105 protein-coding genes, 1 tRNA gene and 1 pseudogene (1 of these 107 cut by a window edge) are annotated in these 111634 nt (G+C 68.5%); 54 read left to right on the top strand and 53 right to left on the bottom strand.

Annotated elements, in window-relative coordinates; translation table 11 throughout:
* A protein-coding gene (locus ACODRV_RS12005) for a LysR family transcriptional regulator (RefSeq protein ID WP_488908474.1) crosses the window boundary here: on the bottom strand, window positions 1-452 show its 5' end (the start). The gene continues 454 nt to the left of window position 1, outside the view; 452 of the gene's 906 nt are visible here — the first part of the coding sequence; it begins with the start codon at window positions 450-452; its stop codon lies beyond the left edge, outside the window.
* A 97-nt stretch (window positions 453-549) separates the two neighbouring features.
* Between ACODRV_RS12005 and ACODRV_RS12000 the strand changes: the two genes are divergently transcribed.
* On the top strand, window positions 550-1644 hold the full coding sequence (locus ACODRV_RS12000) for an aldo/keto reductase (protein WP_488908473.1): 1095 nt from the start codon (window positions 550-552) through the stop codon (window positions 1642-1644).
* Window positions 1645-1670: 26 nt separating this feature from the next.
* Here the strand turns inward: ACODRV_RS12000 and ACODRV_RS11995 are convergent, their stop codons facing one another.
* Together ACODRV_RS11995 and ACODRV_RS11990 are read right to left on the bottom strand one after the other, a co-directional pair.
* On the bottom strand, window positions 1671-2180 hold the full coding sequence (locus ACODRV_RS11995; protein ID WP_141626809.1) for a lipocalin-like domain-containing protein: 510 nt from the start codon (window positions 2178-2180) through the stop codon (window positions 1671-1673).
* Window positions 2177-3001, bottom strand: coding sequence for an SDR family oxidoreductase (locus ACODRV_RS11990; RefSeq protein ID WP_141626808.1), 825 nt, complete (start codon window positions 2999-3001; stop codon window positions 2177-2179). The genes ACODRV_RS11995 and ACODRV_RS11990 overlap by 4 nt, the downstream gene beginning before the upstream one ends.
* A gap of 25 nt (window positions 3002-3026) precedes the next feature.
* On the opposite strand from ACODRV_RS11990, the gene ACODRV_RS11985 reads away from it, so the two are divergent.
* Window positions 3027-4007 (top strand): LysR family transcriptional regulator, encoded by a 981-nt coding sequence (locus ACODRV_RS11985; RefSeq protein ID WP_488908472.1) that lies wholly within the window; start codon window positions 3027-3029, stop codon window positions 4005-4007.
* Window positions 4008-4010: 3 nt separating this feature from the next.
* Here ACODRV_RS11985 and ACODRV_RS11980 read toward each other — a convergent pair whose 3' ends face one another.
* From ACODRV_RS11980 to ACODRV_RS11960, 5 genes are all read right to left on the bottom strand, one after another.
* Window positions 4011-4949, bottom strand: coding sequence for an AraC family transcriptional regulator (locus tag ACODRV_RS11980; protein ID WP_488908471.1), 939 nt, complete (start codon window positions 4947-4949; stop codon window positions 4011-4013).
* 169 nt (window positions 4950-5118) lie between these two features.
* On the bottom strand, window positions 5119-5967 hold the full coding sequence (locus ACODRV_RS11975) for an SDR family oxidoreductase (protein WP_141626806.1): 849 nt from the start codon (window positions 5965-5967) through the stop codon (window positions 5119-5121).
* Between the two features lie 171 nt (window positions 5968-6138).
* The gene (locus ACODRV_RS11970) at window positions 6139-8532 is read right to left on the bottom strand and encodes a TonB-dependent receptor (RefSeq protein WP_488908470.1); all 2394 of its coding nucleotides are present in this window, start codon (window positions 8530-8532) and stop codon (window positions 6139-6141) included.
* Window positions 8502-9455, bottom strand: coding sequence for a FecR family protein (locus ACODRV_RS11965; RefSeq protein ID WP_488908469.1), 954 nt, complete (start codon window positions 9453-9455; stop codon window positions 8502-8504). The genes ACODRV_RS11970 and ACODRV_RS11965 overlap by 31 nt, the downstream gene beginning before the upstream one ends.
* Window positions 9452-9976, bottom strand: coding sequence for an RNA polymerase sigma factor (locus tag ACODRV_RS11960; protein ID WP_488908468.1), 525 nt, complete (start codon window positions 9974-9976; stop codon window positions 9452-9454). Before ACODRV_RS11960 ends, ACODRV_RS11965 begins: the two co-directional genes overlap by 4 nt.
* Window positions 9977-10228: 252 nt before the next feature.
* On the opposite strand from ACODRV_RS11960, the gene ACODRV_RS11955 reads away from it, so the two are divergent.
* The 6 genes from ACODRV_RS11955 (at window position 10229) to ACODRV_RS11930 (ending at window position 21687) form a co-directional block, all read left to right on the top strand.
* Window positions 10229-13957, top strand: coding sequence for an autotransporter outer membrane beta-barrel domain-containing protein (locus ACODRV_RS11955; RefSeq protein WP_488908467.1), 3729 nt, complete (start codon window positions 10229-10231; stop codon window positions 13955-13957).
* A gap of 270 nt (window positions 13958-14227) precedes the next feature.
* Window positions 14228-15901, top strand: a complete 1674-nt coding sequence (locus ACODRV_RS11950; protein ID WP_488908466.1) for a MipA/OmpV family protein — start codon at window positions 14228-14230, stop codon at window positions 15899-15901.
* A gap of 134 nt (window positions 15902-16035) precedes the next feature.
* The gene (locus ACODRV_RS11945; protein ID WP_488908465.1) at window positions 16036-16797 is read left to right on the top strand and encodes a GntR family transcriptional regulator; all 762 of its coding nucleotides are present in this window, start codon (window positions 16036-16038) and stop codon (window positions 16795-16797) included.
* Window positions 16798-16932: 135 nt separating this feature from the next.
* Window positions 16933-19098: a TonB-dependent receptor gene (locus ACODRV_RS11940; protein WP_488908464.1), complete on the top strand. Its 2166-nt coding sequence runs from the start codon at window positions 16933-16935 to the stop codon at window positions 19096-19098.
* Between the two features lie 96 nt (window positions 19099-19194).
* Window positions 19195-20544 carry a CitMHS family transporter gene (locus ACODRV_RS11935; RefSeq protein WP_488908463.1) on the top strand — a complete coding sequence of 450 codons (1350 nt, stop codon included), beginning with the start codon at window positions 19195-19197 and terminating at the stop codon, window positions 20542-20544.
* A gap of 9 nt (window positions 20545-20553) precedes the next feature.
* Window positions 20554-21687 carry an AbrB family transcriptional regulator gene (locus ACODRV_RS11930; protein WP_488908462.1) on the top strand — a complete coding sequence of 378 codons (1134 nt, stop codon included), beginning with the start codon at window positions 20554-20556 and terminating at the stop codon, window positions 21685-21687.
* 140 nt (window positions 21688-21827) lie between these two features.
* On the opposite strand, the gene ACODRV_RS11925 is transcribed toward ACODRV_RS11930, so the two are convergent.
* Together ACODRV_RS11925 and ACODRV_RS11920 are read right to left on the bottom strand one after the other, a co-directional pair.
* Window positions 21828-22055: a hypothetical protein gene (locus tag ACODRV_RS11925; RefSeq protein WP_488908461.1), complete on the bottom strand. Its 228-nt coding sequence runs from the start codon at window positions 22053-22055 to the stop codon at window positions 21828-21830.
* Between the two features lie 151 nt (window positions 22056-22206).
* Window positions 22207-22986, bottom strand: a complete 780-nt coding sequence (locus tag ACODRV_RS11920; RefSeq protein WP_488908460.1) for a class II aldolase/adducin family protein — start codon at window positions 22984-22986, stop codon at window positions 22207-22209.
* Window positions 22987-23074: 88 nt separating this feature from the next.
* On the opposite strand from ACODRV_RS11920, the gene ACODRV_RS11915 reads away from it, so the two are divergent.
* Window positions 23075-23776 carry a Crp/Fnr family transcriptional regulator gene (locus tag ACODRV_RS11915; protein WP_168196815.1) on the top strand — a complete coding sequence of 234 codons (702 nt, stop codon included), beginning with the start codon at window positions 23075-23077 and terminating at the stop codon, window positions 23774-23776.
* On the opposite strand, the gene ACODRV_RS11910 is transcribed toward ACODRV_RS11915, so the two are convergent.
* Genes ACODRV_RS11910 through ACODRV_RS11890 form a run of 5 tightly spaced genes read right to left on the bottom strand, consistent with a single transcriptional unit; the run spans window position 23773 to window position 28921 of the window.
* Window positions 23773-24849 (bottom strand): tartrate dehydrogenase, encoded by a 1077-nt coding sequence (locus ACODRV_RS11910; protein WP_488908459.1) that lies wholly within the window; start codon window positions 24847-24849, stop codon window positions 23773-23775. The two genes, ACODRV_RS11915 and ACODRV_RS11910, sit on opposite strands and share 4 nt — an antisense overlap.
* A complete protein-coding gene (locus ACODRV_RS11905; protein ID WP_488908458.1) occupies window positions 24846-26153 on the bottom strand; it encodes a glycerate kinase type-2 family protein in 1308 nt (435 codons plus the stop codon). The genes ACODRV_RS11910 and ACODRV_RS11905 overlap by 4 nt, the downstream gene beginning before the upstream one ends.
* Window positions 26150-27160: a phosphoglycerate dehydrogenase gene (locus tag ACODRV_RS11900; RefSeq protein WP_488908457.1), complete on the bottom strand. Its 1011-nt coding sequence runs from the start codon at window positions 27158-27160 to the stop codon at window positions 26150-26152. The genes ACODRV_RS11905 and ACODRV_RS11900 overlap by 4 nt, the downstream gene beginning before the upstream one ends.
* Before the next feature lie 52 nt (window positions 27161-27212).
* Window positions 27213-27536: a DUF4387 domain-containing protein gene (locus tag ACODRV_RS11895; RefSeq protein ID WP_488908456.1), complete on the bottom strand. Its 324-nt coding sequence runs from the start codon at window positions 27534-27536 to the stop codon at window positions 27213-27215.
* A complete protein-coding gene (locus tag ACODRV_RS11890; RefSeq protein WP_488908455.1) occupies window positions 27536-28921 on the bottom strand; it encodes an acyclic terpene utilization AtuA family protein in 1386 nt (461 codons plus the stop codon). The genes ACODRV_RS11895 and ACODRV_RS11890 overlap by 1 nt, the downstream gene beginning before the upstream one ends.
* A gap of 435 nt (window positions 28922-29356) precedes the next feature.
* Between ACODRV_RS11890 and ACODRV_RS11885 the strand changes: the two genes are divergently transcribed.
* A complete protein-coding gene (locus ACODRV_RS11885) occupies window positions 29357-30331 on the top strand; it encodes a hypothetical protein (RefSeq protein WP_488908454.1) in 975 nt (324 codons plus the stop codon).
* A 6-nt stretch (window positions 30332-30337) separates the two neighbouring features.
* Here ACODRV_RS11885 and ACODRV_RS11880 read toward each other — a convergent pair whose 3' ends face one another.
* Entirely contained in the window at window positions 30338-30538 is a 201-nt protein-coding gene (locus ACODRV_RS11880) for a DUF2842 domain-containing protein (RefSeq protein ID WP_141626788.1), read from the bottom strand.
* Window positions 30538-30789: a transglycosylase gene (locus ACODRV_RS11875; protein ID WP_141626787.1), complete on the bottom strand. Its 252-nt coding sequence runs from the start codon at window positions 30787-30789 to the stop codon at window positions 30538-30540. Before ACODRV_RS11875 ends, ACODRV_RS11880 begins: the two co-directional genes overlap by 1 nt.
* 134 nt (window positions 30790-30923) lie before the next feature.
* On the opposite strand from ACODRV_RS11875, the gene ACODRV_RS11870 reads away from it, so the two are divergent.
* On the top strand, window positions 30924-31994 hold the full coding sequence (locus ACODRV_RS11870) for a COX15/CtaA family protein (RefSeq protein WP_488908453.1): 1071 nt from the start codon (window positions 30924-30926) through the stop codon (window positions 31992-31994).
* A 40-nt stretch (window positions 31995-32034) separates the two neighbouring features.
* Here ACODRV_RS11870 and ACODRV_RS11865 read toward each other — a convergent pair whose 3' ends face one another.
* Together ACODRV_RS11865 and ACODRV_RS11860 are read right to left on the bottom strand one after the other, a co-directional pair.
* A complete protein-coding gene (locus tag ACODRV_RS11865; RefSeq protein WP_488908452.1) occupies window positions 32035-33429 on the bottom strand; it encodes an alkaline phosphatase PhoX in 1395 nt (464 codons plus the stop codon).
* 355 nt (window positions 33430-33784) lie between these two features.
* Window positions 33785-34444, bottom strand: coding sequence for a hypothetical protein (locus ACODRV_RS11860; RefSeq protein WP_488908451.1), 660 nt, complete (start codon window positions 34442-34444; stop codon window positions 33785-33787).
* Between the two features lie 361 nt (window positions 34445-34805).
* On the opposite strand from ACODRV_RS11860, the gene rplM reads away from it, so the two are divergent.
* The 4 genes from rplM (at window position 34806) to ACODRV_RS11840 (ending at window position 36909) form a co-directional block, all read left to right on the top strand.
* Complete coding sequence (gene rplM, locus ACODRV_RS11855; protein ID WP_141628291.1) at window positions 34806-35279, top strand: 50S ribosomal protein L13; 474 nt, start codon at window positions 34806-34808, stop codon at window positions 35277-35279.
* Between the two features lie 2 nt (window positions 35280-35281).
* Complete coding sequence (gene rpsI / locus ACODRV_RS11850; RefSeq protein WP_141626783.1) at window positions 35282-35767, top strand: 30S ribosomal protein S9; 486 nt, start codon at window positions 35282-35284, stop codon at window positions 35765-35767.
* Between the two features lie 147 nt (window positions 35768-35914).
* On the top strand, window positions 35915-36499 hold the full coding sequence (locus ACODRV_RS11845; protein ID WP_488908450.1) for a 2'-5' RNA ligase family protein: 585 nt from the start codon (window positions 35915-35917) through the stop codon (window positions 36497-36499).
* A gap of 62 nt (window positions 36500-36561) precedes the next feature.
* The gene (locus tag ACODRV_RS11840; RefSeq protein ID WP_488908449.1) at window positions 36562-36909 is read left to right on the top strand and encodes an arsenate reductase; all 348 of its coding nucleotides are present in this window, start codon (window positions 36562-36564) and stop codon (window positions 36907-36909) included.
* A 68-nt stretch (window positions 36910-36977) separates the two neighbouring features.
* Here ACODRV_RS11840 and ACODRV_RS11835 read toward each other — a convergent pair whose 3' ends face one another.
* Together ACODRV_RS11835 and ACODRV_RS11830 are read right to left on the bottom strand one after the other, a co-directional pair.
* Window positions 36978-39197 carry a glycoside hydrolase family 3 N-terminal domain-containing protein gene (locus ACODRV_RS11835; protein ID WP_240811804.1) on the bottom strand — a complete coding sequence of 740 codons (2220 nt, stop codon included), beginning with the start codon at window positions 39195-39197 and terminating at the stop codon, window positions 36978-36980.
* A 146-nt stretch (window positions 39198-39343) separates the two neighbouring features.
* A complete protein-coding gene (locus ACODRV_RS11830; RefSeq protein WP_488908448.1) occupies window positions 39344-39583 on the bottom strand; it encodes a DUF2188 domain-containing protein in 240 nt (79 codons plus the stop codon).
* 238 nt (window positions 39584-39821) lie between these two features.
* Between ACODRV_RS11830 and ACODRV_RS11825 the strand changes: the two genes are divergently transcribed.
* Genes ACODRV_RS11825 through ACODRV_RS11815 form a run of 3 tightly spaced genes read left to right on the top strand, consistent with a single transcriptional unit; the run spans window position 39822 to window position 41112 of the window.
* On the top strand, window positions 39822-40232 hold the full coding sequence (locus tag ACODRV_RS11825) for a hypothetical protein (RefSeq protein ID WP_488908447.1): 411 nt from the start codon (window positions 39822-39824) through the stop codon (window positions 40230-40232).
* A gap of 27 nt (window positions 40233-40259) precedes the next feature.
* Window positions 40260-40799 carry an RNA polymerase sigma factor gene (locus tag ACODRV_RS11820; RefSeq protein ID WP_488908446.1) on the top strand — a complete coding sequence of 180 codons (540 nt, stop codon included), beginning with the start codon at window positions 40260-40262 and terminating at the stop codon, window positions 40797-40799.
* Window positions 40789-41112 carry a hypothetical protein gene (locus ACODRV_RS11815; RefSeq protein WP_488908445.1) on the top strand — a complete coding sequence of 108 codons (324 nt, stop codon included), beginning with the start codon at window positions 40789-40791 and terminating at the stop codon, window positions 41110-41112. Before ACODRV_RS11820 ends, ACODRV_RS11815 begins: the two co-directional genes overlap by 11 nt.
* Here ACODRV_RS11815 and ACODRV_RS11810 read toward each other — a convergent pair.
* Window positions 41076-41888, bottom strand: coding sequence for an endonuclease/exonuclease/phosphatase family protein (locus tag ACODRV_RS11810; RefSeq protein ID WP_141626776.1), 813 nt, complete (start codon window positions 41886-41888; stop codon window positions 41076-41078). The two genes, ACODRV_RS11815 and ACODRV_RS11810, sit on opposite strands and share 37 nt — an antisense overlap.
* A gap of 156 nt (window positions 41889-42044) precedes the next feature.
* Here ACODRV_RS11810 and ACODRV_RS11805 point away from each other — a divergent pair, with 156 nt between their 5' ends.
* The 8 genes from ACODRV_RS11805 (at window position 42045) to ACODRV_RS11770 (ending at window position 49003) form a co-directional block, all read left to right on the top strand.
* Window positions 42045-42422 (top strand): DUF6249 domain-containing protein, encoded by a 378-nt coding sequence (locus tag ACODRV_RS11805; RefSeq protein ID WP_141626775.1) that lies wholly within the window; start codon window positions 42045-42047, stop codon window positions 42420-42422.
* 25 nt (window positions 42423-42447) lie between these two features.
* Window positions 42448-43002: an RNA polymerase sigma factor gene (locus tag ACODRV_RS11800; protein ID WP_141626774.1), complete on the top strand. Its 555-nt coding sequence runs from the start codon at window positions 42448-42450 to the stop codon at window positions 43000-43002.
* The gene (locus tag ACODRV_RS11795) at window positions 42992-43402 is read left to right on the top strand and encodes a hypothetical protein (protein ID WP_488908444.1); all 411 of its coding nucleotides are present in this window, start codon (window positions 42992-42994) and stop codon (window positions 43400-43402) included. Before ACODRV_RS11800 ends, ACODRV_RS11795 begins: the two co-directional genes overlap by 11 nt.
* A gap of 57 nt (window positions 43403-43459) precedes the next feature.
* Entirely contained in the window at window positions 43460-44296 is an 837-nt protein-coding gene (gene panB, locus ACODRV_RS11790) for a 3-methyl-2-oxobutanoate hydroxymethyltransferase (RefSeq protein ID WP_141626772.1), read from the top strand.
* A 204-nt stretch (window positions 44297-44500) separates the two neighbouring features.
* Entirely contained in the window at window positions 44501-45292 is a 792-nt protein-coding gene (locus tag ACODRV_RS11785; RefSeq protein WP_488908443.1) for a tetratricopeptide repeat protein, read from the top strand.
* Window positions 45293-45315: 23 nt separating this feature from the next.
* Window positions 45316-46731 (top strand): PQQ-like beta-propeller repeat protein, encoded by a 1416-nt coding sequence (locus ACODRV_RS11780; RefSeq protein WP_488908442.1) that lies wholly within the window; start codon window positions 45316-45318, stop codon window positions 46729-46731.
* A gap of 32 nt (window positions 46732-46763) precedes the next feature.
* A complete protein-coding gene (der, locus tag ACODRV_RS11775) occupies window positions 46764-48386 on the top strand; it encodes a ribosome biogenesis GTPase Der (RefSeq protein ID WP_141626769.1) in 1623 nt (540 codons plus the stop codon).
* Window positions 48387-48445: 59 nt separating this feature from the next.
* Window positions 48446-49003 carry a lysozyme inhibitor LprI family protein gene (locus ACODRV_RS11770; protein ID WP_488908441.1) on the top strand — a complete coding sequence of 186 codons (558 nt, stop codon included), beginning with the start codon at window positions 48446-48448 and terminating at the stop codon, window positions 49001-49003.
* Here ACODRV_RS11770 and ACODRV_RS11765 read toward each other — a convergent pair.
* A complete protein-coding gene (locus tag ACODRV_RS11765) occupies window positions 48927-49334 on the bottom strand; it encodes a LytTR family DNA-binding domain-containing protein (protein WP_488908440.1) in 408 nt (135 codons plus the stop codon). The genes ACODRV_RS11770 and ACODRV_RS11765 overlap by 77 nt on opposite strands.
* Window positions 49335-49406: 72 nt before the next feature.
* A complete protein-coding gene (locus tag ACODRV_RS11760; protein ID WP_141626766.1) occupies window positions 49407-50162 on the bottom strand; it encodes an SDR family NAD(P)-dependent oxidoreductase in 756 nt (251 codons plus the stop codon).
* Window positions 50163-50229: 67 nt separating this feature from the next.
* On the opposite strand from ACODRV_RS11760, the gene ACODRV_RS11755 reads away from it, so the two are divergent.
* Together ACODRV_RS11755 and ACODRV_RS11750 are read left to right on the top strand one after the other, a co-directional pair.
* A complete protein-coding gene (locus ACODRV_RS11755; protein WP_141626765.1) occupies window positions 50230-50502 on the top strand; it encodes a CopG family ribbon-helix-helix protein in 273 nt (90 codons plus the stop codon).
* Window positions 50499-50816, top strand: coding sequence for a type II toxin-antitoxin system RelE/ParE family toxin (locus tag ACODRV_RS11750; RefSeq protein ID WP_488908439.1), 318 nt, complete (start codon window positions 50499-50501; stop codon window positions 50814-50816). Before ACODRV_RS11755 ends, ACODRV_RS11750 begins: the two co-directional genes overlap by 4 nt.
* Window positions 50817-50841: 25 nt before the next feature.
* On the opposite strand, the gene purF is transcribed toward ACODRV_RS11750, so the two are convergent.
* Genes purF through radA form a run of 3 tightly spaced genes read right to left on the bottom strand, consistent with a single transcriptional unit; the run spans window position 50842 to window position 54371 of the window.
* Window positions 50842-52356, bottom strand: a complete 1515-nt coding sequence (gene purF / locus ACODRV_RS11745; RefSeq protein WP_488908438.1) for an amidophosphoribosyltransferase — start codon at window positions 52354-52356, stop codon at window positions 50842-50844.
* 26 nt (window positions 52357-52382) lie between these two features.
* Window positions 52383-52979, bottom strand: coding sequence for a CvpA family protein (locus ACODRV_RS11740; protein ID WP_488908437.1), 597 nt, complete (start codon window positions 52977-52979; stop codon window positions 52383-52385).
* 27 nt (window positions 52980-53006) lie between these two features.
* Window positions 53007-54371: a DNA repair protein RadA gene (radA, locus tag ACODRV_RS11735; RefSeq protein ID WP_488908436.1), complete on the bottom strand. Its 1365-nt coding sequence runs from the start codon at window positions 54369-54371 to the stop codon at window positions 53007-53009.
* A gap of 80 nt (window positions 54372-54451) precedes the next feature.
* Here radA and ACODRV_RS11730 point away from each other — a divergent pair, with 80 nt between their 5' ends.
* Window positions 54452-54781 (top strand): hypothetical protein, encoded by a 330-nt coding sequence (locus ACODRV_RS11730; protein ID WP_488908435.1) that lies wholly within the window; start codon window positions 54452-54454, stop codon window positions 54779-54781.
* Between the two features lie 10 nt (window positions 54782-54791).
* Here the strand turns inward: ACODRV_RS11730 and ACODRV_RS11725 are convergent, their stop codons facing one another.
* The 3 genes from ACODRV_RS11725 to ACODRV_RS11715 form a co-directional block, all read right to left on the bottom strand.
* The gene (locus ACODRV_RS11725; RefSeq protein ID WP_141626759.1) at window positions 54792-55745 is read right to left on the bottom strand and encodes an NAD-dependent epimerase/dehydratase family protein; all 954 of its coding nucleotides are present in this window, start codon (window positions 55743-55745) and stop codon (window positions 54792-54794) included.
* A 227-nt stretch (window positions 55746-55972) separates the two neighbouring features.
* Complete coding sequence (gene alr, locus ACODRV_RS11720) at window positions 55973-57010, bottom strand: alanine racemase (RefSeq protein WP_488908434.1); 1038 nt, start codon at window positions 57008-57010, stop codon at window positions 55973-55975.
* Window positions 57011-57057: 47 nt separating this feature from the next.
* Window positions 57058-58140 (bottom strand): ABC transporter ATP-binding protein, encoded by a 1083-nt coding sequence (locus ACODRV_RS11715; protein WP_488908433.1) that lies wholly within the window; start codon window positions 58138-58140, stop codon window positions 57058-57060.
* Between the two features lie 148 nt (window positions 58141-58288).
* On the opposite strand from ACODRV_RS11715, the gene ACODRV_RS11710 reads away from it, so the two are divergent.
* Together ACODRV_RS11710 and ACODRV_RS11705 are read left to right on the top strand one after the other, a co-directional pair.
* Entirely contained in the window at window positions 58289-58849 is a 561-nt protein-coding gene (locus ACODRV_RS11710) for a biliverdin-producing heme oxygenase (RefSeq protein WP_488908432.1), read from the top strand.
* A gap of 12 nt (window positions 58850-58861) precedes the next feature.
* Window positions 58862-61003 carry a histidine kinase dimerization/phosphoacceptor domain -containing protein gene (locus ACODRV_RS11705; RefSeq protein WP_488908431.1) on the top strand — a complete coding sequence of 714 codons (2142 nt, stop codon included), beginning with the start codon at window positions 58862-58864 and terminating at the stop codon, window positions 61001-61003.
* Here the strand turns inward: ACODRV_RS11705 and ACODRV_RS11700 are convergent, their stop codons facing one another.
* From ACODRV_RS11700 to ACODRV_RS11685, 4 genes and pseudogenes are all read right to left on the bottom strand, one after another.
* Window positions 61004-63082 (bottom strand): DEAD/DEAH box helicase, encoded by a 2079-nt coding sequence (locus ACODRV_RS11700; protein ID WP_488908430.1) that lies wholly within the window; start codon window positions 63080-63082, stop codon window positions 61004-61006.
* A gap of 216 nt (window positions 63083-63298) precedes the next feature.
* Window positions 63299-63373 (bottom strand) — tRNA-Val (locus ACODRV_RS11695).
* A gap of 76 nt (window positions 63374-63449) precedes the next feature.
* A pseudogene (locus tag ACODRV_RS11690) lies at window positions 63450-64688 on the bottom strand (dicarboxylate/amino acid:cation symporter); the annotation flags it as partial.
* 143 nt (window positions 64689-64831) lie between these two features.
* Complete coding sequence (locus ACODRV_RS11685) at window positions 64832-65584, bottom strand: SDR family oxidoreductase (protein WP_488908429.1); 753 nt, start codon at window positions 65582-65584, stop codon at window positions 64832-64834.
* A gap of 105 nt (window positions 65585-65689) precedes the next feature.
* Here ACODRV_RS11685 and ACODRV_RS11680 point away from each other — a divergent pair, with 105 nt between their 5' ends.
* Window positions 65690-66097 (top strand): winged helix-turn-helix transcriptional regulator, encoded by a 408-nt coding sequence (locus ACODRV_RS11680; protein WP_488908428.1) that lies wholly within the window; start codon window positions 65690-65692, stop codon window positions 66095-66097.
* Window positions 66098-66101: 4 nt separating this feature from the next.
* Window positions 66102-66641, top strand: coding sequence for a hypothetical protein (locus ACODRV_RS11675; RefSeq protein ID WP_488908427.1), 540 nt, complete (start codon window positions 66102-66104; stop codon window positions 66639-66641).
* On the opposite strand, the gene ACODRV_RS11670 is transcribed toward ACODRV_RS11675, so the two are convergent.
* The gene (locus tag ACODRV_RS11670) at window positions 66634-67329 is read right to left on the bottom strand and encodes an HAD-IA family hydrolase (protein ID WP_488908426.1); all 696 of its coding nucleotides are present in this window, start codon (window positions 67327-67329) and stop codon (window positions 66634-66636) included. The genes ACODRV_RS11675 and ACODRV_RS11670 overlap by 8 nt on opposite strands.
* A 67-nt stretch (window positions 67330-67396) precedes the next feature.
* On the opposite strand from ACODRV_RS11670, the gene glmU reads away from it, so the two are divergent.
* The gene (gene glmU / locus ACODRV_RS11665; protein ID WP_488908425.1) at window positions 67397-68746 is read left to right on the top strand and encodes a bifunctional UDP-N-acetylglucosamine diphosphorylase/glucosamine-1-phosphate N-acetyltransferase GlmU; all 1350 of its coding nucleotides are present in this window, start codon (window positions 67397-67399) and stop codon (window positions 68744-68746) included.
* A 28-nt stretch (window positions 68747-68774) separates the two neighbouring features.
* Here the strand turns inward: glmU and ACODRV_RS11660 are convergent, their stop codons facing one another.
* Window positions 68775-69266, bottom strand: a complete 492-nt coding sequence (locus ACODRV_RS11660; RefSeq protein WP_141626746.1) for a hypothetical protein — start codon at window positions 69264-69266, stop codon at window positions 68775-68777.
* 116 nt (window positions 69267-69382) lie between these two features.
* On the opposite strand from ACODRV_RS11660, the gene rpiA reads away from it, so the two are divergent.
* From rpiA to ACODRV_RS11635, 5 genes are all read left to right on the top strand, one after another.
* A complete protein-coding gene (rpiA, locus tag ACODRV_RS11655) occupies window positions 69383-70066 on the top strand; it encodes a ribose-5-phosphate isomerase RpiA (RefSeq protein ID WP_141626745.1) in 684 nt (227 codons plus the stop codon).
* A 34-nt stretch (window positions 70067-70100) separates the two neighbouring features.
* Entirely contained in the window at window positions 70101-71498 is a 1398-nt protein-coding gene (gene gor / locus ACODRV_RS11650) for a glutathione-disulfide reductase (protein ID WP_488908424.1), read from the top strand.
* 215 nt (window positions 71499-71713) lie between these two features.
* Window positions 71714-73087, top strand: a complete 1374-nt coding sequence (locus ACODRV_RS11645; protein WP_488908423.1) for a class II 3-deoxy-7-phosphoheptulonate synthase — start codon at window positions 71714-71716, stop codon at window positions 73085-73087.
* 5 nt (window positions 73088-73092) lie between these two features.
* The gene (locus ACODRV_RS11640) at window positions 73093-73674 is read left to right on the top strand and encodes a prephenate dehydratase domain-containing protein (RefSeq protein WP_488908422.1); all 582 of its coding nucleotides are present in this window, start codon (window positions 73093-73095) and stop codon (window positions 73672-73674) included.
* A gap of 227 nt (window positions 73675-73901) precedes the next feature.
* Window positions 73902-74678, top strand: coding sequence for a chorismate mutase (locus ACODRV_RS11635; RefSeq protein ID WP_141626741.1), 777 nt, complete (start codon window positions 73902-73904; stop codon window positions 74676-74678).
* 83 nt (window positions 74679-74761) lie between these two features.
* Here ACODRV_RS11635 and panC read toward each other — a convergent pair whose 3' ends face one another.
* Window positions 74762-75616 (bottom strand): pantoate--beta-alanine ligase, encoded by an 855-nt coding sequence (gene panC / locus ACODRV_RS11630; protein WP_488908421.1) that lies wholly within the window; start codon window positions 75614-75616, stop codon window positions 74762-74764.
* 75 nt (window positions 75617-75691) lie between these two features.
* On the opposite strand from panC, the gene ACODRV_RS11625 reads away from it, so the two are divergent.
* The 3 genes from ACODRV_RS11625 (at window position 75692) to ACODRV_RS11615 (ending at window position 77716) form a co-directional block, all read left to right on the top strand.
* Window positions 75692-76348, top strand: a complete 657-nt coding sequence (locus ACODRV_RS11625; protein ID WP_488908420.1) for an SPOR domain-containing protein — start codon at window positions 75692-75694, stop codon at window positions 76346-76348.
* Window positions 76349-76460: 112 nt separating this feature from the next.
* Window positions 76461-77300, top strand: coding sequence for a division plane positioning ATPase MipZ (locus ACODRV_RS11620; RefSeq protein ID WP_141626738.1), 840 nt, complete (start codon window positions 76461-76463; stop codon window positions 77298-77300).
* The gene (locus ACODRV_RS11615; RefSeq protein ID WP_488908419.1) at window positions 77297-77716 is read left to right on the top strand and encodes a J domain-containing protein; all 420 of its coding nucleotides are present in this window, start codon (window positions 77297-77299) and stop codon (window positions 77714-77716) included. Before ACODRV_RS11620 ends, ACODRV_RS11615 begins: the two co-directional genes overlap by 4 nt.
* A 13-nt stretch (window positions 77717-77729) precedes the next feature.
* Here the strand turns inward: ACODRV_RS11615 and topA are convergent, their stop codons facing one another.
* The 7 genes from topA to ruvX form a co-directional block, all read right to left on the bottom strand.
* Window positions 77730-80348 (bottom strand): type I DNA topoisomerase, encoded by a 2619-nt coding sequence (gene topA / locus ACODRV_RS11610; protein ID WP_488908418.1) that lies wholly within the window; start codon window positions 80346-80348, stop codon window positions 77730-77732.
* Between the two features lie 78 nt (window positions 80349-80426).
* Window positions 80427-81506, bottom strand: coding sequence for a DNA-processing protein DprA (gene dprA, locus ACODRV_RS11605; RefSeq protein ID WP_141626735.1), 1080 nt, complete (start codon window positions 81504-81506; stop codon window positions 80427-80429).
* Window positions 81503-82141 (bottom strand): glycerol-3-phosphate 1-O-acyltransferase PlsY, encoded by a 639-nt coding sequence (plsY, locus tag ACODRV_RS11600; RefSeq protein ID WP_240811596.1) that lies wholly within the window; start codon window positions 82139-82141, stop codon window positions 81503-81505. Before plsY ends, dprA begins: the two co-directional genes overlap by 4 nt.
* 83 nt (window positions 82142-82224) lie before the next feature.
* A complete protein-coding gene (gene pyrC / locus ACODRV_RS11595; protein ID WP_141626733.1) occupies window positions 82225-83511 on the bottom strand; it encodes a dihydroorotase in 1287 nt (428 codons plus the stop codon).
* Window positions 83508-84488 (bottom strand): aspartate carbamoyltransferase catalytic subunit, encoded by a 981-nt coding sequence (locus ACODRV_RS11590; protein ID WP_141626732.1) that lies wholly within the window; start codon window positions 84486-84488, stop codon window positions 83508-83510. Before ACODRV_RS11590 ends, pyrC begins: the two co-directional genes overlap by 4 nt.
* Before the next feature lie 23 nt (window positions 84489-84511).
* Complete coding sequence (locus ACODRV_RS11585) at window positions 84512-85435, bottom strand: AEC family transporter (protein WP_141626731.1); 924 nt, start codon at window positions 85433-85435, stop codon at window positions 84512-84514.
* Window positions 85432-85896 carry a Holliday junction resolvase RuvX gene (gene ruvX, locus ACODRV_RS11580; RefSeq protein WP_141628289.1) on the bottom strand — a complete coding sequence of 155 codons (465 nt, stop codon included), beginning with the start codon at window positions 85894-85896 and terminating at the stop codon, window positions 85432-85434. The genes ACODRV_RS11585 and ruvX overlap by 4 nt, the downstream gene beginning before the upstream one ends.
* A gap of 73 nt (window positions 85897-85969) precedes the next feature.
* Between ruvX and ACODRV_RS11575 the strand changes: the two genes are divergently transcribed.
* From ACODRV_RS11575 to adhP, 6 genes are all read left to right on the top strand, one after another.
* Window positions 85970-86506, top strand: coding sequence for a hypothetical protein (locus tag ACODRV_RS11575; protein ID WP_488908417.1), 537 nt, complete (start codon window positions 85970-85972; stop codon window positions 86504-86506).
* An 83-nt stretch (window positions 86507-86589) separates the two neighbouring features.
* Window positions 86590-86877, top strand: a complete 288-nt coding sequence (gatC, locus tag ACODRV_RS11570) for an Asp-tRNA(Asn)/Glu-tRNA(Gln) amidotransferase subunit GatC (protein WP_141626729.1) — start codon at window positions 86590-86592, stop codon at window positions 86875-86877.
* Between the two features lie 5 nt (window positions 86878-86882).
* Complete coding sequence (gene gatA, locus ACODRV_RS11565; RefSeq protein WP_488908416.1) at window positions 86883-88361, top strand: Asp-tRNA(Asn)/Glu-tRNA(Gln) amidotransferase subunit GatA; 1479 nt, start codon at window positions 86883-86885, stop codon at window positions 88359-88361.
* Between the two features lie 140 nt (window positions 88362-88501).
* Complete coding sequence (locus ACODRV_RS11560; RefSeq protein WP_141626727.1) at window positions 88502-89476, top strand: GAF domain-containing protein; 975 nt, start codon at window positions 88502-88504, stop codon at window positions 89474-89476.
* A gap of 135 nt (window positions 89477-89611) precedes the next feature.
* Window positions 89612-91129 carry an acetaldehyde dehydrogenase ExaC gene (gene exaC / locus ACODRV_RS11555; protein ID WP_488908415.1) on the top strand — a complete coding sequence of 506 codons (1518 nt, stop codon included), beginning with the start codon at window positions 89612-89614 and terminating at the stop codon, window positions 91127-91129.
* Between the two features lie 148 nt (window positions 91130-91277).
* Entirely contained in the window at window positions 91278-92309 is a 1032-nt protein-coding gene (adhP, locus tag ACODRV_RS11550) for an alcohol dehydrogenase AdhP (protein ID WP_488908414.1), read from the top strand.
* Window positions 92310-92366: 57 nt separating this feature from the next.
* On the opposite strand, the gene ACODRV_RS11545 is transcribed toward adhP, so the two are convergent.
* On the bottom strand, window positions 92367-93527 hold the full coding sequence (locus ACODRV_RS11545; protein WP_488908413.1) for a DUF1501 domain-containing protein: 1161 nt from the start codon (window positions 93525-93527) through the stop codon (window positions 92367-92369).
* The gene (locus ACODRV_RS11540; RefSeq protein ID WP_488908412.1) at window positions 93524-95002 is read right to left on the bottom strand and encodes a DUF1800 domain-containing protein; all 1479 of its coding nucleotides are present in this window, start codon (window positions 95000-95002) and stop codon (window positions 93524-93526) included. The genes ACODRV_RS11545 and ACODRV_RS11540 overlap by 4 nt, the downstream gene beginning before the upstream one ends.
* Window positions 95003-95133: 131 nt before the next feature.
* Between ACODRV_RS11540 and gatB the strand changes: the two genes are divergently transcribed.
* A complete protein-coding gene (gene gatB / locus ACODRV_RS11535; RefSeq protein ID WP_488908411.1) occupies window positions 95134-96636 on the top strand; it encodes an Asp-tRNA(Asn)/Glu-tRNA(Gln) amidotransferase subunit GatB in 1503 nt (500 codons plus the stop codon).
* A 486-nt stretch (window positions 96637-97122) separates the two neighbouring features.
* On the opposite strand, the gene ACODRV_RS11530 is transcribed toward gatB, so the two are convergent.
* Window positions 97123-98034, bottom strand: a complete 912-nt coding sequence (locus tag ACODRV_RS11530) for a hypothetical protein (protein WP_488908410.1) — start codon at window positions 98032-98034, stop codon at window positions 97123-97125.
* A 224-nt stretch (window positions 98035-98258) separates the two neighbouring features.
* Window positions 98259-100496 (bottom strand): TonB-dependent receptor, encoded by a 2238-nt coding sequence (locus ACODRV_RS11525; RefSeq protein ID WP_488908409.1) that lies wholly within the window; start codon window positions 100494-100496, stop codon window positions 98259-98261.
* Window positions 100497-100693: 197 nt separating this feature from the next.
* On the opposite strand from ACODRV_RS11525, the gene ACODRV_RS11520 reads away from it, so the two are divergent.
* Window positions 100694-102223, top strand: coding sequence for a carboxylesterase/lipase family protein (locus ACODRV_RS11520; RefSeq protein WP_488908408.1), 1530 nt, complete (start codon window positions 100694-100696; stop codon window positions 102221-102223).
* Window positions 102223-102918 (top strand): TetR/AcrR family transcriptional regulator, encoded by a 696-nt coding sequence (locus tag ACODRV_RS11515; protein ID WP_488908407.1) that lies wholly within the window; start codon window positions 102223-102225, stop codon window positions 102916-102918. Before ACODRV_RS11520 ends, ACODRV_RS11515 begins: the two co-directional genes overlap by 1 nt.
* Before the next feature lie 58 nt (window positions 102919-102976).
* Here ACODRV_RS11515 and ACODRV_RS11510 read toward each other — a convergent pair whose 3' ends face one another.
* Entirely contained in the window at window positions 102977-103372 is a 396-nt protein-coding gene (locus ACODRV_RS11510; protein ID WP_488908406.1) for an RcnB family protein, read from the bottom strand.
* A gap of 192 nt (window positions 103373-103564) precedes the next feature.
* Here ACODRV_RS11510 and ACODRV_RS11505 point away from each other — a divergent pair, with 192 nt between their 5' ends.
* Together ACODRV_RS11505 and ACODRV_RS11500 are read left to right on the top strand one after the other, a co-directional pair.
* Window positions 103565-103897, top strand: coding sequence for a hypothetical protein (locus ACODRV_RS11505; protein ID WP_488908405.1), 333 nt, complete (start codon window positions 103565-103567; stop codon window positions 103895-103897).
* Window positions 103898-104066: 169 nt separating this feature from the next.
* Window positions 104067-104432, top strand: coding sequence for a hypothetical protein (locus tag ACODRV_RS11500; RefSeq protein WP_488908404.1), 366 nt, complete (start codon window positions 104067-104069; stop codon window positions 104430-104432).
* Between the two features lie 581 nt (window positions 104433-105013).
* Here the strand turns inward: ACODRV_RS11500 and ACODRV_RS11495 are convergent.
* On the bottom strand, window positions 105014-105697 hold the full coding sequence (locus ACODRV_RS11495; protein WP_488908403.1) for a P-loop NTPase family protein: 684 nt from the start codon (window positions 105695-105697) through the stop codon (window positions 105014-105016).
* 398 nt (window positions 105698-106095) lie between these two features.
* On the opposite strand from ACODRV_RS11495, the gene aspS reads away from it, so the two are divergent.
* Entirely contained in the window at window positions 106096-107928 is a 1833-nt protein-coding gene (aspS, locus tag ACODRV_RS11490) for an aspartate--tRNA ligase (protein WP_488908402.1), read from the top strand.
* 66 nt (window positions 107929-107994) lie between these two features.
* Here aspS and ACODRV_RS11485 read toward each other — a convergent pair whose 3' ends face one another.
* The 3 genes from ACODRV_RS11485 to ACODRV_RS11475 all read right to left on the bottom strand — a co-directional run.
* A complete protein-coding gene (locus ACODRV_RS11485) occupies window positions 107995-108915 on the bottom strand; it encodes a pentapeptide repeat-containing protein (protein WP_488908401.1) in 921 nt (306 codons plus the stop codon).
* A gap of 63 nt (window positions 108916-108978) precedes the next feature.
* A complete protein-coding gene (locus ACODRV_RS11480; RefSeq protein ID WP_141626713.1) occupies window positions 108979-109476 on the bottom strand; it encodes a pentapeptide repeat-containing protein in 498 nt (165 codons plus the stop codon).
* Window positions 109477-109528: 52 nt separating this feature from the next.
* On the bottom strand, window positions 109529-111634 hold a 2106-nt coding region (locus ACODRV_RS11475), incomplete at its 5' end, for a TSCPD domain-containing protein (RefSeq protein ID WP_488908400.1).

Genomic DNA, 111634 nt, shown 5'->3' with positions numbered 1-111634 from the left:
AGGGACGGCAGACGTCGGATCCCCGCATCATACCCTGCGGCGACAATATCGGTCAGGCCGTCATCGACGGTCAGTTCGACGCTGATCTCCGGATAGTCGTCCGCGAACCGTGCGAGACGCGGCAGGACCAGGCCGAAGGCGGCCGAGCGATGGGCGGTGACGCGCACCCGGCCGGCCGGCCGGGCCCGATCGACATCGAGGGCGATCAGGGCGGCGTCGACCTCCGCCATGGCGGGGCGCAGGCTCGCCAGAAGGCGTTCGCCCGCCTCGGTCGGGGCGGTGCTGCGGGTGGTGCGGTTCAGCAGCCGCACACCCATGCGCGCCTCCATCAGCCGCATCCGGTGGCTCAGCGCCGAGGCCGAGACGCCGAGGCGGGCGCCCGCGCGCGTGAAGCCGCCGGCCTCGACGATGGCGGCGAAGACCGCCAGATCGTTCCAGGTGTCGCGATCCATTATTGAGATGAACTCAAGAGGCCTTGTGATGAATGGCCGCTACCGCTCAACGTTCGCCGTGTCCAGTTTGCAGTTCGAAAAAGACCGGAGCTCTCCTATGCCCCTCGACGCCTATCGTCCCCTCGGCCGTTCAGGCCTCATCGTCAGTCCTCTGGCGCTCGGGACCATGACCTTCGGCGTGGCGCGCTGGGGCATGGACCAGTCCGCCGCCGAGGCGGTGTTCGACGCCTATGTCGGCGCGGGCGGCAACCTGATCGACACGGCCGATGTCTATGCCGCCGGCGGCGGCGAGACGATGCTGGGCGAGATCCTCTCGCAGCGCGGCGGCCGCGACCGGCTGGTGCTGGCGACCAAGGCCGGCTTTGCCGCCGGGCCCGGCGCCGGCGGCAACGGCGCCAAACATATCCACGCCGCGCTCAAGGGGTCGCTGCGCCGGCTGAAGACGGACTACATCGACCTCTACTGGGTTCACGTCTGGGATTCCGTGACGCCGCCCGAGGAACTGCTTGAGACCCTGTCGGCCCTCGTGAGGGCCGGCAAGATCCGCTACTGGGGGATATCCAACGCCCCGGCCTGGTATGTCGCCCGGATCGTCACCCTGGCGGCCGCGCAGGGCCGGCCGGGGCCGATCGCCCTGCAGTATTTCTATTCCCTGGTCAGCCGGGAGGTCGAGGCAGAGCACCTGCCCTTGGCGCGCGATACGGGCCTCGGCGTGATGCCGTGGAGTCCGCTGGCCTATGGTCTGCTGACCGGCAAATATGATCGGGCGGCCGTGGAGGCGGCCCCGTCGCGCGCGGGCGGTTTGCCGAACGAAGCGGGGACCGGCGACGGCGAGAGCGGGGCGCGGCTGGACGGCCCCAATCCCTTCGGCGACAGCCTGTTCACCGCGCGCAACTGGGCCATCGTCGACGCCCTCAAGGCTGTCGCCGCCGAGATCGGCGCGCCGCCCGCCCGGGTGGCCCTGGCGTGGGCGCTGTCGCGGCCCGGGGTCGACACGGTTTTGACGGGCGTCAGCCGGGTCAGCCAGCTGGAGGACAATCTCAAGGCCGTCGATCTGGTCTTGTCGCCCGACCATCTGGCGGCGCTGGAAGCGGCGTCCCGTCCGGACCTGCCGATGCTCTACGGACTGTTCAGCGACGAGATGCGGCGCCACGTCGTCTACGGCGGCGCCTCGGTGAGCGCCCGCCGCTAGAGGGCGCGGGTGACGGGAATCCGGCGCTAGCGGACGCGCTCGAACTCGGCCGAGACGCGGCCGCCGTCCGGCCGGGTGAAGCGTTCGATCATCCGATCGCCCTGCACCACCAGGGTGAGGTCCTTCCGCGTGCGGACGTCGCCGATCCAGTTGGGGAAGGTGGAGCCCTCGACCCGATTGCCTGTGAAGACGCCGTCGGCGTCGACCGAATAAACGCCGAAGAACCCGATGGTGGTCGCCATGGCGCGGCGGTTTTCCGCATCCGTGCCCTCGCCGCGGACTCCGGAGGCGAAGGGCGGGGCGTCGGCGGGGGTGAGGACCTCGATGAACCGCATCTCGGGCGTGAAGACGAGAAGTCCGTTGGGGCGGTCGCCGTAGGGACGGCTGACGCCGTCTTCGTCCTCGACCGTGGCGCTCACCATGCGCCAGGTCCCGAGGACGGCGTTGGGTCCGGAGTCCGGGCGGGGAGGGGCGGGGTCGGACGGGGCGCAGGCCGCAAGGCCGGCGGCGACGACCAGGGCGAGCCGGCGGTTCATGACCGGTCGGCCCCATAGGCCACGGTGCGCTGGCCGCGCAGTTCGGCGAGCCGGTCGACGAGCGCCGCCTCGATATTGTCGTAGGCCGTGCTGCCGAGGGCGAGACGACGCGGAGGACGGTCCGCGTCTGCGGCGCCGATCATCGCCTCGACGGTCCGGTCGGCGTCGCCCTTGATCTCGAAGCCGCCGCCCAGGACGGCCCGGCGCACCGCGGCGGCCGGCGTGGCCTCATAGGCGGCGAGGGGCTCCGCAAGGTCGAGGCCGGCGCCGAAGCCCGTGGCCGTGGGACCCGGCTCGACGAGGGTGAAGCGGACGCCGAAGGGCTCGACCTCCTGGGCGACGGACTCCACGAAGCCTTCGATGCCCCATTTGGTCGCGTGGTAGAGGCTGAAGGCCGGGTAGGCGACCTGGCCGCCCTCCGAAGAGACCTGCTGCACAAGGCCGCCGCCCTGGGCGCGGAGACGCGGCAGGACAGCCCGGATGAGCTGGATTGACCCGACCAGATTGGTGGCGATCTGTCTGTCGATCTGGTCGTCGGTCGCTTCCTCGGCGGCGCCGAAGAGGCCGTAGCCCGCGTTGCTGACCACCACGTCGATCCGTCCCGCCGCGGTGAAGGCGGCGTCGACCCCGCGCCGCAGGGCGGCCGTGTCGCTCAGGTCGAAGGTCACCACCTGCAGCCGGTCCGGATAGCGGGCCTTCAGGTCCGACAGCGGTTCGGTCCGTCGCACCGCGGCAACGACGCGATCGCCGCGGTCGAGCAGCAAGCGGCTCATGGACAGGCCGAGACCCGAGGATGCGCCGGTGATAAGCCAGGTTTTCATGAGGATCTCCTTGTCTGAGCGGGAGATGCGCCCGATCGACTGGTGCGATAAGGTCTCGCTATCCGCATGGGATGGTGAGAGATTTACACCAATGGAAGACGTGAGCCTCTCCGAGCTGAAGGCCTTCGCCGCCGTGGCGCGACATCGGAGCTTCCGGGGCGCGGCGGACACGCTCGGGGTTTCTCGGTCCTCGCTGAGCCATGCGCTGCGCGCCCTGGAGCGCCGCCTGGGCGTGCGGCTGCTGCACAGAACTACCCGCAGTGTCGGCCTCACGGAGGCCGGCGCACGCCTGCTGGAGCGACTGTCTCCGACCCTTGGCGCGCTTGACGACATCCTCGCGGACGTCCGCTCCGGCGCCGGCGAACTGGCAGGCGCGCTTCGGGTCAACGCCAATGAGGGCGGCGCGCGCTGGCTCATCCGACATGTCGTACCCGACTTCGTGCTGAAGCACCCCGGCGTCCGGCTCGACCTCGTCATCGAGGGCCGGCTGGTCGACATCGTGGCCGAGGGGTTCGACGCCGGCGTACGCCTCGCCGAGGCGGTTCCGCAGGACATGATCGCCGTGCCGTTCGGCGGGGCCCAGCGCTTCATCGCGGTCGCGTCGCCCGCCTACCTCGCCGCCCACGGCCGGCCGGCCACGCCGGACGATCTGAAACATCACCGGTGCATCCGGCAGCGGCTGCCCAGCGGCAAGCTGTACCGATGGGAGTTCGAGCGCGGTCAGACCGCGACCGCGGTGGAGGTCGACGGGACCCTCGGGCTGGATCACAGCGGGCTGATGGTCGAGGCCGCCCTGGAGGGTGTGGGAATCGCCTTCGTTCCCGAGACCTTCGCAAGGGCCGCGCTCGCCGAGGGTCGGCTGGAGATCCTCCTGGCCGAGTGGTCGCCGCCGTTCCCGGGGCTCTGCCTCTACTACGCGGGGCGTCGGCATGTGCCGGCCGCCCTCGGCGCCTTCATCGCCGCCGTCAGGGCGGCCCAACGCACGATCGAGCGGAGCGGGGCCTGAGCGTCAGAAGGCTGCGTTTGCGCCCTCCGGCGAGGCGGCGGACCCTTCGGGACGAACGCGCGCCATCCGCGCCCGGCGGGTTTCGCGCCGGGGCGGGGAGCCGAACATCCGGGCGTACTCCCGGGTGAATTGCGACACGCTCTCGTAACCTACGGCGACCGCGGCGGTTGAGGCCTGATCGCCGTCGCTGACCATCCGCCGTCGCGCTTCCAGCAGACGGATGTGCTTCTGATACTGAAGCGGAGACATCGCCGTCAGGGCTTTGAAATGCTGGTGAAAAGAGGACGGGCTCATCCCGACGGACCTGGCCAGCGCCTTGACGTCGACCGGGCTGTCGAAATGGTCGCGCAGATGCGACATGGCCTGGGCGATGCGGTGCGGCTGGCCGTCCGGAATCACCATGCGGGCCACCGCGCGGCCCGCCGGGCTGCGCAAGAGCCAGTAGGCGATCTCGCGCATGATCGACGGATACAGGATGTCGACGGCGTTCGGCTCGCCGATCAGGTCGAGCAATCTCTGGAGGGAGCCGGTGATCTGCGCATCGAGATCCTGCACCGTGAGCCCGAAGCCGGAGGGGCCGGTCGTCTCGAGGTCGCCCAGGCGGGTCGCCACGTCACGGATGATTCCGGCATCGAGCTCCAGGATCGCGCCGATGTAGGGGTTGGCGGCCGAGGCCTCGATCACGCGGCTGAGCACCGGGGCCTCCACGGTCACGACCAGGGTCTGTCCCTGGCCGTAGCGGACGGTCCGGTCGCCCACCATGATCTCCTTGGAGCCCTGGGCGATAATGCACAGGGTCGGACGATAGAGCATCTGCTGCGGCGGCATCTGGCTACAGGACCGCATCAGGATCAGGCCCGGAACCGGCGTCATGTAGTGACCGTCGCCGATGAACTGGGCGTCCAGGACGCCCGAAATTCTGTCGCCAAGGTTCAGCTTCATGTCCGACCGTCTCCGCTCACGATGGGACGATCCTAGCCATGGCCCTCGCGCGCGCCAACGCCTCGGGACGATCAGGCAAATAAGACGGACGATCGGGCGGGTGTCGACCGCCTCGCCCGGCAGGACGGCGCGCCGGCGCGCGGCCCTGCCGGGGGTGTGGCGCCTGTCCTCAGGCGATCCCGCCGTTGGCGTAGACGACCTGGCCATGAATCCACGCACCGTCGTCGGCGCACAGGGCGGCGATCACATTGGCGATGTCCTCCGGCAGGCCGATCCGGCCGTGCGGGGTCATCCCGGGGATCGGAGCCAGCGCCGCCTCGCCGTGCTGGCGCAGGAGCCGGGTGTCCACGGCGCCCGGAGCGACCGCGTTCACCGAGATCCGGCGGCCGGCAAGCTCCTTGGCCAGGGCGCTGGTGTAGAAGTCTTGGGTCGCCTTGGAGGCCGCGTAGACCCCGCCGCCGGGCGGGCGCTGGAGGGTGATGCTGGAGCTCAGGCTGATGATGCGGCCGCCGTCCCGCGTCCGCTTCGCGGCTTCGCGCAGCACGTTGAAACTGCCTTTCACATTGGTGGCGATCATCCGATCGAAGGCTTCGTCGGTCATCTGGGCGAAGGCGCCCACGTTCATGACGCCCGCATTGTTGACCACGACATCCACGCCCCCGAAGGCTTGGTCGTTGGCGTCGAACAGGGCCGCCACCGCCGCCGGATCGGCGACGTCGGCCTGGCGCGCGATGGCCCGACCGCCGCCGGCCTCGATGTCCCGCACGACCTGCTCGGCCAGATCCCGGCCGGACAGGTAGTTCACGGTGATCGCATAGCCCTCCGAGGCGAGCCGCTTCGCCGTCGCGGCGCCGATCCCGCGGGAGGAGCCGGTGATGAGGGCTGCGCGGCCCTCTCCGGGGCGCGTCTGTGCGGACCGGGCGCCCGGCGCCGCGGCGGCCTGGGCGGCGCCCGCGACGGCGACGGCGGGACCGGCGGCGGCGAGCGCCAGGATGGAACGGCGAGAGGTGTCGGACATCGGAATCTCCTTGAAGGGACTGCAGGGTGACGGAGACCGGGTCTCGGGAGTTGCCGACTAGGAGCGAAGACTTGCGCGATTTTCCAAAGTTGCCCTGGGCCGCGGAGCTGGCGCCGACGCATCGGAACGACGCGTTGACCGCGGCGGACAAGGCCGCGGCGTCCTGTCGCTTCAGAAGGAGGCTTCGAAGCCGAGGCGCACGCTGAGGGGCCTGACCGGCGCGACGTGGCCGTCGGTGAGCCGGTAGGGCGATCCAAGACCGAACCGGGCGGCCGAGACGTCGAAAGGATTGGAGACCGACAGCACCAGGGCGCCCCGATCGTCGCCGAGCCGCGCCGTGAGCTCGGCGTCGACATAGCCGCCCTGGGGCGTATCGAGTCCGAGGCCCAGGCCGGGGCGGGACCGGCCGATATAGCGAAAGTCGCCGGAGAGCGTCAGGGCGCGCCCGGCGAATGGGTGCGGGCCCCAGTCAAGGCTGGCCTGGCCGGACGCCGGCGCCACATTGGGGATGTCGCCGTGACGGCCGACGACAAGCCCGACCTCGGCGGTCCGCAGGACGCTGTCGTTGACGAAGACGCCGCCGGACAGGGTGAGGCGATCGGTCGGACGCCAGTCGCCCCGCAGGCTCAGGAAGACGATGCGGCCGTCGCCGATATTGCCGGTGACGAGGTCGCCGCCCGCCGTGACGACGTCGGACTGGATATCGGTCCAGTCGAGGCGACCGGTCGAGGCCTCCAGACGCCAGCGGGCGCCGGGCGAAAAGCCGAAGCCGATCTCGGTCAGGCTCACGCGATCGGCGCGGTAGGGACGTCCGAACGCGCCGTCCTCTCCGACGTCGCCGGGGCGGACCCCCTGTTCGAACCGGGCGAAGACGAACGCGGCCGCCGTCAGGGACCAGCGCGCGCCGAGCGACGGCGTGAGCAGGGTTTCGGCGTCGCCCGGCGTGACGGGAGAAGCGTCCGAGCCGTGCAGCCGGGTATTGAGGCGGACGATCGAAACACGGCCTCCGGCGCTCAGCCACAGGCGGGCGTTCGGCTGCAGCGAAACCTCTCCGAACAGGGCGGCCTCTTCGTACCGCCGCGTCAGCGCGTCCTGCGCGACGGGATCGCCCTCCAGCGGGAACGGGCGTCTCACCCGCTGGACCTCCGTGTCGGCGCGGACCAGCGACAGGCCGCCGTCGATCGAACCCTTCGGGCTGAAGGCGACGCTCAGGCGCGTCTCGGAGGAGAAGGCCGTCACCGACTGTCGACGGTCGACGACCTGCACCAGGCCGGCCTCCGTGACGGTGGCGTCGAACCGTTCATCGAGCGATTGGCGAGACAGGCTGGTCGCCGAGGTGAGGCGGGCCGTTCCGAAGCGACGGCTGAAGGTGACGCCGGCGAGATCCAGACGACTGTCATAGGGTTCGGCGAGCGGCCGGTCGGTTTCCAGGCGGTCCGGGTCGCGGACCAGCGGGGCGTCGTCGGCTGTGATCCGCTGGGCCAGCCCGAGCGCATCCACGGTCCAGTCGTCGCCCACCCACCGCACGGCGAGCCGACCGCCGACGACATCGACCGCGTCCGCGTGGTCGTCGCCCCGCACCGGATTGTCCAGCACGCCCCCGTCCCGACGTCCATAAGCGGTCAGCCGCCAGGCCGCCCTGGATCCGAGCGGCCGGTTCACCACCAGGGCGCCGTCGCCGCCCGGTCCGCCGTGGCGGGGCCGGGACGCCGCCAGGGACAGGGCGCCGGACGCCACGTCGAGCTCCGGCGGCGCCGGTTCGAGGCGGACCACGCCGGCGATGGATCCGGCGCCGAACCGCGAACCCTGCGGCCCCTCGAACACCTCCACCCGCTGCAGGTCGACCAGGGCGATGTCGGGATCGGGCGACCCGAAGTTCAGGCGGAGATCGCCGAGGTACTGTCCCACCGTCGCCTGAAGCGGACCGCTGACCGCGGAGTCGGCGACGCCTCGCACGAACAGCTTGTTGCGGCCCGGGCCCTGGCGGGTCGAATCCACCGTCGCGGAGAGATGGGCGAGGCCTTCGCTGGAGGACCGGTCCCCGGCGCGGCCCAGCGCCTCTTCGTCGAGAAGGGTGCGGCCGCTGACCGCGTCGAGGCCCCCCCGGCGGACCGAGGCGGTCACCACGATCTCGTCCAGCTCGGTGATCGGCGCGGGCGGGCCGGATGTCGCCTGCGGCGCTGGACGCCGCGCCGGGCGCTCGTCGGCGCGCGGCTCCACCCGGTAGCTGTCCGGCCCGATGCGCACGGCGCGGGCGCCGAGCGGACGGAGCAGGCGGTCGAACGCCTCCGCGGCGTCGTACCGGCCGCGCAAACCGGCGCTGCGGCGGCCGGCGAGCGGAACGGCGACGACCACGCTGACGCCCAGTTGTTCCGCCAGGCGGTTCACGGCGAGGTCGGCCGTCGAGCCCGGCACCGAGATCGCCACCGGACCGCGGGCCCGACCCTGGACCTCGGCCTGGACCGAGGTCCGGGCCAAGGCCGCCGCTACCTGGGGGAGCGCCAACAGGGCCAGGATCAGCGGCGCGGCCCTGATCACGGCGCCGCGCGGGCCCTGAGCCGCCACCCTTGGCCGTCCGTCTCGACGACGACGTCGAGCAGCCCGGCAAGCCGCTCGCGCGCCTCGGCGTCCGGGCCCGTGGTCACCAGACTGCCGGTGAACCGTCGCGGCGCCACCGCCGGATCGACCGCGACGGGCCGGCCCAGCTCCAGCGCCAGATCCTGGGCGATCACCTCAAGCGTCTCGTCGCGATAGGAAAGCCGGCCGTCGCGCCAGGCGGCGACGCCGGCGGCGTCGACCGTCCGTCGGGTGATCCGGCCGTTCAGCGTTGTCAGGGACTCGCCCGCCCGTAGGGTTTCGGATCGACCCGCGCCGTCATACCGCACGGCGCCCTCGGCAACGGACACGCGCGCGCCGGCGTTCAGGCGCGTGACGTCGAATACCGTGCCCAGATCCGTCACCTGCGCGTCGCCGACCTGAACGGTGAAGAGGGCGTCGTCGTGCGCGACCTCGAACAGGGCGCGGCCGGCGTCGAGGGTGACATGTCTGGGGTTTCGGGCGAGCGCGAGGCGGCTCCCCCCGGACAGGTGAACCCGGCTGCCGTCGGCTAGGGTCAGACTGCGCGCCTCGCCTGGCGCGGTTTCGATGACGCGGACGCGGTTCGACGACCAGGTCGTCCAGGCCAGTCCGCAGGCGAGCGCCACGGCGGCGGCCACGCCGATCAGCGCCAGGACGCGTCTGCGGGCGGGCGCCCCTCGCCGGGCCCTGGCCGGACGCGCCCGGTCGAGCGGAATGATCCGGGCGACGGCCGCCGGCGTGGGATCGACGAGGTCCGCGTCGTCGTCGGCGAGCCGCCAATAGGCCTCGGCGTGAGCCGGATCCGCCGTCAACCAGCCCTCCCAGTCGTCCCAGCGGTCGAACTCGGGGTCCTGCAGGCGGATCAGCCACGCCATGGCGGCGTCCTCGATCCTCGCGCCGTGGGTGGTCATCCCCGTTCTCCCCTGAGGCGGTGAAGGGCGACATAGGCCTTCTGAAGGTGCTTTTCGACCGTGCTGACCGCGAAGCCCAGATCGGCCGCGATCTGGCGCTGCGGCTCGCCGCCGAAGCGATAGCGGCGGAAGATCGAATTGGTCGGTTCGCCCAGACCCCGGAGGCAGGCGTCGACGCGCTGGAGAGTCTCGCGCGCGATAAGGTTGCGCTCGGCCTCGGCGGAGGCGGCGGTCGGGTCGCCGTCCGGGCGGCGCTCGGCCGCCCAGCTGCCGTCCCGGGCGGCGGACCGGCGCAGGGACCGTCGCCGGTCCACGACGGCGGTGTAGATCATCCGCATCAGATAGCCGCGCGGATTGACCACGGGCTCGCGAACGCCCCGAAGCCGGATCCACACCTCGTGCAGGACGTCCTCCGGGTCGCCCGACGGATCGATCGCCCGCGCACGCGCCAGCAGCTCCAGGCGCAGGTCCAGGAAGGCGGTTTCCAGGCGGTCCATCGGGGCGGTCGGCGCGGCGTCCATCGCGCGAACTATCCGGGTGTTCGTCGCCTGCGCAAGACGACCGGTGCCGCGACGCCGCCGCGAAGGGCCGTCCGTGCGAGGCGCGATCTCCCGGAGGGGGCGTCGAGGCGGCGGAATTCCCGGGACCGGTCGGCAGGTCGGCCGTCGTTCCGGCGCCGGCGGCGAAGCGATTTTTCAGAAAGCCGTATGGGTCCGGAGCAATGGCGCCGTCTGAGGCCGACACCTTTGCAACGTCCAATACGAGGGACCTCAATGACTCGCCCATTCATGGCCGGAAACGGCTCGCGGCTCGCCCTGACCGCCGGCGTCGCCGCCGCCGCCCTGACCCTGGCCGCCGGCCAGGCCCGGGCCCAGGTTCACCCCAACGACGCCTGCGGCGCGCCCGTCGACGGGGTCGTCACCTGTTCGGCGGACAACCGCTATGACAACGGCGTCTGGTACGGCGGCGAAATGACGACGGACGTCTTCATCCGTCTCGAGGACGGGGTCTTCATCGCACCGGTCGACTATCGCGCCGGGCTGCATACTGTCACGCAGAACGCGGGGATCACCTATGACGGGGCCGGAGCCTCCGTGACGACGCGCAATGCGACCGCGGTCTCGGCCCTTGTCGAGGGCGCCGGCGACATCTTCATCCGCATGGGCGACGTCTCCGCCGTCTCCGACGGGGAGACGGGCGCCGACGGCGTCGCGACGTTCAATCACGAGGGGACGACCGTTATCGAGGTCGATCGGGTGTCGACCGTCGGCGACTACGCCAGGGGTATTTCCGCCGAGAGTCTGATCGGAGACATCACCGTGCGCGCGGGGTCGGTCGAGACCCGCGGCGCCTACGCCGAGGGCGTTGTGGTCTCCACCGATGGCGCGATCCGGATCGATGTGGGCTCGGTGACGACGAACGGCGAACTCGCTTTGGGCGTCGTCGCCGATGGCGGACTTGGATCCATCTGGATCACGGCCGACACGGTGGACACCACCGGCTTCGCGGCGGACGGCGTCACCGCCTTCGGCGCCGGCCCGATCGCGGTAAGCGTCAACCAGATCCGCGGGGAAGGCGATTACGTCTGGGGCGTGCGCGTCGGAAATGGGGGATTTGACGCCGATGGGAACGCCTATTTCGGCGACACCCAGATCAGCGTCGGATCGATCAATCTGGTCGGCGACAACAACCAGGGGGTTCACCTCGACACCCTCGGCTCCGGTTTCGTCAGCGTGGGCGATATTTCGATCGAGGGCGCCAACGGCGCGGGCGTGGCCGTCACGGCGGACGGCGGTGCGACCGTCTATGTCGGGTCGCTCCAGTTGAGCGGCGAGAACACCGTGGGCGTCGCGATCGCCACGCGGGACGGGCTCGCCCTCGCCGACGTCGGGTCCGTGACCAGCGACCGGGGCGGGGGCGTCGTCGTCCAGAGCGAGGCGGGCTCCGCCCAGGCGAACGTGCGCTTCGCGGACGTCGGCGGGGACTTCACCTACGGGGTCGCCGCGGCGAGTCAGAGCGGAAACGCCAGCGCCCGTGCGGACGAGGTCGTGACACGCGGGTACAATGCGCAGGCCCTGTATGTCTCCAGCCTGTTCGGGTCCGTGCAGGGCGTCCTGGGCTCGGCCGTCACATACGGGGATATCTCGCGAGGCGTCTTCGCGACGGGCCGTGAGGCGAGGGTGACGGTGACGGGCGCCATTTCGACGAGCGGCCTGGCGTCGGAAGGCGTGTTGGTCCGGGCGACGTCGGGAGACGCCGATGTGTTCGCGGCGGGGCCGGTCGAGACGCTGGGCGATCAGGCGGTCGGTCTGTCCGTCGACAGCAGCTATGGGGCCACGCGGGTGCGGGCCGCCGGTCCGGTCACGACCCGGGGCCTCGAGGCTCACGGCATCTTCGGACTGGGCCAGCATGGCGATACGCTGATCGCCGCCGACTCCGTCGTCACCTCGGGAGACGGCGCCGACGGCATCCGCGCCCGAACGCGCTTCGAGGAGCTGCAGGGCGGCGACTTCCCCCCGCCGTTCGCGTTCGACGGGGACATCGAGGTCTCGGTGCGGCGGGTCGAGGTGAGCGGCGCGGGCTCCATGGGCGTCAGCGCGCGGGGTCTGGGCGATGCGCGACTGACGGTGGGGGATGCGCTTGCCTATGACAGCTTCGCCCTTGACGCCAATATGATCGGCGCCGCCCGGATCGACCTGCACGGGACCGCGCGCTCGACCTTGGGGACCGCCATCTCCGCCCAGGGAGAGAGCGTGGCTGTCACGATCGGCGCCGGAGCCAGGGTGGAAGGCGGCGTCGACGGCCTGGTGCTCGCGGCCGGGGCGCGCTGCGTGCTGCCCAACACGGGGCAGGCCGGCTGGGTCAATCCCTGCCCGAATCCGGGCTACGATCAGCTGCCCTTCGAGACCCCGTTCCCGCCTCAGCCGTTCGGACTGGGCGGCGTCGCCACCGTGGCCAACGCCGGTGTCGTCGTCGCGGGATCCGGGCATGCCGTGCGGATCACCGACGGGGCGCTTTCGCTGCGCAACACCGGCCAGATCTTCGGCTCACTCTCGACGGCCGGCGGCGACGATCGCTTCGAGAACGCCGGCCTGTGGGAGATCGGCCGGGACAGCGAGTTCGGCGGCGGCGTGGACCTCCTGGTCAACACGGGCGTGGTCCGCTTTGGGGAAGGGGCGTCTCCCCGGGCCTTCGTCCTGCGCGATCTCGAGCGTTTCGAGAACGCCGGGCTCATCGATCTGCGCAACGGGGCCATCGGTGATCGGTTGACGGTGTCGGGGGCGTTCATCGGCCTGAGCGGCTCGACCGTCGCCCTGGACGTCGACCTCGCAGGGAGCGTTGCGGACCGTATCGTGATCGCCGGCGCCGCCGCGGGCACGACCTATCTGACCCTGAACGGCGACTATTCCCAGGCGACCCTGGGGACGCCGCAGGGCATCGTCGTGGCGGAGGTCGGCGCGGGCTCCTCCGTCGGCGCCTTCGCCATGGCGGAGGGTGAAGGTGACCGGGGCTTTGTCGGGCACAGTCTCTCCTACGACGCCGACGCGCGTCGCTATGCGCTGCAGACGGCGGCGAGCGCGGCCGCCTACCGGCAGACGGGGCTTCTGCAGGCCCTGGATTCGGTCTGGACCTCGAGCGCGGATCTGTGGCGCTCGCAAGCGGCGCGCACGCGCGATCTGGGCGTCTCGGGCGACGCGGACGGCGGGTTCTGGTTCGCCCTGCAGACGGGCGAGTCCTCGCGAGACTGGACGACGGAAACGGCGGGAGGCGACGCCGTCGCGCTGGGCTATCGACAGGATCGTCAGGGCGCCCAGTTCGGCTATGATCGGCCGATCAACGAAACTCTCCGTCTGGGCGTGACCGGGGGCTATGGCCGGTCCACGCTCGAGTACCGTCAGTCCGTCGACGCGTTCGATGTCTCGACCTTCAGCCTGGGCGGCTACGCCGCCGCGACCCGGGGAAGAGCCTTCGCCGGCCTGCTGGTGAAATATGATCGTCACGAGACGGATGTGGCCAGCGGCGCCCTGTCGCGGGAGGTCGAACTCAGCGGCTCGAGCTGGGGCGCGGAAGGCGAGGTCGGCTACCGCTTCGGCGGGGCCGGTCTGTTCGTCGAGCCCTTGGGAGGCCTTCGCTGGATGCGCTCCTCCGCCGACGATCTGACCAACGGCGCCCAGACCCTGGCCTTTGAAGACGCCGACGATGTCGCGCTCCGCCTCGGCCTGCGCGTCGGCGGTTCGACCGCGATGCCCGGCGGCGGCCGCCTGGGCTTCTACGGGGGGGCGGCCGTGCTGCGGAGCTTCGGCGACGATTACGGACTACGCCTGACCAGCGGCGAAACCGCATGGGTCGAGACGGATCGCGTGGAGACCTGGGGAGAGGGCCGCTTTGGCGTTTCCTACCGCAACGCCTCCGGTCTGGAGACCTTCGCCGAAGGCCAGGCGGATCTGGGCTCGGACTATGATGCGCTCTCCGCGACGGTCGGCATGCGGGTGCGCTTCTAGGCTGAAGGGCGGCCGAGCCGGGGCGCCGGTTCGGCCGCGACCGCCCGTGCCCGACCGGCCGAAGCCGGTGGTCCGCGCAGTTCTCGATGATCGGGCAAGTCTGGCGGAGCATCCGGCACGCATGCGCCTGCACGACAGGCCATGGTGGCCGGCCGGACCACGGCGGCGGCGTCAGTAGCGTCCCGTGTTCAGGTCAAGGGCCGCCCTTGCGGGCGGCCCTTGAGTGTTCGTCGTGCGCCGGGTCCTGGAGCATCCTGCGGAGAGGCGTGGTTGACGGATCCGAACAACGGAGAAGGGGTTCGGGAGGCGACATCCTGGCGGGATCGCAAACGGCGGGCGACCGCGGAGCGGATCTCCGCGTGCGCGATCCGGCGTTTCCTCGATCAGGGCTTCGACGCCGTCACGGTTGAGGCGATCGCCGAGGCGGCAGGCGTCTCGCGGCGGAGCTTCTTCGACTATTTCAGGACCAAGGAAGAGGTTCTGTTCGCCTGGCAGGCGGCGTTGCCGCCCCAGGTTCGCCCGAGCCTCCTCGCATGGCCCGCCGACGGCGACCCCCTGGACGCGGCGCGGGACGCCATGTTCGGGATCGCCGGCCGGTACGACCGCCTCGTCGAGAGGCTCATCGCCCGACTGGCGGGCGCGAGCGAACGCGTCCAGGCCGGGCGCCTGTCGGGGCTGATGCGACTGGAGCAGGCCTTGGCCGACAGCCTGAACGAACGGTGGCCCGAGCCGGCGCAGGCCACGCGGCTGGCGTTCGTCGCGATGGCCGCAGTCGGTGCGCTCCGGCTCGCGATCGATCGGTGGGTCGCTGATCCCGACGCCCAAACGCTTCGGCATCACCTCCAGGCGGTCTTCGAAGCAAGCGGACGGAGGCCTTCGCACCGGGTTGAGACCGTAAACCCGGAAGTCCGCGGGGCCCGGCCCTCAAGGACGGCGTCGGGCGGCGAGGGGGCCGGGCGGAGCGCAGCCGCGCCCTACGGATGCCACCATAATGCATCCATTATAATTATAAAATGGATGCAAATACTGTACGGTCAAGCCGGGTGTGGCCCTGTGGGTCGGCTGACAACTTTCCAAGGTCGACCCCGGGGGTTCCGCCCCGTCCTCCCCAACGTCTTGAACGAGATCGCCATGTTCCTCTCCTTGCCCAGACTGACGACCGCGACCGCGGCCGGTCTCCTCGTCCTCGGGCTCGCCCCGTCCGCCTTCGCCCAGGACGGCGAAGACGACGGGTTCCACCCGCTGGTGGGCGTCGCCGGCCTCTATCGTCCGCAATTCCGGGGCTCTGACGATTACGAGTTCCAGCCGCTTCCCTTCATAGGATTCCAGTACGAGCTTGGCGGCCGCACACTGTCGATGGAGGGCCTGGACCTCAAGCTCGACCTCTTGTCCGGCGATCGGTTCCAGGCCGGCCCGATCCTCGGCTGGCGGTCCGGCCGAGACGACGATATCGACAACGCCGTCGTCCGCCTTCTTCCCAGCATCGACGGCGCGGTCGAGGGCGGCGTCTTTGCGAACATCGGATGGAATGTGGGTTCGGGGCGGATCGGCGCGGGCGCCAAGGTGCTCGCCGATCTGGGCGGCGTCGACGGGGGCTATACGGTCACGGCCGACCTCTCCTGGGCCGCTCCGGTCAGCGACAGACTGAGCTACAGCGTCGGCGCCAATATCGTCTGGGCCGACGAGGACTATATGCAAACCTACTACGGCGTGACCGCCGTCGGCGCGGCGGCCTCGGGTCTGGCCGCCTACCGGGCCGACTCCGGCGTCGAAAGCGTCGGCCTTTCGGCCTCCGCGCGTTACCAGCTGAACGCTCGCTGGGGAATCGCGCTGCTGGCGTCCTACGACCGCCTGCTGGATCAAGCCGCGGATACGCCGATCGTGACCCAGGAGGGCTCGGAAAACCAGGCCCGGGTCGGCTTCGCCGTCTATCGGGCCTTCTGACCGACCACGGGGCCGGCCTTGCGGCCGTCGCGCCGGGCCAATCGCACCCGGCGCGGCGGTTTGCCGTGTCCGACGGTTGTCACCGCCTGGGCTTGTCGCCACCATGGGCGCTCATTTCCGCCGAGACTACGCCCATGCCCGAGGTCGCGCCTGCCGATCAAACCGAACTGTTGGCCGACCCGCCCAACACCGAGCCCGCCACCCATACGGTGCTGTCCACCTTGCGGGAACGAATCCTGACCGGTCAGATCGCGCCCGGGTCCCGGCTGCGCGCCGAGGCCCTGGCCACGGAGATGAACGTCTCACGCACGCCGATCCGCAGCGCCTTGGCCGTACTGTCCGCCGAAGGCGTGGTCCAGTACAGCGTCAATCGGGGCTACATGGTCCGGTCCGTGACCATCGGCGATATTCTCGCCTCGATCGAGGTGCGGGCGGCGCTGGAGGGGACGGCGGCGCGGCTGTCCGTTGAATACGGATGGGAGCCGTCGGAGCTGGAGCTTGTCGCCGCCTGCATCGCCAAGGGGCGCGCGATCGTCGATCGGGGGGCCTGGTCCGCCGTTATTGAGGCCGAGTGGTATGAGCTCAACTGGATCATCCATCGGGCGATCAACATCGCGGCGCGCAACCCCGTCCTGCGCAATGCCATGCGCATGACCATCCTGGCGCCCGTGACGGGGGACGTCATACGGACGTCGCCCGTGGTGGCCGCTCAGGTCCCCCAGCGGCTCCGGCAGATCCCATCGACGCCCCCGGAGCATATCCGGCGGTCTCAGGAGGACCACGAGGAGATCCTCGCGGCGATACGGGCCGACGATCCGAACGCGGCCGAGCGCCTGATGACCGCCCACGTCATGGCGACCAAGGCCAGGGTTCATGCCCTGGCGACGCTTCGCTGACCAGGCGGTCATGTTGCGCATCCAATGCTGAGTCATTTTGCATCCAATCTGTTGACGTCTCGCATCCAGTCTGAATAACCTCCCGAACCGACCGGTCTGACCGGCGGATAAAGAACACGACCCAGGGAGGGCGAGATGGACTTCAACAGCCGCAAGGCGCTGGCGACCGGCGTAGCTATGACTGCTCTGATGACAGCCGCCTCCGCCTGGGCGCAGGCCGCGCCCCCGCCGCAGGAGCCTCAGGCGTCGCAACTCGACGAGGTGATCGTCACCGCCCAGAGGCGCACCCAGCGCCTGCAGGACGTACCCGTCACCGTGACGGCGTTCGGCGCCGAAGATCTCGAACAGGCGCGCATCAAGGACGTCGACGATGTGGCGACGCGAACGCCCGGCCTGCAGTTCGACGCCTTCCCGGCCTCCCAGCCGCGGATCGCCATCCGTGGGATCGGATCGACCGATCGCGGGGCCGCGGGCGATCCGAGCGCGGCGGTATTCCTGGACGAGATCTATCTGGGGCGCCCCGGGATGGTCGCCTTCGACGCCTTCGACATCGAACGGATCGAGGTGCTGAAGGGACCGCAGGGCACCCTCTACGGGCGCAACGTCGTGGGCGGGGCGATCAATGTGGTCACCCAGCGGCCCGACCTCAACGCCTTCGGAGCCTCGACAGAGGCCACCATCGGCAACTACGGCCGGCTGGAAGGGGCTGCCGTGGTGAATGCGCCGTTCGCGGACGGCCGCGCCGCCGTGCGGGCCAGCGGCAGCTGGCGCACCCACGACGGCTATACCGACAACAGCTTCACCGGCGGCGAGGTTGATGACCAGGACACCCTCAGCGGCCGCATCCAGATCGCGGCCGAACCCTCCGACACCGTCCGGCTGGCCTTCACCATCGACGGCACGCGGGATCGGGCGGCCGGTCCCGCCAACCGGGTGCTCGACCTGGATGACAGCGACCCGCTGTCGATGTTCTGGACGCCGAACCCCGACCGCGACAGCTTCGCGGGCTCCACGGACGGCTATCAGAACCGCGACACCTGGGGCCTGAGGGCCGAGGCCCAGTTCGACCTGTCCTTCGCCACCCTGACCTATCTCGGCGGCTACCGGAACCTGGACTACAGCACCGCCTATGATTTTGACGGCGGCAATCCGACGACCAACTTCATCCAGATTTCGGGCGGCAACGACGAACAGACGGACGCCTCCAGCCACGAACTGCGGCTGTCGTCCCTGCCGGGAAGCCCGGTCCAGTGGGTGGCCGGACTCTACAACTACAACAGCGACACTCGCCGCCTCGACACCCTGATCCTCGATCTGGGCGGGGAGGGGACGGAAACCTACACCCAGGACGCCCAGCTGACGAGCTATGCGGTGTTCGGCGACGTGACCGTGCCGATCGGCGAGCGGTTCTCGCTGATCGCGGGCCTGCGCTACTCGGAAGATGAAAAAGACTACCGGATTTCCAACACCGCCGGAGATTCCATCTTCCGCGGCGAGGAGGCGTTCGACGTCTCGGCCTCGGCCACCTTCGACGCCCTGACCTGGCGCGTGGGGGCCGACTACAAGCTGGCCGACAACCACCTGCTCTATGTGATGGTGTCGCGGGGCTTCAAGAGCGGGGGCTTCCAGGATCTCCCGGGGACCGCCGCGGAGGCCGCGGACCCCTTCGAGCCGGAGTACGCCACCCAGTTCGAGATCGGCCAGAAGAGCACCTTCCTCGACGGTCGCCTCATCTGGAACAACACCCTCTACACCATCGACTACACCGACCTTCAAACGCGCCGCACCCTGCCCAGCGGCCAGGTGCTCACCGACAACGCCGGGGCCGCGACCATCAACGGCTATGAGACCTATCTGAGCTGGCGGCCCTTCGGCGGCGCCCGGATCGTGGCCGGCTACGGCTATACCGACGCGACCTTTGACGACTACGTCGTCGACGCCACGACGAACTACGCAGGCAACCGGATCGCGCGGGCGCCGAAGCACAAGCTGGTCCTGTCGCCCTCCTACGACTGGGACCTGGCTGACGGCGCCGTGATCCGGGCGGCGATCGACTATCGCTACGAAAGCCTCATCTACGAGGATAACTCCAACACCGGGCCCGAGCGGCGCGAACCGACCAACATGTACGACGCCCGGATCATCTATACGCCGGCCTCCGATCGCTGGTCGGTGTCACTATGGGGCAAGAACCTCTCCGACGAGGTGACCCGCTCTTTCCAAGGGGCTTTCCTGGGGGCCAATTTCGGCGCCTATGCGCCGCCGCGCACCTACGGCCTGTCGTTCAACTGGACTCTCTGACGACCCCCGGGCCTTCCACCGCTCCCGGCGGAGGGCCTTTCCTGAGCCTTTCGGCCTGCCGGTTCGCCGGCAGGCCGCCCTTTTGAAAGCCGCGCCGTGCCCCTGACCGCTCTTCAAAATCCGGCCCTGCTGGGTGCGGGAATGATCCTGACCTTTATGGTCCTGATCATGACCCGGCGTCTGTCGGCGATCACCGCCCTGATCCTGGTGCCCTTGATCTTCGGACTGCTCGCGGGCGCGGGCGCCGGGCTCGGCGCGATGATGGTCGAAGGGGTAACGGCGCTGACGCCGACGGCGCTGATGCTGGCCTTCGCCGTCCTCTATTTCGGGATCATGATCGACGCCGGTCTGTTCGATCCGCTGGTGCGGTTCGTGCTGCGGACGGTGGGCGACGATCCGGTGCGGGTCACCATCGGCACGGCGCTTCTGGCCACGATTGTGTCGCTGGATGGGGACGGGGCGACCACGGCCCTGGTCACTATCTCGGCCATGCTGCCGGTTTACCGTCGTCTGGGGCTCAATCCCCTCATTCTTGCGTTGCTGCTGGGGCTGGCCACCTCGGTCACCAACCTGATCCCTTGGGGCGGTCCCACCGCGCGAGCCGCCACGGCCCTGAGCATTGATCCGGCGCTGCTGTTCCTGCCGATGATGCCGACCATGCTGGCGGGCACGGCCTTCGCCGTCTTCGTCGCCTGGCGCATGGGCCTCTCCGAGCGCAAGCGTCTGGGCGCGCTGACGCTGCAGCCCCTGCCGCTGGGGCCCACGTCCGGGACGGCGGGGATGGCTGAGGACGGCGATCCCGAACCGCATGCCGAAGTGCGTCGCCCGAAGCTGTTCTTCTTCAATCTGGCGCTCACCCTTGGCCTGATGGCCGGCCTTCTGCTCGGCCTGGCGCCCTTGCCGGTGATGATGATGAGCGCCTTCGCCATCGCGCTGATCGTCAACTATCCGAGCCTGAGGTCCCAGCGGAAACGGATCGCGGCGCATGCGGAAAATGTCGTCAACATCGTGCTGCTGATCTTCGCCGCGGGCGCCTTCACCGGAATTCTGCAGGGAACCGGCATGGTCGAAGCCATGGCGGCCTCTCTGGTGTCGGCGATTCCGCCCCAGCTGGGGCCGTATTTCGCGCCGATCACCGCCCTGGTCAGTATGCCCCTGACCTTCTTCATGTCTAACGACGCCTTCTATTTCGGCATCCTGCCGGTGATGGCCGAGACGGCCGGCCACTATGGCGTGCCGCCGGAGGCGATCGCGCGGGCGTCCCTGACCGCCCTGCCGGTTCACGCCATGAGCCCGCTGATCGCGGCCATCTATCTGGTCTGCGGTCTGCTCAAGGTCGATGTGGGGGCCGCGCAGCGGTTCTCGCTCAAGTGGGCCGTCCTGGCCTGCCTCGTTCTGATCGCGGCGGGGCTGGCCTCAGCCGCCTTCCCGTTCCGGGTCGGGTGATCGCTCTCCATGACGCCTGAGACGGGGGACCGCGGCCCGACCCCGCTGTCCCGTACTTGGCGATGGGCGGCCCTGGTGGCCGTATCGGCGGCGTTCGTGCTGATGCTGCAGGCGATCCGCGCGCCGGCGGCGCTGCTGCTGGGCCCTATGGCTGCCGGTCTTCTGTTCGGGCTGAGAGGCGCGACGATCCGGCCGGCTCCGCTGGTCTTCGGCGCCGCCCAGGCCCTGGTCGGTTGCCTGATCGCCGCCTCGGCGACGGCCGGGTTCTGGGGCGGGGTTCTCGCTCATCTTCCCCTCTATGTCGGGCTCGCCGCCTCGACCCTGGCCGTCTGCCTGGGGTTCGGTTGGGTGATGGCGGCCCGCGGATGGCTACCGGGCACGACGGCGATCTGGGCGCTGGCCCCGGGAGCCTCCACCGCCATGGTCCTGATGTCCGGAGCGTTGGGCGGGGATCGGCGTCTGGTCGCCATCATCCAGTATCTGCGGCTGCTCGTCGTCGCCTTGCTGGCCATGGGGCTCGCCCAGCTGAAAGGGTCGGCCCCCGCCCACCCGCCCGCGGCCTGGTTCGACTTCGCAGACCCGGTCGGCGTGGGAATCACCTTGGCCTTGGCCGCCGCCGCCGGCTGGGCGGGAAAGGTCTCGAGGATGCCGGCGGGGCCTTTTCTCGTCCCCATGCTGGCGGGTTCGGCGCTGCAGGCTATGGGCGTGCTGCGTCTCGAACTGCCGGTCCTTGTCGCGGCGTTCGCCTATGCCGTGGTCGGATGGAGCGTCGGCCTGGGGTTCACCCGCGAAGCCCTGGCCTACAGCGCACGCATGCTGCCGCGCGTCCTGGCCGCCTTGGCGGCGCTGCTTGCCTGTTGCGGGGGGCTGGCGGTCGGGGTCAAGGTGATCACCGGGGTCGACTGGCTGACCGCCTGGCTGGCGACCAGCCCGGGGGGAACCGACACCATCCTGATCATCGCCACGTCCACGCCGGTGGATCTGCCCTTCATCCTGGGAGGACAGCTGGTGCGTTTTCTGATGGTGCTGGCGATCGGTCCCTTCCTGGCGCGGAGGCTGGCGCAACGCCTGACGCGCGAACCGCCCACGCCGTCGCCCCGCCGCAAGATCCTCCCTGATCTGTTCCGCCGAAACCGCTCATGACCGCTGACATCGGCCCCCGCCATCGCGACCCTCTAGGACGTCCGCCTCCTGGAGGCCGCCGGATGGCCATCTGACCTCCCGGCCTCGACCTACGGCGTGCTCCGGGCCTCCGCCGGGCGCTTCGGGGACAAGCCGCCGTCTCATTCTTCCTGGAAGCCCAAGCTGGCGCGGCGCACGCATTTCGCCGAGGTCGCCAATGCCTGGCTGACTTCGCGCATGATCGTGTCGGGCCTGGCGTTCGACGCCTTCAGGCTTGTGCCGGAGCTGTTGATCCAGCCCCTTTTGGTGATCGTCAGCGGCCGGCGCGGATCGACGGGCCAGTACGAGGCGGGCGAGCGGCTGCACGCCCTCTCAACCGCCACGGACAAGGCCCCCCTTCGTGGTGGAGGACGCCGGCCATTGCGACCTTTGCGACAAGCCGGAATACGTCGGCCCCGCGGTCGATCAACTCGCACCCTTCTTCGCCCGCCACCTCGTCGGCGGGTGGGATACGCCAGCCCGCGCCCGGCGGGTCGACGACTAATCCTGATAGCCCGGGGCCTTGCGGTCGAGTTTGCGCAGGAGCGCCGGCCAGGCCACCCGTTCGGCGATCATCTTAGCCTGGGGGGAGCGGGCCTGGGCCCGAACGGTCTCCACGGCGCCCGTGGGCGGATCGTTCAGAGCCTGCCGACCCGCGGCGAGCATCAGGACCTGGGCCTCGCAGGCGCGTTCGAGGAAATACATCCGGATGAAGGCCTCCGCCACGCTCGATCCCACGGTCAGCGTGCCGTGGTTCCTCAGGATCAGGGCGTTCCGGTCGCCCAGGTCGGCGACGATGCGCTCGCGTTCATCCAGGGCGTCGGCGATGCCTTCGTGGTCGTGATAGGCGACATCGTGATGGGCGATCATGGCTGTCTGGGTGTGGGGCAGAAGGCCTTCCTTCATCGCCGAGACCGCTTGGCCGTGCGGCGTATGCAGATGAATGACGGCCTGGGCGTCGTCGCGGGCGGCGTGGATGGCGGAATGGATGATGAAGCCCGCCCGGTTCACGGCCCCGGGCGCGCCGTCCACCGGCTCGCCGTTCAGATCAATCTTGATCAGGTTCGAGGCGGTGATTTCCTCGAACATCAGGGTGTAGTCGTTGATGAGAAAATGGTGCTCCGGACCGGGGACACGCGCGGACAGGTGGGTGAAGATCAGGTCGTCCCAGCCGTGAAGGGCGACCAGCCGATAGGCCGCCGCAAGGTCGACGCGGGCGGCCCATTCCTCCGGCGAGACCCGGTCCCGGACGTTTGAGGCGGTCTTCAGAAGCGCTGTCATGATCATTCTCCCTATGTGCAGGGTGCAGACTAGCGACGGCCGCGCCCGGGATTGTCGCCTGCGCGACAATCAGCGACAGTACGCCGCGATGACCATCCTTCCCGCCCGCACTTTCCTGATGCTTCAGGATCCCTGGTTCGGGGCGATCCCGGAGGCGCGCCGTACGGCCCTGCTGGACGCCGCCGTTCTCGTCACCCGGCCGGACGGCGCCCGGATCTACGCCACCGGAGATCCGCCGAACGGTCTCTGGGGCGTCGTGGAAGGCCGCGTCAGGCTCCTGGACTATCCGGTCGCGGGCGCTGAGGTCCTGGTGCAGAGCCTGGGGCCGGGAGCCTGGTTCGGCGAGCTGTCGACCCTGGACGGCGGTCCCAGGCCCCAGGACGCCGTCGCATCCGGGCGAACGACCCTGATGCACGTGTCCGACGCCGCCTACCAGCGGTTGGCCGAACGCCTTCCGGCCCTGCATCACGATCTGGCGCTGCTGGCCTGCGCGCACCAGCGCGCCGCCCTGGCCTTCATCGGACAGCGGGTGGTGCAGGCTCTGCCGGCCCGAGTCGCGGCCGCCCTGCTTGGCGCAGCACAGGACGTGGGCCTTGCGCCCCTCGCCATTCGCCAGGCGGAACTGGCCCTGATCGTGGGGGTAAGCCGGCAGACGCTGAATCGCACGCTGAAAACCTTCGAGCGAGGCGGCGTGATCCGGATTCACTACGCCCGCATCGAGATCCTGGACGCCGAAGGCCTCCGGCGCCTGGTCCGCACCGGCGGCCTGGATGGCGCGTCGTCCGCCTAGCGGACCGCGGCCGCGATGGCCTTGCCGCAGTCGATCGTACCGAGCGGCCCCCCGAGGTCGCGGGTCCGCAAGGCGGGGTCGGCCAGGACCTGTTCGATCGCGGCGACGATGGCGGCGGCGGCGTCCCGCTCGCCCAGATGGTCCAGCATCAGGGCGGCCGACCAGATCTGGCCGACCGGATTGGCGATCCCCTGGCCGGCGATGTCCGGCGCCGAACCGTGGACGGGCTCGAACAGGGAGGGGAAGGTCCGCTCCGGATTGATGTTGCCCGCCGGCGCGATGCCGATCGTGCCGGTGCAGGCGGGACCCAGATCCGACAGGATGTCGCCGAACAGGTTGGAGGCGACGACCACGTCGAACCAGTCCGGATGTTGCACGAAATGGGCCGTCAGGATGTCGATATGGTATTTGTCCCAGCGCACTTCGGGATAGGCCGGGGCCATCGCCTCCACCCGCTCGTCCCAATAGGGCATGGTGATGGAGATTCCGTTGGACTTGGTGGCCGAGGTCAGGTGCTTCTTCTCGCGCCGCTGGGCCAGGTCGAAGGCGTACTTCAGGATCCGGTCGACGCCCGTGCGGGTCATGACCGTCTCCTGCAGGACGATCTCGCGGTCCGTGTCGGGGAACATCCGGCCGCCGATGGAGGAGTATTCGCCCTCGGTGTTCTCGCGCACGACATAGAAGTCGATGTCGCCGGGCTTTCGGCCGGCCAGGGGGCTGGGCACGCCCGGCATCAGCTTGACCGGACGCAGGTTCACATACTGGTCGAACTCCCGCCGGAACTGGATCAGCGAGCCCCACAGGCTGACGTGGTCCGGCACGGTATCGGGCCAGCCGACCGCGCCGAAGAAGATGGCGTCATGACCTCCGATCCGTGCCTTCCAGTCGCCCGGCATCATCTGACCATGCTCCAGATAGTAGTCGCATGAGGCGAAGTCGAAAGGGTCGCAGTCCAGGGTGAAGCCGTAGCGGGCGGCCGCAGCCTCAAGCGCGCGCAGACCCTCCGGCACGACCTCCTTGCCGATGCCATCACCCGGAATGACGGCGATGCGGTAGTGACGGTTCGGCGTCATGTCGGCTCCTTGGACGGGGCGGGCGGTCCCTCGATCAGGATCGCCCGGAAATCATTGACGTTGGTCCCGGTCGGCCCTGTGACGACCAGGTTGTCGAGGCTGTCGAAGACGCTCCAGGCGTCGGTCGAGGTCAGGGCGTTGCGCGCGTCCAGACCCAGCGCCTGGGCCCGGCGCAGGGTGTCCGGCGCGATCACGGCCCCGGCGTTGTCTTCGGACCCATCGATACCATCGGTGTCGGCCGCCAGGGCATGAACGCCAGGAACGCCCTGAAGGGCGAGGGCGAGCGCCAGAAGAAACTGGGTGTTGCGCCCGCCGCGGCCGGCACCGCGCACTGTAACCGTGGTCTCGCCGCCGGAGAGGATCACACAGGGCGGCCGGACAGGCCCTTCGCCGGCGAGGACGCGTCTGACCAGGGCGGCGTGGTCGGCCGCGACGGCCTCGGCCGAGCCTTCAATCGCGCCGCCCAGCACCAAGGGTTCATAGCCCTGGACCCGGGCGACCACGGCGGCAGCGCTCAAGGCCTGGTCCGCGGTCGCGATCACCCGCAGATCATGGAGATGATCCGGGTCCGGCCAGGACGTCTCCGAGCGAGGGTCCCCCAACCAGTCGAGGACGCCCTGAGGCGCGTCAGGCGCATGGCGGGCCAGGATCGCCAGCGCGGCCTCCCGGGTTGTCGGATCGGGCAGGGTGGGGCCCGACGCCAGCACGGACGGATCGTCACCGGGAACATCGGAGATGGCCAGGGTCACCAGGCGGGCGGGGCGGGCCAGATCGGCCAGCCTTCCGCCCTTGACCGCGGAGAGGTGTTTGCGAACCGTGTTGATCTCCGAGATCGTCGCCCCGCTGCGCAGGAGGGTCCGTGTCACCGCCTGCTTGTCCTGAAGGGTGACGCCGGGCGCTGGCGCGCAGAGAAGCGCCGATCCTCCGCCGGAGAGAAGGCAGACCACGAGGTCCTCCGCCGTCAGATCCTGCAGTTCGCCCATCAAGGCCGTTGTGGCGGAGACGCCGGCGGCGTCTGCCACGGGATGGCCGGCTTCCAGGACTCTGATGCGGGTCGGGGAGGGGTGCGAGCCGTACGGAACAATCACCAGACCTGACAGCCGTCCGGACCAATGGGCCTCGAGCGCACAGGCCATCTCCGCCGCCGCCTTTCCGGCCCCGACCACGACCGTGCGGCCGACGGGGGACTCAGGAAGACAGGACGGCAGAACGAAGCGCGGCATGGCGGCGGCGACCGCGACGTCAAACAGATGTCTGAGCAGCCCTTCAGGCGGCCGCCCTGCGGTCGGGTCGGATGTCGTCACGCCGGAGCCACGGCCCGCCCGTCGGCGACCACGCAGGCGGCGGGCGGGCGGCCGCCGTCCAGAACGTCGACGACGCACCGGGCCGCGACCCGGTTCGTCCGGTCCAGGCCTTCGCGAGATGATGCGGCGGCATGGGGCGTCGCCACGACGTTCGGCAGGGCCAGCAGAGCCTCCGTCGTCGGTCGATAGCCGGGATCGCTCTCGCTCATGAAGGTGTCCAGGCCGGCGCCCGCGATCGCGCCCGAGCTCAGCGCCTCGAGCAGGGCCAGGTCGTCGACCAGACCGCCCCGGGCGGCGTTGATGAGGAAGGCCGTGGGCTTCATCCGGGTCAGGGCGGCGGCGTCGATCAGGAACCGGGTCTCCGCCTTCAGGGGCGCGTGCAGGGTGACATAGTCGGATCGGGCGAGCAGGTCGTCCAGGCCGACGGGCGTCATGCGGCCGCCGAGGTCTTCCACGTCGAAGGTCGGGGTGTGGACCAGGATCTCCGCCTCGAATCCCTCAAGCCTTTGCGCCACACTGCGACCGATCCGGCCCAGGCCCACGATCCCGACCGTCTTACGATAGAGATCGGAGCCCATGAGGATCGACCAGTCGCCGCCCAGCATCCGGTCCTGGCTTTCCCGAAACCGGCGGCCCAGCGCCAGCATCATCGCGACGACATGATCGGCCACGGAGGCGTCATTGCCGCCTGCGGCGATGCAGGCGACGCGGCCAAGGTCGCGCACGGCGTCGGTATCGACCCGCTCATAGCCGACGCCCCGCCTGGAGATCACCTGAAGCCGGGGCAGGGCGGTCAGCAGGTCGCGGGTCACGCGGGCGTGGCCGACGATCCAGCCCGCCGCTCCGGCCAGCAGGCCTTCAAGCTCGGCGGGGGTGAGGTCGCCGTCGCCCTTTCCGGGCGGTAGATCGGCGATGACGACCTCGCAGTCGTGCTGCTCCAGCCAGGCGCGTGTCTCGGCGTCGAAGAAGCGTTGGGTGACGACGACCCGGCGGCTTGAGGACGACATGGGGTTCTCCGTGGACGGGGCGGGCGTCGTAAGGACGGGCTGGACCGAGGCGCTACGCTGTGGCGGGCGTATCGAGTTCCACGTCAAGCAGGCGGACGAACTGCTGGCCGCAGTGCATGTCGCGCTCGACCATTCCGCCCTGGGGGGAGGAGCGGGCATAGGAGATCTTGACCACGTTCAGGCTCGGCACGGAGAATCGCTTCACCAGCGCCGGGTCCGCGCCGAAAAGGCGTTCGATCAGTTGCGGCCCCAGGGCCGGGCTGTCGGCGTATTTCGCGAACCCGTCCGCATCCTTGAAGAAGAGATCGAAGGTCACCCAGTAGGGGCCGGCGTTCTTGGAGCGCACATGGTGGCAGACGTCATTCACGGTCGGCATCAGGCGGCCTCCACCTTACGCAGGTCGACCCATTCGGTGCGGACCAGCGCCATTGGATCGTCGACATGGACCACATGGTTCAGCTTGAATTCGTAGACCGGACCCCGGTCGATGTCAGCGGGCGTGAAGGCGAAGCCGTAGCTCGGCAACTCCTTGTCCATGGAGAGCGGGAAGTGGAAGAAGTAGGGGTTGCAGGCCTTGGCGATCTGCGACGCCATCTCCTGGCTGTCCGCCGTGGCGACGAACAGGACGCCGATCTCCCGCGGCGGCGGCGTCCCCTCCGGCGGCTTGTCGCCCGAGACCGCGTTCCAGCCGTACATGCGCAGCGAGATGTGAAAATCGCCGGCGGCCTCGCCGATGGTGCTGTGAACCCGGTGGTAGAGGGCGCCCAGCATCTTGTCGTGGAACTCGTCCACCCGGGCCATGACCTCAGGGTCCTGGATCCCGATCAGCATGACCGTCTGGTACCGGCTGGCGGCGGCGCCCTCGAGCTTCATCGTATAGGGCCTGGGCTCCCAGACCGACCCGGTGACCTTGACCGTGCGGTCATCGATCGGGGTGTAGACCGCGTCGGTGACGTCCAGCACCCCGCCGGGCTCGGTGAGGCGGAACGGGTCACTGTTCTCATAAAGCATGTGGGCCGACACGCTTTCGGGGTCGCAGCGGTTGTTCTGCGTCAGGGGCTCGACCTCGAAGCCGTCCTGGCCGATCGAGATCAGGACGCCGGAGCCCCGGTCGCGGTAGACGGTGCACTGGGCGCCGCATTCGGCGACCTTGCCGGCATGCCAGGACGGCCCGACCGGCGCGCCGTGCAGCAGGGCGAAACAGGCGAGGACGGCGGTGTCGGTCGTGCGGCCGCCCAGGATGATGTCGGCGCCCGCCTCAAGCGCAGCCATATAAGGTTCGGGTCCCATGGCGGCGACGATGTGCTCGCAGGCGTCGATCGTAGCGTCGTCGAGCGGGCCGAGCGGGGCCAGCGGGGTGATGCGGCCCTCGCCGTTCAGGGTCTTGAGCGTCGTCTTGTCCTGTTCGGAGTACAGAAGCGCGATGCGGGGCGTGATGCCAAGTTCGCGTGCGACCTCGAGGACGATGTCGCGGGTCCAGTCGAGGTTCTTGTCGCCGCCGGCCTGACCGCTGGTGCCGATGACGACCGGTATGCCCGCCTCGGCGCCGGCCCTCATCAGGATCGTCAGGTCGCGCTTGACCGAGCCCTTGTTGTTCTTGGAGATGCCGAGGGCGAGATAGGCGGCGCCGCTGTCGGTTGAACCGGCATCGGTCGCGATGGCGTGCGCCCCTTTTGACAGACCGTAGCGGATTTCTTCCTCAAGCGCGCCGGCGCCTAGCGAGCCGGTGGGCACGATTATCCTGATGGTCTCGCCGGGCATTCCTGGATCCTCGCAGGGCATAGGCCGCTCGCGGGCGGCTCTTGCACCGTGTCTAGACCTTGTGAATGCAATGGGTCAACGGATTGGATGCAAAATGAAGGACGGGATGGCGATCCGCCTTTGGATATCCCGGGTTTTCAACCTGCGCCGTAAACCGGACGGATGGAAACGGACCAGGTGTTCAGGCCCGCTGTGTGATGGACTCAGTTTAGCTGGGTGCGCGGCGTTTCCTCTGCGAGATCGTCGAGCTATTGGCGGGTCTTGAGAACCCGGTCCCCGGTGATGCCCCAGGCGAAGATCTGGCTGATAGGCCGCGGGCGCGGTTCGAGCGCTGTCCGCCGGCGCTTCATGGATGATGTTTAAGGTGCCGCCGGACCGGACGGCTGTTAGCCCTTGAGGATCGCGGGCTGGCGATCAGGGCTGTCGGGGGAAGAGATGTTGCGCATCCTGTCGTGGGCGAAGGCCCTGTTCACTGTCGCGGTCCTGGGGCTGGCGGCCCCGGCGCTGGCGCAGTCGCCTCAGTCGGCCCCTCAACTGGCCCTGCGGAACGACGGGCGTGAGTTCGGCTTCCTGTGGCAGGCGGCGCGGTTCGGCGACCGGACGGAGCCGCACGCCGCGCTGATCGTCCCGGTCCGGATCGAGGGCGCGCCCAAGACCCTGTACATGCAGTTCGACCTCGGGGCGCCGTCGACGGTGCTGATGAAGGACAAGCTGGACAGCCTGACCGCCCGCGTGCCGGGGCTGGCCGCAGGAGCGGACGGCGCGGTCAGCCGCTTCGTCTTCTCGATGGGAGAGGTGCGGGCCGAAGCCGCGAACGTGCGCGTCGTTCAGGGCGGATCAAGCGGAGGCATCGCCTGGGACGAGCCGGACCGGATCGACATCATCGGCACCGTCGGCGCCGATCTGCTGCGGGGCCGGGTTCTGGTGATCGACTATCCGCGCAACCGCATCTTCGTCGGTCCCGCCGCTCCGGAAGGACTGGTCGGGGCTGATCAGACCATCCCCTTCATCTTCACCCCGCGCGGCGTGATCCTGACCGGAATGGTGATCGACGGCGAGGCCAAGAACATCATGCTGGACACCGGATCGAGCGCCTTCGCCCTGCTGACCAGCCATGAGGACTGGCTGGCCAAGACGAACGGCGGGGCGGGCGAGACCAGCTTCCCGGTCAACTCGTGGGGCCGCACCCTGACCGCCCATGTCGCCCCGAGCGCCAGCGTCGCGCGCTTCGGCGACACTACGGTCCCGCTGCGGGAGGTCGCCTATATGGAGGGTGTGGACGCCGCGCAGGCCAACGCCATGCGCGCCTCGGGCATGGGCGGGATGACCGGCAACAAGCTGTTCGTGGACCGGATACTGGTGCTGGACGCCGTCAACGCGACCTACGCCGTGGTCGCGCCCCGACCGTAGAGCGGCTCAGTCCTTGCCGCTCTCGGCCCATTTGAACAGCGGATAGAGGGGCACGCCCCAACCGACGCCGCCGACGGCGAAGAACAGCAGGTCCAGCAGCATGCCGGCCGGGAACAGGCCGCGCAGGGCGATGACGCCCCAGATCCACAGGGCCAGAAAGGCCAGAACGCCGATCATGGCGATGAAGCGTCGGGTGCTGCCGCCCATCAGCGTTTGCTGCGGAAGAGGAAGAAGGCGACCAGGGCGACGGCCGAGCCGATCATCGACCACAGGACCCAGCCCCATTCGTCCATGGTGGAGACCCCGAACACCCGCACGGCGAGGAACCAGCCGGCGACGGCGCCCGTGGCCGCGACCAGCGAGGTGGCGAACAGACCGCGACGGCCGGTCAGCAGATCGGCCAGCCAGGCCAGGGCGAAGGCGGCCACGACGGCGGTGACGATATCGGCGTACTGCAAACGGCCTCTCCACGTGCGGCGACGATGCGCCGAAAAGCGACTCGATCTCGCCCTCATGCACGGGCATACCGCACAGGTCCGGGCGCGACGAGTGGCGCGACCGGCAGTGTAACGTTCGGAACGGCAGGCGTCGAATGAAGCGTTTTGGCGGTAGGGATCAGAGCCGGTCGGTGGCGATCTGGCTGTGGACCGTGGCGGTCATGGTGTTCGCCATGGTGGTGGTCGGCGGCGTGACGCGCCTGACCGGCTCAGGCCTGTCGATCACCGAGTGGAAGCCGATCATGGGCGCGCTGCCGCCGATGAACCACGCCGACTGGATGGACGCCTTCGAGAAGTACAAGGCGATCCCGCAGTACCAGCAGGTCAATGCGGGCATGAGTCTGGCCGAGTTCCAGGGCATCTTCTTCTGGGAGTGGTTCCACCGCCTGCTGGGCCGGTTGATCGGGGTGGTCTTCGCCCTGCCGTTCTTCGTCTTCCTGGCGATCCGGAAGCTGCCGCGCCGCCTGATCCTGCGCTGCGTGGTCCTGCTGGGCCTTGGCGGCCTGCAAGGGCTGATAGGCTGGTGGATGGTCACCAGCGGACTGAGCGAGCGCGTGGACGTGGCTCCCGAGCGGCTGGCGACCCATCTGGGGCTGGCGCTCATCATCTTCATGGGCCTGATCTGGACCGGGCTGGAGGCCTGGAACGGGGAGGAGCATTCGCGCTCGCCCGAGGGCTGGAGCCGGGGCGCGGCCATCCTGCTGGGCGCGGTCTTCTTCCAGTGCCTGCTGGGCGGCCTCGTGGCCGGGGCCAAGGCGGGCTTCGTCTATACCGACTGGCCGCTGATGAACGGCGACCTCCTGCCGCCGGTGGAGTGGGGCAAGGGCGCGCTGGCCTTCCTGCACGATCAGGCGCTCGTTCAGTTCAACCACCGCATCTTCGCCTATGGCCTGCTGATCGGCGGGACGATCTATGCGGTGCAGGCCTGGCGCTGGCGGCTGGCGGAAGGTCTGGGTGCGAGCGCCTTCGTGGTGGCCATGGCCCTGTGGCTGCAGGCGGCGCTGGGCGTCATCACCCTGATGCACGCGGTGCCGATGTGGCTGGGCGGCCTGCATCAGGCGGGCGCCGCCCTGGTGCTGGCGGCCGCGACGGTGAACCTGTGGCTGGTCCGCCGGTCGCAGCCCCGGTTGTTCGTGTCGGGGCCGCGGGTGAGCGGGCTGTTCTAGATCGCATCGTCTCCCTTCCCCCATCGAGGGGGGCTTGAGGTTACGCCCGCACGCTCTCCCACGGCCCCCGGATGGCCAGGGTCATGCCGGGGTACATGATGTTGACGAACAGCACCTCGCCGTCGGGCGAGAAGCAGGCGCCGGCGAACTCCGAGTTCCCCCGGAAGACGTTGCGGGCGATCACATAGATCTGGCCCTCGGGCGTGACGCCCTTCAGGTGGTTGCGGATCTCGTCGGAGTAGTTGTCCTCGCACAGGATCAGGTGACCCCAGGGCGCGATGGTGATGTTGTCGGCCATGTTGGCGACCTTCCTGTCCGCGCTCTCGACGAACAGCTGAAGGCGGTCGGCGGCGCCGTTCAGGCCGGGGACCAGACGCATCACCTGACCGGCGCGGATCGGACCGCCCGAGGTGGCGGTGAAGTACATCTCGTCGTCGCCCCACCAGATGCCTTCGCCACGGGCGATCAGGGCTGCGCCGTCGCGGTGGCCGCGCCGGCGCAGGTCGCCGGCGGGGTCTTCCACGTCGTGAAGGTCGATCCACTCGATCTCGCGCCAGTCGCCGACGGCCCAGCTGCGCTGACCATCCTGATTGCGGGTGTCGGCGGACGGGGCGCCCTTCCAGGCGAGGGCCTGCAGCTTGCCGCCCTCGGCCAGCTTGCCGGGGACGTTCGGGATGAAGCGGTACAGCAGGCTGTCGTTCACATCCTCGGTCAGATAGGCGTAGCCGGTGCGCGGATCGATGCAGACGGCCTCATGGTCGAAGCGGCCCATGGCCTTCAGCGGCACGGGATCGACGGGGCCGGTGGCGGAGGCGGGCACCTCGAACACCCAGCCGTGGGCCCTGGTCACGTCCGCGTCGGCGGGGGTCTCGATGGTCTCCTCGCAGCTGAGCCAGCTGCCCCAGGGCGTCGGGCCGCCGCAGCAGTTGGTCGAGGTGCCGGCGAGGGTCAGGCGATGGCTGACGGCCTGACGGGTGGCGAGGTCATAGATCAGGGTCGAGCAACCGCCGGGGAGGGGACGGCCGTCCTTGTAGGTGTCGAACGCTTTGGAGGCGTCCAGTTGACCCAGCCGCTCCTGATGCAGGCCGCCGGGACCGAGGTTGCGGTGCAGGCTGCTGGAGCCCTTCAGCTCGTGGTTCATGACCAGCGCGACCTGCATGCCGTCCAGCGGGAAGCAGGCCATGCCGTCCGGCTGGCCGGGGACGAACAGGCCGTCGTCCATGGTGTCGCCGCTCTGGGCGATGACCTGATAGGTGAAGCCCTCGGGCAGATCGAGCAGGCGGTTCGGATCGGCCTTCAGCGGACCGTAGCCGTGGATCTGGTTGAGGTAGGTCTCTTCAACGGCGGAGGTCTGGGCGGCGGCGTGGCGGGCCAGGCCCGAGAAGGCGAGGGCGGCGCCGCCCGTTCCCATGAGGTGACGACGGTTCAGACGCATGGGCGGGCACTCCGGGAGGACACTGCGGCGCTTATGGCGGGCGTCGGTCAGGGTTCTGTGACAGTGGGCGCGGCGGATTGTCCTGAGGGTGTCGGGTGTGGGGCGTGGGGTTTGGGGGGCTTTGCCGCTATCGTCATCCCGGACAAGCGCTCGCGTAGCGGGCGGGCGATCCGGGACCCAGCGGCCCCCGCGAGGGCGAAGCTGTCGGGAGCGCAGGCCGTAGCGGTTGTGCGCCAACCTTCACGCAGCCGTTTTTGGCGGCTTCGCGCCGCCCTTCGGTCGCCGCCGTCGCGGCGCCGCGGGGTCCCGACTTTCGTCGGGAATGACGATAGCAATTTGGGCGTGAGATCACCCCTCACGGCGGTCCCGCGAACGGCGCGCCGCCGGGGAGGCCGGGCAGGACCCCGGTGGACGGGGGAGACGCCGGAGACGATGAAAATACACCGTCTATCCCGTCTATGTCGTCTATGCCGTCTATCGGATCGTCCATCAGGGAGGCCGCGTAATCGGCCTGCGCGCCCTGGAGGACGCGGTCGGCGAAGGCGCGGTCGCGGCGGCTGGCGGCCTGAAGACGCTCGACCTCGGCGGCCCGCTGGCGGCGCTCGATCTCGGCCGCCTCGGACTGGATGACGTTGTGCACGCGGCGCCAGCGCAGGGCCTCCATGGCGTTGCCGTGCAGGACGGCGCGCATCATCCGCTGGAAGGCGACGACCGACAGTTCGCCCAGCGGAATCTGCTCCAGATCGCCGTCGACGCTCTCCTCCAGCGCCAGCCCCTCGTCATCGCGGTCCAGCCCGTTGGGCGTGGTCCACGGCTGATCGGTGCGCCGCCAGCCCTCCTCGGCCGCGCGCTTGCGCAGGGTGCTCAAGCCCACGCCGTAGCGGCGGCAACAGGCGGGCGCGGACCAGCCGGCCAGATAGTCGGCGCGGACCTCGTCCCAGACGGCGTCGGGAAGGACGGCCTGTCCGGCGTCGGCGGGGTCGGTCGGGGCGGGACGGGGCGCTGCGTCGGTCATGGGAGCCTCCGGGGATGGAGGCAGGATAGAACGCCGGTACGTCATTTTTGGACGTAGGGGGAGGGATTGGGGCGTGGGGCGTGGGGTGTCGTGTCGGAGGGTGAGGTGCAGGTGACGACTGGTCAGGAGAGTGCGCTGGACATCCCATACCCCACACCCGACACCCCACGGGGCGCCGAAAAGATGCGGTATTTTAATACCGTTTCGACTTTTCCTTTATTTTACAGATATATATTGCGAAACGGGTGCGCAGATCGGCGTTGACCGATGATCCGCCTTCCTCTATCAGCGCGCCTTCCGTTCCTCCGCTCCGCCGGAAGAGCACACCGTTTCGCCCGTCTCCCAAGGACTCCTCGTTATGCTGAAGAGCACCACGGCTTCGCTGAAGCCGGCCGAGGTCGAGAAGAAGTGGATCCACATCGACGCCGAAGGCGTCGTGGTGGGCCGTCTCGCGACCTTCATCGCCAACCGTCTGCGCGGCAAGCACCGCGGCGACTACACCCCGCACGTCGATTGCGGCGACTATGTCATCGTGACCAACGTCGACAAGGTCGTCTTCACCGGCAAGAAGAACACCGACAAGGTGTACTACCGTCACACCGGCCACCCGGGCGGCGTCAAGGAAACCACCCCGGCCAAGGTGCTGGGCGGTCGTTTCCCGGAACGCGTCCTGGAGAAGGCTGTCGAGCGCATGCTGCCGAAGGAAAGCCCGCTGGCCCGCAAGCAGATGACGCACCTGCGTCTGTTCGCCGGCGCCGAGCACAGCCACGCCGCCCAGTCGCCCGAAACCATCGACTTCGCCTCGAAGTCGGCCAAGAACACCCGGAGCGTCTGAGCATGACCGACGTCACCACCGAAAACACCGGCTTCGACGCCCTGAAGGGCCTGTCGAGCGCCGCTGAAGACGCCGCCCCCGCCGTCCAGAAGCTGGACGCTCAAGGCCGCGCCTACTCGACCGGCAAGCGCAAGAACGCGATCGCCCGCGTGTGGGTGAAGCCGGGCACCGGCAAGTTCACCATCAACGGCAAGGACCAGGAGCAGTATTTCGCTCGTCCGGTTCTGCGCATGATGATCGCCCAGCCGCTGGTCGTCACCGAGCGTGAAACCCAGTTCGACGTGATCTGCACCGTCGAAGGTTCGGGCCTGTCGGGCCAGGCCGGCGCGATCCGCCACGGCCTGTCGCACGCCCTGACCCACTACGAGCCGGAACTGCGCAAGGTTCTGAAGCCGCACGGCTTCCTGACCCGCGACAGCCGCGTCGTCGAGCGTAAGAAGTACGGCCGCGCCAAGGCCCGCCGTTCGTTCCAGTTCTCGAAGCGCTAATCGCGTTTCCGCAATCTGGAAAAGGGGCGCTTCGGGAAACCGGAGCGCCCTTTTCTTTTGAACGCGACTTTCCTTTGACCGGTGCGGGCGACGCCTGCTTTGAAGCGGCTTCGGGCTGACGGTCGATCTGAAGGCCGATCTGAAGGGATGATGATGACGGCGCAGGGCGGCTTTGACTTCGGAACCGCGCAGAGCATTGAGAGGCTGTTCGTCGGCCTGATGCTGCCCGCCGCGCAGGCCGAGCAGGCCGCGGAGGTGCGTCGCCGATCACGCGAACTGTACGGGCTGGGCGGCGGCGAGATCCGGTCGGATCGGCTGCACGTCACCCTGATCCACGTCGGCGACTATGCGGGCAGCATCCGCGCCGATGTCGCGGCCGAGGTGTCGGCGGTGATCGCCGAAATGGAGCGGCCCTCGTTCGTGGTCTCGTTCGACCGGGTCGGCAGCTTCGGCGGCGCGCCGGGGAAGCATCCGCACGTCCTGCTGGGCGAGGCCGGGGTGGAGGCGCTGAAGGCCTATCGTCGCGAGTTGTGGGAGGCGATTCACCGTCGCCTGAAGAAGACGCTGTCGAATCCGCAGTTCAATCCGCACGTCACCCTGATGTACGGCGACGCCCGCCTGCCGGAGCGGGCCGTGGCGCCGATCTCGTGGCGCGCGACGGAGGTGGAGCTGATCCACAGCGAGGTGGGGCGTTCCACCTATCACACCCTCGGGCGCTGGCCGCTGGGTTAGGCGGCATGACGCCGCCCGCGAATTGTGGGAGACGCGGGGCCTGACACAGCGAGGCTCCGACCATGACCATCACCCTCTACGGCATTCCCAACTGCGACACGGTCAAGAAGGCGCGCGTCTGGCTGGAGCAGGACGGTCAGGCGTTCGCCTTCCACGACTACAAGAAGGCCGGGATTGATCGGGAGACGCTGGCGGGCTGGGTGGCGACGCACGGATGGGAGATCGTGCTGAACCGCGCGGGGACGACGTTCAAGGCCTTGCCGCCCGAGGACAAGGCGGACCTGACGGCGGAGAAGGCCATCGGCCTGATGCTGGCCAATCCGTCGATGATCAAGCGTCCGGTGCTGGACGTCGACGGCCGCACGACCGTGGGCTTCAAACCCGAGATCTATGCGGCCGTGTTCGGCTGAGGGGAGTTTTCAGGAGCGAAATCTGAGCCGGGCTGGACGCTGTCCAACCCGACCGATTTCGCTTCGCTTCAGACCAGGGTGAACTGGGCCGGTTCGCCCGACTGGGCGCTGGGCGCCAGCCAGACGTCGAACAGGCCCGGCTCGACCGTCGGGGTCAGGTCACCGCCGAGGAAGAGCAGGTCCGCGAACTTCAGCGTCATCGAGGTTTCGACGCTGGCGCCCGCCGGGACAGTCACGCGCTTGAACGCCTTGAGCAGGCGCACCGGCTGGGTGATCGAGGCGGCGCGGTCGCGGATGTAGAGCTGGACCACCTCCGAGGCGTCGCGCTCGCCGCCGTTGGTCAGGGTGACCGAGACCGTCAGTTCGTCGTCACGCGTCATCGTCGGCGACGAGACGGTGACCGCCGAATAGCGGATCGGCGCATAGGTCAGGCCGTGGCCGAACGGATAGAGGGCCTCGTTCGGCACGCCGCGGAATTTGGTGGTGAACTCCCGGTCGGTCGGGCGCGAGGGGCGGCCGGTGGACTTGTGCGCGTAATAGAACGGCGACTGTCCCGACTTGTAGGGGAAGCTGACCGGCAGGCGGCCGGTGGGGGCGTGGTCGCCGAACAGGACGTCGGCGATGGCGTTGCCGCTCTGGGAGCCCAGGAACCACGTCACCAGAATGGCGGCGGCGCCGTTGACCGCGCCCGACAGCTCCATGCCGCGACCGTTGCGCAGCAGGACCACGACCGGCTTGCCGGTGGCGGCGACCGCCTCGGCCAGCGCCAGTTGCGCGTCGGGGATGGTGATTTCGGTGCGGGACTTGGATTCCGCCGACATCTCGCTGGATTCGCCGATGGCCAGCAGGACCACGTCGGCGTCCCCGGCGGCCAGGACGGCGGCCTCGATGCCGCCCGCCAGCGGGGCCTCGACGTCCGAGCCCTTCACGACGGTCAGGTGAGCGTCGTCGCCGAGCGCGGCGCGCACGCCCTCTTCCAGCGACACCGCCAGCGCCATGTCCTTGAACACGGACCACGGCCCGAACACATCGGTCTTGTCGGCGCCGAACGGGCCGATCAGGGCGATGCGCTTGCCGGTCCTGGGCAGGGGCAGCAGGTCGCCTTCGTTCTTGAGCATCACGATGGACTTGCGGCCGGCCTCGCGGGCGAGGTCCAGATGCTCGCGGCTGCCGGTGACGCGGCGCTCGGTGCGCACGTCCGAGCCCCGGTAGGGATCGTCGAACAGGCCCAGCGCGGCCTTGGTCATCAGCACCCGGCGGACGGCCTGATCGACACGCTCGACCGGCACGTCGCCCGACTGGACCAGTTCGGGAATGTGCTTGATGTACAGGCCGCTCTTCATCGACATGTCGACGCCGGCCATCAGGGCCAGACGCGCGGCGTCACGGCCGTCGGCGGCGTAGCCGTGGGCGATCAGTTCCTGCTCGGAGGTGTAGTCGGAGACCACGAAGCCGGCGAAGCCCCACTCGCCGTGCAGCACGTCGGTCAGCAGCCATTTGTTGCCGCTGGTCGGCACGCCGTTCAGGTCGTTGAAGGCGCTCATCACCGACAGGGCGCCCGCGTCGAAGGCGGCCTTGAACGGCGGCAGATAGACCGAGCGCAGCATCTGCTCGCTCATGTCGGTCGAGTTGTAGTCCAGGCCGGCTTCGGCGGCGCCGTAGGCGGCGAAATGCTTGGGCGTGGCGACCAGCGACGACCAATGGGTCAGGTCATCGCCCTGGAAGCCCCTGGTGCGGGCGATGGCGAACAGGTTGTTCAGCAGGACGTCCTCGCCGGCGCCCTCGACCACGCGGCCCCAGCGCTGGTCACGCGCGACGTCGACCATGGGGGCGTAGGTCTGGTGCACGCCCGCCGCTCCGCCCTCGACGGCGGCCGCGCGCGCGGTGCGCTCGGCCAGATCCAGATCCCAGCTTGCGGCCTCGCCGAGCGGGACAGGGAAGGTGGTCTTCAGGCCGTGGACGATGTCGGCCGCGAACAGCAGGGGAATGCCGAGACGGCTTTCCTTGACCGCCATGTCCTGGACATAGCGAGTCGAGGCGGCGCCGACGCCGTTGAACAGGGCGCCGATCCGGCCCGCGCGAATGTCGGCGGCGGTCTGGGCCTGATCCGAATCGAAGGTGTCGCCGGGATTGATTCCCTCGGGACGCCAGCGGAACGGGTCGTTCATCAGATTCAGCTGGCCCGCCTTCTCCTCGATCGTCATGCGGGCGATCAGGGCGTCGACGCGGGACAGGTTTTCCTGCGCCTTCGCGGCGGCGATACGGGGAGCCATCATCATTCCGGCCATCATGGCGCCTCCTGCGAGAAGTCTTCTACGGGAAGGGGCTGAGCTGCGCAGTTGATGCATGTAACCGGTTCCACTGAAGTCGGCGCACGACTAGCGGGCATGGATCGTCTCGCCTAGTCCGAAACGTTCAAAACCGGTTGCGGCAATCAGCCCTCGACGCTCGTCTCCGGGCGATCATGACCGTCTGCGCGCTCGGTGATCCACTGTCCGTCAGTGTTTTCCCATTCGATCCAGGCGTCCTGATCCGACACCTTCTGCTCACGCGAGGCGGTCACGGCGGCGGCGCGGGCGGCGTCGTGGCTGGGGAAGGTTTCCGAGAAGGTGTCGCCCAGCTTGTAGGCCCAGCCTCCGTCGTGTTCGACGATGCGATAGGTGACCTTGACCATGATGCGGCTCCGGAAAGGGGAGGGATGTCGGACGGGCTGTTCGCGGACGGCGACAGCGACGCGTTCGCTGATTCCTACGCCGTGGAAGGCGGTTCGGCTAGCGGGGCCTTGCGAGGTTCGGCGCGCGGCGTGAACCTGCCGGTGGAAAATCATCCGGTCCCGCATCCAATCCGGCAGGCGACGGCGACTACCGGATGAAAGCGCGGGGGAAAGGCTCCCGCCGACAGGGGCAATGACGATGGAAACCATCTTCTATCAGTTCTGGTGGCTGATCTTCCCGATCGGGTTCGGGATCATGGGCGCCTACAACAGCTATCTCGGCTACCGCCGTCAGCGCGACGCGCTGAACCTGATCAAGACCTATGCGGAGAAGGGGCAGGAGCCGCCGGAGGCCTTGCTGAAAGTGCTGCAGCGGCCGCTGGAGGATAACGGCTGGGACGGCGCCCCGGCGACGGCGCGGCGCCCGACGAACTACTGGTCGCTGTTCGGCCTGTTCACGGCCCTGAGCGCCGGCTTCCTGGGCTCGCGTTTCGTCATCGGGGATCTCGACCCCGGCGCGGTGACGGCCTTCAGCATCGTGGGCTTCGTCATGGGCGCGGTGGCGATCTGGGCCCTGATCAGCGCCCTGACCTGCCGCCGGGGCGGGTGAGGGGACGGGCCGGGGGGATTCCGAACCGTGAACGGCGCCCTGAGCGACGCCGAACTGGTGAGCCGCGCGCTCGCCGGTTCGGACGCGGCCTTCTCGCGGCTGGTCGAGCGGCATCAGGCGGCGGTGCGGGGCTTCCTGCGTCGCTTCCTGGGCAGCGGCTGGGCCGAGGCGGACGATGTGGCCCAGGACGCCTTTCTGGCGGCCTGGAGTTCGCTGCGAACCCTGAAGGACCCGGCGGGCGTCCGGCCCTGGCTGTGCGGCATCGCCTGGCGCAAGGCGCAGGACCGGATCCGCGGCTCCCGGCGCGGCGCGGCGCGGGACGCGAGCTGGCTGGAGAGCCTGGAGCTTCCGGCCGGGGTGTCGCCGGAGGAGAAGCTGGCCCTGCAGGCCGCCATGGCGGAATTGCCGCCCGACGTCAGGGGCTGCGTGGCCCTGTGTCTGGGCGACGGCTGGTCGCACGGCGAGGTTTCGCTGGCGCTGGGCTTGCCTCTGGGGACGGTGAAGTCCCATGTTGCCCGTGGACGTTCGCGCCTGCTGAAAGCGCTCGGAGGGTCCGATGACGCCTGAACAGAAACTCGCCGCCCTGTTCGCCGCCGAGGCCCCGCCCCGGCGCGATTACGCCTTCGAGGCCGATGTGGCCGAGCGGGTCGCGCGGCGGCGCGCCTGGCTGACTGTCGTGGCGATGCTGCCCTGGCTGACGGTCGCGGGCATCGTCCTGTGGGCGCTGGCGCCGATCCTGATGCGGCTGTCGGGCGAGGTCGCGCCGATGCTTTCGCCGGTGGCGATGGTGCTGGGGCTGATCGCCGTGGCCGGGGGCGGCGCTCTTTGGCTGTCGGGCCTGCTTCAGCGCAGGGTCAGGGTCGCCGCGACGCCGAAATGATCTGACGGATATTCGCCGCCGGTCGGCTGATCCCCCAGCAGCGACCAGACACCCGGCGCGAACCGGGCGCGTTCGGCGAAGATGTGGTCGATGACCCGGTTCGGATGGCCCTTGGCGGGATTGAGCGTCGTCTGGACCGCGCCGCGGGGCAGGGCGCTGAAGAAGCGTTCGCCGGTCAGGACGTTCAGGCCCGCGTCTTCCTGCACCGCGTTGAAGTCTCCCGTGACGACCAGCGGGGTTGCGTCGTTCGGCAACCAGCCCAGCAGATCGGCGATCTGGCGCGCCCGCACGGCCTGGGCGTCCTGCTGCCAGGCCAGATGGGTGTTCACGACATCGACGGCCCGACCGCCCACATCGACCCGTACCCGCAGGGCGGTGCGATAGTCGTCCAGCGGCTCGAGCTTCCTCGAATCGCTCGCCAGAAGCGGCAGACGGCTGAGCACCGCATTGCCGTAGCGGCGCGGCGCGCCCTCCGGGTCCGTCGAGACGAACCGCATCTCATAGCCGCCCAGGGCATCGGCCAAGGTCCGCGCCTGATTGGGCAGGCCGACGGCGGCGTCTTCCAGCACTTCCTGCAGGGCGATGACGTCGGCGTCGGCGGCGCGCACGGCCTCGATCAGCAGGGGCTGCCGGGCGGCCCAGTCGCCCATGTTGTGCCAGATGTTGAAGGTGGCCAACCGCAGGGTGCGTTGGGCGGTGACGGGCGCCGGGGTGGAGGCGCAGGCGGCCACGGGGGCGGCGGCCATTCCGGCCAGAACCGTGCGGCGATCCATCATAACGATACTCCCTGTTTCGCCCTCTCTAGCGCGCTCGCGCCGCCTTACGAAAGTTTCACGCGAAGGTTCGCATCCATACGCCCATATCGCCGCCTCTTGTCGTCAGAAGGCCGGAACGTCAGGCTCCGGTTCAAGACATTCAAAAAGGTCGTCGTCATGGACTTTGAACTTCTGATCCCGCTGTCCCCCTTCATCATGATCGTCGCCATTGTCGGTTTCCAGACGATGCAGAAGGTCAAGGCGCAACGGGAGATCCAGACCACCCTTCGATCCGCCATCGAGAAAGGGCAGCCCCTGCCGGCTGATGTGATCGAATCGATGAGCGCCTCGATCCATCGCCCGCCGTCCGCGACCCGCGACATCCGCCTGGGCGTGATCCTGCTGGCGGTCTCCGTCGGTCTGGCGCTGTGCGGCGCGGCTCTGTCCTTCTTCGAGGAAGAGATCATGTACGGCATGCTCGCGGTCTCGGCGATCCCGGCCACCGTCGGCGTGGCCTTCCTGGGTCTGGGCTTCTTCAACAAGAACAAGGACTGAGGTCGGGCAGGACAGGGGAACCCTCATGGCCCAGGCCCTGGTAGATCGGCACGATGTCGAGCTCGCCGCCTCAGCGGCGGCGGGCGGACGTCGGGAGTTCGGCGAGCTGGTGCGGCGTCACGGCTCGGCCGTGCGCGGCCTGCTGCGCCGGATGGGCGCCCAGCCCGCGCTGGCGGACGACATCGCACAGGACGCCTTCATCCAGGCGTTCGAACGCTGCGCCGAGTTTCGCGGCGAGGGCACTTTCGCCGCCTGGGTGAAGCGGATCGCGGCCCGCCTCTACATCAAGCGGGTGGCCAAGGAAGCCCGCTATGTCGCTGAAGTCGAAACCGAAGAGGTCATCGCCGCGCCCGATCCGGGCGGGCTGATGGACCTCGATGAAGCCCTGAAGGGGTTGAGCGAGGTCGAACGGCTGTGCGTGTCCCTGTGCCACGGCGCGGGGATGGCGCATCCGGAGATCGCCACGGCCCTGAATTTGCCACTCGGCACGGTGAAGTCTCATGTCAAACGTGGTCTGGATAAACTCCGCGCGCGGCTACAGCCCGCAGACTCAATGGGGAGGACGCAGCATGTCGGCTGAAGAGTTCGATCCGGCGATCGAGCGCCTGTTCGCCCGGGCGCCGTCCCTGCCGGACGCGCCGCTGTTCACGGCGGAAGTCGAGCAGCGTCTGCAACGCGGTTCCCGCCTTCGCTTCCTCATTCTGGGCCTCGCCAGCGTGCTGGGTCTGGGCGTGGCGGCGCGCGAGGTGCTGACGGTTCGTCTCAGCGCGGAGCCGGGCGAGTCCGCGGCGCTGGTGGGGCATGGGCTTCAGGCCGCCAGCGTCAACGCGCAATCGGTCCTGCAGAATGGACTGGATCGCTTCGGGCTGGGTTCGATGGATCTGGCGCCGGTCGGCGGAATGCAGATGTTCTGGGTGGCCGCCGCCGGTCTGATCGCGGTGGCGTCGATCGGGCTGTTGCGTCTGTCCCAGGAAGTGTGAGGTGACGGTGGGGCTCCGGACGCCTATCTAGGCGATGTCCTGAACCGGAGCCTCCCCATGTCCAGCCAGAAGCAGGAAACCGTCCGTCGCCTCGCCGCGCCCGATATCCGGGCCCGCAAGGGCGGGGAGCCGCTGGTCTGCCTGACCGCCTACGACGCCCCGACCGCAGAGATTCTCGACGCCCACTGCGACCTGCTGCTGGTCGGCGACAGCGTCGGCATGGCGGTGCACGGCCTGCCCAACACGGTCGGCGTGACGCTGGAGATGATGATTCTGCATGGTCAGGCGGTCATGCGCGGTTCGAAGCGCGCCATGGTCGTGATCGACATGCCCTTCGGCAGCTATGAAGGCGCCAAGGAAGTCGCCTACGAGAACTGCGCGCGGGTGATGAAGGAAACCGGCGCCCAGGGCGTGAAGCTGGAAAGCGGCCCGACGGTGGCCGAGACCATCGCCTATCTGGTTCAGCGCGGCATTCCGGTGATGGGGCATGTGGGTCTGCGTCCGCAGGCGGTGCTGACCGACGGCGCCTTCAAGGCCAAGGGCCGAACCGAGGAAGAGCGCCTGCGGGTGATCGCCGAGGCCGAGGCCACCGCCGACGCCGGCGCCTTCGCCGTGGTCATCGAGGGTGTGGCCGAGGGGCTGGCGCGCGACATCACCGAGGCCATCGACAAGCCGACGGTGGGCATCGGGGCCTCCGCCGCCTGCGACGGGCAGATTCTGGTGGTCCACGACATGCTGGGCGTGTTCGACTGGACCCCGAAATTCGTCCGCCGCTACGCGGATCTGAAGAGCGAGATCGACCGGGCCGTGGGCGCATACGCCGCGGACGTCCGGAGCCGCCGTTTTCCTGCCGAAGTCGAGACCTACTTCTCGAAAAAGCCCGTCGCGCAGTAAAGCCTGCGTTGCGGGCGCGCGGTTGACCCTCTAGAGGCCGTCAGGCGGAAGTGGACTTCGGTTCCGCCGCACGGACGGGCTCCAGTAGGGATCTCGACCATTTTTTGGATTCAGGTCGTTCCGACCTGAAGCAAAAATGGTCTAGGGTCCGGCCGGATTGAAATTCAACGGTTCTGTGGAGCCGTTCTTTGGGGCGACCATTCAGTGTCTGATGTCTTCGAGCAGGTCGAGGAGGAGCTTCGCTCCGAACGGTACAAGCGTCTCGCCCGCGTGTGGTTGCCCATTGTCGGCGGCGTGCTGGTCGTCGCGCTGATTGGCGCCCTGGCGTTCTGGGGCTGGCAATCGTGGGAGACCTCGAAGGCGGACAAGGCCTCCATCGCGATGGAGCGAGGGCTCGAATCGCTCCAGTCGAACAACCCGGTCGGCGCCGACGCCGCCTTCGCCCAGGCGGCGAAGGAGGGGAACAGCGCCTACAAGGCCCTGGCGCTGCAACACCGCGCGGGCATCGCGCTGGACGCCGGTCGTGACGCCCAGGCCCTGGCCTTCCTCGATGAAGCCGCCGCCGCCTCGCGCGATCCGCTGATCTCCGGCCCGGCCGCCTACAAGGCCCTGCTGCTGGCGATGGACATCGAGACCCTCGAACAGGTCACCAAGCGCGCCGAAGCCCTGAGCGGCGACGACCGCCCGTTCAACGCCTTCGCCCAGGAAGCCCTGGCCCTGGCCCTGCTGCAACACGGCAAGCCGAACGAGGCCAAGGCGATCCTTGTCGTCCTGAAGAACGACATCGATACGCCGCCGCTGGTCAGCCAGCACGCCCAGATCGCTCTGGACGCCATCGACTCCGGCGGCGCGGCCAATGTGCAGGCCATCGTCGGCCAGATGGCCGCCGCCCAGGCCGCCGCCGCCCCGAACCGGGCCCAGGCTCCGGCGCAAGCTCCGGCCCAGGCGCCCGCCGCGCCCCAAGCTCCTCAGCCCGCCGCTCCGGCCCGCCCGTGACCCCGGCCTCCAGGACGTTCGCCATGAACCGTGTGCTTAAAGTCGCCCTGCTGTGCGGGCTCGCCATGACCGCCGCCTCCTGCTCGTCGGTGCGCAACGTCCTGCCATTCGGCTTGGGCGGCAACGACGGCAACACCGCGACGGCCACCGCCGGTCAGCGGATCTCCGTCCTGGAGTTCGAACAGCAACTGGCCCCGTCGGCGGCGCTGTCGGGCCGCGACTTCTTCATTCCGGGTCCGCAGGCCGCCGTGGCCTGGACCCAGCCCGGCGGCACGGCTGAAAACTCGGTCGAGCACGTCATCGGCGCGGCGGACTTCACGGTCGCCTGGCGTCGGAACATCGGCGCGGGCTCGTCGCGGACCCATCAGGTCATGTCGCCCATCGTGGCCGACGGCGGCCGCGTCTTCGTCATGGACGGCGAAGCCACGGTTTCGGCCGTTGACGCCGCCACGGGCGCGGTCAGCTGGAAGGCCAACATCAAGCCGGACGAACGCGACGCCCCCGGCGGCTTCTTCGGCATCGGCGGCGGTTCGGGCGGCGGCGGCTTCGGCGGCGGCGTGGCCGTCGGCGCCGGCAAGGTCTTCGTCTCCTCGGGCTATCGCGTCGTCACGGCGTTGGATCAGGCCACCGGCGCGGTGCTTTGGACCACCCGCGTTGACGTGCCGATCCACGGCGCTCCGACCTTCGCGGGCGGTCGCGTGTTCGTGGTGGACGTCGAGAACCAGATGCTCGCCTTCGACGCGGCCAACGGTCAGCAGGCGTGGTCGTATCGCGGCATTCCCGAGCCTGCCCGCATCATGCGCGCGTCCAGCCCGGCCGTGACCGGCGATACGGTCATCGCGCCCTTCTCGTCGGGTGAAGTCACCGCCCTGCGCGCGGCCACCGGCCAGTCGCTGTGGACCCAGACCCTGTCGCGCACCAGCCGCACCAGCGCCCTGTCGGAAATTCGCGACATCGCCGGTCGTCCGGTCGTCAGCCGCGGCGTCGTCTATGCGGTCGGCCATTCGGGCGTCCTGTCGGCGATGGAAGTCCGCTCCGGCCAGCCGAAGTGGCAACTGCCCATCGCGGGCGTGAACGCCCCGCTGCCGGTCGGCGACGTGGTCTATGTCGTGTCGAAGAGCGGCGAACTGACGGTGATCAACCGCGAGAGCGGACAGGTCTACTGGACGCGGAACCTCAACGAGGGCCGCGTCCGTCAGGAAGGCGGCTTCCTGGGCTTCTTCGACCGCACCGTGACCCCGGAATGGTCGGGGCCGCTGCTGGCGTCGAACCGCCTGCTGCTGACCAATTCGGACGGTGACCTGATCGCCCTCGACCCGAAGACGGGCGCCGAGACCAGCTCGATCAAGCTGGGCGGTCCTGCCTATATCGCCCCGGCCGCCTATAACGGCGCGGTCTATGTTTTGACTGATCGCGGCGTCCTGCTCAGCATTCGCTGACCAAAACCCGCGAACTGCGTTAGAAGGCCGACATGGCTCTCAAAGTCGCCATCGTCGGCCGCCCGAACGTAGGCAAGTCGACACTTTTCAATCGCCTCGTCGGCAAGCGGCTCGCGCTGGTCGATGATCGCCCCGGCGTGACCCGCGACCGTCGCTATGCGGACGGCAACATCGGGGACATGGACCTGACGCTGATCGACACGGCGGGCTACGAGGACGTCACCGACGAAAGCCTCGAGGCCCGGATGCGCGAGCAGACCGAAGCGGCGATCGACGACGCCGAACTGATCCTGTTCATGATGGACGCCCGCGAGGGCGTGACGTCGCTGGACCGCATCTTCGCCGACCGTCTGCGCAAGGTGCACAAGCCGATCATCCTGCTGGCAAACAAGTCCGAGAGCCGTGAAAGCGGCGGCGGCGTGGGCGAGGCCCATGCGCTGGGCTTCGGCGAGCCGGTGGCCATCTCCGCCGAGCACGGCGAGGGCATGGCGGACCTGTATCAGGCCATTCTGGCGGCCTCGGCCGACATCTTCATCGAAGAGGTCGAGGAAACCGACAAACCGATCCGCATCGCCGTCATCGGCCGCCCGAACGCGGGCAAGTCCACGCTGGTGAACCGCCTTCTGGGCGAGGATCGCCTGCTGGTCGGGCCGGAGGCGGGCATCACGCGCGACTCGATCTCGGTCGACTGGGAATACGAAGGCCGGGCCATCCGCTTCGTCGACACCGCCGGCATGCGCCGCAAGGCGCGGGTGCAGGAGAAGCTGGAGAAGCTGTCGGTCGCCGACACTATCCGGGCCATCACCTTCGCCGAGGTGGTCATCCTGATGATGGACAAGGACAACGCCTTCGACATCCAGGATCTGCAACTGGCCGATCTGGTCGAGCGGGAAGGGCGGGCGCTGATCTATGTCGCGTCCAAATGGGACCTTGAGGAAGAACCCCAGTCCCGCATGGCCAAGCTGAAGGCCATGGCCGAGGACAAGCTGCCCCAGTTGAAGGGCACGCCGTTCGTGGCCCTGTCCTCGCACTCGGGCCGGGGCGTCGAGCGCCTGATGCCCGCCGTGTTGAAGGCCTATGACACCTGGTCGGTCAAGGTGAAGACCAAGGACCTGAACACCTGGCTGTCCATGGCGACCCAGCGGCACCCGCCGCCCGCCGTCGACGGCAAGCGCATCAAGCCGAAATACATGGCCCAGACCAAGGCCCGTCCGCCGACCTTCGTGCTGATGGCCAGCCGCGCCGAGGCGATGCCGGACCACTACAAGCGCTATCTGGTGAACTCGCTGCGCGAGAGCTTCGACCTGCCCGGCACGCCGATCCGCCTGATCGTCAAGTCGAGCGGCGACAACCCCTATGCCGAGGGCGGCGCCAAGTCGGGGCCGGAACGCTACAAGGGCGACGCCAAGACCGCGCCGCGCCGCGTGAAGAAGGCCAAGGAGGCCGAGGAGCGGCTGTCCAACCTGCCGGGCAAGGCGCTGGAGCAGAAGAAGACCCGCAAGCATCAGCCCAAGGTCGTCTCGGGCGTGAAGGCCAGTTCGTCCAAGAAGGCCGGCTCCTCCATCGCCGTCCAGAAGGGCGCGCGCGGCGGGGCGCGTCAGGTCTCCCGCTCGGGCCGAATTCGCACGGGTCAGAAGCACGCGCCGAAGAAGTAGGGCAGGCTCGACAAGAGCGAGGCTCGCTCTAGCTTGGCGATGTCCGCTGGAGCCCACCGATGATTCTCGCTGTCGCGCTGTCGCTTGCCCTGCAAGTCGCGCCTTCCTCGCAGGCCGAGTCCCTGTTCGGACCGCCGGAGCCAGCCCCGAGCTATGCGCATGAGGAGCCCCGGTGCGTCCGGAACGGGAATACGCTGGAACTCAATGTCTGTGCGCTTGAGGATGTGAACGCCGAGCAGGCGCGTATGCAGCGCTATCTGGATCGGGCCCTGGAACGGGCAGCGGCCACGGATGCCGGGTCCGGCGAGTACGGCGATGAGCCGACGCGGCAGGTTGAGCTCCTGAACACGGCGCAGAAGGCGTGGGAGGCCTATGCCGAGGTTCGCTGCGATGCGCAGTGGGATCTGGCGAAGGGCGGGACGATCCGCACCATCGTTCTGATGAGCTGCCACACCGAGGCGACGCGTCAACGGACGCACGACATCTGGAAAGACCATCTGACCTTCTTCGACAGCACGCCGCCGCTGTTGCCGGAGCCGATCAGGACGGTTCGGGAAGAGGCGCAGGGCGAGGCGTCTTCAGACGCGCCAACAGATCATCCCGATACGACCGGCTGACCACCAGCTCGGTCCCGCTGTCCAGCGTGATCCGCCAGGCGCCGTCGGACAGGGGCTTCAGCGCCCGCAGCCGCGCGAGGCTCACCAGCGTCGAGCGGTGGCCGCGGGCGAAGCCGTGCGGGGCGAGGCGGGCTTCCAGCGTCTGAAGGGTCTCGCGCAGCAGGCCCTCGCGGTCGCGCCAGTGGATGACGACATAGTTGGCGGCGAAGGCTCGTCCGGTCAGGCTATGGGCGCGCCCACCCTTGGGGGGCAGGACGGGCGCGATCCCGATGAGGACGGCGCCGAGGCCGCCGGCGATGTGAACGGCGAGGAGGAGGGGATAGATCGACATGCCGCGATCACGGCCGCCTCCATCGCCTCAACTCAACGTTCGGGGGACGGGATGTGGCCCCTGGGACGAACGTCACACCAGCGCCGACGCTTGCGGGCCTGCGTTCCATTCCTTGAAGCTGACCGTCAGCGGCGGCTCAAGGTCCGGGCGGGCCAGTTCGACGATCAGCGGGCCGATGGCCGACGGATGGATGTTCTGTTCCGGGTCTTCGCCCGGATAGGCCTGGGCGCGCAGCTGGGTGCGCATGCGGCCCGGATCGAGGATGGCGACGCGGATCGGCATGGACTCGATCTCGTCGGCCCAACATTTCATCAGGGCCTCGGCGCCCGCCTTGGTCGCCGCATACGCGCCCCAGAAGGCGCGCGGGACGGTGGCGACGCTGGTGGTCAGGTGGATGACGCGGGCGGCGTCCGACGCCTTCAGCAGCGGCTCCAGCGAACGGATCAGGCGATAGACGGCGGTGAAGTTGGTCTTCTCGACCTTGGCGAAGCCGCGCGGGTCGGCGTTCGACACCGGCGTCAGGCCCTCGGCGCCCATGGTGGCGGCGGCCTGCACCCAGATGTCCAGCTTGCCGAAGCGCTCGTACAGGGCGCCGCCCATGCGGTCGATGCCGCCGCCGTCCACGAGGTCGAACGGGATCAGGGTCGCGTGCTGGCCGGTGGCGGCGAAGATGGCGTCGTCCAGATCTTCCAGAGCGCCTTGCGTGCGGCCCGTGGCGATGACGTGCGCGCCGGCCTTGGCGAGCGCGAGCGCGCTTTCGTAACCGATGCCGCGAGTGGCCCCGACGACGAGGGCGATACGGTCTTTGAGGGGAAGATCGGAAGTCATGGCGGCGTCGTAGGTCTGGCGAGCCGAAGGGTCAATGTGTTACATTGTGTTGTTGTTGGAGATTGCGATGGCCAAGACTGCAACGCTGAACCTGCGTGTGAGTGAATCTCTCAAGTCCAAGCTCGGCCTGTTTGCAGAGCGCACCCAAAGAACGCCGTCCGCGGTAGCCGAGCGGGCCATGGAAGCCTTTCTGGATCGGGAACTGGAAATGCTTGAGGCGGTCGAGCAGTCCCGGGAAGATTTCCGCGAAGGTCGAACCGTCTCCCACGAGGACGCGATGGCTCGCATCCGCGGAACCATCGACAGACACAGATCAGACGGGCCCAGATCAAAGACGTGAGGTCCGTTCGCTGGTCCGACACGGCGTTGAACCAGTTTGACGCCGCGATCGCCTACCTGACCCAGAAGAACGAGGCGGCGGCCGATCATCTGGCTGACCGTCTGGAGGAGACTGTCGCGGCGCTGGCCCGTCGGCCCATTGGTCGCCCCGGCTATTGCGAGGGCACGTATGAGAAGTCCGTACTCAGGACGCCGTATCTGATCGTCTATTCGCTGCTCGGAGGCCCCGATGGCGAATTATGGATTCACAGGGTCTTCCATACGTCGCAGGACTGGACGGGCTGGACGCCCCATCCGGACGAGGACGCGCGGTAGCCTGTCGGCGTCGGAAGCGGATGCCTCAGGCGCTGACGAGCAGCGACAGTTGCCGGGTGTTGTCCTCGCGGCCGCCTTCCTCGATTTCACGGTCCAGCAGGCGGGTCGGATAGTCGCCGGTGAAGTAGTGATCGGTGAACTGCGGATTGGCGCTGTCGCGGACGCCGGCGTCCATGGCGCCGTACAGGCCGTCGACCGAGAGGAAGCCGAGCGAGTCCACCTCGAGGTAGGCGCGCATCTCTTCCAGCGTCTTGTTCGCGGCGATCAGCTGATCCCGCTCGGGCATGTCGATGCCGTAGAAGTCCGGGTACAGGATCGGCGGCGAGGCCGAGCGCAGGTGAACCTCCGTGGCCCCGGCGGCGCGGACGGCGCGCACCAGCTTCACCGAGGTGGTGCCGCGCACGATGGAGTCGTCGATCAGCACCACGCGCTTGCCGGCCAGAACCTCGCGGTTCGGGCTGTGCTTCATGCGCACGCCCTTCTGACGGGCGCCCTGGCTGGGCTGGATGAAGGTGCGGCCCAGATAGTGGCTGCGGATGATCCCCATCTCGTAGGGGATGCCGCTTTCCTGCGCATAGCCGAGGGCGGCGGGCACGCCCGAGTCCGGCACCGGCACGACCACGTCGGCCTCGATCGGATATTCGCGAGCCAGACCGCGCCCCATGCGCTTGCGGACCTCATAGACCGACTTGCCGTTCACGACGCTGTCGGGGCGGGCGAAGTAGACGTATTCAAACAGGCAGGGCCGGGCGGCCTTGGCCGGGAAGGGCTTCACCGAGCGCAGGCCGTCGTGATCGATCACGATGACCTCGCCGTTCTCGACGTCGCGCACGAAGGTGGCGCCGATGGTGTCCAGGGCGCAGGTCTCGGAAGCCAGAACCCAGGCGTCGCCAAGCCGGCCCAGAACCAGCGGACGGATGCCCAGCGGGTCACGGGCGCCGATCATCTTCGAGCGCGTCTGGCAGACCAGGGCGTAGCCGCCCTCGATGCGGCCGAGCGCGTCGATGAAGCGGTCGACGATCTTGGCCTTACGGCTGCGGGCGATCAGATGAAGGATCACCTCGGAGTCGGAGGTCGACTGGAAGATGGCGCCTTCCGAGACCAGCTGGCTGTGCAGGTACTTGAAGTTCGTCAGGTTGCCGTTGTGGGCGATGGCGATGCCGCCCTGATCCAGATCGGCGAACATCGGCTGGATGTTGCGCAGGAAGCTGCCGCCGGCGGTGGAGTAGCGGGTGTGGCCCACGGCCGCCGAGCCCGGCATGCGCTCCGCCAGATTGGCGCCTCCGAAGGCGTCTCCGACCAGACCCATGTGGCGTTCGGTGTGGAAGCGGGCGTCGTGGACGCTGGCGATGCCGCAGGCTTCCTGACCGCGATGCTGCAGGGCGTGCAGGCCCAGGGCGACGATGGAGGAGGCTTCATCCGGTTCCGCGCCCCACACGCCGCAGACCCCGCATTCCAGACGCGGACGGTCGTCGTCGGCGTCTCGATGGTGCTCCCGATGAACGACGGGGGCGGCGATGGAATGGTCGAGGCGGCTCATCGTGGGGCTCCGATGAAGCTGGGGCGCTAGCGGGCGGCGGACGCGGGCGAAGTATTGTCTGTTTGGGGCGAGGGCAAGGCTTCTTCTTCCGAAAAACCTTTGCTCACGGACGAAGAGACGACCGGCGTCAGGGCGTCCACGCCCCGGCCGATGCCCGGCAGGATGATCTGGATGGCGCGGGCGGCCCCGGCGGTCAGCGGACGCACGGCGGCGTTGGTCAGCCAGCCCGGCGTTCTTTCGCCCGGCATGGCGGCGGCGATGACCAGATGGATCGCGCCCAGCAGCACCAGTCCGCGCGCCGCGCCGACGAAGACGCCGACGAACCGGTCCACGCCGCCGAGTTGCGGATGCGCCTGCGCCCGCTTCGACAGGATCGAGCCGAAGATGCGGATGCCGAAATAAATCAGCAGGAAGGTCAGGATGGCCGCGAAGATCGTTCCGGCCCAGTCGGGATTGACCAGCGCCCGGCCCAGCGGAGCCGTCAGGGGCAGGGCGATCAGGGCGATGAAGGCGGCCAGCACGAAGCTGAACAGGGTGATGATCTCGCGCGTGCCCCCGCGCACCCATCCGGCCCCGGCCGAGGCGATCAGAACCAGAATGGCGACGACGTCAAAACCGTTCATGCGCGCTCGAAACCCGGACGTTCAGCCTCAATAGCGGTTTTGCGAGATTCGTTCGACCGCTTCGCTGAGTCGGTTCACGGCTGTGACCTTTACGCCCTTGTCCTTGACGGTCAGGACCGGCGACAGGGCCTGATCGAAGCCCAGCTTCTGGGCCTCGCGCAGCCTTGCCTCGGCGCGGCCGACGGCGCGGATTTCGCCGGACAGGCTGATTTCGCCGAAGACGACGCAGCCCTGCGGCAGGGGCATGTCCATGGCCGAGCTGATCAGGGCCGACGCGGCGGCCAGATCGGCGGCGGGTTCATTGATCCGCAGGCCGCCCGCGACGTTCAGATAGACGTCCTGATCGCCGAAGCTGATGCCGCAGCGCGCCTCCAGCACAGCCAGAACCATGGCCAGACGGCCGGTGTCCCAGCCGACGACCGCGCGGCGGGGCGTGCCGTAGGCGGATTTGGACACCAGCGCCTGCATCTCGACCAGCACGGGGCGCGAGCCTTCGATGCCGGCGAAGACCGCCGCGCCCGGCGCCCGATCATTGCCCTCGCCGAGGAAGAGGGCGGAGGGATTGCTGACCTCGCGCAGTCCGCCGTCGCCCATCTCGAACACCCCGATCTCGTCGGTGGCCCCGAAGCGGTTCTTGCCCGCGCGCAGGATGCGGAAGGGATAGCCGCGCTCGCCCTCGAAGCTCAGAACCGCATCGACCATGTGCTCGACCACCCGGGGACCGGCGACCTGGCCGTCCTTGGTGACGTGGCCGACCAGAATGACCGCCGGGCCGCCCGACTTGGCCAGCCGCACCATCTCGCTGGCGCAGGCCCGGACCTGGGTGACCGAACCCGGCCCGGCCTCATGAACGTCGGACCAGAGGGTCTGGATCGAATCGACGATGACGATGTCGAATTTCTCGCGCTTCAGCGTGCCGAGGATGTCGCGCAGGGCCGTGGCCGAGGCCAGCTCGACCGGCGCCTTTTCAAAGCCCATGCGGCGGGCGCGGGAGCGGATCTGCTCCACCGCCTCCTCGCCGGAGATATAGGCGACGCGGCGCCCGGCGAGGGCGGCCCTGGCGGCCACTTCCAGCAGCAGGGTCGACTTGCCGACGCCGGGGTCGCCGCTCAGAAGCAGGGCCGAGCCCGGCACCACGCCGCCGCCGCAGACCCGGTCGAACTCGGTGACGCCGGTGACGATGCGCGGGGGCTCGGGCGTGTCGGACTGCAGCGTCTCGAAATTGAGGCCCTTCGCCCGGCTGGTCGCGGCGGGCTTCAGCGCGCCGGGCGGGGCCGAGCGGCTCTCCTCGACAATGGAGTTCCATTGCCCGCAAGCGCTGCACTGCCCGGACCATTTGCCGTGCACCGCCCCGCAGGACTGACAAACATATATTGCGCCGTCTCTAGCCATGGGGTTGGCTTACAGGAATCGGCGGGGCCGGGGCAGGGTGCCTCGAGAGCCATACGTCCAAAAATGACGCATAGGTTCCCATGTCGCTTCAGACCTTCATGATCCTGTTCGGCGTGACCTGGGTCATCGCCATGGCCTATAGCCTCAGCGCCGTCCGGCTGATGTGGCGGGTGCGGACCCTGAAGAAGGACGGACGGGCGACCGCCGCGCCTGATCCGCTGACGAATTCGCTTGAGGTGTTCGGTTTCATCGGCTGGCTGCTCGGCGGTCGCTACCCGGAGCTGGGCGACGAGATTGTCACGCGTTGGGCGGGGATCGCGCGGGTTCTGTTCATCATCGCCGCGCCGATGATCGTCGCCGTGTTCGCCATCGCCCTGACCCAGCAGGACGCCCTCAACGCCCAGTTCTGACCCCACCGGGTCAGGCGGGCCTGGCCCGTTCGCGCAGATACCAGTCCGCGGTTCTGGCGATGCCCTCCGCCATGCTGACCCGGGTGCGGCCGCTTACCCGGTCGATGGGGCTGACGTCGTAGACGTACTCGGTGAGCATGTTGTCCAGCCGCTGGCTGGTCAGCGGGAAGCGCACGCCGCGACGGGTCATGGCGTCACCGGCCCGCGCGAGCCCCCGCGCGAGCGGCTCCGGCAGGGTGGGGATGGCCTTGTGGAAATGCCGGGCGAAGCCGCCGGCCCATTCGCGCAGGTCGATGGGCTCGCTGTCCGCCAGATAGAAGGTGCGACCGGCGACCTGCTCCGCGGGCGCCGTGGCCAGCGTCTCCAGCTGATCGACCAGGTTGTCGATGTAGGAATAGGATTTCATCAGCGGGCGTCCGCCGACATGGAAATAGAGCCCCTTGCGGATCATGCCCAGAATGGAGGCGTAGTGGGGGCTCATGCCCGGCCCCCAGATCGTGGTGGAACGAAAGATCACCCATTCCTTGCCGCCACCGGAACGGGCGCGAACCATCTTTTCGCCCACGACCTTGCTTTCGCCATAGCCGCCTTCGGGGAAGTAGTCGGTGTCGGAGGCGGGCGGTCGGCCCGGCTTGCAGACCAGTTGTGATGACGCCCAGATCACCCGCCGAACCGTGGGCGAGCGCTGGACCTCGTCGAGCAGGTTGCGCACCCCGACCGTGTTGGCCGCATAGCCGTTGACAGCCTCGCCCTTGAGATCGGTTTCGGCCGCCAGATTGTAGATGACATCCGGGCGGAAGGTCTCAAGCGCATGCCGGATGGTGGCGGGATCGAGCAGGTCGCCCGCGATCGAGAACGGGCGGGGTTGGCGACTGAAGCCGCAGACCTCATGCCCAAGTCCGCTGAGATGCTCCATCAGAGCCTTGCCGACGAAGCCCGAGCTACCGGTCACAAGCACACGCATCTGTTTCCCCGATCACGCGAGAGGCGTTCTCGCTTGAGCGGGCTCAACTTGCGGGGGAAGCTCGGGTTCCGTGTGTTCGAGTGTTAATTCTCTATGTCCGGTTGCTTACATAGCAAGCTGTGCAGTCAGCCCAGAACTGACGGCGATCAAATGATCCGACAACGTGCCTGACTTCTGTAAGCTTGAGTTTATTGGAAATAGTTGTGCGGTTATCCGGGGGTCGTCCGCTACCCGACGTAGAGGCGCGGAACTCTCACCGTAACCGAGGTCAGCAGCTCGTAGCTGATGGTGCCGGCGGCGGCGGCGGCGTCATCCAGCAGACGGTTGGCGCCGTACAGTTCGACCCTGTCGCCGACGGCGACGTCCAGATCGCCGATGTCCACGGCGCAGACGTCCATCGACACCCGTCCGACGATCGGCCGCAGGGCGCCGCCGACGAAGACCTGTCCCCCGGGGCTGTAGCTACGGAGCAGGCCGTCCGCATAGCCCGCCGCGCAGGTCGCTATGCGCGTCGGGCGGACCGCATGGAAGCCGCGCGAATAGCCGACGGTTTCACCCGCCGGGACATCCCGGACCTGCAGCACCTCCGCTTCCAGGGTCGCGACGGCCTTGATGCGGGGATCGGGGCGGCCTTCCGGGCCGCCGCCGTAAAGGCAGATGCCCGGACGCAGGGCGTCGAAGGCGTAGTCGGGGCCGAGGAAGACCCCGCCCGAGTTGGCGAATGAGCGGGTCGCGCCGGGATACCGTTGCGCGGCGGCGGCGAAGGCGTCCCGCTGGCGGGCGTTCATCGGCTCATCGGGGTCGTCGGAACAGGCCAGATGGCTGAGCACCAGATCCAGACCGTCAAACGGCTCGGGCGCGTCCCCGGGACGGAAGCCCAGACGGTTCATGCCGGTGTCGATCTGCAGGCCGCAGGCGCCGCCGTTCGCGGCCCGCCACTCGGCCAGCTGGTCCGGCGTGTTCAGCACGGGGCGCAGGTCCGCCGCGATCAGGCGGGCGGCATGGCCCGTCAGGCAGCCGTCCAGCACATGGATCACCGGCTCCGGCCCCAGGGCGCTGCGCAGGGCCTCGCCCTCGGCGGCGCGGGCGACGAAGAAGGTGCGGGCGCCCTCGGTCATCAGTCGCGAGGCGCAAGCGATCGCGCCGAGGCCGTAGCTGTCGGCCTTCACAACCGGGTGCACAGGCACGCCGCCCACGGCCTCAAGGGTGTGGAAGTTGGCGGCGAGCGCGTTCAGGTCGATGGTCAGCGTGGCCGGGGAGGGCATGGCTCCATCTGTAAGCCCGCGCTTGTGCGATGCAACACGCCTTCCGCCTACAGACGGTCGAAAGCGGTTCCGGAGGCGTCGAACAGGTGGGCCTGATCGGCGGGGACGGCCAGCGTCAGGGCCTCGCCGGTCTTCGGCCGCACGTCGCCGGGCAGCTGAAGCGTCAGGGCCGTGTCACCATAGGCGGCGTAGGCGAAGGTGGCGTGACCCAGGGTCTCGGCGAAGGTGACCTCGGCCTTGATGTCCCCGGCCTTGCCGCCGCTGGTCAGGTGTTCGGGACGAATGCCGACGGTGACGGCGTCTCCGGCCTTGGCGGCGGAGGCGTCGACGGAGACCTTCAGGGTGTCGCCCAGCGCCGTTTTCACCGTCGCGGCCTTCGCGGTCGCGGTGACGATTTCGGCGGGGATCAGGTTCATCTTCGGGCTGCCGATGAACTCGGCCACGAACAGGTTACGGGGGCGCTCGTACAGCTCCATCGGCGCGCCGACCTGTTCGATGATCCCGCTGTTCAGCACCACGATCCTGTCCGCCAGCGTCATCGCCTCGACCTGGTCGTGGGTGACGTAGATCATGGTCGTCTTCAGCCGCTCGTGCAGCCCCGCGAACTCGTAGCGCATGCGGACCCGCAGGGCGGCGTCGAGGTTGGACAGCGGCTCGTCGAACAGAAAGACCTCGGGCTCGCGCACGATGGCGCGACCGATGGCGACCCGCTGACGCTGGCCGCCGGACAGGGCCTTGGGCTTGCGCTCCAGATAGTCGGTGATGTTCAGCGTTTCGGCGGCGGCGCGCACCCGGCGGTCGATCTCCGCCTTGTCCGCCTTCGCAAGTTTCAGCCCGAAGGCCATGTTTTCATACACGCTCATGTGCGGATAGAGCGCGTAGGACTGGAACACCATGGCGATGCCCCGGTCCGACGGGGACAGGTCGTTGACCGTGCGCCCGCCGATGGCGATCTCGCCGCCTGACGCCTCTTCCAGACCGGCGATGGTGCGCAGCAGGGTCGACTTCCCGCAGCCCGAGGGGCCGACGAAGACGACGAACTCGCCGTCCGCGATCTCCAGATCGATTCCCTTCAGCACCTCGGTCGTCCCGAAGCGCTTGGTCACGCCGGTCAGCCGGACGTCAGCCATGTTTCCTGCCCATTACAAAACTGGTCGGCTCGCGGCGTTGCCCGCCGTCTGAACCCTTCAAATGCCAGCGTAAACGGTTACAGCCCCGGATCAATGGTCACGCGCGGGGTGACACCGTCGCGGGGTCTGGTAGGGACAATGGATGCCCGTGTCGCCCGTTCTCCAGTCCCTCCGCGCGGCCACGGCCGATATTCACAGCGCGATCGAGACGGAGGCGGACGTCGAGCGCCGGCTACGGAATCTGGCCGAACGTCCCGAAATGGTGGGCCAGTTTCTGGTTCTGCACAGGGCCGTGGAAGACGCCATCGCGCCATGGCGGTCGGCGTTCGGGGCGGAAGGGTACGAACCTGACCGTCGCTCGCCGCTGATTCTGGCCGGGCTGGACGCGCTCGGCGCGCGCCCCCCCGAGCATCGGTCAGCGGCGGCCCTGCCGACCTATGGCGAGGCCATCGGCTGGGTCTATGTCGTCGAGGGTTCGATGCTCGGCGGCCGCGTCATGCGCAAGGGCATGATCCGCGACAGCATACCCCTGACGGGGCTTGAGTTTCTTGTTCCGTGGGGCGATGAAACCGGATCACGTTGGCGCGCGTTCATGACGCTGATGGAGACTGTGTGCGCTTCGGGGCGGGCGATGCAGGATGATATCCTGAAGGGCGGAACGGACGCGTTCGATCTCGCTTTCAGACTTCTGGTTCCACCTGCCCGATAGAAGTTCGAGTGCATGACCGACGCCGCGGGGGTTGAAGACCGGCTTGATCTCAATTCCTGCGACCGGGAACCGATCCACATCCCGGAAGCCATTCAGCCTCATGGCCTGCTGCTGGTGCTGGACGGCTCTGATCTGACGGTCACCCGTGAGGCGGGCCGCATCAAGCGCATTACGGGACACGACAGCTGGATCGGCCGGGCGGTTCAGGGCCTTCTGGGTGAGGTCATCACGACCCGTCTGCAACGGACCGGGGCCGGAACGGACGGTTTCGTCGGGCGCTGGCGCGGGGCGAACGGTCTCGACTATGACGTCATCGCCCGCCCGCACGGCGAGGTTCTGATCGTCGAAATCGAGCAGAGTTCGCAGGGCGCGGAGCCGGGGATCGAACTGATCAGCCGGCTGGACGCGGCGGGCGCGGCGTTCGAGCGCGCGACCAGCGTGCGTGGGGTCTGCGAGAGCGCCGCCGCCGCCTTCCGGGCCCTGACCGGTTTTGACCGGGTGATGATCTATCGCTTCCTCGACGATGAGGCGGGGCAGGTGGTGGCGGAGTCCCGCTCGTCCGAGGTCGAGTCCTTCCAGAACCACCACTTCCCGGCGACGGACATTCCGAAGCAGGCGAGGGCGCTGTACCTGCGCAATCCGGTCCGGGTGATCCCCGACGCGACCTATCAGCCCGAACCCCTGCGCCCGGCGGCGGATCGGCCGCTGGACATGAGCGACTGCGGCCTGCGCAGCGTGTCTCCGGTGCATCTCCAGTATCTGGCCAATATGGCGGTGCGGGCCTCGGCCTCGGTGTCGATCATCGTCGACGGCGAGTTGTGGGGGCTGGTGGCCTGTCACAGCGCCAGACCCCAACTGTTGCCCTATGAACTGCGCATGGCCTCGACGACGCTGGCGCGGGGCCTGGCCCGCCAGATCAAGGCGAAGGGCGACGCGGAGCTGTATCGGGAACGCATGCGCCTGCGCCATCTCGAGGACGAGCTGATCGGCCATCTGTCGGCGGACCGCCCGCTGGAAGACGCGCTGGCGGACAACAGCCGCGATCTGGCCGATCTGACCGACGCCGACGGTCTGGCCATTGTCGGACCGGACCGCCAGTACCGGTTCGGGGTGACCCCGTCGGAGGCCGAGGTTCGCGATCTGGCCCGGTGGGTGGCGGATCAGCCCGGACTGCGCCCCGTGGCCACCCACGTCCTGTCTCAGCGTCGTCCGGAAGCGGCCGCCTTCGCCGCGCGGGGCAGCGGCCTGCTGGCGGTGCATCTGCAGGGCGAGCGCCCCCTGACACTGCTCTGGTTCCGGGCGGAGATCGTTGAAACCGTGCGTTGGGCGGGTGATCCCTCGACGGCCCGAAAGACCGGGGACGGCGGCGTCCTGACGCCCCGCAATTCGTTCGAGGCCTGGTCCGAAACGGTGCGCGGTCGGTCGCGGCGCTGGACCCCCGCGCAGGTCGAGTCCGCCGGTCGTGTGCGCGACGCCCTGATCGACTTCGCCTCCGTGAGCCAGCTGCGCAATCTGAACCGCTCGCTGCAGGCCTCGCTCAGCGAGCGCGATCTGCGTCTTGAGCAGCAGGAGTTCCTGATCCGGGAGGTCAATCACCGGGTCCAGAACAGCCTGACGCTGGTGTCCTCATTCCTGGGGTTGCAGGCGCGACAGGCGGACCCGGCGTCACAGGCCCAGTTGCTGGAGGCGCGCCGTCGGGTGCGCGCCGTTTCGATGGTGCACAGTCGTCTGTACCGGGCCGAAACGGGCTCCACGGTCGATCTGGAGCGCTACTTCGCGGAGCTGATCGAGGATCTGGGCGCGTCGGTCGGCGCGGACTGGTACGCCCAGCTGGAGCATGACCTGACGCCGGTTTCGGTGGAGGCGGGGCGGGCGGTGACGCTGGGACTGGTCCTGACCGAACTTATCATCAACGCCCAGAAATACGCCTATGACGGCAAGCCCGGCCCGATCCGCATCCGACTGTCAGAGGACGGGCGGAACCTGCGCCTCGCGGTCGAGGACGACGGCAAGGGCGGGCACAAGGCCGGGCAGGGCTTCGGCTCGATGATGATCGAGAGCCTCGTCACCCAGTTGAGCGGTCAACTGGACTACCGCGACGGCGAACCGGGCCTTCATGCGGTGCTGAAGGCCCCGATCACGCTCGAGGGCTGATCAGCCGCGTGGCTTGCCCTTGAAGGGCGGCTTGCCGCCGGGCTTTTTGAAGCCGGGCCTGGGTTTGCCGGTCCACGGGCGATCACCGCCGGACGCGGCGCCGTCGGCGCGGGGCTGCCAGGGCTTCTTGTCGCCCTTCGGCTTGTCGACCCAAGGCTTCTTGCCTTCAGGCGTGGGCGCATCCTTGGTGCGCTTCACCCACTTCTTTTCGCCGCCGTCGGCCGCCGGAGCGTCGGCGCGATCCGTGCGCGGAGCCCAAGGCTTCTTAGGCGCGTCGCCCTCGGTGCGCTCCTCGCGGGCCTTCCAAGGCTTCTTCGGCGTATCGCCGGTCTGACGATCCTCGCGCTGGGCCCAGGGCTTCCTGGAGCCTTCGCCTTCAAAGCGCGGCTTGCGGAAGGGCTTGTCGCCACGCTCGCCTTGCGGCTTGTCCCATTTGCGCAGGCTCTTTTCACCGGCGGCCGGAGCCACGGCGTCCTGAATGGTCACGCCCTCGTCGTTCGGCTGGGCCATGGCTGCGCGGAACTTGGCCTCGGCGTCGGCGGTGATCTCGAACTTGGTCTCGCGGTCGAAAATTTTGATCGAGCCGACGTCGCGTTTGGTGACGTGGCCCAGACGGCAGATCAGCGGCAGCAGCCACTTCGGATCAGCGTTCTTCTCCCGACCGATATTGACGCGGAACCAGGTCATGTCGCCGCCACGGGCGAAGTCGACCAGCGGGCCGTCGCGTTGGCCGCGCTCGTTCACGCCCGTTTGCTGGGCGCGCTTCATGCGTTCGTCGTCCTGCACGTCCTCGGGCGGCGGCAGCTTCTCGCGGTACAGGCGGATCAGGGCGGCGGCGACGTGCTCGGGCGAGGTCCGCTCCAGCAGCTCCTTGCCCATGGCCAGCGATTCCTCGTCGGCCTCGGCCATCAGGACCGGATCGGTGAGCATGCGCTCGTGATCCTTGGCGCGGATTTCGTCGGCGGACGGGGCGCCCGACCACTCAGCCTTGATCGAGGCCGAGTTCAGCATCATCTCGACCTTGCGGCGGCGGGTATGGCTGACCATCAGGACGGAGACGCCCTTCTTGCCCGCGCGGCCGGTGCGGCCCGAACGGTGCAGCAGGGTGGCCTTGTTGACCGGGATTTCGGCGTGGATGACCAGACCCAGATCGGGCAGGTCCAGACCGCGCGCGGCGACATCGGTGGCGACGCAAACGCGGGCGTGGCCGTCGCGCAGGGCCTGAAGGGCCTCCGAACGCAGGGACTGGGTCAGTTCACCCGACAGGCCGACGACGGAGAAGCCGCGCTCGCGCAGGCTGGCGGTCAGGTGCTTCACCCGCTCACGGGTGTTGGCGAACACCAGGGCGCCGGGGCTTTCGAAATAGCGCAGGACGTTGACGACGCCGTGCTCGATCTCGTGCGGGGCGATGCGGATCGCCTTGTATTCGATGTCGCCGTGCGAGGCGTTCTTGACGACCGTGTCGATGCGGAAAGCGTCGCGCTGGTAGGTCTTGGCCAGTTCGGCGATATCGCGCGCGATGGTGGCCGAGAACAGCAGGGTGCGGCGCTCGGCCGGCGCCTGATCCAGAATGAAGGTCAGGTCTTCCTGGAAGCCCATGTCCAGCATTTCGTCGGCCTCATCGAGGACGACGGCCTTCAGCTCGGACAGGTCCAGCGCATCGCGCTCGATGTGGTCCTTCAGGCGGCCGGGCGTGCCGACGACGATGGCGGCGCCCCGGTCCAGCACCCGGCGCTCGGCGCGGGGGTCCATGCCGCCCACGCAGGTGGCGATGCGGGCGCCGGTGTTGGCGTAGAGCCATTCCAGCTCTTTCGACACCTGCAGGGCTAGTTCGCGGGTCGGGGCGATGATCAGCGCGGCGGGGGCGCCGTTGTCGGCGAATCGCTCGGCGTCGCCCAGCAGGGTCGAGGCGAGGGCGAGGCCGAAAGCGACGGTCTTGCCGGAACCGGTCTGGGCCGAAACCAGCAGGTCACGGCCCTGTTCGGCTTCCAGAACCGCGGCCTGGACGGCGGTGGGCTCGGCATAGCCGCGTTCGGAAAGCGCGCGGTCAAGCGCGGGATGGCTGGCTGGGAAGGGCATGGGCAGGGTCCGTAGGGCGCCAACGCGGCGCACGCCAGCCTTTCCGGCGGGCGAAGGGCGGGGCTTGTGCGCTGCAATAAAGGCGGAAGCGCGGCCCCGCTAGCAGGGTTCTGCCGAATTCTGAACGGCGTCGATGGACGGGGACCGTCCGGGCGGGTCCGCGCGCGCGGTGATCCTGCGCCCGCCGGTCGCGTCAGTTCATGATGTGAGGAGAAATGGTGGATGTGACAGGGATTGAACCTGTGACCCCCTCGGTGTGAACGAGGTGCTCTCCCGCTGAGCTACACATCCATCTTTCGGGTCCCGAAGGCCGTGCGCCGTCCGGGGAGGCGGGGGACATAGCCCGACCTCCCCGATGGTGCAAGCGTCAGATTCCGGAAGCCTTCACCGTCTCGGGAGATTCCGCATCAGGATCGCCCGGCAGCCAGGCCACGCGGCCGTCATAGACATCCTCGTTGAGGATGTTCTCCTCCTTCGCGACCAGCACGGGGACCAGCATCTGACCGGTGACGTTGGTCATGGTGCGCATCATGTCGATGATCCGGTCGATGGCGACGATGTAGCCGATTCCATCCAGCGGCAGGCCGGCGGTGGCCAGGGTCAGCGTCAGCATGACGATGGAGGTGCCGGGCACGCCCGCCGTGCCCAGCGAGCCCAGAACAGCGGTCAGGCCGATCAGCACATACTGGGTCAGGCTGAGGTCGATCCTGAAATACTGGGCGATGAAGATGGCAGCGATGGCCGGATAGATGGCGCCGCAGCCGTCCATCTTCACACTGGCGCCCAGAGGCACGGCGAAGGCCGCATAGGCCTGCGGCACGCCGAGGCGTTCGACGGTCTGGCGCAGCGTGACGGGCAAGGTGCCCAGCGACGAGGAGGTGGCGAAGGCCGTCTGCATGGCCGCGAAGGCGCCGCGGAAGAAGCTGCGCACCTTCAGTCCGTGCAGCTTCAGCAGGCCGGAATAGACCACCAGAATGTGGAAGGCGCAGGCCACATAGATGGCGATGATGAACTTGCCGAGCGGCAGCAGCGCCTCCCAGCCGTAGCCGCCGACGACCGATGCGATAAGGCCGAACACGCCGATGGGGGTCAGCTGGATCACCCAGCGGGTGATGCGGAAGACGACGGCGGCGCCTTCATCGACCAGCCGCCGCACGCCCTGCGCCCGGTCGCCCAGCGCCACCAGCGCCGCGCCGACCAGCGCCGAGAAGAAGATGATCTGCAGCACCTTGCCTTCGCTCAGGGCGGCGAAGGGGTTGGTGGGGACGATGCCGATGAGCACCTCCAGCGGCGTCGGGATTTCCCGCTCGCGCACCGTGCCCAGCGGCAGGTCGCTCAGGCCCAGGCCGGGGTTGATGATGTGGGCGACCGCGAAGCCGACCAGCACGGCCAGCAGGGAGGTGATGGCGAACCACACCACGGTCCGCATCGCCAGACGGGCCGCGCCCACGCCCTCGCCCAGCTTGGCGATGGAGCTGGCGATGGTGAACAGCACCAGCGGCGCCACCACCATGCGGATCAGGTTCAGATAGACGTCGCCGATCGGTCCCAGCCAGGTCTCCGCATGCTCCCGCAACAGCAGACCCGCGAGAATGCCGAGCGCGAAGCCCGCGGCGGTGCGCTACCAGAGCGGGATGGCGAAGAGGCGACGGAGCATGGGATCAGCCTTGGGGAGGGCAGGGCCGACCAAGATGTGGGCCGCCGCGCCGAACCGCAACCGTCGCGGCTGCGATCCGGCGTTTCAGGCGATCAGTGCGTGCCGTCGTTGAGCATGGAATAGACCCTGGCGTAGTCGCCGCGGGCCTCGGCGCCGCGCAGGAACTTCACCCGCTCGACCAGAATTTCGTCCGCCCCGCCGGCCTCGAACAGCGACAGGCTTTCGGCGGTGAAATCGGCCAGCGGCATGGAGTTGGGGTTCTCGGCGTGGCCGGGCATCAGGTCGGTGGCCACGGCGGGCGGCGCCCATTCCAGCACCTCGACGGAGGTGCCCTTCAGTTGGGTCCGCAGAGACTGGCTCCACGAATGGATGGCCGCCTTGGTCGCCGAATAGGTGGGGGTGGCCGTGAGCGGCACGAAAGCCAGACCCGACGACACGGTCACGACCGTCGCCCTCGGCTTCGACTTCAGGTGGGGGAGCAGGGCGGCCGTCAGTCGGATCGGCCCCAGCAGGTTGATGGCGATGGTCTGTTCGACGACGTCGAGGTCGATGGCGTCAGCGGTCAGGTCCTCGGCCTGCATGATCCCGGCGTTGTTGATCACGACGTTGAGGTCGGGGTGGGCGGCGATGACCCGGTGGGCGAAGGCGGTCACGTCGGCGGCGTCCGCGACGTCCAGCGTCTCGACCGCCATGCCGGGATTGGCGGCGGCGACGGCCTCGAGCGCGTCACGGCGGCGACCGGCGATGATGACCTTGGCGCCCCGCGCATGCAGGGCCTCGGCGATGGCCTTGCCGATGCCCGAGCCGCCGCCGGTGATCAGGATGGTGTCGTTACGGGTGTCCATGGGAGTGCTCCGTGATCTGTAAGTCCGATGGGCGATCATCTATACCTGACACTCTCCATCAGAAAGTAGGCACCTGAACGTGCTATACTTACCGAAAGGAAAGTTATGCCCACCCAAGGTGCTCCGGCCCACAGTCGTCCCGACCACCCGCCGCTCGATCCGCGGGTGGAGGCGCTGGTCAACGACGTGATCGGCCGGGTCGCGGACAAGTGGACGATGATCGTGCTGGAGGTGCTGACCGAGCATGGCGAGCTGCGCTTCACGCGCATCGGCGAGCTGAGCGGCGGCATCAGCCAGAAGATGTTGACCCAGACCCTGCGTCAGATGGAACGCGACGGCCTGCTGATCCGGACGGTTCACCCTGTGATCCCGCCGCGCGTGGAGTACCGGCTGACTGATCTGGGCTTCACCCTGTCGGAGGCCTTCTGCGGGGTCTGGCTGTGGGCCGAAAAGAACCTTGATCGTATCGAGAGCGCGCGTCAGGCATTTGACGCCGCCAAGTCGGCGGGTTGAAGTCATGTCAGGCGAGCGTTTAACGGCGTTTGTGTCGGCTATGCTTGAGGCCGAGAACGATGGAAACAACTACGCGGCTATCGCACTCGGGCTGACGCTTCCGGATATTTGCGGCTCCATAGACCAGCCCGGGAATGGGAAGAGCCAGCAGCGCTATATAGCGTGGTGGGATGCTTACCCAGGCGCGTACTTCAACGAGTTGTTTTCAGACCCGGCTGATCCGGGGCTTATCTCGGGAGTTGATGCCTGGGCTCTGAGGTGCGCGTTTTTGCATTCGGGCCAAGACAGACCGTCTGGCAGCAAACCGGTGAAGCGAGTTCGCTTCATTAGCGAGCGGATCGGAAGCGCCGGCAGCGATGCCGTCAACGGCGTCGTCTATGTCGCCGTGGATCTTTTCGTCAGGGCTGTGCAGCGCGGTGTGGAGCGGTGGCTGGCTGACAAATCGGGCGACGAAGACGTCGGTGACCGGTTGCAGCAGCTTCTGCAGATCATGTCTCCGGATGAGTTCTACGATCTCATCATAGATGCGGTCGCGATCAACTAGCCGGATTGTGGGTCACGGCGGCAAGAGCAGTTTCGATTTCATCGAATCGGTCGATCAGCACCGTGCCGCCCAGTTCGGCGGGCGGGATCGGGCTGTAGCCGAAGGTGCAGACGATGCAGGGCAGGCCCGCGTCGCGCGCCGCGCCCGTGTCCGGGGCCGCATCCCCGACCATGACCGCCCGCGCCGGATCGCCGCCGGCCATGCGCACCGCCTCGATCAGATGCGCGCCCGACGGCTTGCGGGCGCTGACCTTGTCCGGTCCGACGATGGCCGCGAAATGCCGGGTCAGGTCGAGCTTTTCCAGAAGGATTTCAGACAGGTCCGTCCGCTTGTTCGTCGCCACGCACAGGACGGCGTCGCGCGCCGCCAGCCGCTCCAGCGTCTCAACGACACCCGGAAACGGTTTGGAGTGGTCGGCGATGTGTTCGACGTAGTCCGCCAGAAACGCCTCGAACAGGGCCGGGGCGTGGGCCTCGTTCCAGCTCGCGCCCGCCCGCTCGAACCCGTGCTGCAGCAGGGCTCGCGCGCCGCCGCCGATCAGCTCTGACGCGCTTTCCATCGGCGCCTCGGGCAGGCCGTGCTTCACCAGCATGCGGTTCAGGGTGCCGACCAAATCCTCGTGGGTCTCCACCAGCGTCCCGTCAAGATCAAAGGCGACGGTCCAGCCTTCGAGGTCGCGCGTTGTCATGGCCCTGTCTCCCGTCGCCGGTTCGGATGGTCTAAACCTTGGGCCTGACTATCGACCGGACCGATTCATGACCACCCAGACCGAAAGCCGCGCCGCCATCATCCTCGCCGCCGGGCAGGGGACGCGCATGAAGTCGCCGCTGCCCAAGGTGCTGCACCCGGTCGGCGGTCGCGCCATGCTGGATCACGCCATCGACGCCGCCGAGGCGCTGGGCTGCGAGCGGATCGTGGTGGTGGTCGGCTCGCATTCGCCGGAAGTGCGCGCACACGTGGTGAAGCGTCTGGGCGAGGACGCCATCGCCGTGCAGGACCCGCCGGCCGGCACCGGCCACGCCGTGCGCGCCGCCGAGGCCGTGCTGGGCGACTTCAAGGGACAGGTGGTCATCACCTATGGCGACGTGCCCCTGCTGCGCGCCTCGGACATCGAGCCGGTCTTCGGCGAGAGCGAGGGCGTGCGGGTCATCGGCTTTGAGGCCCGCGATCCGGGCGCCTACGGCCGTCTGGTCATGGACGGCGAGACCCTGACCGCCATCACCGAGGCCAAGGAGGCCTCGGCCGAGGTTCTGGCCATCACGACCTGCAACTCGGGCGTCATGGCCGCGCCGGTCGGCCTGCTGTTCGAACTGCTGGCCGAGGTTAAGAACGACAACGCCAAGGGCGAATACTATCTGACCGACGTGGTCGAGCTGGCCCGCAAGCGCGGCGCCCCGACCCGCGCCGTCATGGCGGCGGAGGACTCGGTCATGGGCGTCAACGCGCAGGCCGAACTGGCCGTCGCCGAAGCCCTGTTCCAGAAGGTCCAGCGCGAGACGTTCATGGCGGCGGGCGTCACCATGCCCGCGCCCGAGACCGTCCACTTCAGCTGGGACACCGAGGTCGGCGGCGGCGCCACCATCGAGCCCTATGTCGTCTTCGGCCCCGGGGCGAAGATCGCGGGCGGCGCCCGCATCCGCAGCTTTAGCCACATCGAGGGCGCGACGGTCGCCGGCGGCGCCGAGGTCGGCCCCTACGCCCGCCTGCGTCCGGGCGCGAAACTGGCTGAGGGCGTGAAGGTCGGCAATTTCGTCGAGGTGAAGAACGTCTCGATGGCCGCCGGCGCCAAGGCCAACCATCTGGCGTATCTCGGCGACGGTGAGGTCGGGGTGAAAGCCAACATCGGCGCCGGGACCATCTTCTGCAACTACGACGGCTTCTTCAAACACCGCACCGTGGTGGGCGAGGGGGCCTTCGTCGGCTCGAACAGCTCTCTGGTCGCCCCGGTCACCATCGGCGCGGGCGCCATGGTCGGCTCCGGCTCGGTGATCACGGCCGACGTAGCTCCGGGCGACCTGGCCCTGAGCCGCGCCCCCCAGACCGCGCGAACCGGCTGGGCGACGAAGTTCATGGAGATGATGCGGGCGAAGAAGGCGCGGGGTTAGTCGCCCTGATTGCGGTGCTCGCTGTCGCCTATCCGACCCGCGTATAGCCTGCCGGGGTAAGAATACAGGCGGGGATGGCCGGATGTTCGATGACGGTCAGAGGCGGGCCGCCGGACGTCTGGTCAGTGACCGCGGTCTGGCAACGCCCGTCGCGGAAGGTCTGCAGCAGGGTGTAGTTGTGGCCCGCCTCGGGCGTGAAGCTGATCAGGTTCACGCACTGGGTGTTGGTGTAGAGACCGCCGGGGCCGACGGGGAAGATCTCGGCCAGAAGGTGAACACGCTGACCGGCCGTCAGGCGGAAGGCCTTCGCGCCGAGCGTCATCGGGTCATAGGAAGAGATGCGCAGAACCTCCGCGCAGTCAGGCCCGTTGGCCCAGGATACGATCTGCCCTGTGCCGAACCGTCCCAGTTCGGGGTCGCGTGGATAGTCCACGCGGACCGTCGTCGGGGACTCTGGTGGCTGGACGAAAACCGTCTCGCAGCCAGAGAGACCGAGGCCCAGCGTCGCGATCGCAAGCACGGCTCCTGACCGTATGGCTGACCGGATTGCGCGGTTCTGCTTCCCCATTCGCCCATCCCCCGATAAAGCCCGGCCAGCTAGCCGCGAATCCGCGCGCACCGTCAAGCGAGCCGCCCATGTCCGACCTTCAGAAGAAGCACGCCGGCGAAGCCGCCGCCCTCCGCGTCGAGGCCGGGATGGTGGTCGGCCTCGGCACCGGCTCGACGGCGGCGTGGTTCGTCAAGGCGCTGGCGGCGCGCAAGCTGGAGGGGCTGCGCTGCGTCCCGACCTCGGAAGCCACCGCCGAGCTGGCGCGTGAACTGGGCCTGACGCTGTCGACGCTGGAGGACACGCCGCGCATCGACCTGACCGTTGACGGCGCCGATGAGGTCGGGCCCGGTCTGGCCCTGATCAAGGGCGGCGGTGCCGCCCTGCTGCGCGAGAAGCTGGTGTGGGAAGCCTCGACCCGCTGCATCTGCATCGCCGACAAGGCCAAGGTGGTGCCGGTGCTGGGCCAGTTCCCGCTGCCGATCGAGGTCGTCGCCTTCGGCCACAAGACGACCGGCAACCGCATCGCCGACGTCCTGCTCGACCACGAGATCGAACTGCCCGCCCGCGCCCGCATGGCCGAGCGCGGTCTGGTCCGCACCGACGGCGGCAACCTGATCTATGACGCCAAATGCGGCGCGATCCACGATCCCGTCCGCCTCGCCGACGATCTGAAGCTGATCACCGGCGTGGTCGAGCACGGCCTGTTCCTCGACCTCGCCGACGAAGCCATCATCGGCACGGACGACGGGGTTGAGGTGCTGCTGCCGTAATCCCACTTATTCCGCTCGGATAACGGAGCCTGACATGGCCGACTACGACTACGACCTCTTCGTCATCGGCGCCGGTTCGGGCGGGGTGCGCGCGGCGCGGCTGACCTCGCTGGGCGGCAAGCGCGTGGCCATCGCGGAGGAGTATCGCGTCGGCGGGACCTGCGTGATCCAGGGCTGCGTGCCGAAGAAATTCATGGTCATGGCCTCGGAGGTCAGCCACAGCCTGCACATCGCCGAGGGCTACGGCTGGTCCTTCGACAATACGAAGTTCGACTGGCCGACCTTCCTTGAGGCCAAGGACGTCGAGATCGCGCGCCTGTCGGGCATCTACGCCGCCAACCTCGGCAAGGCGGGCGTTGATCTGGTTCACGGCCGCGCGGTGTTCAAGGACACGCACACGGTCCAGATCCTGAAGAAGGACGGCAGCGTCGATCGCGAGATCACCGCCGACAAGATCCTGATCGCCACCGGCGGCCGCCCGTGGGTGCCCGAAGACCTGCCGGGTATCGAGCACGCCATCACCTCCGAACAGGCCTTCCATCTGCCGGAGCTGCCCAAGCGCATCCTGATCGCGGGCGGCGGCTATATCGCGGTGGAGTTCGCGGGCATCTTCGCCGGGCTCGGCGTCGAGACGACCCTGATCTATCGCGGCCCCAACATCCTGCGCGGTTTCGATGACGACGTGCGCGCCCATCTGGCGGGGGAAATCGAGAAGCGCGGCATCAAGGTCATTCTGGGCTGCCAGCACGAGTCCATCGAAAAGACCGAAACCGGGCTGGTGAACCGGCTCGGGAACGGCATGACCATCGAGACCGACGTGGTCATGTTCGCCACCGGCCGCATCCCCTATGTGAAGGGTCTCGGGCTCGAGAAGGCCGGCGTCGAGCTGACGGAGCAGGGGGCGATCAAGGTCGACACCTGGTCGAAGACCAACGTCGACAACATCTGGGCCATCGGCGACGTGACCGACCGGATGAACCTGACCCCGGTCGCCATCCGCGAGGCGGTCGCCTTCCATCAGACGGTGTTCAAGGACAATCCGCAGGCCTTCGACTACGAGGCCGTCGCCACCGCCGTGTTCAGCCAGCCGCCCGTGGGCGTGGTCGGCCTGACAGAGAACGAGGCGCGTCACTCCTGTCCCGGCGAGGTGGATGTCTATCTGACCCGCTTCCGCCCGATGAAATACGCCTTCACCGGCTCGGACGAACGGGTGCTGATGAAGCTGGTGGTCGACGCCGAAAGCCAGAAGGTCGTCGGCGTCCACATCGTCGGCCCCGAGGCGCCCGAGATGATCCAGCTGGCCGCCATCGCCGTGAAGGCCGGCCTGACCAAGGCCCAGTGGGACGCCACCTGCGCCGTCCACCCCACCATGGCCGAGGAACTGGTCACCCTGCGCGAGAAGCAGTCGCCGGGGAACATGTCGGCGGGGTGAGAACCGGACGTGGGCGCCTGAAAGTGATTAGTGGCTAGTGATTGGTGGGTGGCCGCGGACCGGCCTGTTCCAGGACGACATCCGCACGTGACGCCGCGATCCACTAATCACTAGCCACTAATCACTTCACATCCCCCGCGCTTTCCGGGTCACACGGATCATTTCAGCCAACACGCCGCGTTGTCCCGGCGGGATCATCGGCCTATCTTGTCCGAATGAGTACGCGCTGGACACCCGAGAGCTGGAGACAGAAACCCGTCGTGCAGATGCCGACGGACTATCCCGACATGGCCGAACTGCGCCGTGTCGAGGATGAACTGCGGGCCATGCCCCCGCTCGTGTTCGCGGGCGAGGCGCGGCGTCTGACGTCCAAGCTGGCCGAGGTCGAGGCAGGCAACGCCTTCCTGCTGCAGGGCGGCGATTGCGCCGAGAGCTTCAAGGAGTTCTCGACAGACAACATCCGCGACACCTTCCGTCTGATCCTTCAGATGGCCGTGGTCCTGACCTTCGCGGGCCGCAAGCCCGTGGTGAAGGTCGGCCGCATCGCCGGCCAGTTCGCCAAGCCCCGCTCGTCGGGCGTGGAGCAGATCGACGGCGTCGAGCTGCCCAGCTACCGCGGCGACATCATCAACGGCATGGGCTTCACGTCGGAGGAGCGGGTTCCCGATCCCCAGCGCCTGCTGAAGGCCTACAACCAGTCGGCCTCGACGCTGAACCTGCTGCGGGCCTTCGCGGGCGGCGGCTACGCGGACCTGTACAACATCCATCGCTGGACCCTGGGCTTCGCGGGCGACAACGCCGCCGGCGCCCAGTACCGCGAACTGGCCGACAAGATCACCGAGGCCCTGGCCTTCATGGAGGCGGTCGGCGTCACCCCCGAGACCCATCCGGACCTGAGCCGCGTCGAGGTCTTCACCTCGCACGAGGCCCTCCTGCTGAACGTCGAGAGCGCCCTGACGCGTCTGGACGGCGGCTCGGGCGAATGGTTCGACACCTCGGCCCACATGCTGTGGATCGGCGAGCGCACCCGTCAGCTGGACGGCGCTCACGTCGAATTCATGCGCGGTATCCGCAACCCCATCGGGGTGAAGTGCGGGCCGACCATGACGCCGGACGATCTGCTGCCGCTGATCGACGCGCTGAACCCGGACAACACGCCGGGCCGCCTGACCCTGATCGGCCGCTTCGGCTCGGACAAGGTCGGCGACCGTCTGCCCGCGCTGATGAGCGCGGTGAAGGCGGCGGGCAAGCGCGTGATCTGGTCGATCGACCCGATGCACGGCAACACGCTGAAGGCCGGCAACGGCTACAAGACCCGCCCGTTCGAGCGGATCATGACCGAGGTCCGCACATTCATCGATGTGGCGGAGGCCGAGGGCGTTCACCCCGGCGGCGTGCACCTGGAGATGACCGGCCAGAACGTGACGGAATGTCTGGGCGGGGCGCAGGCCCTGACCGAGGATGACCTGTCCAGCCGCTACCACACCCACTGCGATCCGCGTCTGAACGCGGATCAGGCGCTGGAGCTGGCCTTCCTCGTCGCTGAAAGGCTCAAGGCCGGGCGGCAGTCGCGGTCGAAAGCCGCCTGACTTCGATGCAGAACGTCGGACGCCCGGAAGCCGACACCGCCCCCGGTCGCTGCGGCTATCAGGGCGCGCCCGGCGCCTTCAGCCATGAAGCCTGCCTCGACCTGCGCCCGTGGGACGAGGCGGTGGCCTATGACACCTTCGCCGAAGTGCTGGACGCGCTGAAGGCCGGTCAGATCGGCGCGGCCCTGATCCCGGTCGAGAACTCGACCATCGGTCGGGTCGAACCCGCCGCCACCCTGATCGAGCAGTCGGACCTGACCGTGGTGTCCGAGGCCTGGCGTCCGATCCGTCTGGCCCTGATGGCGCCCCACGGCGCGAGCCTGCGCACGGTCAAGACCGCCGAGAGCCATCCGGTCGCCCTTCGTCAGTGTCCGGCTTCGCTGGCGTCGCTGGGCGTCACCCCCGTGGAGGCGTTCGACACGGCCGGGGCCGCCCGCGCCGTGGCCGAGGCGGGCGATCCGACCCGCGCCGCCGTCGCGCCCGCCCGCGCCGCCGAGGTCTATGACCTGTCGATTCTGCGCAACGACATCCAGGATTCCAGCGACAACCGCACGCGTTTCGTCCTGCTCAGCGCCGGAATCGCTTGACCGCGCACGATTGTTGCGGCTTTTGACCCTCATGGTCCTCTCGCAAGCCATCGCTGCGACCTCATTCGCCCGCTTCAACGCGGCCGCGGACCTGTATTTCTACGGCTTTCGATACGCCGGCTGAGGCGTCAGGCGCTGCGTCCTGACGGCCTCGCCGGCGACCGTCCCGTTAGGGACGGCGGCTCGCAAAAGCTTCATGCCGTACTGAAATCGAAAGTCTTCTCCCCGTGCCCCAATCCGCTTCCCTGCAACAGGTCTGGCCGTCCTCGATGACCGATCCCGCCGACCTGTCTCCCGAACACATGGCTCTGGCCGCCTTGCGCCATGAGATCGACCTGCTCGACGACGAGCTGCTGGCCCTGTTCGAGCGCCGCCTCGCCATCGCCGCCCGCGTCGGCAAGGCGAAGGACGCGCCCGCCGGTCCCCACGTCAAACTGCGCCCCGACCGCGAGAAAATGGTTCTGGACCGTCTGGTCGCCAAGGCCGATCCCGACAACCGCGAGGCCGTTGAAAGCCTGTGGCGGCAGATCGTCGGCTGGGGGCTGGCTCGTCAGGGTCGGATGCAGGTGCAGGTCTGGTCGCCGATCGAGCCGACCCGCGCCTTCGACGGCGCCCGCCTGCGCTTCGGCGCCGCCGCCGACATGCGCGCCGTCCGTGATCCGCAGGCCGCGCTGAAGTGGGCCGCTGAAGGCCACGGCGTCGCCGTTCTGGCCATCAACACCGAGGACGCCTGGTGGACCGGCCTGCGTCGGGAGTGGACCGGCCTGAGCGTCTTCGACGGCTTCGGCGGCGGCGCCATCCCGACCGCCCTGGCCGTCGGCAAGATCGACCCCGCCGCCCTGCCGAACGGCCGTCGCGTGATCGTCGATGTCGGCGGTGATGCGGGCGACGGCGGCGGCATCCGCCGTCAGGGCCTCGCCACCCACCACGGCTGGACCCTGTCCCTGACCGACGCCAAGGTCAGCGTCGGCGGCGCGGAAGGCTGTGTGGGGGCGCTGGGCTGAATAGGGGTTAGGGATTGGGGATTGGTTGGCCGGGACGACCCGTGATCCCCCTGATCCTAATCCCTGGTCCCCAATCCCTCTCCTCAGACCGCCATATTGTCGATCAGACGCGTCCGCCCGATCTTCGCCGCCGCGAGGATGCGGGCGGGACCGTCCAGGGCGCCGTCGATCTCCGACAGGTCGTCAGCCCGGCGGATGGCGACGTAGTCGACGCTGTCGAAGCCCGCGGCCGTCAGCGCGCCCTCGGCCCAGTGTTCAGCCTCTGCGACAGAACCGTCCCGCGCCCTGACCCCGGCCTCGGCCAGCACCCCGTTCAGCTTGCGGGCGATCTCCAGTTCGGCTTCGGACAGGTAGGCGTTGCGGCTGGACAGGGCCAGGCCGTGGCCGTCGCGGGCGGTCGGCAGGCCGACGATCTCCACCGGCATGTCCAGATCGCGCACCATCCGGCGCACCACCATCAGCTGCTGCCAGTCCTTCTCGCCGAAAACGGCCAGATCGGGCTGCACCTGATGCAGCAGCTTGGACACCACCAGCGCGACGCCGCCGAACATCTGCGGGCGGAAGGCGCCTTCCAGTCCCTCGGCGGGCGCACCGACGCTGATCGTGGTGGTCGCGCCCCCCGGATACATCTCGGCCACCGCAGGCGCATACAGCAGGTCGCATCCCGCTCCGGCCAGCAGTTCGGCGTCTCGGGCTTCCTGTCGCGGATAGGCGTCCAGATCCTCGGTCGGGGCGAACTGGGTGGGGTTGACGAAGACGCTGGTCACCACCTTGTCCGCCCTTCGCTTCGCCTCGCGCACCAGCGACAGGTGGCCGTCATGCAACGCCCCCATGGTCGGAACGAATCCGACGGTGAACCCCTGACGCTTCCAGCCGCTTACGGTCTCGCGCAGGTCGGCGATGGTGCGGACGGCGGGCAGGGGAAGGGCGTCTGGCATGGTGAACGTATTAACCTTGCACGTTAGTCGTGTCTGTGAACCGTGCGGCAAAACCTGCCGGGTAAGGTGTGGCTTATGACGCCGAGCCTCCTGATCCGTCCAGTGCTGGCCTTGTTCCTGACCGCGGGCGTCAGCGCCTGCGGCATGGTCGACAGCGATCCCAACCGTTTCGAGAACCTCGCCCAGCATCTGGCCTCCGTGCCGCTGAACGGCGAGGCCACGCGCAAGGAAACGCCCGCCCCCGCGCAGAACCGCCCCGCCGAGAGCACTCTTCGTCGCGCCCTGACTGTTGAGGTCATGGAGGATGTGGAGCTGTGGGACGCCCGCTACGGCGCCATGGGCGAAGCCGGGCCCGTGGTGGTCGAAGCCGCCGTCGATCAGGCCCGCGCCCACGTACAGGATGCGGTGAACGGCCCCGCGCTGCGCCGGCCCCGTCCGGAGCGCGCCGCCGCCCCGCATGCGCCGCGTCCCGTCGCCGAGCCTGCCCGTGCCCGTGGCGGTCTGGTGCAACTGGGCGCCTTCTCCAGCGAACAGTCCGCCCGCGCCGCCTGGGCCCGTCTGAAGACCGGCGGCGCCGGCTGGGCGCTGGACGGCCTTTCCCCGACATTCGAGGCCGTCTCGGTCAATGGACGCAATCTGGTGCGACTGAAAGTCCGCGCTCCGGCCGCCGGCGCCGCCGCCCTGTGCGCAGCCGCCGGGATCGATGATCCCTGGTGCCGCCGGACGGCCTGACCGGCGCATCCACAGCCCTGATCTTCCCGTTCGTTGACGGGCGGCGCCCGTAGGCCAATTCTGCCTGACTACGGGCCCGCCTGAGTCGGCGGCCGCTTCGGGATTGAACTCCATGGCTGACCCCACGGTCATCGTCGTCGGCAACGAAAAGGGCGGGGCGGGCAAGTCGACCCTAGCCATCCACATCGCCACCGGCCTGCTGCACGCCGGAAAGCGTGTCGCCATCATCGACCTGGACCTGCGCCAGCGCTCGATGAGCCGCTTCTTCGCCAATCGCGCCGCCTGGACCGCCGGCAACGGCCACAGCCTTCCCATGCCGAGCGAGCCCGACATGGGCGACGGCAAGGCGCTGGCCAAGGCCGGGGAGGCCGAGCAGCTGGCCCGCTTCGAGGCCGCCTTCACCGAGGCGCGCGCGACCGCCGACGTCATCCTGATCGACACCCCGGGCGGCGATACCGTCCTGTCGCGCACGGCCCACGGTCTGGCCGACCAGATCGTCACCCCGATGAACGACAGCTTCGTCGATTTCGACCTGCTGGGGCAGGTCGATCCGGTGACGCTCGACCTGCTCAAGCCGTCGATCTACTCCGAAAGCGTCTGGGAGGCCCGCAAGCACCGCGCGATCACCCAGGGCCGCAACGCCACCATCGACTGGATCGTGGTCACCAACCGTCTGGCCGTGGCCGAGGCGCGGAACCGCCGCCGTCTGGAAGAGCGGATGGAGAAGCTGGCCCGACGCGTCGGCTTCCGTATGGGGCCGGGCTTGCGTGACCGGGTCATCTATCGCGAGCTGTTCCCCTTTGGGCTGACCGTCGCGGACCTGTCCACGGACGTGCGGCCCGTCGCCGTGTCTCTGGCCCACGTCGCGGCCCGTCAGGAACTGCGTAATCTGATGCAGTCCCTGGGCCTCGAGGGCGGCTCGCTCGACAATCCGCTCGACGCCGCCGCTTGAGTCCGCTCTGGCTGGTTCTGGCCGCCATCGCCGTCTGGGCCCTGATCCGTCTCGGCCGCCAGGGCGAGCGGGCAGGGCGCGGCCACTGGCGCGTCACCGCCACCCTGTTCAGCGCCGTCATGATCGCCGGCGGCGTGCTGGCGCTCAGCAAGGGTTCATGGGTTCTGGGCGGCGGCCTGACGGCGGCGGGGCTCTGGCTGACCGTGGCCTCGCGTCTGCGCCAGACCGCGCCGCGCGCCCAGGGCATGAGCGACGGCGAGGCGCGCGCGATTCTGGGCGTGTCCGCTGACGCCTCAAAGGCCGAGATCAATACCGCCTGGAAGCGCGTCATGGCGCGCGCCCACCCCGATCAGGGCGGCACCGAAGGGCTGGCCGCGCGGGTCAACGCCGCGCGGGATCATCTGCTGAAGCGGTAGGTCGGGCGGAGGATTACCCCTCCGCCGCCTTCTTCTTCGCCGGAGCCTTCCTGGCGGCAGGTTTCATGGCCGCAGCCTTCTTCGGCGCGGCGGCCTTCTTCGGAGCCGCCTTCTTCTTCGCCGCCGGAGCCTTGGCCGCGCGTTCGGCCAGCAGCGGGATCGCCGCCTCCAGCGTCATGTCCTCCGGCGCCGTGCCCTTCGGCAGGGTGGCGTTGACCTTGCCCCACTTCACATAGGGGCCGAAGCGACCGGCCATGACCTGCACGGGGGCCTTGTCCTCGGGGTGCTCGCCCAGTTCCTTCAGCGGCGCGGTGGCCGCGCCCCGGCCCGGACGACCGGCGCGCTTCTCGGCCAGCAGGGCCACGGCGCGGTTGATGCCGACCTCGAAAACTTCTTCGATGTCAGAGACATTGGCGTAAGTCCCCGCGTGAAGCACGAAGGGACCGTAGCGACCCAGGCCGGCGGTGATCATCTTGCCGTCTTCCGGATGGACGCCCACCTCGCGCGGCAGGGCCAGCAGGCGCAGGGCCTGATCCAGATCCAGAGACGCCGGGCTCCAGCCCTTGGGCAGGGACGAGCGTTTGGGCTTGTCCGCGTCCAGCGGCATGGTCTCAACATAGGGACCGAAGCGACCGATCTTCAGCTCGACCGGCTGGCCCGTCACCGGGTCGTTGCCGAGCGTGCGATCCCCGCCGTCCGCGCCGCCGCCGTCCGCGTCGGGCGCGGCGACCGGGCGGGTGTATTTGCAGTCCGGATAGCGCGAGCAGCCGACGAAGGCGCCGAAGCGGCTGGTCTTCAGGCTGAGCTGGCCCTGATGGCACAGGGGGCATTCGCGCGGATCGGAACCGTCTTCCTTCATCGGGAAGATGTGCGGCCCCAGCGACTCGTTCAGCGCGTCCAGAATGGCCGTGGTGCGCAGCTCGCCCGCGGCGCTGGTGGCGGCATGGAAGTCGGTCCAGAAGTCGCGCAGCAGCACCTTCCAGTTCAGCTCGCCCGCCGACACCTCATCCAGACGGGTCTCCAGCGCGGCGGTGAAGTCGTACTCCACCCACTTGCGGAAGAATTGCTCCAGGAAGGCCGTGACCAGCCGCCCCTTGTCCTCGGGATAGAAGCGGTTCTTGTCGACGCGGACATATTCGCGGTCGCGCAGGGTGGTCAGGATCGAGGCATAGGTCGACGGACGACCGATGCCCAGTTCTTCCAGCTTCTTGACCAGGGTCGCTTCCGAATAGCGCGGGGGCGGCTCGGTGAAGTGCTGCTCGGCGCGGATGGCCTCGACCTTGGCGGTCGATCCTTCCTTCAGCGCCGGCAGGCGGGTGGTGTCGTCCTCGTCGTCCTCGCCGGTTTTCTGCTTCTCGTCCCGGCCTTCTTCATAAACGGCCATGAAGCCGTCGAAGGTCACGACCTGACCGGTGGCGCGCAGGGCGGTCTGGCCGCTCGGCTCCTCGATCTCGACCGTGGTGCGGTCCAGCTTGGCGGACTCCATCTGGCTGGCGATGGTGCGCTTCCAGATCAGTTCGTACAGGCGTTGCAGGTCGCTTTCGAGACGCAGGGTCTCGGGCGCGCGGGCCATGTTGGTCGGACGAATGGCTTCGTGCGCTTCCTGAGCGTTCTTGGCTTTCGTCTTGTAATACTTCGGTTGTTCCGGAACGTAGGCCGGACCGTAACGGGCCGCGATAACCTCGCGCGCCTGGGCGATCCCTTCGGGGCTGACGTACAGGCCGTCGGTCCGCATATAGGTGATCAGGCCACCCTGATCGTCCACGCCCTCATACAGTTTCTGCGCCGCCTGCATGGTGCGCTGGGCGGTGAAGCCCAGCTTGCGCGAGGCTTCCTGTTGCAGGGTCGAGGTCATGAAGGGCGGGCTGGGCGAACGCCGCACCGGCTTCTTCTCGACCGAGTTGATCGTGAACACCCCGGCGTTGATGGCGTCGCGCGCGGCGGTCGCCATGGCTTCCGAGATGATGTCCAGACGCTGCACCCGCTTGCCGGCGTGCTTGACCAGACGGGCGGTGAACGGCGGGCTGTCGGCGGCCAGATCGGCCTCTACGGACCAGTATTCCTGCGCCTTGAACTTCTCGATCTCCATCTCGCGATCAACGACGATGCGCAGGGCGACCGACTGCACCCGACCGGCCGAGCGCGCGCCCGGCAGCTTGCGCCACAGCACGGGCGACAGGGTGAAGCCCACCAGATAGTCCAGCGCCCGACGGGCCAGATAGGCTTCGACCAGCTCCATATCCACGTCGCGGGGCGCGGCCATGGCCTCCAGAACGGCGGACTTGGTGATGGCGTTGAAGGTGACGCGCTGGACGGTCGTGTCCTTCAGCGCCTTCTTCTTCTGCAGCACCTCAAGCAGGTGCCAGCTGATCGCTTCCCCTTCACGATCCGGGTCGGTCGCGAGGATGACGCGGTCGGACTTCCTGGCGATCTCGGCGATTTCGCTCAGCCGCTTGGACGCCTTGGCGTCCACCTCCCAGGTCATGGCGAAGTCTTCGTCCGGCAGAACCGATCCGTCCTTCGACGGCAGGTCGCGGACGTGACCGTAGGAGGCCAGGACCGTGTAGTCCGGGCCGAGGTACTTATTGATGGTCTTGGCCTTCGCAGGGCTTTCGACAACGACGAGATTCATTAGGGGAGGCGCCTTTCGAAGGGGCGGGAACGTGGTTGGCTCAAGCCTCGCTGTCAATCGTGAGGCGAGCAAAGGGAGTCAAAGAGAGGCCATTCCGCCCGGGAGAAGGGTCGCGCGACCGGAGAGATTGAGCTCCAGCAGGGCCGCGGCGACGGCGCTGATCGGCGCACCCGCCGCGCGCGCCAGTTCGTCGCGGGGCGTCGGCGTCGGCGAGAGCAGGGCGGCGACCCGCTCGATCAGGGCCTCATCCACCGCATCGGGGGCGCCCTCGAACGGATTGTCGGCGGGCGGTTCACGCACGGATCGCATCCGCCCGAACTCCCGCTCGATGTCGTCAAGCCCCTCGCACAGGATCGCGCCCTGCCGCAGCAGCTCGTTCGGCCCCTTGGCGCGCGGGTCAAGCGGCGAGCCGGGCACGGCGAACACATCACGGCCCTGTTCATTGGCAAGCCGGGCCGTGATCAGCGAGCCGGACTTTATCTCGGCTTCCACCACGACCACCCCGCGCGACAGTCCCGAGATGATGCGGTTGCGGCGGGGAAAGTCCTTCGCCTGCGCACGATGGCCCACGGGGCTTTCCGAGACGATACAGCCCTGTTCCGCGATCTGGTCGTAGAGCCCGGCGTTGTCGGGCGGATAGACGTCGTCCACCCCGCCGCCCAGAACCGCGACCGTGCCGGTGGGCAGGGCGCCGGTGTGCGCCGCGCCGTCGATGCCGCGCGCCAGACCGGACACCACCACATGCCCCGCCTCGCCCAGTTGCTGCGCCAGACCGCGCGCGATCCTCTGTCCGCCCGCCGAGGCGATCCGCGCCCCGACAATGGCGACGCAGGGCCGCTGCATCAGGCTCGCATCGCCGCGCGTCCACAGCACCGGCGGAGGCGGATCGACCGCCGCCAGCATGTGGGGATAGTCCTCGTCGCCCAGCACGATCAGCCGCGCGCCGATCCGGTCGCCGGCGGCGATCTCGTCCTCGATGCGGTCGAGGGCGGGCAGGGCATGGCCCGCGCCGCTCTTGCGGATGAGGTCAGGCAGGGCCTCGACGGCCCGCTCGGCGCTCTGGAAACGATCCAGAAGCTGGCGGAAGGCGACGGGACCGATGCGGTCTGTGCGGGCGAGCCGCAGGCGGGCGAAACGCTCTGCCCGCGACAGGGTCACGCCTTCCTCGCGCCGATCCTGGGTTCGACCCCCTTGAGCAGGCGGCCGATGTTGTCCGCGTGTCGGATCCAGATCAGCACGGCGGTGAAGATCGCCAGGATCAGGATGGCTCCCGGCGCCGGCAGCCCCAGCGCCGCGAGTGGCAGGATGGCGTAGACCGGCGCCGCCGCGGAGGCGACCAGCGCCGACAGCGACGAGATGCGGAACAGGGCCGCCATCAGAAGCCAGGTCACGCCCGCCAGCAGGCCCAGCGGCCAGGCGGCGGCCAGCAGAAGGCCGAAGAAGGTCGCCACGCCCTTGCCGCCCTTGAAGCCGAGCCAGACCGGGAACAGGTGGCCCAGGAAGGCCGCGCCGCCGGCGACGGCGCCCGCGACCTCATTGCCGAACAGGGTGCGCGCGATCAGCAGGGCCGCGGCGCCCTTGCCGGCGTCCAGCAGCAGGGTGGCCAGCGCCAGATCCTTGCGGCCGGTGCGCAGCACGTTTGTCGCGCCGATGTTGCCCGAGCCGATGTTGCGGACATCGCCCGCACCCGCCGCGCGGGTCAGGACCACGCCGAACGGAATGGAGCCCAGCAGGTAGCCGCCGATCGCCACGAGGGCGAGCGTCCCCAGAGCGGGCCCGACCAGATCCTGCAATGCAACCCCCATACAGCCAATGCGTGTGTATCACGCTTTCGCGCGTCTTTCAGCGCAGTTTCCGCTGATTCGGCTCTCGCCTGTCAGCGGCTCTCGAAAACCCTGCGGCCCCCGACGAACGTGCCGATGACCTTGCCCTGCAGCCGCCGTCCGTCGAACGGCGAGTTCTTGGACTTGGACTTCAGCGCGGCGGCGTCGATCACGACGGGCGCGCCCGGATCGAACAGCACCAGATCGGCCGGAGCCCCCGCCGCCAGCACGCCCGCGTCCAGCCCCAGCAGGCCCGCCGGGCCCGAGGTCAGGGGGCGCAAGACGTCCAGCAGGTCCAGCCCGTCCTCATGATGCAGGCTCAGGGCGGCGGGCAGCAGGGTCTCCAGACCCACGGCGCCCGGCGCGGCCTCGCCGAACGGGCGGCGCTTGTCCTCGGCCGGAGCCGGGGCGTGGGCGCTGGTGATGACGTCGATCAGGCCATCGCGCACCGCCTCGATCAGGGCCTGACGGTCGCTCTCGGCGCGAAGCGGCGGGTCCAGTCGGTAGAAGGTGCGGTAGTCGCCGATGTCCAGCTCGTTGAAGCACAGGTGGTTGATCGACACCGAGGCGGCGACCTCCAGCCCCTTGCCGCGCGCCCGCGCCAGCGTCTCCAGCGCGCCCTCGGTCGAGATCTGGTCCACCAGGAACCGCGCGCCGGTCTGCTCCACCAGAGCCAGATCGCGCTCCAGCTGGATGCGCTCGGCGATGGCGGGCACGCCCGACAGGCCCAGACGGGTCGCCAGTTCGCCACTGGTCGCCACCGCGCCCTCGCTCAGCCAGGGGTCGGCCGGACGGCAGGCGATCAGGGCGTTGAACGCGGCGGCGTAGCTCATCACCCGTTGCAGGGTGCGGGTGTTGGCGATGACGCGGTCGCCGTCGGTGAAGTACAGGGCGCCGGCCTCGTCCATCAGGCCGATCTCGGCCATCCGCTGGCCGTCTCGTCCCCTGGTCGCCGCGCCCGCCGCGCGAACGTTGACGAGGTCCAGCGCCGCGCCGCGTCGCTGGATGTGGTCGATCATCGCCGGATCGTCGATGGCCGGATCGGTGTCAGGCTGGACCACGATGGTGGTCACGCCGCCCGCCGCCGCCGCCAGACTGGCCGACTTGAGCGTCTCCTTGGGCTCGTCCCCGGGCTCGCCGGTCTTGACCCGGATGTCGATCAGGCCGGGCGCGAGGCACAGGCCGCCCGCGTCTATCACCTCGACGCCCGCGGGCGCGCTCGCCTGCGTTCCGTGGATCACCTCGGTGATCACGCCATCGACGATCAGCAGGGCGCCGGGGCCGTCATAGTCGCTCGCCGGATCCAGCAGGCGGGCGTTCAGAACAGCGAGGGCGCTCATGCCGAGGCTCCTTCGCGGCGCACGGACAGGGCGGCCAGCACGGCCATGCGGGCGGCGACCCCCATCTCGACCTGATCCTGAATGAGGGACACCGACAGGTCGTCGGCCACGTCCGAGTCGATCTCCACGCCCCGGTTCATCGGGCCGGGGTGCATGACCTTGGCGCCCGGCCTGGCCCAGCTCAGCTTCTCGCGATCCAGACCCCAGAAGCGGAAATACTCGCGCGTCGAGGGCACCAGCGCGCCCTCCATCCGCTCCAGCTGCAAGCGTAACATCATCGCGACATCAACGCCTTGCAGACCATCCTTCATGTCGTGGAAGACTTCGCAGCCCCACCGATCAGCGTCGCCGGGCACCAGGGTCGGCGGGCCGATCAGGCGCACGCGGGCGCCCATCATCGACAGCAGGGCCACGTTCGAGCGGGCCACCCGGCTGTGGGCGATGTCGCCGCAGATGGCGATGGTCAGGCCGCCCACATAACCGAAGGCGCGGCGCAGGCTCAGCAGGTCCAGAAGGGCTTGCGTCGGATGTTCGTGCCGTCCGTCGCCGGCGTTGACGACCGCGCAGCCGACCTTCTGCGACAGCAGGGCCGCCGCGCCCGAGGCCGAGTGGCGAACCACCAGCACGTCCGGCTTCATGGCGTTCAGGGTGGCGGCGGTGTCGATCAGGGTCTCGCCCTTGGCCACCGAAGAGGTCCTTGGCGACAGGGCGGTGACGTCCGCACCCAGCCGCCTGGCGGCGATCTCGAACGAGGCGCTGGTCCGGGTCGAGTTCTCGAAGAACAGGTTCATCACCGTGCGGCCGCGCATGATGTCCAGCGACTTGGCCGATTGCCGGTTGAAGTCGACAAAGGCGTCGGCGAGATCCAGCAGGGGCGGGACGGTCGCGGCGTTCAGATCGCCCGCGGACAGGAAGTGATCGCGGGGAAACGGCTCCAGCCGTTCGTGAATCAGGTCGGTGACATCGGGCTGGGTCATCGAGACGCGGCTATAAGCGGTCGTCAGACCAAATGGAACAGCGCCAGCAGGATCGGAATGGTCAATGCGCTGCCGACCGTGGTCGCGGCCACGATCCCGGCCATCAGCGGGGCGTCGCCACCCATCTGTCGCGCCAGCAGATAGGCCGCCGCCGCGCCCGGAGCCGCCCCGCACAGCAGGGCCGCGCCCTGCGCCGTTTCATCGCCGCCGTACAGGATGCACAGACCCCACATCAGCGGCGGCATGACGCCCAGCTTGATCCCGGTGACGGCGGCGACCGTCCATTTGCGCCGCGCCACCTCGGCGAAGCTCAGGCCCGCGCCGGCCACGATCAGCCCCAACGGCAGGGCCGCCCCGCCCAGCAGCTCCAGCGTGTCCGACACGCCGGGGATCGGCGGGACCTTGAGGACGTTCAGCGCCAGCCCGCTCAGGCAGGCCACGAGGATCGGGTTGGCCAGCATCGCCCTGGTGAGCGCCAGCGGCGAGACGCCCCTCTGGTCCGCGCCCCACCGCGCCAGAACGGCGACGCAGGCGATATTGGTCACGGGAATGATCGAGGCGATCATCACCGCCGCCAGCGCCAGCCCCTCGGCGCCGAAAGTGGCCTGAATGACCGGCAGGAAGACGAAGCTGTTCCACCGGATCACGCCCTGGAAGACGCTGGTGTAGGCCGGACCCTCGATCTTCAGGAACGGCTTGGCCGCCAAGGCGCAGGCGCCGACGATGATCACGGCCGTCACCGCCGCGCCCGCCGAGGCGCTGGCCCCGCCACCCGACAGGTCCGCGCCCCAGATCGCGGGGATCAGGAAGCCCGGATAGAGCAGGTTGATCGACAGCTTCTCGATCGGCCGCCAGGTGGCGTCCGGCAGGAAGTCCGATTTTCTCAGGCCGTAGCCAATGGCGATCAGGCAGAAGACGGGGATGATGCCCGCGAGCAGGCCGATCATCCGCGCAGACGGTCCAGCGCGCCCTGAAGGATCCAGGCGGCCGCCGTGCGGTCCACCACATCGGCGCGGCGCTTGCGGGTCAGGTCCAGCTCGTCAATGAGGAAGCGTTCGACCGCCGTGGTCGACAGCCGCTCGTCCTGGAAGGTCACCGGCACCTCGCGCAGCCTTTGCAGATTGCGGGCGAAGGCGCGGCACGACTGGGCGCGCGGCCCCTCGGTGCCGTCCATGTTCAGCGGCAGGCCGATCACGAGCCCCGAAGCGTTACGCCCGTCCATCAGTTTCAGGACCGCCCTGGCGTCGTCCGTGAACTTCGTCTTTCGGATCAGCTGCAGCGGACTGGCGATGATGCGGGTGGCGTCCGACGCGGCCACGCCGATGGTCTTCTCACCCAGATCCAGCCCCAGCCAGGGCGTTCCGGGCGGTGTCTGTTCGGCGAGCTCTTCAAGGGTCAGGACGGTCACGGTGTCGCGGTAGGACTGGCGGTCGCCGAAGTCAAAGCGCAATGTCCCCGGATCGCCGATTGGAGAGAGTTCGATGAGATATCCGCTCCTGCTCGCCGCCGCGCTGGTCGGCCTCGCGGCCTGTGACTCCGCTGACCAGACCCGCGCACCGGCCCCGGCGTCGAGGCCGAACCTGCCCGCCTCGCAGGCCGCACCTCCGGTGACGCCTCTGGTCGCGTCGGGTCCAGCCGTCACCGTCGCCGTGTCTGACGACCCGAACATCCAGCAGGCGGCCTCGGTCGTGAAGCTGGATCAACTGGCGCGGCAGGGCGGGGCGACGGTCAAGCTGTTCGGCACGGCGGGCGGCGATCCGGCCATGAACGGCCTCTACACCGACATCGCCTTCTTCAAATCCCCCGCCGAAGGCTGGGCGGTGTTCCGCATCGGCGACTTCCTGGACTATCAGGTGCTGTCCGAAGCGCCGGGTCGTGTCGATCTGAAGGTCGAGGAAAGCGTGATGGACGAGGCGACGGGCCAGATCGGCAAGCGCGAGCGGCGTCTGATCGTGAGCTGGACGCCCGGCGCGGACGGGGCTCCGCCCGCCGCGATCACGGTCACGCCGGCGCAATAGGCCGCAAGCCGTATCGGAATCCTTGTGAATCCGGCCCCGGACCGCTAATCCCGCCCGCTCAGGTTTCGCATTTGGAGGGCCGCATGGCCGTCGACGTCGCGACCGTGCGCAAGGTGGCGCACCTCGCTCGCATCAAGACCCCCGAGGAGCGGCTGGAGCCGCTGGCCCAGGAGCTGAACGGCATTCTGGCGTGGATCGAACAACTGAATGAGGTCGACGTCGACGGCGTCGAGCCCATGACCTCGAACGTGGCCCAGCCCCTGCGTCTGCGCGATGACGTCGTCACCGACGGCGCCAAGGTGGACGCGGTCCTCTCGAACGCTCCGAAGTCGGCGGACGGCTTCTTCGTCGTGCCCAAGGTGGTCGAGTAAGCAGTATGACCGACCTGACCAAACTGACTCTCAAGGCCGCCCTCGACGGCCTCAAGGCCCGCGACTTCTCCTCGGAAGAAATCACGAAGGCCTTCGTCGCCAACATAGACGCCGCCAATCCCAAGCTGAACGCCTACGTCGTCCAGACGACCGGCAAGGCGCTGGAGATGGCCCGCGCCTCGGACGCCCGGCTGGCGAAGGGCGAGGGCGGAGCGCTGGAAGGCGCGCCGCTGGGTATCAAGGACCTGTTCTGCACCGACGGCGTCCAGACGACCGCCGGCTCCAACATGCTCAAGGGCTTTGTCCCGCCGTATGAATCGACCGTCACCGCCAATCTGTGGGCGGACGGCGCGGTCATGCTGGGCAAGCTGAACATGGACGAGTTCGCCATGGGCTCGTCCAACGAGACCTCGGCCTACGGCTCGGTCGTGAACCCGTGGAAGTCGTCCAGCTCGAACGCCGAGCTGACCCCCGGCGGCTCGTCGGGCGGCTCGGCCTCGGCCGTCGCCGGCGATCTGTGTCTGGCCGCCACCGCGTCGGACACCGGCGGCTCGATCCGCCAGCCCGCGGCCTTCACCGGCACCGTCGGCATCAAGCCGACCTACGGGCGCGCCAGCCGCTTCGGCATGGTCGCCTTCGCCTCGTCGCTGGATCAGGCCGGTCCGATCACCAAGACCGTTGAGGACGCCGCCATCCTGCTGCGCTCGATGTGCTCGTTCGACATCAAGGATTCGACCAGCCTCGACGTCGAGACCCCGGACTGGACGAAGTCGCTGGGCAAGGGCGTGAAGGGCCTGCGCATCGGCGTGCCGAAGGAATACGTCGTCGACGGCATGCCCGCCGAGATTCAGGCGCTCTGGGACCAGGGCGTCCAGTGGCTGAAGGCCGCCGGCGCCGAAATCGTCGAGATCAGCCTGCCGCACACCAAATACGCCCTGCCGACCTACTACATCGTCGCCCCGGCCGAGGCCTCCTCGAACCTGGCGCGCTACGACGGCATGCGCTTCGGCCATCGCGCCGAAGAGGCGAAGTCGCTGACCGACCTGTACGAAACCTCGCGCGCCGAGGGCTTCGGCAAGGAAGTCCAGCGCCGCCTGACCATCGGCGCCTACGTCCTGTCGGCCGGCTTCTACGACGCCTACTACGTCAAGGCCCTGAAGGTGCGCCGCCGCATCGCCCAGGACTTCGACAACGTCTGGGACCGCGTCGACGCCATCCTGACCCCGTCGACCCCGTCGGCCGCCTTCGCGCTGGGCGACAAGCAGATCGACCCGGTGACCATGTACCTGAACGACGTCTTCACCGTCACCGCCAACCTCGCGGGCCTGCCGGGCATCTCGGTGCCCGCGGGCGTCGATTCCGGCGGCCTGCCGCTCGGTCTTCAGGTCATCGGCAAGGCGCTGGACGAAGCGACGGTCTTCCAGGTCGCCGACGTGCTGGAACAGGCGGCCGGCTTCACCGCGCGGCCCAACAAGTGGTGGTAGGTTAAAAGCCCTCTCCCGATGGGAGAGGGGACGCGCAGACGCCCCATCCCCAAACCCCGCCCTCCTATCTTCCGCCCATGATTTGACCTTCGCCCCTGTCCGGCGTCCTATCGCGCTCCGAACAACGCTCGGAGACCACCATGGGCGAACGGCGAGGAAACGATCACGGAAGCCTGATCAAACAGGTGCTGGACGACGGCGCGGGCCCGGCCAGGTCGGCTCTGGCGGCGTCGTGGCGGCGGTCCATGACCCTGTACGGTCTGGACCCGGAAACGCAGGGCAGGGCGAACACCCTGACCGAACAGCAACTGCGCGAGGCGCGTCAGGCGATGGAGCCGATGACACGCGCCGCCCAGCCGGTGCTGGATCGTCTGTTCCTCGCGGTCGGCGACACCGGCTGCTGCGTCCTGCTGACCAATGCCGACGGGGTGCCGGTCGAGCGGCGCGGTTCCGCTGTCGATGACGAGACCTTCCGGGCGTGGGGCCTCTGGCCCGGCGCCGTCTGGTCAGAAGCGGTCGAGGGCACCAACGGGATCGGCACGGCCTTGGCCGAGCATCGCCCCCTGACCATCCACCGCGACCAGCATTTCCACGCCCGCAATACGGCGCTGAGCTGCACCAGCCATCCGATCCACGATCCGCAGGGCAGGCTGGCGGGCCTGCTGGACGTGTCCTCCTGCCGGGCGGATGCGACAGAGGGCATGCTCGGCCTGATCGCCGCCGCCGTGGCCGACGCCGCGCGCTCCATTGAGGCCCAGACCTTCCGCCACGCCTTCGCCGACGCCCGCATCGTGCTGGCGGGCGATGTGGCGGAGCGGAACACGGCGGCCCTGCTGGCCGTGGATCGCGATGATCTGGTCGTCGGCGCCACCCGCGCGGCCCGTCTGGCCCTGTCGATCACCGATGAGCGTATCGCCGGCCAGCTTGCGGCGTCCGAGGTGCTGGGCGCCGGATCAGTCGAGGCGGACCTGATCGAGGCCGAACGCGGCGCCGTGCGTCGGGCGCTGGCCCTGAACGGCGGCAATGTCTCGGCTGCCGCCCGTGCGCTGGGCGTCAGCCGCGCCACCCTGCATCGCAAGCTGAACCGGCTGGGCCTCGGCTCCGATACCCACTGACCAACGGTCTGTCGCAACCTTGCGACAGGTGTGCGCTGCACCATGACTTCGGGCTCTGGCGGCTTTCCCCGCCCGGGCCAAGTCTCCGATCCAACGACGCCGACAATCGGCGCCCGAGGAAAACAGGAGGCTATCGTGACCAAGCCCGAATTCATCCGCGCCGTGACCCCCAAGTTCAAGGCGCGCTACGACAACTTCATCGGCGGCCGGTGGGTGGCCCCGGTCAACGGCCGCTATTTCGAGAACACCTCCCCGGTGAATGGCCGCGTCCTGTGCGAGGTGGCTCGCTCGGACGCGGCCGACGTCGAGCTGGCGCTGGACGCCGCTCACGCCGCCAAGGACAGCTGGGGCAAGACCTCGGTCGCCCAGCGCGCGGTGATCCTCAACAAGATCGCTGACGTCATCGAGGCCAATCTACAGGCCGTCGCCGAGGCCGAGACCTGGGACAACGGCAAGCCGGTGCGCGAGACCCTGGCCGCCGACATCCCCCTGGCCATTGACCATTTCCGCTATTTCGCCGGCTGCATCCGCGCGCAGGAAGGCGGCATCTCGGAGCTGGATAACGACACCGTCGCCTATCACTTCCACGAGCCTCTGGGCGTCGTCGGCCAGATCATTCCGTGGAACTTCCCGATCCTGATGGCGGCCTGGAAGATCGCCCCGGCGCTGGCGGCCGGGAACTGCATCGTTCTCAAGCCTGCCGAGCAGACCCCGGCCTCGATCCTGCTGGTCACCGAGCTGATCCAGGACCTGCTGCCGGCCGGGGTGCTGAACATCGTCTCGGGCACGGGCGTCGAGGTCGGCGAGCCGCTGGCCACCAATCCGCGCATCGCCAAGATCGCCTTCACCGGCTCGACCGCCGTCGGCCAGAAGATCATGGAGTATGCGACGCAGAACATCATCCCGGTCACGCTGGAGCTGGGCGGCAAGTCGCCGAACATCTTCTTCAAGGACGTGATGGATGAGGATGACGCCTTCCTCGACAAGGCGCTGGAAGGCTTCGCCATGTTCGCCCTCAATCAGGGCGAGGTCTGCACCTGCCCCAGCCGCGCGCTGGTCCATGAGGACATCTATGAAGCCTTCATCAAGAAGGCGATCGAGAGGGTCGAGGCGATCCGTCAGGGCGACCCGCTGGACCCCAACACCCAGGTCGGCGCCCAAGCCTCGAACCAGCAGTTGAACAAGATCCTCGGCTACCTCCAGATCGGCAAGGACGAGGGCGCCGAAGTCCTCACCGGCGGCGAGCAGGCGGTGCTGCAGGACGATCTGTCGGGCGGCTATTACGTCAAGCCGACGGTGTTCAAGGGCCGCAACGACATGCGCATCTTCCAGGAGGAGATCTTCGGCCCGGTCCTCGCCGTGACGACGTTCAGGACCCTCGAGGAAGCCATCGAGATCGCCAATGACACCGAGTACGGCCTCGGCGCCGGCGTCTGGACGCGCGACATGAACACCGCCTACCGCGCCGGTCGCGCCATCCAGGCCGGTCGAGTCTGGACCAACTGCTACCACCAGTACCCGGCGCACGCGGCCTTCGGCGGCTACAAGAAGTCCGGCATCGGTCGCGAGAACCATCGGATGATGCTGGACCACTACCAGCAGACCAAGAACCTGCTGATCAGCTACAGCCCGGACAAACTCGGCTTCTTCTGATCTGCATCAAGGATGGGCGGCTCCCGTTCGGCCATCCTGCGTTTGCTCCGCATATCACTCCCCGAGAGCAACGACCTGACGGGGCGGCCGGTCCCTGCTTTCCGGCCGCCCCGATCTTTCAGGACATCACCGACTACGAGGAAGATTCATGTCCAGGACCATGAAGGCTGCTGTCGTGCGCGAATTCGGCAAGCCGCTGACCATCGAGGAAGTCGCCATCCCGCAACCCGGCCCCGGCCAGATTCAGGTGAAGATCGAGGCCTCAGGCGTATGCCACACCGATCTGCACGCGGCTGAGGGCGACTGGCCGGTCAAGCCGAACCCGCCCTTCATCCCGGGCCATGAGGGCGTCGGCTACGTCTCCGCCGTCGGCGCGGGGGTGAAGCTGGTCAAGGAGGGCGACCGGGTCGGCGTGCCCTGGCTCTACTCGTCCTGCGGCCACTGCAAGCACTGCCTCGGCGGCTGGGAGACCCTCTGCCACGAGCAGGAGAACACCGGCTATTCGGTCAACGGCGGCTTCGCGGAATACGCCATCGCCGATCCGAACTACGTCGGCCACTTGCCGGACAACGTCAGCTTTACCGACATCGCCCCGATCCTCTGCGCGGGCGTGACGGTCTACAAGGGGCTGAAGATGACCGACACGAAACCGGGCGACTGGGTGGTGATCTCGGGCATCGGCGGGCTCGGCCACGTCGCGGTCCAGTACGCCAAGGCCATGGGCCTGAATGTCGCCGCGGTGGATGTTGATGACAGCAAGCTGGACCTCGCCCGCCGCCTCGGCGCGACGGTCACGGTCAACGCCAAAACCTCCAACGATCCCGCAGCGGACATCAAGGCCCAGACCAGCGGCGGCGCCCAGGGCGTCCTCGTCACGGCCGTTTCACCCAAGGCCTTCGAACAGGCGGTCAACATGACCTCGCGCGGCGCCACCGTGGCCCTGAACGGCCTGCCGCCCGGCGACTTCCCCCTGTCGATCTTCGACATGGTGCTGAACGGCACGACCGTGCGGGGCTCCATCGTCGGCAACCGTCTGGACCTGCAGGAGGCGCTTCAATTCGCCGCCGACGAGAAGGTCAAGGCGACGGTCTCGGTCGAACCGCTGGAGAACATCAACGACATCTTCCAGCGCATGCACAAGGGCCAGATCGAAGGCCGCGTGGTCATGACCATCAACTGATGATCAGCCGCTGAACCGGGGCAGGGCGGTCGGTCTCCGGCCGCCCTGTTTCGTGTCTCAGACCAGTCCGTCCAGCGTCGGCGCTTCGGATGCGCTGCCGGGGAAGACCCGGTTGTCCAGCGCCGCCCGGTCCACGCCCAGATGGTCGCGCAGCACGCCCTTGAAAACCGAGCGCACGTCGATTGTCGGCGCCAGATCGCGGCCCTCGAACAGCCTGTTGTCCGCCAGTGTCGGCCAGTCGCCGATCAGGCCGCCGGGCTTCAACGCGCCGCCCGCCACCAGCAGGGACGACCCCGTGCCATGGTCGGTGCCCTGCGTGCCGTTGGCCCGCGCCGTCCGTCCGAACTCGGTCGCGACCACCACCATGGTGTTGGCCCACTGGTCGCGCAGCCCGTCGTGCAGGCCGCCGATCACCTGATCCAGTCCCGTCAGCCGGGTCTGGAGCTGTCCGTTCTGGCGGGCGTGGGTGTCCCAGCCGTCGATGCTAAGGGCCACTACGTCCGCGCCGTTGTCGCCGGTCATCAGCCGCGCAACAGTCTGGCCCAATCCGTTGACGTCGTTCCGGCGCAGCGAGGTTCCGCCTGCCTCGGCGGCCATGGCCTCGGTCTCCAGCCCACGCGCCAGATTGCCCTGCAGCAGCGGGTCGTCGACATAGAGGTCCTGCAGCAGGGACGCGATGCGATCCTCGCCCTTCACCTGACCGCCGGGCGCCCAGCTGGAGGTTTCCGCCGCGCCACGCAGGATCAGCGGCGTCTGCGCCCCGACCGACAGCCCCTTGAACGATCCGTCGCCCGCCGCCGCCAAGGCCCGGTTCAGCCAACCGTCGTTCTGCTGTCGCAGACCCTCGCCGCCGTTCTCCAGCACATCCTGCGCATCGAAGTGAGACCTCACCCGCACCGGGATCGCCGCCGCCGGAGCGAAGCGCAGCTGACCCGCGTCGTACATCGCCTTCAGGCCGGGCAGGGCGGGGTGCAGGCCGAAACCGTCCCGCATGGCCGGCGCGTTGTCGATGGCCAGACCGCCGCGCAGGGCGCGATAGTTGGGATCACCCGTCGGCACGGTGACCGACAGGCCGTCCATGGCGCCGCGCGCCACGATGACGACCAGCTTGGGCTTCGGCCCGCGGGTCTGCGCCCGCGTCTGCCCCGCGAAGGCCAGACCGATCCCGGCCACGGAGCCGCCCAGCAGCAGGCGACGGTTCATCATCAGATCGGTCATCGGCGCTGGAACTCCGGCGACATCAGGAACAGGGTGACGGCCTCGGCCCGGCTTTCGGCACGGGCGATGAATTGTCGGCTGCGCGGGCCCAGGCGCTCGCCCAGAGCACTGTCCGCCATGGCCACGGCGTCGGCTTCGGAAGCCATGTCGCCCACGGTCTTGGCCCAGTTGAGACGCTTCACCAGCGCGTCCGGCCCGGCCCAGTCGGCGGCGGTGTCGGGCCAGCCTTCCGGCGACGGCGCGGCCCAGGCGGGCTGCCCCATCTGCGCCAGCGCCTGCTGAAGCGGCTGCGCCCGGCGCGGCCGCGTGCCCATGGCCCGGTGCGCCGAGATCACGAACTCATAGGGCGTCTTCACCTTGGCCGCCTCGGGCGCCCAGCTGTCCGGATGGGTCGCCAGCGCCCGGGCGACGACCGCCAGATCGCCGCGCGACTGCGACCACGCCCGCTCCAGCGCGCTGACCAGTTCCGGCGACGGCGTATCCGACACGAAATGCACCGCGATCTTCCGGGCCAGCCGCCGCGCGGTCTCCGGCCGGTTGGACAGGTCCTTCAGGATGGCGCGGCCCTGTTCCACGCCGTTCGCCGGATAGCGACGGCCCATCACGCTCCGCTCACCCGGTTCATGCACGACAGGCAGGAAGGCGAAGCCGTTCTCGCCCGGCTGGCCCGCGCGCATCGCCGCGCGGCGACCCCGACCGCCGCCCGCCTGCCTCGGGATCGACCAGCCGGTCAGGGCGCGGGCGAACTCGGTCACGTCCGCCTGGGTGTAACCGCCGTCGGCGCCGACGGTGTGCAACTCCAGGATTTCACGCGCGAGGTTCTCGTTCAGCCCCGCCTGCCGCCGTTCTCCGGCCTGACTGTTCGGTCCGACCGACTGCGCCTGATCCAGATACAGCAGCATGGCCGGATGGCTGTCGGCGGCCAGGGCCAGATCCTCGAACCTGCCGAACACATGCGGCCGGACCGCCTCGCGCTCGTACTGGCCCATGAAGACCGCCGCCTGGAATTTGGTCGCCGAAACGGTGAAGGCGTTGGCCCAGAACAGGGTCCAGCGCTCCGCGAACCCCGCACCGGTCGTGGCGCCCAGTTGCGCCCGCGCCAGAAACTCTTCCGCCGTGTCCCGCACCAGATCACGTCGGCTTTCGCGCCGGGCGTCGAACGCGGCCTGCGCCTGCGTGTCCGGCGCCTCGGCCATGGCCTCGCCCGTCATCGCGGGCTGCGGTTCGCCCGCGCGCCGCGCCCGCCGGACCTGCGCCGCCTCGGCCAGATAGGCCTGATAACTTTCCAGGCGCTGTTCGGAGGTCTCAAAGCCGCCCTCCGGGACAGGCGCGCCGCCGGGGCGGGCCTGCGCCTCCAACCACCCCTTGGGGTCCGCCGCCACCGCGTCGATCTCGCCCGGCTTCGCGCCCAGCCCGAACCGGGTCAGGGCCACGGCGGCGTCGCGGGATCGGGAGGGCGGTCCGGAGCGGGTCATGTCGGGCCTCGGGTGGTTCGCGTCAGACAATGAACGCGACAGGACGCCCGATCCGTCGAAAGCCGCGTCACACGGTGATTTCGACCCGCCGTTTTCTTGACCGCGCACGGCCGGTAGGCCATCTGGACCGCATGACCGACACTGCTTCGACTACCAAGACCATCAAGGGCCGCACCGGCGATTGGGAAATCGTCATGGGGCTGGAAATCCACGCCCAGGTGGCGTCGAAGGCCAAGCTGTTTTCCGGCGCCGCCGTCGGCTTCGGCGCGGGTCCGAACGAGCAGGTGTCGCTGGTCGACGCGGGCTTCCCCGGCATGCTGCCGACGCTGAACAAACACTGCGTCGAGCAGGCGGTGAAATCGGGTCTGGGCCTGAAGGCGCAGATCAACCTGCGCAGCCAGTTCGACCGCAAGAACTACTTCTATCCCGATCTGCCCACCGGCTATCAGATCAGCCAGCTCTTCTACCCGATCGTCGGCGAGGGCGTGGTCGAGGTCGAGGCCGAGGACGGCAGCTTCTTCAACGTCGGCATTGAGCGCCTGCATCTGGAACAGGACGCGGGCAAGCTGATCCACGACCTGTCGCCGACCGAATCCTTCGTCGACCTGAACCGCGCGGGCACCGCCCTGATGGAGATCGTCTCGCGTCCGGACATCCGCACGCCGGAAGAGGCCGTCGCCTACGTCAAGAAGATCCGCACCATCCTGATGTACCTAGGCACCTGCGACGGGGACATGGAGAAGGGCAATCTGCGCGCCGACGTGAACGTCTCGGTCTGCCGCGCGGGCAACTACGACAAGTTCAGGGAAACCGGCGACTTCAGCTTCCTGGGCACCCGTTGCGAGATCAAGAACGTCAACTCGTTCCGCTTCATCTCGCAAGCCATCCAGTATGAGGCTCGCCGCCAGATCGAGATCATCGAGGACGGCGGCAAGATCGATCAGGAGACCCGTCTCTATGATCCGAACGCCGGCGAGACGCGCTCGATGCGCTCCAAGGAAGAGGCGATGGACTATCGCTACTTCCCCGATCCCGACCTGCTGCCGCTCGAGCTCGAGCAGGCGTGGATCGACGAGATCAAGGCGAACCTGCCGGAACTGCCGGACGAGAAGCGCCGTCGCCTGATGAGCCAGTACGGCCTGTCGCAGTACGATGCCGTGGTCCTGATCTCGGATCAGGCCAAGGCCGACTATTTCGAGGAAGCCGCGAAAGGGCGTGACGCCAAGCTGGTGTCCAACTGGGTGACCAACGAACTGTCGGCCCGTCTGGCGGCCGACGGCAAGGAGTTCAGCCAGAACCCGCTGCCCGCCGCCCACGTTAACCAGCTGGTCGAGCTGATCGAGACGAACGTCATCTCGTCCAAGATCGCCAAGGAAGTCTTCGATCACGTCTGGAACGGCGAGGGCTCACCCGCCGAGGTCGTCGAGAAACACGGCCTGAAGCAGGTGACCGACACGGGCGCCATCGAGAAGGCCGTCGATGAAATCATCGCCGCCAACCCGGACAAGGCCGCCGCCGTCGCCGAGAAGCCGCAGGCCATCGGCTGGTTCGTCGGTCAGGTCATGAAGGCGACCGGCGGCAAGGCCAACCCGGCCGCCGTCAACGACATTCTGAAGGCGAAGCTGGGGCTGTAATCCCGGGTCAGCCGCGGCGCACGGCTTTCAATCGTTAAGGTTGTTTCGGCTCACGATTCAGTGATCCTGGATTGCTAAAGCTCCACCATTGGGAACAACTTCCTGTTGCGGATTTTCCGCCGGAGGAGGACAACCATGATGAAGAACGTCGCTGTCGCACTCTTTGCGGCAGGGGTCTTGATGGCTCCCGCTAGCGCCACCGCGGACCCGGACCCGGGCTGCGAGCTCAACTGTCACTGGGACGCTCACTATGGCGAGGATGGGCAGTTCCTCTACTGGTCCTGGGAGTGTCCGGTCTCAATGCTGTGTGACGCGCCGGCTGAGCCGCCGCCGCCGTAAGGCCTGTCGCCGGCGTGCGGTTTCATCCTGAGCCTTCAGCCACGGAGCAGGGTACCCGCACAAACGAAGGCCCGCCCGGATCGATCCGGGCGGGCCTTTTGCTTGGTCAGCATGCAGGACAGGACGCCGGGGCCGTTTTCGCAACTCTCAGAAGGCGTCGTCCTGTTGACGGCGCTGGTCACGGATCATGCTCGAAGCGATCTCGCCGGCCTGCTGCCTCGATGCCGCGCGGTTCAGCTCGGCCCCGTACAGCGCCGTGAGATAGGAAATGTCCCAATCCGTGACCCCATCCACGGGATGGCCGGTGTCGAACAGGTTCAGGACCGTGTCGTAGCCCGCGGTGTCGGCGTCCGGGTCAATCTGGGCCATGGCGACCATGCCGATATAGTCTCCCAATTGCTGGAAGCTCACGCCCGCCGCCCTGTCGAGGTCGACGATGACGAAGGCGCGCAGAAGATCGTTGCGGGTCGACGCCCGGATGCGGCTGTTCGCGCCCTCGATAAGGGGCGGCAGGTATCCGGGGATGCGCACGGCGATCTGGCCGGTGTCCCGGGCGACCGGGATGCTGACATGCCACCAGCGCACCGGCGCGGGCGAGGTCAGGAAGGCTTCAAGCTGCTCGCTGGAGCGGGCGGCGCCGGAGTAGGCGGGTCGGAAGGCCCGGGGTGAGCGTTCCACCAGTCCGCGGGCCATGGCGTCACCGTCATCGGTGGCCACGATCAGGATGTTGGGGCTACAGCCCGGCTCACCGGCCTCCAGGCCCGAGCGAACCGCGACTTCCGACACCCGGTCGGCGATGATCTGGGCGGCCTCCGGCTTCAGATTGGCGACCCCCACGCAGACCTCGCGGCGCCAGCGCGCGGGTCCCCGGTTCACGGGCGGCGCATTAATATCCTCGACAAAGGTCTCCACACGCTCCGCCAGGCGTTCGGCGTTGACGACGACATCATCAAGTCGGGTCGCCTCAGCCGCCTGCGGGACTGTCTGAGGCGGCGTTTGCGGTGCGGTCTGGCCGGATGCGGCGAGCAGGCCGGCGGCGAGCAGCAGTCCTGAGATCATGTCCGTCTCTCCCCGGGGCGTGCACGCAGCTAGCAGCCTCTTCTCAAGCGTGTCAAAGGGTCAGCCGCGCTTTGGTCGACGGGCGTGGGTGATGCGCGCGGGCCCGCTGACGCACGAAAAAGCCCGCCCGGATCTTTCCCCGGACAGGCCCCTGCCTGGCCCCGGCCAGGGAACAGGACGCCGGAGCCGCTTTCGCAACCCCGGCGCAGTTTGGACCTGCCCGCTCAGAAGGATGCGGTCAGGGTCAGGGTCACGGTGCGGGGCGCGCCATAGAAGCCGATGACGGAGTCACCGGTGATCGCGCCCGGGAAGTTGTAGCCGCCGGCCCGATAACGCTCGTCGCCGAGGTTCCGGCCGGCCAGGCTGACGCGGTAGCGCCCATCGGCCGCCGTCCACATCAGGGTCGCGTCATAGAGCCAGTACGAGCCCTGATCGAGCAGCGGAATCGCCGTCTCGAACATCTGGGTCGCGCCGCGATACGAGGCGGTCGGGGTGAAGATGATCGAGCCCGCCTCGCCCAGATCGACGCTGTAGGGGAGGGCCACCGAGGCGGTCCAGTCCGGCGTATTCTGGAATTTGCGCTGGTCGGCCATGTTCTCGCGCAGGCCGGTCAGCGGGTTGAAGGTCACGAAGTCGTTGAACTGCGCGTCCAGGTAACCCAGCGTCAGACGCGGGATGAAGTCGTCGGTGATCCGCGCGCTGGCTTCCAGTTCCCAGCCCCAGATCTCGCTCGACCCGGCGTTGTCCACGAAGCTGACGACCGAGGCGGGCGGGATGAAGAACTGCGAGGTGATCTGCTGGTCGGTGTACTCCGACTTGAACAGGGCCGAGGCGAAGTTGACGCGCCGGTCGAACAGCGAACCCTTCAGGCCGATCTCATAGGTGTCGACCAGCTCCGGCTGGTAGCCGTTGATGGTGTCCGGATACAGCGAGGCGTCGCCGCGCATGTCGAAGCCGCCCGACTTGAAGCCGCGACCGTACGAGACATAGCCGGTCAGGTCAGGCGTGAACCTGTAGCTGGCGCTGACCCGCGGGGTGAATTCCGAATAGGTGTCCGAGGCGCTGTAGTTGGTCGACGGCGGACCGGCGGGGATGGCCCCCGCGTTGCCGAAGAACGGGCTGCGGACGCCCAGATAGTTCTGGCGCAGCTGGGTCACGCTCTTTTCGTCGCGCGTCCAGCGACCGCCGACCGAGACCGACAGCTGGTCGGTGATCTCGTAGCTGAAGTCCGCGAAGATGGCGAAGCTCTCGGTATCCACCTTGCCGCCGGTATAGGTGGTCAGACCCGCCGGCAGGCCGACGCCCAGGCTGGGATACAGACCGATGACGGTGTCGAACGCGCCCTCGGCCGAGGCGTCCATGTAGAAGACGCCCGCCACGCCGTTCCAGCGATCGCCCTGGAACAGCAGCTGGAACTCCTGGGTGAACTGGCTGTCGGCATAGTAGCCGGGGATGTCGAGGATCGGCTGGGGCAGGCCGTCGAAGTCGATGCCGTCGCCCTTGGTGTCGCCGTCCCGCCAGGCGGTGACCGATTTGAAGGTCAGGTTGTCGGTGGCTTGCCATTCGCCCGTGAACGACAGGCCGCGCGTGCGGACATAGCCCTCGTCGCCGATGCCGGCGCGGGTGTCATAGACGCTGTCCGGCGACGGCGCGACCAGGCGATAGCCGTGACGGGCGTTGGACTCGTCCTCGGTGATGTCGCCGGCCAGTCGGAAAAACAGGGTGTCGGTCGGCGTCCACTCCAGGCTCACGCGGGCCGCGGTGACGTCCTTGTTGTAGTGTTCGGCGCCCGTGGTCAGGTTCGTGCCGTAGCCGTCGCGGGTATAACGCGCGACCGCGCCGCCGATCCGCAGGCTGTCGGTGATCGGGGTCGAGCCCGAGGCGATCAGATCGACCTGGTTGTAGCTGCCGTAGGCGCCGCGCAGGGTCAGCTCCGGCTCCTGCGACAGGCGCTTGGTCACATATTTGATCGCGCCGCCGATGGTGTTGCGGCCGTACAGGGTGCCCTGCGGCCCGCGCAGGACTTCCAGTCGCTGGATGTCGAAGATGTCCAGCACCGCGCCCTGCGGACGGGCGATATAGACATCGTCCACATAAAGACCCACGCCGGGCTCGAAGCCCCACAGCGGGTCCTGCTGACCGACGCCGCGGATGAAGGTGGTCAGGGTCGAGTTGGTGCCGCGCGCGACCTGCACCGTGGCGTTCGGCGTCTGCTGCTGCAGGGCCGTGACGTCCGCCGCGCCGGTCTGCTCCAGCCGTTCGGCGCTGACGGCGGTGACGGCCACCGGGACATCCTTCAGCGTCTCTTCGCGGCGGCGGGCGGTGACCACCACGTCGCCGAGGTCCGAGGCCTGTTCCTGATCATCGGCCGCGTCCTGGGCCATGGCCGGCGCCGCGAACAGCGGGGCCGCCAGAAAGACGCTGCTCATCAGCGCCAGACGCAGTTGTCCTGTCTTCCGCATAGGTCTGTTTCCTCATCCATACGCGGTCGTTGATCGCCGCTGATCTGGTTGAGGCGGACGGTGGCCACGAACGGCCACGCTGTCAACATTCTTCATTTTCCCATGAATGATGTTTGCAAAAGCGGATTGCCGGGCCACAGTGCGGGTCGTCATTGAACGGCTTGAGCGCGACGCAGATCGCGCCGGGATGGAAGCGGATGGACCAGATCAACACCGGCGAAGCCGCGCCCGTCGTGCGCGTACAGGCCGGAGCCGTGCGGGGACGGCGCGAAGGCGCGGCCCATGTCTGGCGCGGCATTCCCTATGCCCAGCCCCCGGTCGGAGACCTACGCTGGCGGGCGCCGCGCCCCTGTCCGGCATGGGAGGGCGAGCGTGACGCCGCGACCTTCGGCCTCGCCCCGCCGCAGGCCGGCCCCTCCGACGTCGCCGACATCGTCAGCATCGGCGGCGCGCCCGAGCCGACAGCCGAGGACTGCCTGACCCTGAACGTCTGGGCGCCCGCGAGCGCCCGCTCCACGCCTGTGCCCGCGCCGGTCATGGTCTGGCTGCACGGCGGCTCGAACCGGATGGGCGCGGGTTCGCTGCCCTTCTATGACGGGGCCGCCTTCGCCCGCGACGGCGTGGTGCTGGTCACCGCCAACTACCGTCTGGGCCAGCTCGGCTTCTTCGCCCATCCAGCCCTGACCGCCGCCACGCCCGCCGATGAGCCGCTGGGCGCGCAGGGCCTGCTGGACCAGATCGCGGTGCTGGAGTGGGTGCGCGACAACATCGCCGTCTTCGGAGGCGACCCCGCCAACGTCACCCTGTTCGGCGAATCCGCCGGCGGCATCGACATCCTGGCCCTGATGACGGCGGGGCGGGCGAGGGGGCTCTTCCACAAGGCCATCGTCCAGTCCGGCGGCGGCTGGCTCCCCGCAGCGCCGCTGAAGGCGGCCGAGGCGAGGGGCGTGGCCACGGCGACGGCGCTGGGCCTGACCGATCCCGACGCCGCCGCCCTGCGCGCCGTGCCCGCCGAGCGTCTGACCGGGATCGAGTCCAGCTTCGGCCCGGTCATCGACGGCCGCCTGCTGACCCGTGACCCGATCTCGTCATGGGCGAAGGGCGATTTCGCCGACGTGCCCCTGATGATCGGGGTGAACAGCGGCGAGGATTCCCTGCTCAACTACGGCGGCGGCCTCAAGCGGTTCGGTCAGATGATCAAGCCCGACGCCGCCCTCGCGCGTCTCTACCCCGAGGCGAAGGGCGACGAGGAACAGCTGATCCGCCTCGGCTTCCGCGATTTCGGCTTCGCCGGTCCCGCCCGCTGGATCGCCTCGCGGCCCCGCAGGTCGAACGCCTGGCTCTACGCCTTCGACTATGTCGAGGACGCCAAACGGGACCAGAAGTCCCGCGCCGACCATGCCGCCGAGATCTTCGATGTCTTCGAGACCCTGGATCACCGACCCGACGGCTCACCGTCCGCCAGCGACGCCGACCGCGCCGTCAGCGCCGCCATGCACGCCCGCTGGATCGCCTTCGCCCGTGACGGCGTCCCCGGCCCGGACTGGCCCGCCTATGACAGCCGCACCGACGACTGGATGGTCTTCGACCACACCCCCGGCGGCGTCCTGCGGCGCGGCTGGTGGAAGACAGCGCTGGACCATCACGAGCGCAAGGCGAAGCTGCTGATCCTCCTGCTGCGCGCGCGGGATCGCCTGAGAACCCTGTTCTCGGGTACAAGGGGTTGATGACGACCGACACCGCCGCCCGGATCAAGCCGCCTCGCCCCAAGGTCCCGTTGAAGCCCAAGGCCCAGCGGCGCGAGGAGACGACGGCGCGCATCCTCGACGCGGCCGAGCGCCTGTTCGCCCGCGACGGCCTGCACGGCGTGACCCTGAAGGCGGTCGCCGCCGAGGCAGGCGTCGATACGGCTCTGGTCCACTACTATTTCGAGGACAAGGCGAAGCTGTTCACCGCCACCTTCGGCCGTCGCGCCGAGGTGGTGAACGCCATGCGTCTGGACAGTCTGGACCGCTACGAGGCCGCTGAGGGCGACGCCATGACCGTGCGCGGCGTGCTCGACGCCTTCCTTCGCCCCCTGTTCGAGCTGCTCGATCAGGGCGATCCGGCCTGGCTGAACTATGCGGCGCTGGTGGCCCAGGTGAACAACACCCCGGTCTGGGGCGGCGACGCCATGCACCAGCATTTCGACCCGGTGATTCACCGCTTCATCGACCTGCTGCGCCGCGTCTCGCCCGACACCTCCGAGCGCCAGCTGTTCTGGTTCTACCACCTGCTGTCGGGCGCCCTGACCCTGTCGCTGGCCCAGACAGGCCGGATCGACGCCCTGTCGAACGGCCTGTGCCGGTCGTCAGAGATGATCGCCATTTGCGACGCCATGGAAGCCGTCTTCACCGGCGGCTTCGAGGCCCTGCGTCGCTGACGCACGAAAAAGCCCGCCCGGATCGTTCCGGACGGGCTCCTTCTTTCAGGCGATAGACCTAGCGATTCAGCAGCGAGATCACCACGCCGGTGGCGATTGCGGCCAGAACCACATCACCGGTATTGGTGCGGTAGTAGCCGTAACCGCGCGGGGGCGGGGCGTAGCCGTAGCGACGATAGTCGTTCACGTACCAGCTGCGGCGATACTCACGCGGCACGACCGAGCCGCGCTGCCAGCGACGGTATTCACGGCGCTGGTCGCGTTCCCAGCGACGCTGGTCACGCTCATAGCGGCGATAGTCACGGCGATCCCGACGGTCTTCCCGGCGCTCCCAGCGCTCGTAACGACCGTCACGATCACGGTCGCCGCGCCACGACTGGGCGGAGGCGGCCATCGGCGCCGACAGGGCCATCAAACCGGCCAGACCGGCGATCAGGGGCTTGTTCATCTTCATCTTGCGTCTCCTTTTTGCAGGACGCCGCGACCGGGGAGGATCACGACGAAGGACCCGACTGATGAGCAGTTTCGGTCTCCCGCCATGAACCCGCGCTGAACGGGGGTGACAGGGTTAAGACCGTTCAGGGGCAGTGGGCCCCCTTCGTTCTTCCCCGTTGCGGACCGTGAGGTCGGGTCTCATGATCTCGACATGAGGACCCTGTTCGCAGCTGCATCAATGGTTCTGCTCGGTGGGTGTTTCCCGAGTGAGAAGCCGCCTCCGATCGCAGAAAATATGGAGGTCTCGATCACCAATGAAGAGTGGCCGCCGCGCCTCGCGCAGCGATTTCCGCCGGGCTCCCCTGAAGCCGAACTCATCACCACTTTGAGTTCACAGGGTTTCCTTATCGATCACTCGAAAAAGACGGCGAAAGCGGAATGGGCCAACGGAGTGTGCAACCACGAACTGGATGTCGTTTGGCAAACTGACGACGCAGGCAGGATCGCGAGCGTCGGAGGACGCTATTTCCCCGTCTGCCCGTAAGTCGGCGATCCACCCCATAGGCGAGGTTCGGCTTTCGACCGGTTGCGGACGTCTGGAATGGCCGGTCCGTCGATGAACGTGCGTGTGGTGATGCCTAGCACGCTGTGGTTGACACTTTGGTCTGCCGGTTCGAACGTCTACGCCTTGCGAGAAGCGAAGGGATCGGGTCATGGACACGTTCAAGGCTGGCGTTCAGTACAACGACTTCAAGGGTACGGTAGCTGCTGACATCTCCGACAATCTGTCGTTGGCTGACCATTTGGTGTCCTTGGGGCAGGCGCAGAAGAGTGAACGGGTCGTCGCTTTCAGGATTGGCGCCGGTGCGATCCGCAGCACCCCCGTGACAAGCGTTTCGTTGGTGGCCTATCTCACAAGTTCTTCGGATTTCGAGCCCGCCCCCACCAGTCTGAGAGCGGTCGAAGTCCAATTGCCCCCGGCCGAGGCACTGGCGTTCTTCAAGCGCTTTGATCTGGTCGCGATGCGCACAAACATCGACCTGAGCTCGACGCAAATCGATGGTCCCCACTACAACTGACGATCGATGGATGGACGGGGTTGGGGCGCTGTCAGGCTCAGGATCAATGGCCGCTTCCGACCCGTTGCGGACGTTTGGAACACAGCTCAATCTAGTTAAAACGCCTTGCAGTTGGGCAACCGCCGGGACGAGCATCTACATGAAGCCTGCGCTTTATCACTTTGAAGCTAGCGACCTGTTCAATCGGGCAAACTACTATGAAGCCGAAGCTTGGTTCACAGCGATTGTCGAGTATTCTGATGTCCAGCCTAACGGCTCAGAGTTCGTTATCCTGGAAGTCCAGACTGCTAGCCTTCGACGGCGCGACGGCACAATCTTGAGTGGGAGACTCTATGGCTCTCCCCGCCATACTGGCGGCTCTCTCTCTAGTCGGGATGGATATGCCATTTCAGAGACACTCGAAGATGGATCGCGACGCTCTATCGGCGTTATGAGTGTGCTGCCCCTTTGTAGGTGAGGCGGCCATACCGGCGGGAAATGGTCGAAGCCTAGCCCCACCCGATGCGGATGTGCCTTTTCCACCCTTTGCAGACAGTGGCGAAGTCCGCTTTCCGGCTGCCAGCGATCACCTCCTCAAGGCCTCACTCAAACAGCTCTCCGCTCGCATCCACGCCCTCCAGCGCCTCCCGCGCCAGCGCCCGCGTGACCGGGCGGTGCAGGGCGTCCAGACGGTCGACCACGGCTTCCGCCGCCGCCGCCGAGCGGTCGATCCGGCGCAGCAGGTAGGGGATGACGTCCCTGGCCGGGCGGATGCCGCGCTCGGCGAAGCGGGCGTCCAGCATGGCGGCCAGAACCGCGTCGTCGGGCGCCTCGACCGGCACGCTGATGACGGCGTCCAGACGCGAGCGCAGGTCGGGCAGGGCGACTTCCCACGCCGACGGGGCAGGGCGGGAGATCATCAGCATGGCCCCGCCGGGCAGCTGGGCAAGGTTGATCAGGTGGAACAGGGTCTCGTCATCGGCCTCCATGGCGCGGTCCAGCAGGACGGGTCGCCCCTCGATCTCCATCGGGTCGATCAGCGCCGCCTCCGCGCCGTTGAAGGCGACGGCGCCCACGCGCTCGGCCCACATCTGGCCCAGACGGCTCTTGCCGCTGCCCGCCGGACCGCAGACGGCCATGACCCCGCCGATCAGATTGGGCCAGTCGGCCAGCGCCTCGACGGCGGCGCGATTGCTGTCGGAAACGACAAAACTGTCCGCCCCCTCCGGCAGGTCGCTCTGGAGGGGCAGACGCATCTGGTCAAAGGCGGGCAGGCGGTTCGTCATCGCGTTCACCATAGCAGATGCGCGGCGTCGGCGACTGCATCTCGGTCTTCGTCCGTGGACGGAACGGCGCGGTCTGTGGATCGGTGGAGCGGAGCGGCCCTTGTTTTCAACTGCTATCGTCATCCCGGCGAAGGCCGGGACCCAGCGGCGCCGCGACGGCGGCGAAATACCGAATCCACACAGTCGGGCGCTAGCGCTCCCGATAGTTACGCGCTCTCGCGCGCCGCTGGGTCCCGGGGTTCGCTTCGCGCCCCCGGGATGATGATAGCAGACAGGGAGAGCGGCCAGGCCGCCCCCTCCGCAACCCGCCTCCCACCTTGACTTTCAGGGGGGATGATGCGCCTTTCCGCCCTCCCGAATTCCGCCCCTCGCGGGCCCGAATCCAGAACGAACCGACCATGCACGCCTATCGCTCCCACACCTGCGGCGCCCTCCGTTTGACCGACGCCGGCGCCAATGTCCGCCTGTCGGGCTGGGTGCACCGCAAGCGCGATCACGGCGGCCTTCTGTTCGTCGACCTGCGCGACCACTACGGCCTGACCCAGCTGGTCCTGCACCCGGAAACCCCGGGCTTCGATCTGGTCGAGCGCCTGCGCGCCGAGAGCGTGATCCGCGTCGACGGCGAGGTCATCGCCCGTGACGCCTCGGTCGTGAACCCCAACCTGCCGACCGGCGAGATCGAGGTTCGCGTCGCGGGCATCGAGGTTCTGTCGGAAGCCGCGGAACTGCCGATGCCGGTCTTCGGCGATCAGGAGTATCCGGAGGAAATCCGCCTGCAGAACCGCTTCCTCGACCTGCGTCGCGAGCGTCTGCACAGGAACATCGTCTTGCGCTCGAAGGTGATCTCCTCGATCCGCCAGCGCATGGTCGGTCAGGGCTTCCTTGAGTATCAGACCCCGATCCTGACGGCGTCCTCGCCCGAAGGCGCGCGCGACTTCCTGGTCCCGTCGCGCCTGCACCCGGGCAAGTTCTACGCCCTGCCGCAGGCCCCGCAGCAGTTCAAGCAACTGCTCATGGTCTCGGGCTTCGACCGCTATTTCCAGATCGCGCCCTGCTTCCGCGATGAGGACCTGCGCGCCGACCGTTCGCTGGAGTTCTACCAGCTCGACGTCGAGATGAGCTTCGTCACCCAGGAAGACGTTTTCGCGGCTATCGAACCCGTCATGCACGGCGTGTTCGAGGAGTTCGCCGACGGCAAGCCGGTGTCCCCGATCAACGGCAAGCACACCTTCACCAATGACTTCGGCGAGCAGTTCGAGCACGGCGGGTTCGAGCGCCTGACCTACGCCCAGTCGATGGCCTGGTACGGCACCGACAAGCCGGACACCCGCAACCCCATCAAGATGCAGGACGTCTCGGAGCATTTCCGCGACGGCGGCTTCGGCCTGTTCAACAAGATCCTCGGCGCTGACGAGAAGAACGCCGTGTGGGCTATCCCGGCCCCGACCGGCGGCTCGCGCGCCTTCTGCGACCGCATGAACTCGTGGGCGCAGGGCGAGGGCCAGCCGGGTCTCGGCTACATCTTCTGGTCGGACGACCAGAACGCCTGGGGCGGGCCGATCGCCAAGAACCTCGGTCAGGAGCCGACCGAGGCCCTGATGACCGCGCTGGGTCTGGGTCAGGGCGACGCCGCCTTCTTCGCCGCCGGCCAGCCGTCGGTCTTCGCCAAATTCGCCGGTCTGGCCCGCACCCGCGTGGGTACGGAGCTGAAGCTGATCGACGAGAACCAGTTCAAATTCTGCTGGATCGTCGACTTCCCGATGTTCGAGTGGTCGGAGGAAGAGAAGAAGGTCGACTTCTCGCACAACCCGTTCTCGATGCCGCAGGGCGGTCTGGAGGCTCTGGAGACGCAGGATCCGCTGACCATCCGCGCCTACCAGTACGACATCGTCTGCAACGGCTATGAGCTGTGCTCGGGCGCGATCCGGAACCACAAGGCCGAGATCATGCTCAAGGCCTTCAACATCGCCGGCTACGACAGCTCGGTCGTCGAGGAGCAGTTCGGCGGCATGCTCAACGCCTTCCGCTACGGCGCGCCGCCGCACGGCGGTCTGGCTCCCGGCATCGACCGCATCGTCATGCTGCTGGCCGGTGAAACCGCCATCCGCGAAGTGATCGCCTTCCCGCTGAACCAGCAGGGCGAGGATCTGCTGATGAACGCCCCGACCGAGGCGCAGGAGCGCCAGCTGAAGGACGTCCACATCCGCACGGCCCTGCCCATCAAGGTCTGATTTCGGGGCCAGTCTCCGGAGACAGGAAAAAAGGCCCTCGTCTCTGACGGGGGCCTTTTTGCTGGATCAGTTGCCGCCGGCGACCGCGAAATTCCGCACCCGGGGCGGTGTGGGGCTGGCCGGAGGCGCGGGCGGGGCCGGAGGCGCGATCCGGATCGAGCCCACGCCACGACAGGTGCGGGCGGTCAGGCCGCCGGGCAGACGGGTGTTGGCGTCGCCGCAGGCCCGTCCGACGCTCTCCTGCGTCAGCCCGCGCACGCCCGACAGGTCCGCGCCCCGGATGTCCGCCCGGTTCAGCTCCGCGCCAGTGAAGTTGGCCCCGTCGAACCGCCCGCCGGTCAGCCGCGCGCCGTTCAGCTCCGCATCCCGGAACGAGGCGCTGCGGAAGTCGCCGTTGGACAGGTTCGCCACATTCAGTTCGGCATTGCTGAAGTTGGCGGTCCGGGCGCTGACGTTGGCGAGGGTCGCCGCGCTCAACTCGGCGCCGTTGAAGCCGCCGCCGGTCAGGATCGCGCCGTTCATATTGGCGCCGCTGAACTCACCGCCGGTGGCGCTGATCCGTTCCATGCGGGCCCGCACCAGGGTCGCCCCCATGGCCGACACGCCCGCCATTTCCGCGTTGCTGAAGTTCGCGCCGGTGAAGTTGGCGCCGACCAGCTCGGCGCCGCTCAGATTAGCGCGGCTGAAATCGCTGCCCGAGAAGTTCGAGCCCACCAGCTCGGCGCCGCGCAGATTGGCGCCCACGAGGGTGGCGTTGGTGAAGCTGGCGCCGGTGAAGGCCGCGCCGGTCAGATCGCGTCCCGACAATTCACAACGGTTGCAGGACCCGCCCAGCGACACCATCCGCGCGACGTCGCCGCGCTCCTGGAACTGGATGTTGATTTCCGCGGCCGCCGGCGACGCCGCGCACAGGGCGGCGGCCAGAGCTCCACCGGCGATGCCGGGGGCCTTGAGGCGACGGAGGATGGGGAAGGCGATCTGTCTCACATGACCTTCATGCCGCCAAACCCCCAAGAACCCTACTTAAATCGCCGTAACGTCGGTGGCCGATCAGCAGCGGGGAATGGACAGGCCGCGCGGTAGCCGGGTCGCCTCGTCGCCGCAGGCCTGGTTCAGGCGCGCCTGCGTCAGCCCGGTCGCCCGCTCCAGCGAGGCCCCGGAGAAGTTGGCTCCGCTCAGGGTCGCGCCCCCGAAGGATGAGCCGTCCAGATAGGCGCCGACGAAGCTGGCGTTGGTCAGATTCGCGCCCGAGAAATTCGAGCTGGAGAAGACCCCGCCATAGGCTTCCACGTCGCGCAGGTCGGCGTTGGTGAAACGGGTCCGGTTCATCACGCTCAGGCTCAGGTCGGCCTGACGCAGACGCGCCCCGGTCAGGTTCAGTCCGCTGCGCTCCAGCCCCGACAGCGGCGCCTGGAACAGGTTGCAGCCCGGGCAGTTCCCGCCGCGCTGGACGCTGGCGATCTGCCCGGCGTTCTGGGCCAGCGCGGGCGAGGCGAGGGCGACCGACAGGACGATCGCCAGGGCGGAAGGGGTCGGGAACAGCTTCATCTCAGGCTCCGGCGCTCGGGTGGGCGATCCAAGCCTGACAGCAATTCGTTGATTAACCCTGCATCGACGGCGATGCGCCGCAGGTGTCGCAAACCCAGCCCGCGCCACGCTGTTGCAGCGCCAGATCACCGCAGGCGGGACAGGCCACCGCCTCGCTGACGGTCCGGGTGGACGGCTCCGCCGCCTCCTTCTTCTGCCCGAACGGCAGGACGACCAGATTGTCCGGCGCGGCGCCGCGGGCGAAGCCCTTGGAGATGAAGCGGGCGGCGGGCACGGCTTCGGGCGCCTCGCCGTCATTGGCCCCGCCCAGCCCGTCGCCGGCCCCCGCATCGGCGTTGGCCAGCTCCTGCCGGTCCAGATAGGACACGCCCAGCTCCCGGAAGATGTAGTCGAGGATCGAGGTCGCCGACTTGATCGAGTCATTGCCCGTGACCCGTCCGGCCGGCTCGAACCGGGTGAACACGAAGGCGTCCACGAACTCGTCCAGCGGCACGCCGTATTGAAGCCCGATCGAGATCGCGATGGCGAAATTGTTCATCAGCGAGCGGAAGGCGGCGCCTTCCTTGTGCATGTCGATGAAGATTTCACCCAGTTCGCCGTCTTCGTACTCGCCGGTGTGGATATAGACCTTGTGCCCGCCCACGGCGGCCTTCTGGATGTAGCCCTTGCGACGGTCCGGCAGCTTGCGGCGGGTGCGGTCGCGCTCGACCACCTTCTCGATCACGCGTTCGACGGGCTTCACCTCCGGCTCGCGGCGGCGTTCGCGCTCCTGTCCGGCGCTTTCGGGCAGGTCGAGCAGCGGCCCGGCGGGCGGCTCGGTGCGCAGCAGGCGAACAGCGCGACGGCCCTCCCGCGCGGCGTCGGCCAGCAGACGCGCGGTCTGGACCGGGGTCGCGTTCCACTCCAGCGGCTTCGGCGTCAGATCGGGGGTGGCGCTGAACGGCTCCAGCCTCGCCCGCAGCGCCGCCTCGAACCCGCGAGGGGCGGCCAGAACCTCCGCCAGCCCCTCCGGCGCGCCGGTCCAGCCTGTCAGATCGCCCGCGCCGAACACATAAAGGCCAGCTGCCTCAATATCTTCCGGCGCGAAGCCGAGATGGGCCAGCAGATCGACCTCGGCCTCGTCCTCAATGCCCAGCACGTCACGCAGGAAGCCCGCATCCAGAACCGGGGCCCGGAAGGCGTCCTCCAGGCGATCCACGACCGCGAGCGCCAGTTCGATCCCTTCCAGCTCCACCTCGGTGAAGCCGTGGGCGCGCAGGGCCGCGTGATCGACGCCCGGCGCCTGCACCAGCGTCCGCCGTCCCAGCAGGTGGCGTTCCGCCGCCTCAAGATCAGCCCCCGCCGCCTCCAGCGCCGCCGCCATCGAGGGACGCAGCCGCACCGCCGTCTCGCCGTCGGCGGTCTCGAAGCGATCCGGCGCCGTCAGGGGTGATGCGCCCAGCCTCAGCATGGCCTCGGCGTCCGCGACCAACAGGCTGACCGGGCCGGCGGCGGCCTCCGTGATCAGGCGCGCCAGCGCCGAGACGCGGTCCAGAGGCGCGGCCGCCCCTTCGCAGAGCACCAGATCGCCCAGGTCCGCCAGACCGATCGAGACCGGTCCGCCCGCCGCGCCCGACAGCACGCCGGTCCACAGGCGCGTCAGGTCCGCCAGCGCGCCGTCAAAGCCTTCGCCCGTCAGATCGCGCAGGGCCGTCAGACTGATCAGAACCGCGCGGCCGCGCGCCGTTTCACTGAGGCGTTCGGCGGTTTCCGGGTCGAAGGTCAGGACCAGATCGCCGTCCAGCGCGCCTTCGGCGGCCAGCCCGGCCTCCGGCGCGCCCGAGGCGGTCAGGGCGCGATCCGCCACAGCCAGCCAGGGCGCTTCCGGCGCCGCGGGCAGGGGCGCCGCCGCGAATGATTCGCCCGCGATGGCCCGCAGGATGTCGGCGTCCGAGGCTCCGGCCCGGCGCGCGGTCAGGGCCGCGCGGGCCAGGGCGGGGTTGTGGTTCGGGTCGGTGCAGTCGCCGCGCGGACCCTCGCACCGGCTCACGGCTTCACTGACGGCGGCCAGAGCCCCGGCCAAGGCGTCCACGGCGCCGGCGGACAGGCGAACGGCGCGGCGGCGCGTCGTGCCCTCGATCAGACGGGCCGAAAGGCCTTCGGGCGATTCCTGACCCAG

It is taken from the genome of Brevundimonas sp. FG8 (genome assembly GCF_057808845.1).
This window is presented reverse-complemented; position numbering and strand designations above follow the sequence as displayed.

Bases quoted from the DNA above. Each gene is read 5' to 3' on its own strand.
- ACODRV_RS12000 (WP_488908473.1), top strand. From the start codon at position 550: ATGCCCCTCGACGCCTATCGTCCCCTCGGCCGTTCAGGCCTCATCGTC.
- ACODRV_RS11995 (WP_141626809.1), bottom strand. From the start codon at position 2,180: ATGAACCGCCGGCTCGCCCTGGTCGTCGCCGCCGGCCTTGCGGCCTGC.
- ACODRV_RS11990 (WP_141626808.1), bottom strand. From the start codon at position 3,001: ATGAAAACCTGGCTTATCACCGGCGCATCCTCGGGTCTCGGCCTGTCC.
- ACODRV_RS11985 (WP_488908472.1), top strand. From the start codon at position 3,027: ATGCGCCCGATCGACTGGTGCGATAAGGTCTCGCTATCCGCATGGGAT.
- ACODRV_RS11980 (WP_488908471.1), bottom strand. From the start codon at position 4,949: ATGAAGCTGAACCTTGGCGACAGAATTTCGGGCGTCCTGGACGCCCAG.
- ACODRV_RS11975 (WP_141626806.1), bottom strand. From the start codon at position 5,967: ATGTCCGACACCTCTCGCCGTTCCATCCTGGCGCTCGCCGCCGCCGGT.
- ACODRV_RS11965 (WP_488908469.1), bottom strand. From the start codon at position 9,455: ATGACCACCCACGGCGCGAGGATCGAGGACGCCGCCATGGCGTGGCTG.
- ACODRV_RS11960 (WP_488908468.1), bottom strand. From the start codon at position 9,976: ATGGACGCCGCGCCGACCGCCCCGATGGACCGCCTGGAAACCGCCTTC.
- ACODRV_RS11955 (WP_488908467.1), top strand. From the start codon at position 10,229: ATGACTCGCCCATTCATGGCCGGAAACGGCTCGCGGCTCGCCCTGACC.
- ACODRV_RS11945 (WP_488908465.1), top strand. From the start codon at position 16,036: ATGCCCGAGGTCGCGCCTGCCGATCAAACCGAACTGTTGGCCGACCCG.
- ACODRV_RS11940 (WP_488908464.1), top strand. From the start codon at position 16,933: ATGGACTTCAACAGCCGCAAGGCGCTGGCGACCGGCGTAGCTATGACT.
- ACODRV_RS11930 (WP_488908462.1), top strand. From the start codon at position 20,554: ATGACGCCTGAGACGGGGGACCGCGGCCCGACCCCGCTGTCCCGTACT.
- ACODRV_RS11920 (WP_488908460.1), bottom strand. From the start codon at position 22,986: ATGACAGCGCTTCTGAAGACCGCCTCAAACGTCCGGGACCGGGTCTCG.
- ACODRV_RS11915 (WP_168196815.1), top strand. From the start codon at position 23,075: ATGACCATCCTTCCCGCCCGCACTTTCCTGATGCTTCAGGATCCCTGG.
- ACODRV_RS11910 (WP_488908459.1), bottom strand. From the start codon at position 24,849: ATGACGCCGAACCGTCACTACCGCATCGCCGTCATTCCGGGTGATGGC.
- ACODRV_RS11900 (WP_488908457.1), bottom strand. From the start codon at position 27,160: ATGTCGTCCTCAAGCCGCCGGGTCGTCGTCACCCAACGCTTCTTCGAC.
- ACODRV_RS11895 (WP_488908456.1), bottom strand. From the start codon at position 27,536: ATGCCGACCGTGAATGACGTCTGCCACCATGTGCGCTCCAAGAACGCC.
- ACODRV_RS11890 (WP_488908455.1), bottom strand. From the start codon at position 28,921: ATGCCCGGCGAGACCATCAGGATAATCGTGCCCACCGGCTCGCTAGGC.
- ACODRV_RS11885 (WP_488908454.1), top strand. From the start codon at position 29,357: ATGTTGCGCATCCTGTCGTGGGCGAAGGCCCTGTTCACTGTCGCGGTC.
- ACODRV_RS11880 (WP_141626788.1), bottom strand. From the start codon at position 30,538: ATGGGCGGCAGCACCCGACGCTTCATCGCCATGATCGGCGTTCTGGCC.
- ACODRV_RS11870 (WP_488908453.1), top strand. From the start codon at position 30,924: ATGAAGCGTTTTGGCGGTAGGGATCAGAGCCGGTCGGTGGCGATCTGG.
- ACODRV_RS11865 (WP_488908452.1), bottom strand. From the start codon at position 33,429: ATGCGTCTGAACCGTCGTCACCTCATGGGAACGGGCGGCGCCGCCCTC.
- ACODRV_RS11860 (WP_488908451.1), bottom strand. From the start codon at position 34,444: ATGACCGACGCAGCGCCCCGTCCCGCCCCGACCGACCCCGCCGACGCC.
- rpsI (WP_141626783.1), top strand. From the start codon at position 35,282: ATGACCGACGTCACCACCGAAAACACCGGCTTCGACGCCCTGAAGGGC.
- ACODRV_RS11845 (WP_488908450.1), top strand. From the start codon at position 35,915: ATGATGATGACGGCGCAGGGCGGCTTTGACTTCGGAACCGCGCAGAGC.
- ACODRV_RS11840 (WP_488908449.1), top strand. From the start codon at position 36,562: ATGACCATCACCCTCTACGGCATTCCCAACTGCGACACGGTCAAGAAG.
- ACODRV_RS11835 (WP_240811804.1), bottom strand. From the start codon at position 39,197: ATGGCCGGAATGATGATGGCTCCCCGTATCGCCGCCGCGAAGGCGCAG.
- ACODRV_RS11830 (WP_488908448.1), bottom strand. From the start codon at position 39,583: ATGGTCAAGGTCACCTATCGCATCGTCGAACACGACGGAGGCTGGGCC.
- ACODRV_RS11825 (WP_488908447.1), top strand. From the start codon at position 39,822: ATGGAAACCATCTTCTATCAGTTCTGGTGGCTGATCTTCCCGATCGGG.
- ACODRV_RS11815 (WP_488908445.1), top strand. From the start codon at position 40,789: ATGACGCCTGAACAGAAACTCGCCGCCCTGTTCGCCGCCGAGGCCCCG.
- ACODRV_RS11810 (WP_141626776.1), bottom strand. From the start codon at position 41,888: ATGATGGATCGCCGCACGGTTCTGGCCGGAATGGCCGCCGCCCCCGTG.
- ACODRV_RS11805 (WP_141626775.1), top strand. From the start codon at position 42,045: ATGGACTTTGAACTTCTGATCCCGCTGTCCCCCTTCATCATGATCGTC.
- ACODRV_RS11800 (WP_141626774.1), top strand. From the start codon at position 42,448: ATGGCCCAGGCCCTGGTAGATCGGCACGATGTCGAGCTCGCCGCCTCA.
- ACODRV_RS11795 (WP_488908444.1), top strand. From the start codon at position 42,992: ATGTCGGCTGAAGAGTTCGATCCGGCGATCGAGCGCCTGTTCGCCCGG.
- panB (WP_141626772.1), top strand. From the start codon at position 43,460: ATGTCCAGCCAGAAGCAGGAAACCGTCCGTCGCCTCGCCGCGCCCGAT.
- ACODRV_RS11780 (WP_488908442.1), top strand. From the start codon at position 45,316: ATGAACCGTGTGCTTAAAGTCGCCCTGCTGTGCGGGCTCGCCATGACC.
- der (WP_141626769.1), top strand. From the start codon at position 46,764: ATGGCTCTCAAAGTCGCCATCGTCGGCCGCCCGAACGTAGGCAAGTCG.
- ACODRV_RS11770 (WP_488908441.1), top strand. From the start codon at position 48,446: ATGATTCTCGCTGTCGCGCTGTCGCTTGCCCTGCAAGTCGCGCCTTCC.
- ACODRV_RS11765 (WP_488908440.1), bottom strand. From the start codon at position 49,334: ATGTCGATCTATCCCCTCCTCCTCGCCGTTCACATCGCCGGCGGCCTC.
- ACODRV_RS11760 (WP_141626766.1), bottom strand. From the start codon at position 50,162: ATGACTTCCGATCTTCCCCTCAAAGACCGTATCGCCCTCGTCGTCGGG.
- ACODRV_RS11755 (WP_141626765.1), top strand. From the start codon at position 50,230: ATGGCCAAGACTGCAACGCTGAACCTGCGTGTGAGTGAATCTCTCAAG.
- purF (WP_488908438.1), bottom strand. From the start codon at position 52,356: ATGAGCCGCCTCGACCATTCCATCGCCGCCCCCGTCGTTCATCGGGAG.
- ACODRV_RS11740 (WP_488908437.1), bottom strand. From the start codon at position 52,979: ATGAACGGTTTTGACGTCGTCGCCATTCTGGTTCTGATCGCCTCGGCC.
- radA (WP_488908436.1), bottom strand. From the start codon at position 54,371: ATGGCTAGAGACGGCGCAATATATGTTTGTCAGTCCTGCGGGGCGGTG.
- ACODRV_RS11730 (WP_488908435.1), top strand. From the start codon at position 54,452: ATGTCGCTTCAGACCTTCATGATCCTGTTCGGCGTGACCTGGGTCATC.
- ACODRV_RS11725 (WP_141626759.1), bottom strand. From the start codon at position 55,745: ATGCGTGTGCTTGTGACCGGTAGCTCGGGCTTCGTCGGCAAGGCTCTG.
- alr (WP_488908434.1), bottom strand. From the start codon at position 57,010: ATGCCCTCCCCGGCCACGCTGACCATCGACCTGAACGCGCTCGCCGCC.
- ACODRV_RS11715 (WP_488908433.1), bottom strand. From the start codon at position 58,140: ATGGCTGACGTCCGGCTGACCGGCGTGACCAAGCGCTTCGGGACGACC.
- ACODRV_RS11705 (WP_488908431.1), top strand. From the start codon at position 58,862: ATGACCGACGCCGCGGGGGTTGAAGACCGGCTTGATCTCAATTCCTGC.
- ACODRV_RS11700 (WP_488908430.1), bottom strand. From the start codon at position 63,082: ATGCCCTTCCCAGCCAGCCATCCCGCGCTTGACCGCGCGCTTTCCGAA.
- ACODRV_RS11685 (WP_488908429.1), bottom strand. From the start codon at position 65,584: ATGGACACCCGTAACGACACCATCCTGATCACCGGCGGCGGCTCGGGC.
- ACODRV_RS11680 (WP_488908428.1), top strand. From the start codon at position 65,690: ATGCCCACCCAAGGTGCTCCGGCCCACAGTCGTCCCGACCACCCGCCG.
- ACODRV_RS11675 (WP_488908427.1), top strand. From the start codon at position 66,102: ATGTCAGGCGAGCGTTTAACGGCGTTTGTGTCGGCTATGCTTGAGGCC.
- ACODRV_RS11670 (WP_488908426.1), bottom strand. From the start codon at position 67,329: ATGACAACGCGCGACCTCGAAGGCTGGACCGTCGCCTTTGATCTTGAC.
- glmU (WP_488908425.1), top strand. From the start codon at position 67,397: ATGACCACCCAGACCGAAAGCCGCGCCGCCATCATCCTCGCCGCCGGG.
- rpiA (WP_141626745.1), top strand. From the start codon at position 69,383: ATGTCCGACCTTCAGAAGAAGCACGCCGGCGAAGCCGCCGCCCTCCGC.
- gor (WP_488908424.1), top strand. From the start codon at position 70,101: ATGGCCGACTACGACTACGACCTCTTCGTCATCGGCGCCGGTTCGGGC.
- ACODRV_RS11645 (WP_488908423.1), top strand. From the start codon at position 71,714: ATGAGTACGCGCTGGACACCCGAGAGCTGGAGACAGAAACCCGTCGTG.
- ACODRV_RS11640 (WP_488908422.1), top strand. From the start codon at position 73,093: ATGCAGAACGTCGGACGCCCGGAAGCCGACACCGCCCCCGGTCGCTGC.
- panC (WP_488908421.1), bottom strand. From the start codon at position 75,616: ATGCCAGACGCCCTTCCCCTGCCCGCCGTCCGCACCATCGCCGACCTG.
- ACODRV_RS11625 (WP_488908420.1), top strand. From the start codon at position 75,692: ATGACGCCGAGCCTCCTGATCCGTCCAGTGCTGGCCTTGTTCCTGACC.
- ACODRV_RS11620 (WP_141626738.1), top strand. From the start codon at position 76,461: ATGGCTGACCCCACGGTCATCGTCGTCGGCAACGAAAAGGGCGGGGCG.
- topA (WP_488908418.1), bottom strand. From the start codon at position 80,348: ATGAATCTCGTCGTTGTCGAAAGCCCTGCGAAGGCCAAGACCATCAAT.
- pyrC (WP_141626733.1), bottom strand. From the start codon at position 83,511: ATGAGCGCCCTCGCTGTTCTGAACGCCCGCCTGCTGGATCCGGCGAGC.
- ACODRV_RS11590 (WP_141626732.1), bottom strand. From the start codon at position 84,488: ATGACCCAGCCCGATGTCACCGACCTGATTCACGAACGGCTGGAGCCG.
- ACODRV_RS11585 (WP_141626731.1), bottom strand. From the start codon at position 85,435: ATGATCGGCCTGCTCGCGGGCATCATCCCCGTCTTCTGCCTGATCGCC.
- ACODRV_RS11575 (WP_488908417.1), top strand. From the start codon at position 85,970: ATGAGATATCCGCTCCTGCTCGCCGCCGCGCTGGTCGGCCTCGCGGCC.
- gatC (WP_141626729.1), top strand. From the start codon at position 86,590: ATGGCCGTCGACGTCGCGACCGTGCGCAAGGTGGCGCACCTCGCTCGC.
- gatA (WP_488908416.1), top strand. From the start codon at position 86,883: ATGACCGACCTGACCAAACTGACTCTCAAGGCCGCCCTCGACGGCCTC.
- ACODRV_RS11560 (WP_141626727.1), top strand. From the start codon at position 88,502: ATGGGCGAACGGCGAGGAAACGATCACGGAAGCCTGATCAAACAGGTG.
- adhP (WP_488908414.1), top strand. From the start codon at position 91,278: ATGTCCAGGACCATGAAGGCTGCTGTCGTGCGCGAATTCGGCAAGCCG.
- ACODRV_RS11545 (WP_488908413.1), bottom strand. From the start codon at position 93,527: ATGACCGATCTGATGATGAACCGTCGCCTGCTGCTGGGCGGCTCCGTG.
- ACODRV_RS11540 (WP_488908412.1), bottom strand. From the start codon at position 95,002: ATGACCCGCTCCGGACCGCCCTCCCGATCCCGCGACGCCGCCGTGGCC.
- gatB (WP_488908411.1), top strand. From the start codon at position 95,134: ATGACCGACACTGCTTCGACTACCAAGACCATCAAGGGCCGCACCGGC.
- ACODRV_RS11530 (WP_488908410.1), bottom strand. From the start codon at position 98,034: ATGATCTCAGGACTGCTGCTCGCCGCCGGCCTGCTCGCCGCATCCGGC.
- ACODRV_RS11525 (WP_488908409.1), bottom strand. From the start codon at position 100,496: ATGCGGAAGACAGGACAACTGCGTCTGGCGCTGATGAGCAGCGTCTTT.
- ACODRV_RS11520 (WP_488908408.1), top strand. From the start codon at position 100,694: ATGGACCAGATCAACACCGGCGAAGCCGCGCCCGTCGTGCGCGTACAG.
- ACODRV_RS11515 (WP_488908407.1), top strand. From the start codon at position 102,223: ATGACGACCGACACCGCCGCCCGGATCAAGCCGCCTCGCCCCAAGGTC.
- ACODRV_RS11510 (WP_488908406.1), bottom strand. From the start codon at position 103,372: ATGAAGATGAACAAGCCCCTGATCGCCGGTCTGGCCGGTTTGATGGCC.
- ACODRV_RS11505 (WP_488908405.1), top strand. From the start codon at position 103,565: ATGAGGACCCTGTTCGCAGCTGCATCAATGGTTCTGCTCGGTGGGTGT.
- ACODRV_RS11500 (WP_488908404.1), top strand. From the start codon at position 104,067: ATGGACACGTTCAAGGCTGGCGTTCAGTACAACGACTTCAAGGGTACG.
- ACODRV_RS11495 (WP_488908403.1), bottom strand. From the start codon at position 105,697: ATGACGAACCGCCTGCCCGCCTTTGACCAGATGCGTCTGCCCCTCCAG.
- aspS (WP_488908402.1), top strand. From the start codon at position 106,096: ATGCACGCCTATCGCTCCCACACCTGCGGCGCCCTCCGTTTGACCGAC.
- ACODRV_RS11480 (WP_141626713.1), bottom strand. From the start codon at position 109,476: ATGAAGCTGTTCCCGACCCCTTCCGCCCTGGCGATCGTCCTGTCGGTC.